This window comes from Halopseudomonas sp. SMJS2 (assembly GCF_029866945.1).
Lineage (GTDB): Bacteria > Pseudomonadota > Gammaproteobacteria > Pseudomonadales > Pseudomonadaceae > Halopseudomonas > Halopseudomonas bauzanensis.
Genome location: NZ_CP123445.1, coordinates 968,917 through 1,084,259 on the forward strand (window position 1 = coordinate 968,917; position 115,343 = coordinate 1,084,259).

101 protein-coding genes, 2 tRNA genes and 2 riboswitches (1 of these 105 running past the window's edge) are annotated in these 115,343 nt (G+C 60.3%); of the genes, 61 read left to right on the forward strand and 42 right to left on the reverse strand.

What is annotated here, in order from left to right:
• The first annotated feature begins 134 nt into the window (after positions 1-134).
• The 12 genes from glnE (at position 135) to QAO71_RS04700 (ending at position 15,403) form a co-directional block, all read left to right on the forward strand.
• The gene (glnE, locus tag QAO71_RS04645; RefSeq protein ID WP_280165384.1) at positions 135-3,077 is read left to right on the forward strand and encodes a bifunctional [glutamate--ammonia ligase]-adenylyl-L-tyrosine phosphorylase/[glutamate--ammonia-ligase] adenylyltransferase; all 2,943 of its coding nucleotides are present in this window, start codon (positions 135-137) and stop codon (positions 3,075-3,077) included.
• 121 nt (positions 3,078-3,198) lie between these two features.
• Positions 3,199-4,122 carry a branched-chain amino acid transaminase gene (locus QAO71_RS04650; protein ID WP_036991180.1) on the forward strand — a complete coding sequence of 308 codons (924 nt, stop codon included), beginning with the start codon at positions 3,199-3,201 and terminating at the stop codon, positions 4,120-4,122.
• A gap of 81 nt (positions 4,123-4,203) precedes the next feature.
• The gene (waaF, locus tag QAO71_RS04655; protein WP_036990717.1) at positions 4,204-5,247 is read left to right on the forward strand and encodes a lipopolysaccharide heptosyltransferase II; all 1,044 of its coding nucleotides are present in this window, start codon (positions 4,204-4,206) and stop codon (positions 5,245-5,247) included.
• 5 nt (positions 5,248-5,252) lie between these two features.
• Entirely contained in the window at positions 5,253-6,308 is a 1,056-nt protein-coding gene (gene waaC, locus QAO71_RS04660) for a lipopolysaccharide heptosyltransferase I (protein ID WP_136869235.1), read from the forward strand.
• A gap of 341 nt (positions 6,309-6,649) precedes the next feature.
• On the forward strand, positions 6,650-7,771 hold the full coding sequence (locus QAO71_RS04665) for a glycosyltransferase family 4 protein (RefSeq protein ID WP_280165385.1): 1,122 nt from the start codon (positions 6,650-6,652) through the stop codon (positions 7,769-7,771).
• Complete coding sequence (rfaP, locus tag QAO71_RS04670; protein ID WP_280165386.1) at positions 7,768-8,586, forward strand: lipopolysaccharide core heptose(I) kinase RfaP; 819 nt, start codon at positions 7,768-7,770, stop codon at positions 8,584-8,586. Before QAO71_RS04665 ends, rfaP begins: the two co-directional genes overlap by 4 nt.
• Entirely contained in the window at positions 8,583-9,329 is a 747-nt protein-coding gene (locus QAO71_RS04675) for a lipopolysaccharide kinase InaA family protein (RefSeq protein ID WP_136869238.1), read from the forward strand. Before rfaP ends, QAO71_RS04675 begins: the two co-directional genes overlap by 4 nt.
• On the forward strand, positions 9,326-10,105 hold the full coding sequence (locus QAO71_RS04680; RefSeq protein ID WP_280165387.1) for a lipopolysaccharide kinase InaA family protein: 780 nt from the start codon (positions 9,326-9,328) through the stop codon (positions 10,103-10,105). The genes QAO71_RS04675 and QAO71_RS04680 overlap by 4 nt, the downstream gene beginning before the upstream one ends.
• Positions 10,102-11,529, forward strand: a complete 1,428-nt coding sequence (locus QAO71_RS04685) for a lipopolysaccharide kinase InaA family protein (RefSeq protein ID WP_280165388.1) — start codon at positions 10,102-10,104, stop codon at positions 11,527-11,529. Before QAO71_RS04680 ends, QAO71_RS04685 begins: the two co-directional genes overlap by 4 nt.
• Before the next feature lie 125 nt (positions 11,530-11,654).
• A complete protein-coding gene (locus tag QAO71_RS04690; RefSeq protein ID WP_280165389.1) occupies positions 11,655-13,409 on the forward strand; it encodes a carbamoyltransferase in 1,755 nt (584 codons plus the stop codon).
• Positions 13,396-14,535 carry a glycosyltransferase gene (locus QAO71_RS04695; protein ID WP_280165390.1) on the forward strand — a complete coding sequence of 380 codons (1,140 nt, stop codon included), beginning with the start codon at positions 13,396-13,398 and terminating at the stop codon, positions 14,533-14,535. Before QAO71_RS04690 ends, QAO71_RS04695 begins: the two co-directional genes overlap by 14 nt.
• Positions 14,480-15,403 carry a DUF6625 family protein gene (locus QAO71_RS04700; protein WP_280165657.1) on the forward strand — a complete coding sequence of 308 codons (924 nt, stop codon included), beginning with the start codon at positions 14,480-14,482 and terminating at the stop codon, positions 15,401-15,403. Before QAO71_RS04695 ends, QAO71_RS04700 begins: the two co-directional genes overlap by 56 nt.
• Before the next feature lie 4 nt (positions 15,404-15,407).
• On the opposite strand, the gene QAO71_RS04705 is transcribed toward QAO71_RS04700, so the two are convergent.
• The 15 genes from QAO71_RS04705 to QAO71_RS04775 all read right to left on the reverse strand — a co-directional run bounded on the left by QAO71_RS04705 (position 15,408) and on the right by QAO71_RS04775 (position 33,442).
• A complete protein-coding gene (locus tag QAO71_RS04705; RefSeq protein WP_280165391.1) occupies positions 15,408-16,484 on the reverse strand; it encodes an O-antigen ligase family protein in 1,077 nt (358 codons plus the stop codon).
• A gap of 590 nt (positions 16,485-17,074) precedes the next feature.
• Entirely contained in the window at positions 17,075-18,247 is a 1,173-nt protein-coding gene (locus tag QAO71_RS04710; RefSeq protein ID WP_280165392.1) for a glycosyltransferase family 4 protein, read from the reverse strand.
• On the reverse strand, positions 18,247-19,383 hold the full coding sequence (locus tag QAO71_RS04715) for a glycosyltransferase family 1 protein (RefSeq protein ID WP_280165393.1): 1,137 nt from the start codon (positions 19,381-19,383) through the stop codon (positions 18,247-18,249). Before QAO71_RS04715 ends, QAO71_RS04710 begins: the two co-directional genes overlap by 1 nt.
• Positions 19,367-20,746 carry a glycosyltransferase family 1 protein gene (locus tag QAO71_RS04720; RefSeq protein WP_280165394.1) on the reverse strand — a complete coding sequence of 460 codons (1,380 nt, stop codon included), beginning with the start codon at positions 20,744-20,746 and terminating at the stop codon, positions 19,367-19,369. Before QAO71_RS04720 ends, QAO71_RS04715 begins: the two co-directional genes overlap by 17 nt.
• Positions 20,730-21,992 carry an ABC transporter ATP-binding protein gene (locus QAO71_RS04725; protein WP_051611033.1) on the reverse strand — a complete coding sequence of 421 codons (1,263 nt, stop codon included), beginning with the start codon at positions 21,990-21,992 and terminating at the stop codon, positions 20,730-20,732. The genes QAO71_RS04720 and QAO71_RS04725 overlap by 17 nt, the downstream gene beginning before the upstream one ends.
• Complete coding sequence (locus QAO71_RS04730) at positions 21,992-22,789, reverse strand: ABC transporter permease (RefSeq protein ID WP_136869249.1); 798 nt, start codon at positions 22,787-22,789, stop codon at positions 21,992-21,994. The genes QAO71_RS04725 and QAO71_RS04730 overlap by 1 nt, the downstream gene beginning before the upstream one ends.
• On the reverse strand, positions 22,789-24,237 hold the full coding sequence (locus QAO71_RS04735) for a mannose-1-phosphate guanylyltransferase/mannose-6-phosphate isomerase (RefSeq protein ID WP_036990699.1): 1,449 nt from the start codon (positions 24,235-24,237) through the stop codon (positions 22,789-22,791). Before QAO71_RS04735 ends, QAO71_RS04730 begins: the two co-directional genes overlap by 1 nt.
• Positions 24,238-24,242: 5 nt before the next feature.
• Positions 24,243-25,214, reverse strand: a complete 972-nt coding sequence (gmd, locus tag QAO71_RS04740) for a GDP-mannose 4,6-dehydratase (RefSeq protein WP_036990697.1) — start codon at positions 25,212-25,214, stop codon at positions 24,243-24,245.
• Positions 25,207-26,127, reverse strand: coding sequence for an NAD-dependent epimerase/dehydratase family protein (locus QAO71_RS04745; protein ID WP_280165395.1), 921 nt, complete (start codon positions 26,125-26,127; stop codon positions 25,207-25,209). Before QAO71_RS04745 ends, gmd begins: the two co-directional genes overlap by 8 nt.
• A 292-nt stretch (positions 26,128-26,419) precedes the next feature.
• Complete coding sequence (locus QAO71_RS04750) at positions 26,420-27,322, reverse strand: class I SAM-dependent methyltransferase (protein ID WP_280165396.1); 903 nt, start codon at positions 27,320-27,322, stop codon at positions 26,420-26,422.
• Positions 27,231-28,487, reverse strand: a complete 1,257-nt coding sequence (locus QAO71_RS04755) for an acyltransferase (protein ID WP_136869252.1) — start codon at positions 28,485-28,487, stop codon at positions 27,231-27,233. Before QAO71_RS04755 ends, QAO71_RS04750 begins: the two co-directional genes overlap by 92 nt.
• A gap of 8 nt (positions 28,488-28,495) precedes the next feature.
• The gene (locus QAO71_RS04760; protein ID WP_280165397.1) at positions 28,496-29,353 is read right to left on the reverse strand and encodes a class I SAM-dependent methyltransferase; all 858 of its coding nucleotides are present in this window, start codon (positions 29,351-29,353) and stop codon (positions 28,496-28,498) included.
• A complete protein-coding gene (locus tag QAO71_RS04765) occupies positions 29,350-30,804 on the reverse strand; it encodes a glycosyltransferase (RefSeq protein WP_280165398.1) in 1,455 nt (484 codons plus the stop codon). Before QAO71_RS04765 ends, QAO71_RS04760 begins: the two co-directional genes overlap by 4 nt.
• Entirely contained in the window at positions 30,801-32,240 is a 1,440-nt protein-coding gene (locus QAO71_RS04770; protein WP_280165399.1) for a glycosyltransferase family 1 protein, read from the reverse strand. Before QAO71_RS04770 ends, QAO71_RS04765 begins: the two co-directional genes overlap by 4 nt.
• Before the next feature lie 605 nt (positions 32,241-32,845).
• Entirely contained in the window at positions 32,846-33,442 is a 597-nt protein-coding gene (locus QAO71_RS04775) for a lipopolysaccharide kinase InaA family protein (protein WP_051611024.1), read from the reverse strand.
• Positions 33,443-33,575: 133 nt separating this feature from the next.
• On the opposite strand from QAO71_RS04775, the gene msbA reads away from it, so the two are divergent.
• The gene (msbA, locus tag QAO71_RS04780) at positions 33,576-35,360 is read left to right on the forward strand and encodes a lipid A export permease/ATP-binding protein MsbA (RefSeq protein ID WP_280165400.1); all 1,785 of its coding nucleotides are present in this window, start codon (positions 33,576-33,578) and stop codon (positions 35,358-35,360) included.
• 50 nt (positions 35,361-35,410) lie between these two features.
• Positions 35,411-36,853 carry a bifunctional D-glycero-beta-D-manno-heptose-7-phosphate kinase/D-glycero-beta-D-manno-heptose 1-phosphate adenylyltransferase HldE gene (hldE, locus tag QAO71_RS04785; RefSeq protein WP_280165401.1) on the forward strand — a complete coding sequence of 481 codons (1,443 nt, stop codon included), beginning with the start codon at positions 35,411-35,413 and terminating at the stop codon, positions 36,851-36,853.
• Between the two features lie 153 nt (positions 36,854-37,006).
• Here hldE and QAO71_RS04790 read toward each other — a convergent pair whose 3' ends face one another.
• From QAO71_RS04790 to QAO71_RS04810, 5 genes are all read right to left on the reverse strand, one after another.
• A complete protein-coding gene (locus QAO71_RS04790; RefSeq protein ID WP_280165402.1) occupies positions 37,007-37,477 on the reverse strand; it encodes a hypothetical protein in 471 nt (156 codons plus the stop codon).
• Positions 37,478-37,655: 178 nt separating this feature from the next.
• On the reverse strand, positions 37,656-39,152 hold the full coding sequence (locus tag QAO71_RS04795; protein WP_074780164.1) for an acetyl-CoA hydrolase/transferase family protein: 1,497 nt from the start codon (positions 39,150-39,152) through the stop codon (positions 37,656-37,658).
• Positions 39,153-39,367: 215 nt separating this feature from the next.
• Positions 39,368-40,240: a metal ABC transporter ATPase gene (locus tag QAO71_RS04800; RefSeq protein WP_280165403.1), complete on the reverse strand. Its 873-nt coding sequence runs from the start codon at positions 40,238-40,240 to the stop codon at positions 39,368-39,370.
• A gap of 38 nt (positions 40,241-40,278) precedes the next feature.
• A complete protein-coding gene (locus tag QAO71_RS04805) occupies positions 40,279-41,112 on the reverse strand; it encodes an aldo/keto reductase (protein ID WP_074780167.1) in 834 nt (277 codons plus the stop codon).
• Complete coding sequence (locus tag QAO71_RS04810) at positions 41,109-42,278, reverse strand: FAD-dependent oxidoreductase (protein ID WP_280165404.1); 1,170 nt, start codon at positions 42,276-42,278, stop codon at positions 41,109-41,111. Before QAO71_RS04810 ends, QAO71_RS04805 begins: the two co-directional genes overlap by 4 nt.
• Before the next feature lie 114 nt (positions 42,279-42,392).
• Here QAO71_RS04810 and waaA point away from each other — a divergent pair, with 114 nt between their 5' ends.
• The gene (waaA, locus tag QAO71_RS04815) at positions 42,393-43,655 is read left to right on the forward strand and encodes a lipid IV(A) 3-deoxy-D-manno-octulosonic acid transferase (protein ID WP_036990674.1); all 1,263 of its coding nucleotides are present in this window, start codon (positions 42,393-42,395) and stop codon (positions 43,653-43,655) included.
• 276 nt (positions 43,656-43,931) lie between these two features.
• Here waaA and QAO71_RS04820 read toward each other — a convergent pair whose 3' ends face one another.
• Positions 43,932-45,389, reverse strand: a complete 1,458-nt coding sequence (locus QAO71_RS04820; RefSeq protein ID WP_136869259.1) for a TolC family outer membrane protein — start codon at positions 45,387-45,389, stop codon at positions 43,932-43,934.
• Positions 45,390-45,509: 120 nt separating this feature from the next.
• A riboswitch (TPP riboswitch) is annotated at positions 45,510-45,610 on the forward strand.
• A gap of 74 nt (positions 45,611-45,684) precedes the next feature.
• Here QAO71_RS04820 and thiC point away from each other — a divergent pair.
• The 7 genes from thiC (at position 45,685) to parC (ending at position 54,719) form a co-directional block, all read left to right on the forward strand.
• Positions 45,685-47,568: a phosphomethylpyrimidine synthase ThiC gene (thiC, locus tag QAO71_RS04825; RefSeq protein ID WP_280165405.1), complete on the forward strand. Its 1,884-nt coding sequence runs from the start codon at positions 45,685-45,687 to the stop codon at positions 47,566-47,568.
• Between the two features lie 151 nt (positions 47,569-47,719).
• Complete coding sequence (locus QAO71_RS04830) at positions 47,720-48,337, forward strand: NUDIX domain-containing protein (protein ID WP_280165406.1); 618 nt, start codon at positions 47,720-47,722, stop codon at positions 48,335-48,337.
• Positions 48,337-48,786 (forward strand): DUF1249 domain-containing protein, encoded by a 450-nt coding sequence (locus tag QAO71_RS04835; protein ID WP_280165658.1) that lies wholly within the window; start codon positions 48,337-48,339, stop codon positions 48,784-48,786. Before QAO71_RS04830 ends, QAO71_RS04835 begins: the two co-directional genes overlap by 1 nt.
• Positions 48,787-49,026: 240 nt before the next feature.
• Complete coding sequence (gene cpdA, locus QAO71_RS04840; RefSeq protein ID WP_036991162.1) at positions 49,027-49,842, forward strand: 3',5'-cyclic-AMP phosphodiesterase; 816 nt, start codon at positions 49,027-49,029, stop codon at positions 49,840-49,842.
• 123 nt (positions 49,843-49,965) lie between these two features.
• Complete coding sequence (parE, locus tag QAO71_RS04845; protein WP_036990671.1) at positions 49,966-51,861, forward strand: DNA topoisomerase IV subunit B; 1,896 nt, start codon at positions 49,966-49,968, stop codon at positions 51,859-51,861.
• A gap of 16 nt (positions 51,862-51,877) precedes the next feature.
• On the forward strand, positions 51,878-52,402 hold the full coding sequence (locus tag QAO71_RS04850; protein ID WP_074780183.1) for a TIGR02281 family clan AA aspartic protease: 525 nt from the start codon (positions 51,878-51,880) through the stop codon (positions 52,400-52,402).
• 58 nt (positions 52,403-52,460) lie between these two features.
• A complete protein-coding gene (parC, locus tag QAO71_RS04855; RefSeq protein ID WP_280165407.1) occupies positions 52,461-54,719 on the forward strand; it encodes a DNA topoisomerase IV subunit A in 2,259 nt (752 codons plus the stop codon).
• A 168-nt stretch (positions 54,720-54,887) separates the two neighbouring features.
• On the opposite strand, the gene QAO71_RS04860 is transcribed toward parC, so the two are convergent.
• On the reverse strand, positions 54,888-55,286 hold the full coding sequence (locus QAO71_RS04860; protein WP_280165408.1) for a hypothetical protein: 399 nt from the start codon (positions 55,284-55,286) through the stop codon (positions 54,888-54,890).
• Positions 55,226-56,452 (reverse strand): hypothetical protein, encoded by a 1,227-nt coding sequence (locus QAO71_RS04865; protein ID WP_280165409.1) that lies wholly within the window; start codon positions 56,450-56,452, stop codon positions 55,226-55,228. The genes QAO71_RS04860 and QAO71_RS04865 overlap by 61 nt, the downstream gene beginning before the upstream one ends.
• Positions 56,453-56,598: 146 nt before the next feature.
• On the opposite strand from QAO71_RS04865, the gene serB reads away from it, so the two are divergent.
• Positions 56,599-57,810 carry a phosphoserine phosphatase SerB gene (gene serB / locus QAO71_RS04870; RefSeq protein ID WP_036990662.1) on the forward strand — a complete coding sequence of 404 codons (1,212 nt, stop codon included), beginning with the start codon at positions 56,599-56,601 and terminating at the stop codon, positions 57,808-57,810.
• A gap of 111 nt (positions 57,811-57,921) precedes the next feature.
• Here the strand turns inward: serB and QAO71_RS04875 are convergent, their stop codons facing one another.
• The 3 genes from QAO71_RS04875 to epmB form a co-directional block, all read right to left on the reverse strand.
• The gene (locus QAO71_RS04875; RefSeq protein ID WP_036990661.1) at positions 57,922-59,988 is read right to left on the reverse strand and encodes an EAL domain-containing protein; all 2,067 of its coding nucleotides are present in this window, start codon (positions 59,986-59,988) and stop codon (positions 57,922-57,924) included.
• Between the two features lie 52 nt (positions 59,989-60,040).
• A complete protein-coding gene (locus tag QAO71_RS04880) occupies positions 60,041-61,819 on the reverse strand; it encodes a molecular chaperone (protein WP_280165410.1) in 1,779 nt (592 codons plus the stop codon).
• A gap of 159 nt (positions 61,820-61,978) precedes the next feature.
• Positions 61,979-63,004 (reverse strand): EF-P beta-lysylation protein EpmB, encoded by a 1,026-nt coding sequence (epmB, locus tag QAO71_RS04885; protein ID WP_074780193.1) that lies wholly within the window; start codon positions 63,002-63,004, stop codon positions 61,979-61,981.
• A 119-nt stretch (positions 63,005-63,123) separates the two neighbouring features.
• Here epmB and efp point away from each other — a divergent pair, with 119 nt between their 5' ends.
• From efp to epmA, 8 genes are all read left to right on the forward strand, one after another.
• Complete coding sequence (efp, locus tag QAO71_RS04890) at positions 63,124-63,690, forward strand: elongation factor P (RefSeq protein ID WP_036990657.1); 567 nt, start codon at positions 63,124-63,126, stop codon at positions 63,688-63,690.
• A 287-nt stretch (positions 63,691-63,977) separates the two neighbouring features.
• Complete coding sequence (mbhE, locus tag QAO71_RS04895) at positions 63,978-66,701, forward strand: hydrogen gas-evolving membrane-bound hydrogenase subunit E (protein WP_280165411.1); 2,724 nt, start codon at positions 63,978-63,980, stop codon at positions 66,699-66,701.
• Positions 66,701-67,102 (forward strand): NADH-quinone oxidoreductase subunit K, encoded by a 402-nt coding sequence (locus QAO71_RS04900; RefSeq protein ID WP_074780199.1) that lies wholly within the window; start codon positions 66,701-66,703, stop codon positions 67,100-67,102. The genes mbhE and QAO71_RS04900 overlap by 1 nt, the downstream gene beginning before the upstream one ends.
• Positions 67,099-68,589: a proton-conducting transporter membrane subunit gene (locus QAO71_RS04905; protein ID WP_136869267.1), complete on the forward strand. Its 1,491-nt coding sequence runs from the start codon at positions 67,099-67,101 to the stop codon at positions 68,587-68,589. The genes QAO71_RS04900 and QAO71_RS04905 overlap by 4 nt, the downstream gene beginning before the upstream one ends.
• A complete protein-coding gene (locus QAO71_RS04910) occupies positions 68,589-69,074 on the forward strand; it encodes a Na+/H+ antiporter subunit E (protein WP_074780203.1) in 486 nt (161 codons plus the stop codon). Before QAO71_RS04905 ends, QAO71_RS04910 begins: the two co-directional genes overlap by 1 nt.
• A complete protein-coding gene (locus QAO71_RS04915) occupies positions 69,071-69,394 on the forward strand; it encodes a monovalent cation/H+ antiporter complex subunit F (RefSeq protein ID WP_136869268.1) in 324 nt (107 codons plus the stop codon). Before QAO71_RS04910 ends, QAO71_RS04915 begins: the two co-directional genes overlap by 4 nt.
• Positions 69,391-69,738: a monovalent cation/H(+) antiporter subunit G gene (mnhG, locus tag QAO71_RS04920; RefSeq protein ID WP_136869269.1), complete on the forward strand. Its 348-nt coding sequence runs from the start codon at positions 69,391-69,393 to the stop codon at positions 69,736-69,738. Before QAO71_RS04915 ends, mnhG begins: the two co-directional genes overlap by 4 nt.
• 25 nt (positions 69,739-69,763) lie before the next feature.
• The gene (gene epmA / locus QAO71_RS04925) at positions 69,764-70,723 is read left to right on the forward strand and encodes an EF-P lysine aminoacylase EpmA (RefSeq protein WP_280165412.1); all 960 of its coding nucleotides are present in this window, start codon (positions 69,764-69,766) and stop codon (positions 70,721-70,723) included.
• Positions 70,724-70,837: 114 nt separating this feature from the next.
• On the opposite strand, the gene asd is transcribed toward epmA, so the two are convergent.
• The 3 genes from asd to QAO71_RS04940 are packed head-to-tail and all read right to left on the reverse strand — an operon-like array spanning position 70,838 to position 72,726.
• Positions 70,838-71,698, reverse strand: coding sequence for an archaetidylserine decarboxylase (gene asd / locus QAO71_RS04930; protein ID WP_074780211.1), 861 nt, complete (start codon positions 71,696-71,698; stop codon positions 70,838-70,840).
• 9 nt (positions 71,699-71,707) lie between these two features.
• Complete coding sequence (locus tag QAO71_RS04935) at positions 71,708-72,523, reverse strand: rhodanese-like domain-containing protein (RefSeq protein WP_280165413.1); 816 nt, start codon at positions 72,521-72,523, stop codon at positions 71,708-71,710.
• Positions 72,520-72,726 carry a hypothetical protein gene (locus tag QAO71_RS04940; protein WP_280165414.1) on the reverse strand — a complete coding sequence of 69 codons (207 nt, stop codon included), beginning with the start codon at positions 72,724-72,726 and terminating at the stop codon, positions 72,520-72,522. The genes QAO71_RS04935 and QAO71_RS04940 overlap by 4 nt, the downstream gene beginning before the upstream one ends.
• Here QAO71_RS04940 and motA point away from each other — a divergent pair, their 5' ends adjacent.
• Both motA and motB read left to right on the forward strand, forming a co-directional pair.
• Positions 72,727-73,581, forward strand: a complete 855-nt coding sequence (gene motA / locus QAO71_RS04945; protein WP_280165415.1) for a flagellar motor stator protein MotA — start codon at positions 72,727-72,729, stop codon at positions 73,579-73,581.
• A 3-nt stretch (positions 73,582-73,584) separates the two neighbouring features.
• Complete coding sequence (motB, locus tag QAO71_RS04950; RefSeq protein WP_280165416.1) at positions 73,585-74,637, forward strand: flagellar motor protein MotB; 1,053 nt, start codon at positions 73,585-73,587, stop codon at positions 74,635-74,637.
• 118 nt (positions 74,638-74,755) lie between these two features.
• Here the strand turns inward: motB and rsgA are convergent, their stop codons facing one another.
• Entirely contained in the window at positions 74,756-75,781 is a 1,026-nt protein-coding gene (gene rsgA, locus QAO71_RS04955; RefSeq protein ID WP_136869272.1) for a small ribosomal subunit biogenesis GTPase RsgA, read from the reverse strand.
• Between the two features lie 89 nt (positions 75,782-75,870).
• On the opposite strand from rsgA, the gene orn reads away from it, so the two are divergent.
• Entirely contained in the window at positions 75,871-76,413 is a 543-nt protein-coding gene (gene orn, locus QAO71_RS04960) for an oligoribonuclease (RefSeq protein ID WP_280165417.1), read from the forward strand.
• A gap of 59 nt (positions 76,414-76,472) precedes the next feature.
• On the opposite strand, the gene queG is transcribed toward orn, so the two are convergent.
• Positions 76,473-77,546, reverse strand: coding sequence for a tRNA epoxyqueuosine(34) reductase QueG (queG, locus tag QAO71_RS04965; RefSeq protein ID WP_280165418.1), 1,074 nt, complete (start codon positions 77,544-77,546; stop codon positions 76,473-76,475).
• A 60-nt stretch (positions 77,547-77,606) separates the two neighbouring features.
• On the opposite strand from queG, the gene QAO71_RS04970 reads away from it, so the two are divergent.
• From QAO71_RS04970 to QAO71_RS05025, 12 genes are all read left to right on the forward strand, one after another.
• Positions 77,607-79,109, forward strand: coding sequence for an NAD(P)H-hydrate dehydratase (locus tag QAO71_RS04970; RefSeq protein WP_280165419.1), 1,503 nt, complete (start codon positions 77,607-77,609; stop codon positions 79,107-79,109).
• On the forward strand, positions 79,109-79,588 hold the full coding sequence (tsaE, locus tag QAO71_RS04975) for a tRNA (adenosine(37)-N6)-threonylcarbamoyltransferase complex ATPase subunit type 1 TsaE (protein ID WP_280165420.1): 480 nt from the start codon (positions 79,109-79,111) through the stop codon (positions 79,586-79,588). Before QAO71_RS04970 ends, tsaE begins: the two co-directional genes overlap by 1 nt.
• Positions 79,589-79,602: 14 nt before the next feature.
• Complete coding sequence (locus QAO71_RS04980; protein ID WP_036990637.1) at positions 79,603-81,000, forward strand: N-acetylmuramoyl-L-alanine amidase; 1,398 nt, start codon at positions 79,603-79,605, stop codon at positions 80,998-81,000.
• A gap of 20 nt (positions 81,001-81,020) precedes the next feature.
• The gene (gene mutL / locus QAO71_RS04985; RefSeq protein WP_280165421.1) at positions 81,021-82,880 is read left to right on the forward strand and encodes a DNA mismatch repair endonuclease MutL; all 1,860 of its coding nucleotides are present in this window, start codon (positions 81,021-81,023) and stop codon (positions 82,878-82,880) included.
• Positions 82,881-83,855: a tRNA (adenosine(37)-N6)-dimethylallyltransferase MiaA gene (miaA, locus tag QAO71_RS04990; RefSeq protein ID WP_280165422.1), complete on the forward strand. Its 975-nt coding sequence runs from the start codon at positions 82,881-82,883 to the stop codon at positions 83,853-83,855. It begins immediately after the preceding gene.
• A gap of 130 nt (positions 83,856-83,985) precedes the next feature.
• Positions 83,986-84,237, forward strand: coding sequence for an RNA chaperone Hfq (hfq, locus tag QAO71_RS04995; RefSeq protein WP_036990634.1), 252 nt, complete (start codon positions 83,986-83,988; stop codon positions 84,235-84,237).
• 17 nt (positions 84,238-84,254) lie between these two features.
• Positions 84,255-85,556 (forward strand): ribosome rescue GTPase HflX, encoded by a 1,302-nt coding sequence (gene hflX / locus QAO71_RS05000; protein ID WP_036990633.1) that lies wholly within the window; start codon positions 84,255-84,257, stop codon positions 85,554-85,556.
• Between the two features lie 118 nt (positions 85,557-85,674).
• A complete protein-coding gene (hflK, locus tag QAO71_RS05005) occupies positions 85,675-86,874 on the forward strand; it encodes an FtsH protease activity modulator HflK (RefSeq protein WP_074780235.1) in 1,200 nt (399 codons plus the stop codon).
• Positions 86,874-87,746, forward strand: a complete 873-nt coding sequence (gene hflC / locus QAO71_RS05010) for a protease modulator HflC (protein WP_036990631.1) — start codon at positions 86,874-86,876, stop codon at positions 87,744-87,746. Before hflK ends, hflC begins: the two co-directional genes overlap by 1 nt.
• A 122-nt stretch (positions 87,747-87,868) precedes the next feature.
• Positions 87,869-88,054: a DUF2065 domain-containing protein gene (locus tag QAO71_RS05015; RefSeq protein ID WP_036990630.1), complete on the forward strand. Its 186-nt coding sequence runs from the start codon at positions 87,869-87,871 to the stop codon at positions 88,052-88,054.
• 46 nt (positions 88,055-88,100) lie between these two features.
• Entirely contained in the window at positions 88,101-89,291 is a 1,191-nt protein-coding gene (locus tag QAO71_RS05020) for an ATP phosphoribosyltransferase regulatory subunit (protein ID WP_280165423.1), read from the forward strand.
• Positions 89,292-89,341: 50 nt separating this feature from the next.
• A complete protein-coding gene (locus tag QAO71_RS05025; protein WP_074780242.1) occupies positions 89,342-90,631 on the forward strand; it encodes an adenylosuccinate synthase in 1,290 nt (429 codons plus the stop codon).
• A 513-nt stretch (positions 90,632-91,144) separates the two neighbouring features.
• Here QAO71_RS05025 and QAO71_RS05030 read toward each other — a convergent pair.
• The 5 genes from QAO71_RS05030 to QAO71_RS05050 form a co-directional block, all read right to left on the reverse strand.
• Positions 91,145-92,794: an isovaleryl-CoA dehydrogenase gene (locus tag QAO71_RS05030; protein WP_280165424.1), complete on the reverse strand. Its 1,650-nt coding sequence runs from the start codon at positions 92,792-92,794 to the stop codon at positions 91,145-91,147.
• A 77-nt stretch (positions 92,795-92,871) separates the two neighbouring features.
• Complete coding sequence (locus QAO71_RS05035; protein ID WP_036990626.1) at positions 92,872-93,069, reverse strand: DUF2788 domain-containing protein; 198 nt, start codon at positions 93,067-93,069, stop codon at positions 92,872-92,874.
• Positions 93,070-93,099: 30 nt separating this feature from the next.
• Complete coding sequence (locus QAO71_RS05040) at positions 93,100-93,588, reverse strand: Lrp/AsnC family transcriptional regulator (RefSeq protein ID WP_280165425.1); 489 nt, start codon at positions 93,586-93,588, stop codon at positions 93,100-93,102.
• A gap of 287 nt (positions 93,589-93,875) precedes the next feature.
• Positions 93,876-94,796 (reverse strand): cation diffusion facilitator family transporter, encoded by a 921-nt coding sequence (locus QAO71_RS05045; RefSeq protein WP_036990624.1) that lies wholly within the window; start codon positions 94,794-94,796, stop codon positions 93,876-93,878.
• Positions 94,796-95,206, reverse strand: coding sequence for a hypothetical protein (locus tag QAO71_RS05050; protein ID WP_036990623.1), 411 nt, complete (start codon positions 95,204-95,206; stop codon positions 94,796-94,798). Before QAO71_RS05050 ends, QAO71_RS05045 begins: the two co-directional genes overlap by 1 nt.
• Positions 95,207-95,318: 112 nt before the next feature.
• On the opposite strand from QAO71_RS05050, the gene hrpB reads away from it, so the two are divergent.
• The 11 genes from hrpB (at position 95,319) to QAO71_RS05105 (ending at position 105,510) form a co-directional block, all read left to right on the forward strand.
• A complete protein-coding gene (gene hrpB, locus QAO71_RS05055) occupies positions 95,319-97,862 on the forward strand; it encodes an ATP-dependent helicase HrpB (RefSeq protein WP_280165426.1) in 2,544 nt (847 codons plus the stop codon).
• Positions 97,863-97,940: 78 nt separating this feature from the next.
• Positions 97,941-98,960 (forward strand): methyltransferase, encoded by a 1,020-nt coding sequence (locus tag QAO71_RS05060; RefSeq protein WP_280165427.1) that lies wholly within the window; start codon positions 97,941-97,943, stop codon positions 98,958-98,960.
• A gap of 26 nt (positions 98,961-98,986) precedes the next feature.
• Positions 98,987-99,129, forward strand: a riboswitch (yybP-ykoY riboswitch).
• A 77-nt stretch (positions 99,130-99,206) separates the two neighbouring features.
• Entirely contained in the window at positions 99,207-99,773 is a 567-nt protein-coding gene (locus QAO71_RS05065) for a TMEM165/GDT1 family protein (protein WP_074780264.1), read from the forward strand.
• A gap of 190 nt (positions 99,774-99,963) precedes the next feature.
• Positions 99,964-100,143 (forward strand): DUF2292 domain-containing protein, encoded by a 180-nt coding sequence (locus QAO71_RS05070; protein ID WP_280165428.1) that lies wholly within the window; start codon positions 99,964-99,966, stop codon positions 100,141-100,143.
• A gap of 219 nt (positions 100,144-100,362) precedes the next feature.
• Positions 100,363-101,379 (forward strand): sulfate ABC transporter substrate-binding protein, encoded by a 1,017-nt coding sequence (locus QAO71_RS05075; RefSeq protein ID WP_280165429.1) that lies wholly within the window; start codon positions 100,363-100,365, stop codon positions 101,377-101,379.
• 59 nt (positions 101,380-101,438) lie between these two features.
• On the forward strand, positions 101,439-102,269 hold the full coding sequence (gene cysT, locus QAO71_RS05080; RefSeq protein ID WP_280165430.1) for a sulfate ABC transporter permease subunit CysT: 831 nt from the start codon (positions 101,439-101,441) through the stop codon (positions 102,267-102,269).
• 10 nt (positions 102,270-102,279) lie between these two features.
• The gene (gene cysW, locus QAO71_RS05085; protein ID WP_051611018.1) at positions 102,280-103,158 is read left to right on the forward strand and encodes a sulfate ABC transporter permease subunit CysW; all 879 of its coding nucleotides are present in this window, start codon (positions 102,280-102,282) and stop codon (positions 103,156-103,158) included.
• Between the two features lie 104 nt (positions 103,159-103,262).
• Complete coding sequence (locus QAO71_RS05090) at positions 103,263-104,339, forward strand: sulfate ABC transporter ATP-binding protein (RefSeq protein ID WP_136869288.1); 1,077 nt, start codon at positions 103,263-103,265, stop codon at positions 104,337-104,339.
• 101 nt (positions 104,340-104,440) lie between these two features.
• Positions 104,441-105,283, forward strand: a complete 843-nt coding sequence (gene yghU / locus QAO71_RS05095) for a glutathione-dependent disulfide-bond oxidoreductase (protein WP_280165431.1) — start codon at positions 104,441-104,443, stop codon at positions 105,281-105,283.
• Between the two features lie 61 nt (positions 105,284-105,344).
• Positions 105,345-105,420: transfer RNA gene (locus QAO71_RS05100), tRNA-Val, on the forward strand.
• Between the two features lie 13 nt (positions 105,421-105,433).
• Positions 105,434-105,510: transfer RNA gene (locus QAO71_RS05105), tRNA-Asp, on the forward strand.
• A gap of 42 nt (positions 105,511-105,552) precedes the next feature.
• On the opposite strand, the gene zapE is transcribed toward QAO71_RS05105, so the two are convergent.
• A complete protein-coding gene (gene zapE / locus QAO71_RS05110) occupies positions 105,553-106,656 on the reverse strand; it encodes a cell division protein ZapE (protein ID WP_280165659.1) in 1,104 nt (367 codons plus the stop codon).
• Positions 106,657-106,886: 230 nt separating this feature from the next.
• On the opposite strand from zapE, the gene QAO71_RS05115 reads away from it, so the two are divergent.
• Together QAO71_RS05115 and QAO71_RS05120 are read left to right on the forward strand one after the other, a co-directional pair.
• A complete protein-coding gene (locus QAO71_RS05115) occupies positions 106,887-107,666 on the forward strand; it encodes a class II glutamine amidotransferase (RefSeq protein ID WP_280165432.1) in 780 nt (259 codons plus the stop codon).
• Positions 107,667-107,768: 102 nt separating this feature from the next.
• Complete coding sequence (locus QAO71_RS05120; protein WP_280165433.1) at positions 107,769-108,941, forward strand: hypothetical protein; 1,173 nt, start codon at positions 107,769-107,771, stop codon at positions 108,939-108,941.
• Between the two features lie 59 nt (positions 108,942-109,000).
• Here QAO71_RS05120 and QAO71_RS05125 read toward each other — a convergent pair whose 3' ends face one another.
• The 3 genes from QAO71_RS05125 to QAO71_RS05135 form a co-directional block, all read right to left on the reverse strand.
• Positions 109,001-109,393: a YkvA family protein gene (locus tag QAO71_RS05125; RefSeq protein ID WP_280165434.1), complete on the reverse strand. Its 393-nt coding sequence runs from the start codon at positions 109,391-109,393 to the stop codon at positions 109,001-109,003.
• Between the two features lie 150 nt (positions 109,394-109,543).
• Positions 109,544-110,857, reverse strand: a complete 1,314-nt coding sequence (locus tag QAO71_RS05130) for an OprD family porin (RefSeq protein ID WP_036990614.1) — start codon at positions 110,855-110,857, stop codon at positions 109,544-109,546.
• 151 nt (positions 110,858-111,008) lie between these two features.
• Entirely contained in the window at positions 111,009-111,815 is an 807-nt protein-coding gene (locus tag QAO71_RS05135) for a M48 family metallopeptidase (protein ID WP_036990613.1), read from the reverse strand.
• 122 nt (positions 111,816-111,937) lie between these two features.
• On the opposite strand from QAO71_RS05135, the gene QAO71_RS05140 reads away from it, so the two are divergent.
• Positions 111,938-114,073 carry a methyl-accepting chemotaxis protein gene (locus QAO71_RS05140; RefSeq protein WP_280165435.1) on the forward strand — a complete coding sequence of 712 codons (2,136 nt, stop codon included), beginning with the start codon at positions 111,938-111,940 and terminating at the stop codon, positions 114,071-114,073.
• On the opposite strand, the gene QAO71_RS05145 is transcribed toward QAO71_RS05140, so the two are convergent.
• Both QAO71_RS05145 and QAO71_RS05150 read right to left on the reverse strand, forming a co-directional pair.
• Positions 114,063-114,725 (reverse strand): SOS response-associated peptidase, encoded by a 663-nt coding sequence (locus QAO71_RS05145; RefSeq protein WP_280165436.1) that lies wholly within the window; start codon positions 114,723-114,725, stop codon positions 114,063-114,065. The two genes, QAO71_RS05140 and QAO71_RS05145, sit on opposite strands and share 11 nt — an antisense overlap.
• On the reverse strand, positions 114,722-114,922 hold the full coding sequence (locus QAO71_RS05150; RefSeq protein ID WP_036990612.1) for a CPXCG motif-containing cysteine-rich protein: 201 nt from the start codon (positions 114,920-114,922) through the stop codon (positions 114,722-114,724). Before QAO71_RS05150 ends, QAO71_RS05145 begins: the two co-directional genes overlap by 4 nt.
• A 146-nt stretch (positions 114,923-115,068) precedes the next feature.
• Here QAO71_RS05150 and QAO71_RS05155 point away from each other — a divergent pair, with 146 nt between their 5' ends.
• Positions 115,069-115,343: the start of a 1-acyl-sn-glycerol-3-phosphate acyltransferase gene (locus QAO71_RS05155; RefSeq protein ID WP_280165437.1), read on the forward strand. It continues 898 nt past the right edge of the window; 275 of the gene's 1,173 nt are visible here — the first part of the coding sequence; its start codon is at positions 115,069-115,071; its stop codon lies off the right edge, out of view.

Sequence of the window (115,343 nt, forward strand, 5' to 3'; positions counted from 1 at the left end):
GAATAAGAAAACCATCCGGTCACATGAGATTCTGTAGTGAAACTACATCGGTGGCCCGGGTTTTTTCGCTGTGCTCTTTTCCATGCGCCCCGGGCGTGGCAATCTGCATCCTTCGGATGTATTCAGGATAGACCATGTCTCTTTCATTGCCGCTCACCTTGCCTGCCAGCCTGCAGCGGCTGGTGGATCATCATCTGGCACAGTGGCGGCTCGCCGTCCAGCAAGCCGGGTTGGCCTCCAGCCTGCCGCAACTCGGTGACACCTTCATGTCCGAACTGCAGCAGGTATTGGTGGGCAGCGACTTCGTTGCCGAGCAGCTGCGCCGCGATCCGCACATGGCCTGGCGTCTGGTCGAAGGTGAGCGGCTCTGGCGTTCGCTGGCACCGGGCGAGATGGCCGAGCTACTGGCGGAAGCGCTGGCGCCGGCGACTACCGAGGATGAACTGGCCCGGCTGCTGCGACGTTTTCGTCAGCAGCACCAGGTACGCATTATCTGGCGTGACGTGCTGCGCCATGCGGCAACCATGGAGACCACTCAGGATCTGTCCGACATGGCTGATGTTTGTCTGGAGCAGGGGTACCGCTGGCTGTATCGGCACATGGGCGAGAGCCTGGGAACACCTTGCGATCACGCTGGCGAACCGCAGCATCTGGTCGTGCTGGGCATGGGCAAGCTGGGGGCCCATGAACTGAATCTGTCCTCGGATATCGATCTGATCTTCGCCTACCCCAGTTCCGGTGAAACCCAGGGCGGTCGGCGCAGCCTGTCCAATCAGGAGTTCTTCACCCGGGTCGGACAACGCCTGATCAAGCTGCTGGATGAGGTGACGGTCGACGGCTTCGTGTTCCGTGTGGACATGCGGCTGCGCCCCTATGGTGACAGCGGCGCGCTGGTGTTCAGCTTTAACGCCCTGGAACAGTATTACCAGAGCCAGGGTCGTGACTGGGAGCGTTACGCCATGATCAAGGCGCGGGTGGTGGCGGGCGATCAGCAGGCCGGCGCCGAGCTGCTGTCCATGCTCAAACCCTTTGTTTATCGGCGTTATCTGGATTTCGCTGCCATCGAGGCGCTGCGCAACCTCAAACAGATGATCCAGCGCGAAGTGCAGCGCAAGGGCCTGGAAGACAACGTCAAGCTGGGCGCCGGCGGTATCCGCGAGGTGGAATTTATCGGCCAGGCATTTCAGCTGATCCACGGGGGCCGCGACCGCAGCCTGCAGCAACGGCCAATCCTGCCGGTGCTTGATGTGCTGGCCACCAATGTCTATCTGCCCGACGCCGCGGTGGATGAGCTGAAGGGCGCCTATCTGTTCCTGCGTGATACCGAACATGCGCTGCAGGCCATCGACGACCGCCAGACCCAGATGCTGCCCATTGATGCGCTGGGGCAGGCCCGGGTGGCGTGGGTAATGGGGTTCGATTCCTGGGCAGACTATCGCACCCAGCTGGATCTGCAGCGCAGCAAGGTGGCGCAGCATTTTGCCGGGGTGATCGCCGATCCGGACGAGGATGAAGATCAGCCGCAGCTCGATTATGAGGAATGGATGCTGCTGTGGAACGACCTGCCCGAAGCGGAGCAGGCTCAGCAGCAACTGGCCGAAGGTGGTTTCCAGGATCCCGTGCGTGCCTGGGAGCTGTTGCGCAATCTGATGGGCTCGGCGCGGGTGCGAGCCATGCAGCGCATGAGTCGTGAGCGGCTCGATATCTTCATGCCGCGGTTGTTGGGGATGGCCTGCGAGCAGGAAGACCCGGACCTGGCGCTGGAACGAGTCATGCCATTGGTCGAGGCGGTGGCGCGGCGCTCGGCCTATTTGCTGCTGCTCACGGAAAACCCCGGCGCGCTGCACGAATTGCTGGTGCTTTGCTCTGCCAGCCCGCTGATCGCCGAGCAGATTACCCGCTATCCAGTGGTGCTGGATGAGCTGTTGAACTCAGGGCGTTTGTATCGTCCGCCGGAAATCGCGGAGCTGGTGGACGAGCTGCGTCAGGAACTGGTGCGCATTCCCGAGGACGACCTGGAACAGCAGATGGAAGTGCTGCGCTACTTCAAACGTGCCCATGTACTGCGGGTGGTGGCCTCTGAGATCGCCGGGAGTCTGCCGCTGATGAAGGTCAGTGACTACCTGACCTGGACTGCCGAGGCCATTTTGCAGCAGGTGCTGGAGCTGGCCTGGAGCGATATGGTTCGGCGTCATGGCGTGCCGCGGCGGCATGATGGCAGCCCCTGCGAACTGGATTTCACTATTGTCGGTTACGGCAAGGTGGGGGGGATTGAGCTATCCCACGGGTCCGACCTCGATCTGGTATTCATCCACGACGGCGATACCGATGCGGAAACCGATGGCGCGCGCCCCCTGGATGGTGGCCGTTTCTATACCCGCCTGGGCCAGCGCATCATCCATATACTCACTGCCCAGACCACCTCCGGCGCGCTCTATGATGTGGATATGCGGTTGCGTCCCTCGGGTGATGCCGGGCTCTTGGTCACCTCGCTGGATGCCTTTGCCCGTTATCAGCGTGAGCAAGCCTGGACCTGGGAACATCAGGCTTTGGTACGCGCCCGACCGCTGGCTGGCTGCCCGCGGCTGGGTGAAAAGTTCGTTCGCCTGCGCGCTGACGTGCTGGGCCAGGAGCGAGAAGAAGCAAAGCTGCGCCAAGACGTGCTGAGCATGCGTCAGAAGATGCGCGACAACCTCGCCACGCAGGCCACCCATGGTGGTTTCGCCCCCGCGGCTTTCAGCGCCGAGACGCTGTTTGATCTGAAGCAGGACGCTGGAGGTATCGTTGATATCGAATTTATGGTGCAATATGCGGTTCTGGCCTGGTCGTGCCGGTACCCCGAGTTACTGCGTTTCACGGATAACATCAGAATATTGGACGGGCTGCGTGACGCCGGATTGATCGCCGGTGAGGACGTTCAGCGATTGCAGGAGGCTTACAAGGCCTACCGCGCAGCAGCCCATCGCCTGGCTTTGCAGAAGCAGCCGGGGAAAACACCTGGCGACCAGTTTCATGACTACCGACATGACATCATCCGACTCTGGCGACAATGGCTGCCAGAGGCTGCGGATGCCTGAATGACATTACATTCGAACAATGCGGCGGGCATGACCAGGCCAGAAAACGATAGGAAAGCTCCGCCAGATGCGGATGCGCAATCCTGAACCCTAGATAGATATATGAATGGAGCTGGCTGTTATGTCGATGGCTGATCGTGATGGTGTTATCTGGTTTGATGGTCAAATGGTTCCGTGGCGCGACGCCAACGTCCACGTCCTGACCCACTCGCTGCACTACGGCATGGGCGTATTCGAGGGTGTGCGTGCCTACAACACCGATCAGGGCACTGCGATTTTCCGTCTGCAGGCGCACACCGACCGCCTGTTCGACTCTGCCCACATCATGGGCATGAAGATCCCCTTCACCAAGGAACAGATCAACGAAGCGTGCCGCGCTGCGGTGCGTGAGAACAACCTGGATACCGCCTACATTCGCCCGCTGGTGTTCTACGGTTCCGAAGGCATGGGCATCCGCGCCGACAACCTCAAGGTGCATGTGGTCATCGCTGCCTGGTACTGGGGAGCCTACATGGGTGACGAGGCGCTGGAGCAGGGCATCCGCATCCGCACCAGCTCCTTTACCCGTCATCACGTCAACATCACCATGACTCGCGCCAAGTCCAGCGGTGCCTACATGAACTCCATGCTGGCCCTGCAGGAAGCCGTTTCCGCTGGCGCTGACGAGGCCCTGTTGCTGGACCCCGAAGGCTACGTGGCTGAAGGTTCGGGTGAGAACGTCTTCATCGTCAAGGACGGTGTGATCTACACCCCGGAAGTCACCGCCTGCCTGAACGGCATTACCCGCGGCACCGTGTTGAGTCTGGCCGAAGAAATGGGTATCAAGGTGATCGAGAAGCGCATCACCCGGGACGAGGTCTACATCGCCGACGAGGCCTTCTTCACCGGCACCGCCGCCGAAGTCACCCCGATCCGCGAAGTGGATAACCGCCAGATTGGTATCGGCCGTCGCGGCCCGGTCACCGAGAAACTGCAGAAGGCCTACTTCGACCTGGTCAATGGCCGGATTCCGGCGCGCCACGAATGGCTGACGCTGGTGAAGTAAGCTGAAAGCGGCAGGCTGAAGCGGGATGTCACTGGTGTTGCGACCTTCCGCTTTCAGCCTCATGCTTTGAGCTTCAAGCTTATGAGAATTCTGATAGTTGGTCCCAGTTGGGTTGGTGACATGGTGATGGCGCAAACGCTGTTTGCCTGCCTGAAGCTGCGTCACGGCCCCGACTGCCTCATTGATGTGCTGGCGCCTGAGTGGAGCCGGCCGATTCTCGAGCGCATGCCCGAGGTCAACCAGGCCCTGAGCTTCCCGCTGGGCCACGGCGTATTGGATATCGCCAGCCGCCGACGTATCGGCAAGAGCCTCGCTGGCCAATACGACCAGGCCATTTTGCTGCCCAATTCCCTGAAATCGGCGCTGGTGCCGTTCTTTGCCGGCATCCCCAAGCGCACCGGTTGGCGCGGCGAGATGCGTTACGGTCTGTTGAATGACCTGCGGATACTCGACAAGGAAGCCTATCCGCTGATGATCGAGCGCTTCATGGCGCTGGCCTGGGAGCCTGATCATCAACTCACGCGACCCTATCCACGGCCAACACTGCAGATCGACCCGGCCAGCCGGGAGGCGGCGCTGGCGCGCTTCGGCCTGGAACTGGACCGGCCGGTGCTGGCGCTCTGTCCCGGTGCCGAGTTCGGCGAGGCCAAGCGTTGGCCGGCCGAGCACTATGCTGCCGTGGCGGACCGCAAGGTCCGTCAGGGTTGGCAGGTTTGGCTGTTTGGCTCGAAGAACGATCATCCGGTGGGCGAGCAGATCCGTGGTCGGCTGATTCCCGGGCTGCGTGAAGAGTCCAGCAACCTGGCCGGGGAAACCAGTCTGGCCGAGGCAATCGATCTCATGTCTTGCGCCACCGCGGTGGTCAGCAACGATTCCGGCCTGATGCATGTAGCGGCGGCGCTGAACCGGCCGCTGGTGTCCGTGTACGGATCCACCTCGCCGGACTTTACCCCGCCGCTGGCCGAACAGGTTGAAGTGGTGCGGCTGGGGTTGGACTGCAGCCCGTGTTTTGACCGTACCTGTCGCTTCGGTCATTACAACTGCCTGCGGGACCTTGAGCCGCAGCGGGTGATCGATGCGCTGGATCGCCTGGTCGGTGATCCTCTGCCTGACCCGCAACTGTGACCGATATGCGCGTATTGCTGATCAAGACCTCCTCCATGGGAGATGTGATTCATACCCTGCCGGCGCTGACCGATGCTCAGGCCGCGTTGCCGGGCATCAGTTTCGATTGGGTGGTGGAAGAGAGCTTCGCCGAAATTCCGCTATGGCACCCCGCGGTGGCCGAGGTGATTCCGGTGGCCATCCGCCGCTGGCGCAAGAGCCCGCTGAAAACCTTGCGCACCGGTGAATGGCAGCGTTTCCGGCGACGCCTGAAAAGCCGCCACTATGATCTGGTCATCGATGCCCAGGGACTGCTGAAAAGTGCGCTGTTGACGGTAGGTATCAAGGCGCAGGTGGCTGGGCTGGATTCTGAATCGGCCCGCGAACCACTGGCCAGTCGGCTGTATGATCAGGCCGTCAATGTAGCTTGGGGCCAGCATGCCGTTGAGCGGGTGCGTCAGCTATTTGCCCAGGCGCTGGGTTATCAGGTGCCGGATAGCACCGGACAGTACGGGTTGAACCGCTCCTACCTGGCCGGCGAATATTCCGGTGAAGACTATGTGGTCTTTCTGCATGGTACTACCTGGGTCACCAAACACTGGCCCGAGCTGTACTGGAAGCAGCTGGCGGAGCTGGCGGTGGAGCGGGGCATGCAGGTCAAGTTGCCCTGGGGCAATGACGCCGAAAAGGCTCGTGCCGAGCGCATCGCCGCTGGCCTCCCAGGCGTTCAGGTGCTGCCCCGGTTGCCGCTGGCGGGTATGGCCAATATCCTTGCCGGTGCCCGCGGCTGCGTGGCGGTGGATACCGGGCTCGGCCATCTGGCCGCAGCACTGGATGTACCCACGATCTCCCTGTTCGGCCCGACCAACCCCGGCTTCACCGGCGCCTACGGCGCGGTCCAGAGCCATCTCGCCAGCGACTTCCCCTGCGCGCCCTGCATGAGCAAGAAGTGCAAGTACGAGCCCACCCCCCAAGACGCCCGCGAGTTTGACCTGCGCCGGGAATTGCCGCTGTGCTTTACCCGATTGTCGCCCGAGCGGGTTATGACTCAACTGGAAGGATTGTGGCTGGCCGAGCGTTAGGCCGTCGCAGTTTTTGGCAGGTCTATGGCGACCCGGTCGGTCGACTTCCCCTCAGCGGCGGTGCAGCACCCAATCCAGTATCTATCGCAGCGAACCAGCGCCTGGGAGGGTCGAGCATTAGCTCGACCAGCGGAGCCGCCAACTACACCCGTCATCGGGCTGGTCCTCGACGGTCCCAGGAGCCGTAATCCGCGGCAGCTTGAGTTCGCCCGCTGCCCCAGCGTCCAAGCCAGCTATGCTAAACTCGCCGATTCATTTGAACTTTGTGCTTTTGCGCATATACAGCCGTCGCCCTCGCCAAGCAGATGAACACCTTGGCATTCCAGACAACGAGAGCCCCGATGCAACTGGCATTTCTGCTTTACAAATACTTCCCCTTCGGTGGTTTGCAGCGGGACTTCCTGCGGATCGCTCGGGTGTGCCAGCAGCGTGGTCATGCGATCCGTGTCTATACCATGGACTGGGAGGGGGGGCGGCCGGCCGGCTTTGATATCCGCCTGATCAAGGCTAGCGCGCTGACCAGCCACCGCCGCAACGAGAAGTTCCTCAGCCAGGTCCAGGTCGACCTCAGCCGTGAGCCGGTGGATCGGGTGATCGGTTTCAACAAGATGCCCGGTCTGGATGTCTATTATGCCGCTGACGGTTGTTATGAAGACAAGGCGCAGAGCCAGCGCAGCTGGTTCTACCAGTTCGGCCCGCGCTATCGACATTTTTCTGCCTATGAGCGTGCCGTGTTTGCTCCGCAGGGGCGCACCGAGATTCTGATGATATCCGAGGTGCAGTTGCCGCTGTTCATGCAGCATTACCGTACCCCGCCAGAGCGTTTCCATCTGCTGCCACCGGGGATCTCCTCTGACCGCCGCGCACCTGACAATGCGGCGGAGATCCGCGCCGCTTTTCGCCAGGAGTTCAATCTGGGAGCAGATGACCTGTTGCTGGTGCAGATCGGCTCGGGCTTCAAGACCAAGGGCCTGGATCGGACACTCGAGGCCGTGGCGGCCTTGCCAGACGAGCTGCGCAAGCGCACGCGCCTGATCGTCATCGGTGCCGATGATCAGGCGCCGTTTCTGCGGCAGGTTCGCGCGCTGGGCATAGCCGAGCAGGTGCAGATCCTCCAGGGGCGGGATGATGTGCCGCGTTTTCTGCTGGGAGCCGATTTGCTGATTCACCCGGCCTACAACGAAAATACCGGCACCGTGCTGCTCGAGGCGCTGGTCGCCGGGCTGCCGGTCCTGACCACGGCGGTATGTGGTTATGCGCACTACATCGAGGAGGCCGATTGCGGCCTGGTGGTGCCCGAGCCCTTCGAGCAGAGCACATTGAACAGCTGGCTGGCGCGCATTCTTGATGATCCGGAAACGCGGCAGGAATGGCAGCAGAATGCACTGGAATATGCCGAGCATGCCGACCTGTACAGCATGCCGGAGCGGGCAGCCGATGTGATTCTGGGAGAGCTGGCGTGACACTGGTGTTGAAAGAACCTTTCAAGGCACTCTGGGCCGGCCGCGATGCCTTCGCCGAGGTGGAAAACCTGCAGGGCGAGGTCTTCCGCGAACTGGAAGCGCGCCGTACCCTGCGTACCGAGGTCGATGGGCGGGGCTACTTCGTCAAGATTCACCGGGGCGTTGGTTGGCGGGAAATATTCAAGAACTGGTCCACGCTGAAGAAACCGGTGCTGGGTGCCGATCAGGAATGGGAGGCAATCGACGCGCTGACCCAGGCCGGCGTGCCGACCATGACCGCGGTGGCCTTCGGCGAGCGCGGTGCCAATCCCGCTACTCGGCATTCCTTCATCATCACCGAAGAATTGGCACCGACCATCAGTCTGGAGGATTTCACCCTCCATTGGCCAAGTGACCCACCGCCGGCAGCACTGAAGCATGCATTGATTCACCGGGTGGCGGAGATGACCGGACGGATGCACCGCGCCGGCGTCAATCATCGTGACTGCTATATCTGCCACTTCCTGCTGCACACCGATGCGCCGCCGACCCCGGAAAATTTGCGCTTGTCCCTGATCGATCTGCACCGGGCCCAGGTGCGGGCTGAGGTGCCGCGCCGCTGGCGTGACAAGGATCTGAGCGGGCTGTATTTCTCTGCGCTGAATATCGGCCTGACCGAGCGCGACAAGTTGCGTTTTCTGCGCACCTATTTCCAGCGCCCGCTGCGCCAGATTCTGGCCGACGAGGCGGTGCTGCTGAGCATGCTGGAGCGCAAGGCTGCGCGGTTGCAGACCCGGTTCGAGCGCAAATATGTCAAGGATGGCGGTGGAAAATGAGTCGTTGGAACCTTAACCCGGAATATGCCGTTGGGCCGACCGGGACGGCTTTCGCCACGCTGGATGCGGTGTTCGCATTGCAGGGCGAGCTGATCGCCACTGACCCGCTGAGTGAAGTCCTACGGGTGCAGGTGGGCGCGCGCTTCTATTACGTCAAACGCTACCATGGTGCCGGCAAGCATTTGCGGCGCTTCATCGGGCGCCCACGGGTCATGGCGGAGTGGCGCAACCTGCTGTATTTCCGCGCCTGGGGGATACCTGTCGCCACGGTGGTGGGCTATGGCATGGAGCGGCGCTACGGTTTCTTTCAGCGTGGGGCGCTGATTACCGAGGAGTTGCCGGGCACGCAGGATATGGCGCATCTGGCGCGCGATAATGACCCGCGGCTGCGGGACCCGCGCTGGCTGGGGCATGTCTTGCCGCAGATTGCCCATGCCACGCGGATAATGCATGAGCACCGTTTTGCGCACAACGATCTCAAATGGCGAAACATTCTGGTAGACGATCTGCCGCTGGGTAATATCCATATGATCGATTGCCCTGGCGGGACCTTCTGGTGGGGCCCGTTCCTCGAACGACGCAAGATCAAGGATTTGGCGTGCCTGGACAAGCTTGGCAAATACCATTTGAGTCGGACGCAAAGGCTGCGTTTCTATCTGGTGTACTGCGGTCAGCAGCAGCTCAAGCGTAGCGATCGTGCGCGCATCAGAAAAGTTGAGCGGTATTTCGAGGGACGAGAATGAACACATCGCCTTTCATTGCGGTGAGTGCGTGCGCTACCTTGCGGCGTCATCAGCTGGATAACTTCAATGACCTGTGGCACGTTGCAGCGGAGTTGGTGGACGAGCCCAACCGTGACCGGGGAGGCATCAGCAGTGTCAGCCGCCTGACGCTGGAGGACGCCAATGGCCGGCCGCAGGTCTTCTACCTCAAGCGTCAGAGCAACTATCGGATCCGCAACCTGCGCAGGCCGTTCGGGGAGCCCACGGCGAGTCGCGAATTCTACAACATCGGCCGGTTTGCCGAGCGTGGCATACCCGCATTGGAAGCGGCTTTCTATGGGCAGCGGGAGGTGGAGGGTGAGCTGCAGGCCATCTTGTTGACCCGGGAGGTAAAAGGTTATCTGCCGTTGGATGACTGGTTCTCCCGCTGGGATCAATTGAGCTTCCGATTGCAGCGTGACCTGATTACCGCGGCAGCATCATTGGTGGCGACGCTGCGTGAGCAAGGTGTCGTACATAACTGCCTCTACCCCAAGCACCTGTTCCTGCGGCCCACTGAAGACGGAGTTGGTGCCCGCTTCATCGACCTGGAAAAGTCCCGTGCGCATCTGTTTTCTCCTTGGGGAAACATGCGTGATCTGGATGCGCTGAACCGTCGCAGCCGGGCACCCAGCCGCACTCAGCGCCTGCACTTTCTGCTGACCTACCTCGGCAAATCGCGGGTCGATGCGGAAGTCCGTTATTGGGCCCGCCGTGTAACGCGTCGTACTGCCAAGAAGAGCAAGAGGCGCAAATGAGTTCTACCACGGCCAGACTCCGCGACGCCGGGCGTACACCCCCAACCGATATCACGCTGGCGCTTGCCGGCGGCAAGTCGCTGCAGGTCCATCGCTGGTTGCGTGTCCTGCCGGGGAAGCGTCTCGTGGGGTACGGTGAATGGGATGGGAAAAAGGTATTGGCCAAGCTGTTCATCGCCACCGGCGCCGAGCGGCACTGGCAGCGTGAAAGCGTGGGAATTCAGGCGCTGCAACAGGCGGGGATAAGCACCCCGGCTCTGTTGGATAGTGGTGACTTGCCTGGCGGCGGATATTATCTGCTGACAGAGTACCTGGCGGATGCGCAAAGTCTTCAACAATGTTGGGAGCAACTGACGGATCAGTCGCCACACAATCCGCAGGCTTTCGCTGTTCTACAAGGCGCGCTGCAGATAATCGCGGTCATGCATGCCAAGGGGCTCTTGCAAGCCGACCTGCATTTGGGCAACTTCTTGCAGGATGGACAGCAGCTGTATGTCATCGATGGCGATGCGATCGAAGCGCAGCATTCGGGCAAGCCGCTGCCGCTGGCGGCGGTGCGGAGCAACCTCAGCCTGTTCTTCGCACAGTTGATGCCGCAATGGGAATCCCAACTGGAGGCATTGTTGCGTGTCTACCTGGATTGCAACGCCATTACCGGTTTGCAATCCAGGGCCCTGACGGCGGAGATCAAGGCGCAGCGACAGCGGCGGCTGGATGACTTCCTGGGCAAAACGCTGCGTGACTGCAGCCAGTTTGCGGTAACCAAATCGGGCGACCGTTTCTGCGCTGTGCTGCGCTCGGAGCAGGACGCGCTGGCATCTGTGTTGGCCGACCCCGACAGCCTGTTCGGCAGCGTCCCATTGCTCAAGGATGGTGGCAGCAGTACGGTCACGCGGGCCAACGTGGCCGGCCGCGAGCTGGTTATCAAACGCTACAACATCAAAGGGATTGGGCATTGGCTCACCCGGTTCTGGCGCCCCAGCCGCGCCTGGCATTCCTGGTTGGCCGCCTGGCGGTTGAGCTTTCTCGGCATTGCCACGCCGCAGCCGCTGGCCATGATCGAGCGGCGAATCGGACCACTGCGCCGCGAAGCCTGGCTGGTCACTGATTACTGTCCTGGCGAGAGTCTGTTCGAGCGGTTGGGACAAACAGGCGAAGCGTTACCTGATCAAGCCACCGCCGACGCCATCTTGCGTATCTTCAATCAATTGAATGATGCCTGGATCAGTCATGGCGATTTCAAGGCGAGCAACTTGCTATGGCAGGAAGGGCAGGTGTGGTTGATTGATCTGGACGCCATGCAGAGCCATGCAAATGAAGCAAGCTGGCGCAAGGGGTGGGCCAAGGACAGAGCGCGTTTTGTGCGCAACTGGCCTGCCGACAGCCCGTTGGCGCAATGGCTGGAGCAATCGCTTCCTCACTGACCAGAAAAACGCGCCCTGATGCTTTCCGGGCGGGGGTACTGGCGCGCTGCTTTCATCGGGCAGAAACAGGCGTATCGGTGTAGAATCACGGTTTATTTTTACCTTTGTTTCTAAGAGGCGAAACCGTGGCATTGACTATTCTTGGACTTTCCGGCGCTTTGAGCCACGACCCGTCAGCTGCGCTGTACATTGACGGCAAGCTGATTGCTGCGGTTGAGGAAGAACGCTTTGTGCGGGACAAGCATGCGAAGAACCGCATGCCCTATGAGTCCGCAAAGTTCTGCCTCGAACAAGCCGGCATCAAGCCGGAAGACGTGGATATCGTTGCTATTCCGTTTGCGCCCATCAGCATCTTCGAAAAGGCCCGCTGGCACTACGCCAAGCGTTATTGGTACGCACCGGATCGTTCGCTGGATGCGATCTTCATGGGCAACCGCCGCTTTCACCGCTACAAGAAACGCATCCAGTGGTGCCTGCAGCAACTGGGCTTCGATCTGAAGAAGGTCAAGCTGGAGCCGGTTGAGCATCACCTGGCGCACGCTTCCAGTGCCTATCACTGCTCCGGTTTCAAAGAGAAGACGGCGATTCTCGGTATCGACGGCAAGGGTGAGTACGCCACCACCTTCTTCGGCTACGGCGAAAACGGCAAGATTCACAAGATCAAGGAATTCTACGATCCCGACTCCCTGGGCGGCCTGTATGGCGCGATCACCGAATACCTCGGCTTCGATATGCTCGATGGCGAGTTCAAGGTCATGGGCATGGCACCCTACGGGGACGCCAGCAAACACGATTTTTCGCGACTGGCCAAGTTCGAGAACGGCGAGCTGACCATCAACACCGATTACGCCAACGTCATCGGCTTCCGTCGCTACAAAGAGAAGGGCAAGGGCTACTATTTTTCGCCCAAGCTGATCGAATGGCTGGGACCCAAGCGCGAAGGGGATGTAGCCGATGATCCCTACATCCATTACGCCGCCAGCATCCAGGCGCTATTCGAGAAGCTAGCTCTGGAGATGATGGACTACTATCTGGGCGACATCATCAAGGACACCGGTCGGATTGCCTTCGCTGGTGGTTGCGCGCTGAACGTCAAACTCAACCAGAAAATCATCGCCCGGGATGAGGTGAAGGAGCTGTTCGTCCAGCCCGCCGCCAGCGATGCCGGCACCGCTGTGGGTGCTGCCGCCTACGTTTCGGTGAAGAATGGCGTGCCGGTGGAGAAGATGGAGCATGTCTATCTTGGCCCCAGCTACAGCAACGAAGATGTTATCGCCGCCTGCGCGCGTCACCCAAGCCAGCCGCAGTGGCAGAAGATCGACAACGTGCCCGAGCACATCGCCCAGTTGATGGTAGAAGGCAACCCGGTAGCCTGGTTCCAGGGCCGCATGGAGTTTGGTCCGCGCGCGCTGGGTGGACGCTCCATTATCGGCTGCCCGAGCGTGCCGGGTGTTGCCGATCGCATCAACGCCCAGATCAAGTTCCGCGAGCGCTGGCGTCCTTTCTGCCCGTCCATGCTCGACACCGTCGCCCCGCAGATGCTCAAGGTCGATCACCCCAGCCCCTTCATGACCTTTACCTTCGAGGTCAAGGACGGCTGGGCCGAGCGCGTACCGGAAGTCGTCCACGAAGACGGCACCTCCCGCGCCCAGGTACTGGAGCGCCGCCACAACCCGCGCTGGTATGACCTGATGCTGGAGCTGGAGAAACTCACCGGCAACGGCGTGTCACTGAATACCTCCCTCAACCGCCGGGGTGAGCCGATGGTGTGTTCGCCGACGGATGCACTGAACATGTTCTATGGGTCGGATCTGGAGTATCTGATCATGGAGGATGTGTTGGTGGTGAAGAAGGGGGTAGAGGATTATGATATCGCCTGAAATAGGCGCTGACGCACAACCCTGGGTACTGCAGTTCTGTCACGGTTATGATGGCCCGTTTCTGGATTGTGCTCGGCAGTATTCCGCCCTTTTTGTAGGGTCGCGGTATAAGGTTTGTACGGTATATCTGACCGGTGCGCCGAGCGACGAGGTTGTTCTCGGCTCGGCTTCTGACGAGGTGCTGTTCCTCGACTATAAAAGCAAGGACATCCGCGGCTTGAAGCTTGATGCTATGTGCCGGATACGCCATCTTGTGCATGGGCGAGATTTTCGTTTCTGTATAGCCCATCGTTTCAAGCCGATCTATATCAGTCTGCTGGCAACGCGCCTGCCGGTAATTGGCGTGCATCACGCCTTCGGGGTTTACAAGCGTCAGATGCGGCGCTTGTTCATCCGGCGCTTTCGTTCGCGCCTGCTACTGCTCGGGGTTTCCAACTCCGTGCGGGAAGATATCCGCCATTGCTTACCCGGCTGGGATAAAACCGGAATTGCAACGCTCTACAACCGTATTGATGTCGCTGCAGTACAGGCTGAACAGATACCCCGTCAGCAGTCGCGAGAACGCCTTGGCCTTCCCCATGACGCCTGGATTGTGGGTAACGTTGGCAGGTTGCACCCGGACAAGGATCAGGCAACGCTGATCCGAGGCTTTGCTGCCGCGCTACCGGGACTCCCGCGAGGAAGCGTGCTGGCTATCATGGGTAGAGGCCGATTGGAGCGCGAGCTCAAGGAGCTGGCAGCACAGCTGGGAGCAGCGGAGCAGGTGGTATTTCTTGGCCAAGTCAAGGATGGAAGGCGTTACTTCAAAGCCTTTGATGTATTTGCGCTGACTTCGGATCACGAGCCATTTGGTATGGTTCTGCTCGAAGCCATGGCGGCTGGGGTGCCCTTGCTCAGTACTGACTGCGGTGGCGCCAAGGAGATCGTCACGGGCCTGGGGCCGCTGTTTCCCTTGGGGGATACTCACGCACTGGCAGCTGCTCTGTTGGAGCTGTCCGGCATGACGGACGAGGATGTATCTCTCACAAGGCAGCGCATGTTGCAGCGCCTGAGCGAACGCTATATCGATGATGCGGTACGTCCGCTTTTTTTCCAGAGGTTGCAGAAAAGTGGTCGTATCAGCTAAGCCGCCCAGTATATTGATCCTGATACCTTATTTCGGAATGTGGCCTTTCTGGATGCCGCTTTTTCTGAAAAGCTGTGAGTTCAATGCAGATATCAACTGGCTGTTAATTGGTGATTGTGGAGAGCCCGTGGGCCTGCCTGACAACGTGCAGTATCGCGATTGTGTATTTACTGAATACTGTGACCAGGTGTCAGAACTTCTTGGGTTGGCATTCCACCCGAAGCACCCCTACAAACTGTGCGATTTGAAACCGGTGCTTGGGTTCATCCACCAACAGGAAGCGCAGACTTACGACTTTTGGGGGTTCGGTGATCTGGACTTAGTCTATGGCGATCTGAGGTCTTACTTCACAGAAGAAAAGCTGCACAGATACGACTTCTTCTCCACTCATGCGCGCCGCGTGTCAGGGCATCTATGCTTGCTGCGCAATAATGAACGTATGCGCAATCTGTTCTGGCAGATCCCGGCTTTTCGCGAGCGCATCCAGGATCAGCAGCACTATGCATTGGATGAAGGTGGGTTCTCCCGCCTGTTCTTGAAGAGAAAAAATTTCCCCGAACCGCTGTTCCGTCTGGTAGGTCTGTTCAATCCTTTACGGCGCTCAGCCGAGTTCAGGGAGGCGTTCAGTACGCCTAACGGCAGGGTGTCATGGATTGATGGCACCCATGATTTTCCTGATTATTGGCAATGGGAAAAAGGTTGTTTGACCAATAGTAGGATGCTCGGAATGACCTTCCCCTACTTTCATTTCCTTGGCTGGAAACGCAGGTTCAATGAGCACCCTGAGCTAACCGAGGCTTCATACATCAATGCTCTAGCTGCAGCGGGACAGTGGAAAGTGGACAGCCGGGGTTTCCACCCGGCCTAAAGGATCAGGCCGGGTATGTCGTTTGCCGGATGCAGTAAGAGTAGAAAAAGCTCGTCACGATAGCGACAAGATAGGTGCCGCTTGGATAAATGACGTAGGACTCGAAAAAACTGACCACCAGCCAGAATACAAAAAATATCCAGGCAAAGAGAAATACGTCCAGCGGCATCCGGCGTTGCTGGTAGGCGTTAATGGTCGCGCGACCAATCAGCATCATCAACACGGCGATGAACATCGCGCCAATCAGGCCTATTTCCACTAGCGTTTGAAAATAGGAGCTGTGCAGGTGATTGAACTGTTTTTTAAAGGCATCGCTGAACAGATCAGAGTTGCGAATCAAGGGTCTGGACCCACGCCCACCCCAACCCATGAATGGCTTCTCCATAATCCAGCCTGTCGCCGCAGCCCAACTGGCCACACGAATTTCGATACTGCTGAGATCTTGCTCTTCATGGGCGGCAGCCTGCCGCAAGCTCTCCCAGGTAACATTCTCTGATTCGAGCCGCTCGCTGACCAGTGTCGGTAAGTTGAGGCTGCTCGCCAGCAAGACCAGCAGCGCCACGCTGACCATGCTGACGAGCAGAGGTTTGCGCATCGAAAATTGAGGCCTTCCGCGAAGAAGATAGGCCAGCCCCAAGATGGCTGGAAGCAAGACTAGAGTGACGCACAGCCCCAGCCAGACCGCACGCGTCTGGGAAACAAATACTCCCCACACGGAAAAAAGCCAGGCGCTGACCCAGAATGCTACGCAAAGTGAAGCAGTCAGCCGGGGAACGTGCTTTATCCATAAATAAAAACGATGAGTGAAAACACTCAGCGCTAGGGCACATGTGGAGAAAACAATGCCAGTGTGCTGTGCATTGTGAATGCCAAAGTCAACACGCTCTCCGTGCCAGGCCCGAACCCACTCGGCTTGATCGAAACTTATAACCAGGTATATCACCAGGCCACTGAAGGCTACTGCCAGCAGATGCCAGGCTCTCAGCCAGCCGCTACGCGATATGGCATAGGCGATAGCGATAAAGTAGAGCACCCTGAGGAATCGGCGGTCACTGGTGGTTGGCGGGAAATTATCGGGCAAAGTTAATCTATGCCAGATGATAGAGATAACGATATACAGAAAAAAACACATGCCCAATAGGATAAGCGGGTCCTTTCGCAGTTCGTGATTGCCTGGGGCCATAGTGGCAGGCACAAATAGCAGAATTAACAGGATGCATGCGACGTCAAAAAGTCGTGGTATAGGCAGCCAGGAAAAAGCGAAAACAAGGCTGCTTATAGCCAAGGCGGTGTAAAGTGCTTTACTTCTATTATTCATGTAACAAGGTCTATACGGGCTTGTTTTGAAGGAATTTCATCTTGCGCCGGTCTGTTATTTCCGAGCCCAGGATCGTACTAATGAAAGGTAAGATAGCGTGTCAGCATTTCTGCTGAAATGGGCGGAAAGCTAAACGCCAAGTCATGCACCGGTCTCGTGACGTAGGAGGCGCGGTATACCTTTGATTGTACTATCCACGCCTCGGCTAACATCGGGACGTTCCGAAAAGGCGAGTTTACCAGATGTCGCCTAGCGTAGGCATTTCATGAATGGGCGTTCTGGTAGGTGGGCGACTCAAGGCGCCGGTATGAATCTCGTTTCCCCGGAACGCAAAATAGCTATCTACGAGTAGCTCAAAGCTCCTTTTCGAAGAGCGGGCATTCGGCTTGATGCTGTGCTTGCTGTGAAGGCTTGGGAGAGCTCACTAACCGTTGGTAAATAGTGCTAAAGCTTTGCCCCATACGTTCAGCGGTAAAAAGCCTTTGATAGCGTTGTGCCGCTGCCTGGCCCATCCGGATTGACAACGCGTGGTCACTCCAGAGGCGCCGCATGGCTACTTGCAATGCTGCTGCATCGCTTGGAGGAACCACCAAACCGGTTTCGCCATGGATATTGATATAGGTGGTGCCGGTTCCAATTTCGCTGGAGATCATCGGCTTGCCGAACATGGCGCCCTCCAGCAGCGATATGCCAAAGGCTTCCGAGCGCAGATGCGAAGGGAATACCAGCACCCGGCATGCCTGTAACAGTGCGTTTTTCTCAGCATCCGGTAAGGGGCCCACGAAGTGGACATTGTGTAGTTGTAGTCGCTCGGCCTGGCTGCGTAGCTTTTTCTCCATTGGGCCGGCGCCGACAATCAATACCGGGTAATTGGTGTCTTTACAGGCATCCAGCAATATATGGAGACCCTTGTAATAGCGCATGACGCCAACAAACAGGAAGAACCCTTCGGGGAATTGCGCCTGCCAATGAGCAAGGCGCTCCGGATCGATATTGTTGTAGCCCCCTTTATCGAGCCCGTAGGGTATGACCTGGGTCTTCTGCTGATAGCGAGCTAGTACGTCGCTCGTAGCCAGATAATTGGGGGAGGCAGTGACGATCTGATCCATGGCTTCGAGAAAGCGATGCATCAGGGGACGATACAGCTGCAACAGAAACCTCGGTCGAACTATGTCCGAGTGATAGCTGAGTACGCTGGGCTTGCCATGTTGCGCATTGAAGTGCAGCAGATCCATCAGCGGCCAGGGAAAGTGGTAATGAACTACATCAGCTTCCTGTGCCAGTTGCCGGAAGCGCTGGAATACCTCTCGGGATAAACCGGTAGACGCCAGGTTTAGATCCAGCTTGGCCTGATGCACCTGATGATTGGCGATGCGCAATGGTTGTGCAGCGGGTTGCTTGCTGAGAGTCAGCACGCTGCTTTCCACACCCCAGGGCTTACAGGCTTCGCACAATTGAAAGATGGTTTGCTCAATGCCACCCATGGAGTCGGGGTGGTAAGTCTTGAATAAATGCAATACACGCATCAAAAGTGACCTGCTGTTCTGTAGGTATCAACGGTAATCTGAGCACAGCGTTCCCAACTGAACTGTCGGGCCCGCTGCTGCCCTTGTTCGCGTAGGGTGGCTTGCAGCGAATCGTCATTCAGTAAAGCCAGCATCTGCGAGCGGCAGCCATCTATATCATCGGGATCCATGTAAAGGGCTGCTTTCTCAGCTACTTCAGGGATGGCCCCGCAATCGCTGGCAATAACCGGAGTACCGCTGGCCATGGCTTCCAGTACAGGGAGGCCGAACCCCTCGTAGCGGGATGGGAACAGAAGTGCGTGAGCGCCGGCTAACAGTTCCGCTACACAGTTTTCATCTTCGTAGCCCAGTAGACGAATTTGTCCGTGAGCTTGGGCTCTGTGCGGAATTTTTTTCAGTTGTTCCTGCCGCCAGCCTCTTGCGCCAATGATCAACAGCGGCATACGGTGGCGAATCCTATCGGGTAGTGCCAGGTAGGCGGCAATGACCAGGTCGAGATTCTTGCGGGGCTCCAATGTGCCAAGGCACAAATAGTAGCTGTGCATCTGCAACTGATGAGCGGCCAGACGGATCCGCAATTGCTCCTCGCTTCGTGGATGAAAGCGCGGGGCGACGCCCAGCGGTGCTATCTGCAACTTGCTCTGGGGCACCCCATAATGATGGGTGACCTCATCGGCGATGAATTGGGAATCAACCAGTATGCGGCTGGCTTGCTGCAAGGCAGTCGGTAGGTAGTGTTCGATTGCCCGCAGACGATCACTGGGTTGGGTTTCGGGATAATGTACATGAGTGAGGTCATGTAAAGTCATCACCGTGGGGCCATCAAAACGCAGCGGCCAGAGGCTGGGCTGATGATAAACCTGGGGGCGCAGACGTTTTGCCCCGCTGTCGAAACGGCGTTGCATGAGCTGTCGGCGTACACGATAGGCATTGGGCAGGATCGCCTTGACGGCCTGGCTGAGCTTCCCATAGCCGGGCTGTGGGGCTGCGGGAAAGTCGTCGCGCCAACGTAGACCGTCGAACAGGGCGAGTTCCAATTCCGGGGATTTTTGCAATGCCCGGCCCAGTTGCAATGCGTATTCGCCGATCCCCGTCCGGGGTGCATGTAGAATGCTGACATCAAGCGCGACGCGCACCAGGACCTCCAGTGTTGGATATTTCGGTGTTCTCATGCACCCGGGTGATCAGTTGTCGAGTGGAATCTTGCCAGCTCAGCCACTTCCATGTGGACATGTCACCTTGTGCTGGAAATACATCACTACTTTCGAACTGCCGGACGAGATTGGTCAGCGTGACGGGATCGGATAGGTCGAAATACGCTATGGTGTCACCGCCAATTTCGCGGAACACCGGTATGTCACTGGCCATTACCGGCAGACCACGCTGCATGGCTTCGACCAATGGCAAGCCGAATCCTTCAACATAGGAAGGAAAGACCAGGGATCGAGCATTCATATAGCAATATTCCAATTCCCGGTCAGTCAAATCATTCCACATGAACAGATGGGTATTCAGCTGCGGATGCTGGCGCACACGATCAATAAGCTGTTCGGTTTTCCAACCAATTTTGCCCACAAAGCAAACACCAATATTCTGATCTTGCCCCCAGAGCTGTTCGAAAGCGTCCAGCAGATAGCTGTGGTTCTTGCGTGGTTCGATAGTGCTGACCATCAGGTAGATGGGGCGTTGTTCGAGCATCTTCTTTACGGCTGGACGTATTGCGGTGCGTGGGTTGATCTGGTCGAGATCACTACCCAGATGGAAATAATCGAACCAGCGCTGTGAGGCGGCCTCCTCGCCAAGCTTGCGTTGCACCTGATGCTGGACCTGGTCGATGATGGTTTGGGAAATGGCAATGAATCCGTCCGCGGTCCGAGCTACCCAGTCGAACCAGTGCTCGAACACTCTTACCAGACCTTCATCGCAGAACTGCGGGTGGGTCAGGGGAATCAGATCGTAAATTACCGATACGATCCGTACGCCTTCGGATTGAAGCCGCTCGGCCACAGGGAAAAAATCGGCGTGCCAGGAGGAGTCGAGCAGAATCAGGACGTCATCCGCTTCACATTGAAGCTCTTGAACACGGGACGTATCGACGTAATTGAGCGAGATATGGGATAGGCATTTCTGAGGTAGCAAAAAAGCCATCCGGGCCGCTTTGCAGACCAGTGCCAACATGCCGCGCAGGATTGGTGAGTTTCGGTACAAGTCGGTGCGTTCGCGTGCGGCCTGGTACAGGTTGACCCGCTGGCCCAGTCGTCCCAAGCGGTCATGCTGCCGGCTCAGCCAGGATTGCAAGCGGGGCCTGATTTTCTGTTTCTCAGCGAGGCCGAGTCGGTCTACCCGGTACACTTCACCGTGCTTGAACATTACCGGTACGCATTCAACCGCCATCTCCAACCGCTCCAGGTTGTTGACTACGTTGCGCACCACCCGCTGGATGCCGGAATTATCCTGCGGATGCTCATACACATAAGTGCACTCAATGAGAAATCGCATCGGTTGCTACTCCTTCTGCATGCGGGTGATGTTCTATCTCCAGCTTGGCGTCCAGCGATGCGCAGCCGACAAAGTCCGGTTTTCTGGTGTTGATAACATGGAAAATCAGCGCGAGATCCTGCCATTCATAGTTCATGTCGAGATGTGAATCCAGGCGCGACAGGCTCAGGGCTACGGAGTAGTTACCCTTGCCAATATTGGCATCAAAGCTGTAGCTGAAAACCGCGCGCTCGCCAGCTTTGAGATTCTTTAGTGGGCGATGGATGCGGTGAGTATTGATGCCATAGATGGCCTGCCCCATTCGATCCTTGATCATGAAGCCCAGCACCAGACGCTCAATGTCACGATTGATATCTACAGTGACCCGTAAGGTAACCGGCACTCCTGTTTCGATAATCTCGATAGCTTTGCCATCCCGATTCAGCAGCACGACCTCGGCCACGCTAGCCTCCCCGGTACCGGAGATGGTACGTATGCGATTGTCGGCGAGGCGTTCCTGACGGATGGTACTTTGTTCTCTTTCGGCAATCATGGCGCTAAAAAAGTCCATGACTTCCTCTGGTGCTCCTTCCAATGCCAGACGCCCATGATCCAGCAGCAGAGCGCGATCACAAATGCTTTGAATGGCCTGCCGATCATGGGACACGATCAGCAACGTGGTGCCCGCTTTACGAAACTCGCGGATGCGGTCGAAGCTCTTATGCTGGAAGTAAGCGTCGCCGACGGAGAGCGCTTCGTCGACGATCAGGATATCCGGTCGGCGGGCGGTGGCTACGCTGAACGCCAAGCGCATTTGCATACCACTGGAGTAGGTGCGCACCGGCTGATCCATGTATTCACCGATCTCGGCAAAGGCTTCGATCGCCGGCATCAAACTGTTGAGATCCTCGATGCTCATGCCTAACAACTGACCAGCCATGAATACGTTCTGGCGCCCGCTGAACTCGGGATGAAAACCCATGCCCAGTTCCAGTAGTGCCGCAACCTGACCCTCAAGCTGAATATGACCTGCGGTGGGTTGGGTAGTGCCGGTGATCATCTTCAATAGCGTGCTTTTGCCGGCACCATTGATACCGACGATCCCGACAGCCTCGCCGGGCTTGACCTGAAAGCTGACGTCCCTGAGCACCCAATGTAACTGGTGTCGCGGTTTAGCCCAGGGTAGTACCCACTCCGCCAGACGTGCCCAGCGGGTGGGATATTGTCGGTAGGCCTTGCCCAAGCCGGTAACCTGAATATTTCCCATCAGAGTTCATCCACCATTTCACCAGATCGTTTGCGGAACAGCGATAGTGCGAACAGGCACAGCAGCACCGATATCAAGGTCATTGGCCAGAGTGCGCTCCATTGCGGCCATGCGCCCTGCACGAAGATACCCTGATAGGACTGGATCAGAGGGACCATGGGGTTCCATTTCAGCAAAGCAGCTGCGCTCTCAGGCAGGATGCTGGGTGGATAGATGATGGGTGTGAACCAGAACCAGAACTGCAGCACGATGCCCGTCATCTGGCCAACGTCGCGGAAGAATACGTTGAGTACACCGAGGATAATACCCAGGCCTACGGCAAACACGATCTGGATCAGCAGGACCGGCAATATGGCGATGACCACCCAGCCGGGAAAGTTGCCGGTGACCAGCAAGAAGCCCAGAAACAAGCAGAAGATGATGGCGAAGTTGAGTAACGCATTCAGCACGACCACCAGAGGCAGGCAGATGCGCGGAAAGCTGAGCTTTTTCAGCAGGGTGGCATGTTCAAGGAACACGGATTGACTGCGTCCGATTATCTCGGCGAACAAGCCCCAGGTGAGTAGGCCAGCACATAAGTAGATGCCATAGGCCAGATCATTGTCCACACCAGGCAGGCGTGCTTGCATCAGGCGGGAAAAGATCACCGTATAGACAATAATCATCGCCAGTGGATTGATGATGGTCCATAGGGCACCTAACAGTGAGTTGCGATAACGGGTCTGGAACTCCCGCTGGACGCTACCCAATACGAAACCGCGATAATGCCAGAGGGAATGGAGCAGGGCGGTATGCATCAGCACGCCCTGCCATACTGGTCATCCAATCGGACTATGTCATCTTCGCCAAGGTATTCACCGCTCTGTACCTCGATGATAACCAGATCGACCAGGCCTGGGTTGCTCAAACGGTGTCGATGTCCGGCAGGGATGAAGGTGGATTCGTTGATGTTGATCAGGCGTGGCGTGTCCGAACCATTGAGAATCTCGGCCATCCCCTGAACAACGATCCAATGTTCACTGCGATGATGATGCATTTGCAGCGACAATGCTGCACCGGGTTTGACGAGGATACGTTTGATTTTGAAGCGCGGTCCTTCTTCGAGAACCGTATAGGTACCCCAAGGACGGTCTACCGTACGATGTAGCTGATAAGCGGGATGCTTGTCATGTTTGAGACGCTTGGCGATCCGCCCGATATCTTGTGCCCGATTGGCATTGGCTATCAATACAGCATCACAGGTATCAACGATAATCAGGTTCTCTACGCCTACCGTGGCCACCAACCGTTTCTCACTGAGAATAAAGGTATTGCGCGTATCCTCCATCAGCGTGTCACCCTCCACCCGATTATTGTGCTGGTCGGCGGGGATCAGATCGGCGAGTGCCGTCCACGAGCCAATATCGCTCCAGTCGAAGCCTGCAGGCACCATGGCCACCCTGTCGGAGCGTTCCATCAATGCATAATCTATCGAAATATCTGGCAGCTGACTGAAGCTGTCTGTTTGTAACTCCTGTAACAATACGCCCGCGCTGTCGTGAACCGGACTCAAGCTCAGACAGTGGTCTGCCGCAGCCAGAATTTCGGGAGCATGCTGTCGCAGCTCATCCAGCAGAGTGCTGATCCTGAAACAGAAAATGCCGGCATTCCACAGGAAGCCGCCGTGCTGCAGATATTCCCGGGCGGTCACCTCATCGGGCTTTTCCACGAAACGCAGTACCCGGCAGCCGCCTTGGTCATCCAGAGACTCACCACTTTGAACGTAGCCGAAGCCGGTCTCTGCTCGAGTCGGAGGTATACCGCAGGTCACCAAGAAATCTTCATGTGCCAGCCGTACGGCATGCTCCAGGGTGCGGCAGAAAGCGGTGTCGTTCTCAATCAGGTGGTCGGCTGCCATCACTATCAATACGGCATCCTCACCGTGACAAGCTGCCAAGGCAAGCGCCGCATGGGCTACCGCGGCGGCGGTGTTGCGTCCTTCCGGTTCGAGAAGATAGTGGGCTTGGTACTGACGACCAATCCCGGCCTCTGCCAATTGATCCTTGCTGGCAAAATAATGTTCGCGATTGGTAACGGTCATTATGGTACCGCCGCCGGGTACCAGGGCTGCAGCGCGACGGTAGGTTTTAGCTAACAGGGTCTGGCCGTCGGGCAATCGCATGAAGGGTTTTGGATGCCCCTCTCGCGATACCGGCCAGAGACGGGTGCCAGCGCCTCCGGAAAGAATGACGGGTATTATCGACATGCTGTCTACTCCTTGCTGACCCGGCGCAGGTCAGCTTCAACCATCATGGCAATGAGGTCGGCGAGACTGGTACGTGCGGACCAGCCGAGCTGACGTTTTGCCTTGGAAGGATTACCCAGCAGTACATCTACCTCCGCGGGGCGGAAAAAACGCGGATCAATGACCACATGATCCTGATAATTCAAGCCAACCCGCTCAAATGCCAATGAGCACATGTCACGTACGGTGGCGGTCTGCCCGGTGGCTACGACATAGTCATCCGGCTGGTGCTGTTGCAGCATCAGCCACATGGCTTCCACATAGTCTCCGGCGAAGCCCCAGTCACGCTTGGCGTCAATATTGCCGAGGCGTAGTTCCTTCTGTTTGCCCAGCTTGATTCGGGCTACGGCATCGGTGACTTTGCGGGTGACAAACTCGATTCCGCGCAGAGGGGATTCATGGTTGAACAGAATCCCGCTGGAGGCATGCAGATTGAAACTTTCCCGATAGTTGACGGTGATCCAGTGGCCATAGAGCTTGGCGACACCATAAGGACTCCGTGGGTAGAAAGGCGTGGATTCGTCCTGCCGCTCCGCTTGAATGAGGCCGAACATTTCACTCGTTGACGCCTGATAAAAACGGGTCTCGGGGGAGAACTGACGGATGGCTTCGAGTACATGAGTTACGCCCAGCCCGTCCACAATCCCGGTAGTGACGGGTTGGTCCCATGAGCTACCGACAAAGCTCTGCGCGCCCAGGTTATATATTTCGGTGGGGCGAGACTTGATGACCGCGCGTTGTATCGAGCAGGCATCGGCCAGATCACCTTCTAGGAACTCAATGTCGCTGGCTATGCCTAGCTCACGCAGGCGCCAACTGGTATCCGAGCTGCGCCGTGCGACCAAGCCATATACGTTGTAACCTTTGTCGAGCAGTAGCTTTGCCAGGTAAGCGCCATCTTGGCCAGTCACACCGGTAATAAGTGCATGCTTATTCATTGTTATTATGAATCCTCTCGTCCCAGTCGCTGAGCACATCGTGCAGAGTTGTTGTGGTTGTTATGATGGGTTGCCAGTTCGTTTGCGCGCGTAACTTCTCGCCAGAACCCGCTACGCGCCGCTGTTCTGCCCTGCGTAGACGATCTGGATGCTGTTCCAGAGTGATTTCTACTTCCGCCAGACTGGCCATCTGCATTATCAGTTCGCGGATGTCGCGTTCTACTCCTGAGCAGACGTTATAGATCTCACCTGACTGGCCTTTTTCCAGCAGGTGAAAATAGGCGCGTACAACGTCACGTACATCAAGAAAATCCCGACTCACATCCACGTCGCCGACCTGCAGTCGTGGAAGCTGCAATCCTTTACGAATACGTATCAACTGGCGGGCCATATCGGGAACCAGGAAATCGGCTGCTTGGCCCGGGCCGATATGATTGAATGGGCGGGCGATCACAATGCGCCAATCTGGCTCGCTGAATGACCACTGCAGACAAAGATTTTCCGCCGCCAGTTTGCTCACAGCGTAAGGGTTGCGAGGCTTAGGCAGCAGGGTTTCGTCGATGGGTAATTGCTCTGCGGTGACCTGTCCGTAGACGTCCCCGGAACTCACATACAGAAAGGTGCCCTGGAAATCATTGCGCTTGAGGGCCTGAAGTAGATTCAGAGTACCGCGCAGGTTGATCTGCAGAGTGCGGGCCGGATTACGGAAAGCCTCAGGAACGAAAGTTTGCCCGGCCAAATGGATGACAGCATCAGGACGGGTCGCCGACACCCAGGCGTCGAGCGAGTTGGTATCGAGTAGATCATGAGAAGGCGCCGCTACCAGCTGCCATTCGGATCGATGATTTGCCAAATGAGCCAGCAGGTGCCGACCAACGAAGCCGCTTTGACCCGTGACAAGTAACTTAGACACGTGGCCCCCTGTCGGCTAGGCAACGTGCCCTTACCCGCCAAGCCCTGCGGACGCATTGGTCCCTCCGGTGTGATATCTCTGCAAGCATTCCCGTAGCCCTTTATTCTTGGAGTGGTGCTATATGGGTTTCAGATGTATCGGATTGAGACGGTCAGGTTTTCTTGTTTAATCCTTATTCACTGTATGAATAAGGATTAAACGTTTGTTTGAATGCACTGTCAAGCCAATTGCCAAGTTTGAGATTTTTCGCTTTTTTTAAGATTTTAAGCGAATTTAACATCATTTATTCACGTCATGACTCGCTGGGTGGTTCCGGTGGGCAGCGCTCGGGTTTACGCGCAATAATGACCTGGCTCTTGGGCAATGCTTGGTCAAGAGCTTGCTTGATACGTGGTCCATCTCGCATTGATAGCAGGGTTTCCCAGGTGCGTCCCCATTGCTGAAGCAGGGGATGCCAAGGGTCAGATAGATCCTGGTCACAAGTCCAAAAGAAGGCCCAGAACATTGACCAGAAGAAGCCATAGCAGGTCTGTTTCTCAATAATAAGTCCGGCGTCGCTGACTAACCTGGGGAAGTCTTCCCGGGAGAGAATGCGAATATGGTGGGGCTTTTCGAAGTAGAGTGGTGGTGCCACCGTTTGCTGCACCGTTTCGCTCGCAATATCTGGAACGCTGAGTAGATAAAGTGCCCCAGGCTTACCGACGCGAACCAGTTCAGCGAGAATATTAACGGGGTCGTCCACATGTTCGAGTACCTCGGTGCAGATTACTTTGTTGACATGGTTATCGGGCAGAGGGAGCGGGTTGGCATCGCTGACCAGACCATGAATGCCCCTAGCCGCAGAGCCTTGTAGCCGGCTCTCAGTATCCTTTACCTTCTGCTCGTCGATATCGACGAAAGTGACTTCAGCCCCGCGTCCGGCGCAGAAGCCAATGAGCCCTCCATCGCCACAGCCGACATCAAGCACGTGGTCTTCTGGCTGGATTTGAAAGTCAGTAAACAGCTCCCCGTTTTCTAGAAACCAGCCGCTGAGGTTCGCGTCATGCAGGGTGACATCATTGATAGCCGCAACATCTTCGCTGGCCGCTGCTACGACTGGCTGCTCAGCCGATAGGCTGGTCTGAGCGGCCCGCACCGTCTGCTGTAGGGCTGATCTCTGATTTACCGAAAATATGCGCTTCAAGCGGGTAATCATGTCTGGTTCCTGCATGGCTTTGAGGTTGCGGCGCACGGCCTGGGGAGGTGGTTTCGTTCATCATGCGTTGGGCTATGGCGCGACCCTTGCGCCGTAAAGGTTGTTCTACCCAGCGATGGTTGAGCTCGCTGCAGACTATGATCAACCCTCCAGCGGTTAGCAGGTAGAGAAGGAAATCGTCGGAGTTGGCCACGTTGCCGGGATTCATGCGACTCCAGATTTCACGGGTCAGGAAGAACGCCGGAATATGGATCAGGTAGATGGCAAAGGAGCGGGCGCCCAGCCAGGTAAACACTCCATGTAGTGGTGCTGGCATCAACAAATTTTCGTTATACGATGCGATCCATACCAGCAGAACACAGAGCAGGGTAATTACGCTGACTCGATGAGTGGTTACACGCAATTCATCGGAGCCAAGCAAGGCCAGACATCCCAGCAGAAACAATAAGGGAATGGTTCCCTTGAGCGGAAGCGTCTGCAGAATTTCTGGCTTGGCTAACTGATAGCTGGGGTGTCGGCTCCAGATAGCCAGCAGTACCCCCAGTAGCATACCGTCGCAGCGAAATACCATCATGGCCAGGGTTCGCTCCTGGAGTAGTTGATAGAGCACTATCAGTATCAATACCGGTACCAACCAGCGGCGCGACAGCAGGACTACCAGCGGCAGCAGGAAGTAGAACTGCTCTTCCAGTGACAGGCTCCAATAAACGAAGCTTGCCCCGTACTCACTTTGCATAAAAGTGTCGAGAAAGCGCAGGTTCGCAACATTTAGGAAACCCGCAACGGTGGCTTCAAGGTTCGCGCGAAGATCGCCAAAGGTGCCGGTGTCGCGAAATACAACTGCGCCCAGCAGCATTATCAGCAACCACAGCCAGGCGGAAGGCAGGAGGCGCCAGGCGCGCCTTATCCAGAAGGCCAGGGTTATCCGTACGGCCGACTGATCATTACCTCTGGCCTGGAGTTGTGGCAGTAGCGTGCGGGCTATGACGAATCCCGAAATGACAAAGAACAGATCCACCCCAACCCATCCGCCGAAATATACTGCCAGCCGCTCAAGCCCTGATGAGCTCCAGGTAAATAGATTGTCTCGGGCGTGATGAATTACCACACCGATGACAGCGAGCCCGCGGAGGACTTCAATATCGAGAATGCGCCCGTTGCTCATGGGGCTGCTTAACCGAGGGGTTTGCGGGCTATGAAGATCTGACTCTTGGGTAGGGCTTCATCCAACGCCTTGCGCAGCGGCTCGGCTTCAGGAAGGCTTATCAGGCGTGCCCAGATTGCGGTCCAGCTATCAAGCAGGGGGAAATAGGGTGGCTTGGTACAGTCATGGCTGATAGCTTCAGGGTCATTCTGGGCCGCCTTGTCCAGAACCCAGTACATCGACATCCAGAGGTTCCAGAAGAACCCATAACTGGAACGTTCGACAATCTCCAGCCCCGCGTCAGTGATTTTTCCGGCGAGTTCATCCGGCTCGAAAATATGGATGTGATTAGGTTTCTTGAAATATTCTGGAGGTGCAATCGGGAGTTGGAGTCGCTCGGCCGTCGCATCCGGAACAGAAATCAGGTAGAGGGCGCCGGGCTTGCCGATGCGTGCGAGTTCTCGCAGAACCGTTTCCGGGTCGTCCACATGTTCGAGCATTTCCATCGCGATCACCCGCGATGCGAAGCCTTCAGGCAGCGGTAGAGGATTACAGTCGGTGACTATGCCACGGGGTTCGCGTGCGGGCGTGTGCTGGATACGCTCATTCAGACTCTCGATATTGCCTGGATCAAGGTCGCAATACACTACCTGCGCGCCAGAGCGTGCGCAGAACAGGCTGGCCCCACCAGCCCCGCAACCCACATCCACAACCACATCCTCCGCACATATCTGGAAGTTGCGAAATAGCTCACCGGTATCGTTCTGGTACCAGCCAGCCCGGACCGCGTCGGTAAGCCCAACGTTACGTGCATCATGGAACTCAGGATCATTTGCCTTGCGTTGCCACTCTTCGAGGCTGGGGACGCGCATCCAGGTAGGAATCATGCAGGGGTTCTCTCCAGCAGTTGTTGTAACAGGGGTTCCAGGCGAGCCTTGGCTATAACTATTGAACAGTGTTGCTGCATGCGTTTGACCGCAGCTCCGGACATCCTTTGGTAACGCTCAGGATCTTCGCGATAGCATTCATAGGCGGCTCTGAAGGATTTACAGAGTGACGACCAGTTGATCTGCTGGCGCAAAGTGCGATAGGCGATCCGCGGGTCATGTGGCCAGGCAGTTGCGTCAGCTGAGCTCTCGACCACGAAGGCAATATCCTCATTGATGTAATCAGCCAGCGCGGAATGCTGAGGGGCTACTGCTGGCTTGCCGCAGGAGAGGTATTCCATCAGGGGTAAGCATTGTCCTTCGCCATGAGAGGTGTTAACTGCGAAGTGGCTGCCATTCAGCAGATCGAGATAGGCATCATTTTCCAGAAAGCCACTCACCAGTACGACACGGCAGCGAAACCTGCCCAGCTTGGGCAACACCATCAGAATATGTTGGATGGCTTCTTCCTGGCGTCGATGACCAAGTTTGAAAACCAGAGTGGCTTCAGGCTCGTCACGGAACTCGGTGCAGAAGGCGGTGAGCATATCGGTCCAGTTCTTGCGACCATCAAGGGGGTTGAACAAGCTGGTGAAGACCACGCCACTCAGTTGTAACCGGCGTCGGCCAGGTTGCCATGGGTCGCTCTGGACCGCCCAGCGATCCAGCCTGGGGCGCCATGTATCAGGCACGCGACACGACAGTACCTGTTGATACCATGCCACCAGGTACTCAAGAGTGATTCGCGCGGCGCTTTTGGGGGCGCGGCGGAAACCCTGATTATGATCAATTGGAATCTCGCCGCGGGCTTCGGCCACGGCACGGATGATGTCCTGTTCAGTCGGCAACCAGTGAATAAGATCTGGGTCATTGGTATCAAATAGCGCGCCGCGCGCAACCTCGATAACCTCCGAACCGGGATCGTTGGCATCTCGCAAATGTTCACGGGCCGGGCCCATGCGGTCCCAGAGTGGGGCAGGAATAGCCACTACTGGAAAATTATCACCCATTAGCTCACGTACCGCATCGGCGCTTTGTTGTGAATGAACTATGGCACCGGCGCAGTGTTGCAGGGACTGGCGCCAGTCCAGTTCCAGGCGATCCTCCCACCAGGTCTCGTCCGGCATGCTACTAAATTCCCAGGCAAACACGGGGATAGTAGGGCAGGCGAGATCCAGGCAGGTCAGATGAGGCGGAGAGAAACTCAGAAATACGCAGGCTTGTCCGCTTTCTGTGGCCTCCCGGTAGAGAGGGTCGACTTCAGTGGCAGGAGCTTCGACTACCTGCACTTCCCCTAGTTGCTGCAACAAAGGCATGAATTCGCGTAGTACGAAATAGTAGCTGTATTCTGGTTCTCCAAAATTCTGCACCACGGTTTCGGCATTCATTGCTGAATACACCAGAATCTTCATCTCTCACCTCGACTGAGCTGCGTCGCCAACAAGGGAGTCAAAAAATGCTGCAGTTGCGTTGCGACGACGGAGGTGTCGGCGAAGTCGCGCATGCGTTGCCAGGCATTTACGGACATGCGCTGGTAGCCGTTCGGGTCGTCCAGTGTCAGTTGGTAGCAGTCGCGAAAGCCTTGCATCAGCGATTCCCAGTCGAGACGGTGACGGCGGGTACGCAGTGTCCCGGCCGGGTCATGAGACCAGCAGGCCAATTCCTCGGAACTCAATACGACACGTGCTATTTCGTCGTCCAGATAGTCGAGCATCGCGGTGTGGCGAGGGGCGAGGGCTGGTTTGCCACTGGAGAGAAATTCCATCAAGGGCAAGCACAGGCCTTCGCCGGTAGACGCATTGACGTAGAAGTCGGTGATGCTGATCAACTCACGATATTGTTGGTCATCCAGAAAGCCGTGCAGCGTCAATACCCGACATTGGAATGGAGCCAGGCGGGATAATAGGGTCAGCAGGGGGATGCGGTAGAACTCCAGATCATGATGAGTCATTTTTAGGAGTAAAGTAGCGTTGGGGTTGTCGCGGAAGGCCCAGCAGAAGGCCGTGACGATATCTACCCAATTCTTGCGACCATCACTGGGGCTGAGCATGCTGCAGAATACGGTACCTGACAGTTCAACGCGGCAATTCTCCACTGGCTGTTTACCAGCCTGATTGGGTGGAGGTTGCTTTCCTTGACGTTGCGGTTCAGTACGCGGGATCCAGCTTCGAAGCAAAGCAGCCAGCCAAGCGCGTAGCAAATTCAAACTGAGCCTCAGCGCGCCGGATTTCTTGACTGCAGATTTGCTGGTGTACGGGTGGCGGGGTGGGCGGGGTAGATGCTGTACCAGCCCATTGGCCGAAAGGCCCAGGCCGGCGCTGTCTATCACGTAGCCGGAGAACTCGAAACTCCTTGAGTCGGAGCACGGTCGCCAGCCATCCGCGGGCAATATACTGCCGAAGTGAGCCCAGACCGGAGCCGGCACCGCTATGACCGGGTAGGCTTCGCCCATCAGGTTGCGAATGGCTTGCGCGGACTCCTGGCTGCAAGCTATCGCGCCAGCCAGTCGTTGCAGGGCGTGTCGCCAATCATTGCGCGGTTCGTTACCCCATGGCTGATCCGGTGCATCATGAAACTCCCAGGCAAACAGGCATACGGTCGGACATTGCAGATCCACCGGAGTCTGCTGCGGCGGGCTGACACTGAGGAAAATAATGCCTTCGCCTGTTTTGGAAAGTTGCAGGTAAAGCGGATCTACCTCGTCGCTTGATTCGACAGAAATAACCCGAGCAACCTGCTCGAGGGCGGGCATGAATTGTTTGAGAAGAAAGTAATAGCTGTATTCAGGTTTGCCCAACGAGCCCTGAATACTTGCGCTGTTCACTTTTGAATTAACGATTATGATCATTTCTTTTTCTTTTTTTATTCACCAGAGAGCGTCAAACCGGATGCAATAAGCTCTGGAACGCCTAATACAAACAGCATTTCAGATGCATTGCAAGACGCCGAACGCTGAATATCTGGGTGACTTGTGAGTCACTTTCGAGGGGCGTGGTCACCGCTCAGCGCTTTTGATAGTGGTCAGCAGTTGTGCAGTGTGAGACCTCTTTATCCTCAGAGCGGAGCTGGATGTGTGAATGGAACGGCTCCAGCAATAGTGCATGCAACGGAATGCTGTCGGTAGACGCCTATGCTTGTGCTTTCAGGGGCATTAATGCGCACTGAGTGGAGCAATGGGAGGCGCCAGTCGTCTTGCTTGAAAACCACCAGCCAGCCACGTTTGGCAGTATCCCCACCCCGGAAGAACGCACTATCACCCGTTAGGAAATTGATGAGTAAAGATGGCAGATCATGCCGGCGGCTATTATCTGGGTAAAAAAATAGGCCATACCGGATGATATGTTGCGGGACAATAGTAAGCCGGGATGTCAATGGCATTCAGCAGAATTTCATTGTGTTCTGGCTCGCGCTCCGATGCGATAAAAATCACATTTACCGTTGCAGTAGCATGCCTTATCGCGAGTTGAATCTGAATAGGCTGCCCACGTTTGGATTCACCAACGCCCAATCACTTTCATAACGCAGCAGATGCTGATAATTCCTGTCTCGCATCCGCCGGGGCAGTGGCCGGCCCAGGCAGCGCATATCAGAGATATCGATCAAGCCGAGTTTATTGTCGGGCGTCAGGACAATGTTGCCCATGTGCAGCGAGCGAAAGTAAACGCCCAGATCATGCAGGTGGGTAATGAATTCCGCCAGTCGAGCAAACAGCTCCAGTTGATCGAGACTGGTATCGTCCTCCAGTAATTGACGCAGCGTTTCGCCTGCCAATGGTTCGTAATGGACCACCGAACGGTATGGGTCACTCATCCGGTAAAGCTGAATGACCCGGGGGCAGGGGATGCCGAGGCGTTGCAGTTCTGCGGCGTTGTCCGCGAAGCGTTTGGCCGGTGAATAGAAAGCGGTCTTGGAGAGCCAGCTTTTGCGCCGGAACAGTTTGAGAAAGGTGCCGTCGGCCAGGCGCAGGACCTTTTCACCGTGGCCGTCCTTCTCGAGTATCTGCGCATCGGCACGCCAGATGTCGTACTGTTCCCTGTTGAGTGGCTGCATTGACACGATCCTGAAACAAAACGGTAGTTTACCGTAACTGGACTATTCCTTCATGTGAGGCTGTATGCGATTGGGCTTGCGGCCCGACATGCTGTGATAAACTCCCGGCCTGATTCCATTTCGCGAAGAGCTTATGTCGGATTCTCCAAAAGAAAGCTTTGCCCGCTCAAGCGCACGTATCTATCTGCGCTTGCTTGGTTATGTGAAGCCCTACTGGGTGTCGTTTGTCATCAGTATCCTGGGGTTCATGGTCTTCGCTTCCAGTCAGCCCGCTATGGCCTGGATGCTGAAGTATTTTGTGGACGGGCTGAATGAGGGGGCCAGCGCCCAGTTTCTCGGCGTACCGCTGATCTGGGGCTTTCCGCTATTCATCGTCCTGGTCGCGGTGTATCAGGGCATTGGCTCCTTCCTGGGTAACTACTACATCGCCAGGGTATCGCTGGGTGTGGTACATGACCTGCGCACCGCGCTGTTCGATAATCTGCTGACATTGCCCAACCGCTACTTCGACAACAACAATTCAGGTCATCTGGTGTCCCGGGTGACCTTCAACGTGACCATGGTCACCGGCGCCGCCACCGATGCAATCAAGGTGGTGTTCCGTGAAGGCATGACGGTGATCTTCCTGTTTGGCTATCTGCTGTGGATGAACTGGAAACTGACCCTGGTGCTGATGGCGGTACTGCCGCTGATTGGCCTGATGGTCAACAGTACCAGCAAGAAATTTCGCAAGCAGAGCAAGAAGATCCAGACGGCCATGGGTGATGTGACCCATGTCACCTCCGAGACCATTACCGGCTACCGCGTGGTACGTAGCTTCGGCGGCGAGACATATGAGAGTGAGCGCTTTCACAAAGCAAGCGAAAACAATCGCTCGCGCGGCTTGAAGATGGTCCGTACGGGTGCGGTGTTCACGCCTACGCTGCAGTTGGTAACCTACGGGGCGATGGCCGGGGTGATGTTCCTGGTGTTGTTTCTGCGTGGCGATGCGACCGCTGGTGATCTGGTGTCCTACATCACAGCGGCAGGCTTGCTGCCCAAGCCGATTCGTCAGTTGTCCGAGGTCAGTGCCAATATCCAGAAAGGTATCGCCGCGGCTGAGAGCATTTTCGAGCAGTTGGATGAGGAGCCCGAGAAGGATACCGGTACCGTCGAGCGCGAGCGCATCAGCGGGCGTATTGAGGTCAAGAACCTGTCTTTCCACTATCCCGGGACGGACAAGGTGGTATTGCAGGACATCGATTTCACTATCGAGCCGGGGCAGATGGTGGCGCTGGTGGGCCGTTCCGGCAGTGGTAAATCGACCCTGGCCAATCTGATTCCCCGTTTTTATAGTCATGACCAAGGGGACATCTTGCTCGATGGCGTCGAGGTAGAGCAGTACCGTTTGCGCAACCTGCGCCGGCAGATCGCCCTGGTGACTCAGAATGTGACATTGTTCAATGATACGGTCGCCAACAATATTGCCTATGGTGATCTGGCCGGGGCGCCGCGCGAGGCCGTGATTGCTGCGGCGGAAGCCGCCTACGCAGCGGAATTCATCGAGCAGCTACCTCAGGGCTTCGACACGCTGGTCGGTGAAAACGGCGTGTTGCTGTCCGGCGGCCAACGCCAGCGTCTGGCCATTGCCCGTGCCCTGTTGCGTGATGCGCCGGTGCTGATTCTGGATGAGGCGACATCAGCGCTGGATACGGAATCAGAGCGACATATCCAGGCGGCGCTGGATCGCGTGATGGAAGGTCGCACCGCACTGGTGATCGCCCACCGCTTGTCGACCATCGAGAAGGCCGACATCATCATGGTGATGGACCAGGGGCGCATCGTCGAGCGCGGCAGTCATGCCGAGCTGATAGCGCAGGATGGTTATTATGCACGGCTGCACAGTATGCAGTTCCAGGACGAGAAGCCCGCCGTCTGAGACGCTATTACCAACCTGACAGGTCGGAGCCAATACAAGTGAGTGACGCAATGAAATTGACCATGCCCCGTTTTGATTCCGCGCCGGTTCTGGTGGTGGGTGATGTGATGCTGGACCGTTACTGGCACGGTCCCAGTCACCGTATTTCACCAGAGGCGCCGGTGCCGGTGGTCAGAGTTGATCAGATCGAGGATCGCCCCGGCGGCGCCGGTAACGTGGCACTGAATATTGCTGCGCTGGGTGCGCCCGCCTGGCTGGTGGGCGTCACGGGTGAGGATGAGGCCGCCGAGATACTGCAGCGGCGCTTGAATGCTGCGGGTGTGTACTGCGCTTTCCAGGGGCACCCCGAGCAGCCGACCATCACCAAGCTGAGGGTGTTGAGTCGGCATCAACAACTACTGCGGGTGGACTTCGAAGAGCCCTTTGCTACTGATGGCGATGCTCTGCTGGATACGGTAAACGGGCTGCTGGACAAGGTCCGGGTGGTGATCCTCTCGGATTATGGCAAGGGTGCGTTGGTCAATCATCAGGCGTTGATCAAGGCCGCTCGGGAGCGCAACCTGCCGGTGTTGGCCGACCCCAAGGGGAAAGATTTCAGCGTCTACCGCGGTGCCACCCTGATCACGCCCAACCTGTCTGAATTCGAGGCGGTGGTGGGTGTCTGCTCCACTGAGCAGGAGTTGGTCGACAAAGGCCTGGCGCTGATCGAGGAGCTGGAGCTGGAGGCACTGCTGGTTACCCGCAGTGAGCATGGGATGACGCTGCTGCGACGCGGTGAAGTGGCCCTGCATTTGCCCGCCCGCGCCCGGGAAGTGTTCGATGTGACCGGTGCGGGCGACACTGTGATCTCAACGGTCGCAACCGCACTGGCCGCGGGCGAGTCGCTGCCTAACGCCGTGGCCCTGGCCAATCTGGCGGCGGGTATCGTTATCGGCAAGCTGGGTACCGCTGCCATCAGCGCGCCGGAGCTGCGCCGTGCGGTGCAACATGAGCAGGGCGCCGGGCTTGGGGTGTTGTCGGCCGAGCAGTTGATCGTGGCCGTGGAGGACGCCCGCGCCCATGGTGAGCGTATCGTCTTCACCAATGGTTGTTTCGATATCATCCATGCCGGTCATGTGGGTTATCTGGAAGAGGCGCGCAGCCAGGGCGATCGGCTGATCGTGGCGATCAATGACGATGCTTCGGTGACCCGTCTCAAAGGGCCGGGGCGGCCGATCAATGCGGTGGAGCGGCGCATGACCGTGCTGGCCGGATTGGGTGCGGTGGATTGGGTGGTGAGTTTTGCCGAGGATACGCCGGAAGAGCTGCTGAAGCAGCTGCGCCCGGATGTGCTGGTCAAGGGCGGCGACTATGGCATCGATCAGGTAGTGGGGGCGTCTATTGTGCAGGCCTATGGCGGCGAGGTGAAGGTGCTCAAATTTGTCGATAGCTGTTCGACGACGGCGATAGTGGAGAAGATTCGGGAGCAGAACGGCGGTGAGGCCGCTTCCTGAGTCTGAATTCAGACTTGGGGGGGCTGCGATGCCGCTGGCCGGGATGGAACCCGGCCTTCCAGGCGTCGCTTCACTCCCTTAACACATTAACTTAGGGCCACACCGATCCTGACACAAGCGCTGCCCAGCGCTGCCTTTGCAGTCGATTCCAGTTCACGGTCTGAATGCGTTGCGGGCATGGCAATACATCTTCCCCGCCGCGCTGCCCCCGTTGCACTTGCTGCCGAACCATTGCCTGGCCGCCTTGCGGCAGTTGCGGTAATCGATCGATCCGGTGCGGTAGTTGCTGCAGACGCTGGCGAAGTCCAGCAGCGTGCCGTCATGTTCGTAATACATGCGGTACTCGGTCGCCGTGCCGCGGGCGTCGGTCCAGATCACTTTCTCTGTTTCTTCTTCAATGCGGCGGGCCCTGGCAGGTTCGTCTTTCTGTTTCCGGGCGGTCACCGAGCCGATGGTGTTGATATGGCGGCTGGGGGTGTAGTTCCGGTCGCTGAAACTGGTCTGCCGTTCAGCCCTGGGATCGTTGGCCTGGGCGGGCAGGTTGGCCACGGCAGCGAGGGTGATACTGATGAGCAGTGCTGACAGGCTGCGGCTAAGTCCGGTTCGGGTCTGGCTGGCATCCATGGTGAGCCCCGGCGGGTTGGTGAATTCAGCGCGAGGATAACAAGGATGGCCGGTGGGCAAAGTGCTGTGCTTCACATTATTGAGTGAAGGGGTTAGGCGGAGGATGGTTTTGTGATGCAGGGCGGGTTAATGCGGCGCCCGCGGACCTCTCGGTAACCGCGGGCGGAGTAGAGGATGATCAGCCTGCAGCGCGCATATGGCCGAATTCTTCCAGGTTCAGGTGCCATTCGACCGCTTCGCGCAGCAGGTGCGGCGTGTGGCCACCCTTGGCGCAGGCTCGCTCGAAGTAGTCATTCAGCGCATCGCGATAATCCGGGTGCACGCAGTTGTCGATGACCACACGGGCGCGCTCGCGGGGTGCCAGACCGCGTAGGTCCGCCAGGCCCTGTTCGGTGACCAGGATATCGACGTCATGCTCGGTATGGTCTACATGGCTGACCATGGGCACCACGCTGGAGATCGCTCCGCCCTTGGCAATCGACTTGGTGACGAAAATTGCCAGGTTGGCGTTGCGGGCGAAGTCGCCGGAACCGCCGATCCCGTTCATCATCTTGGTGCCGCCCACGTGGGTCGAGTTGACGTTGCCGTAGATGTCGAACTCCAATGCGGTATTGATGCCGATGATGCCCAGGCGCCGGACGATTTCCGGGTGGTTGGACATTTCCTGGGTGCGCATCACCAGCTTGTCCTTGTACTTCTCCAGATTGCCGAACACGCGCTCGTTGCAACGGCCCGACAGGGTGATGGAGCAGCCGGAGGCAAGTGTCATCTTGCCAGCGTCGATCAGCTCGAAGGTGCAGTCCTGCAGCACTTCGGAATACATCACCAGATCTTCAAAGGAGGAGTTGATAAAGCCGCACATCACCGCATTGGCGATGCTGCCGATGCCGGCCTGCAGTGGACCGAGGTTCTTCGGCAGGCGGCCAGCTTCCACCTCCTTCTCGAAGAAGGCGATCAGATGGTCGGCGATGCCCTGGGTTTCCGCATCCGGCGGGGTAACCGTGGAGTAGGAGTCAGGCTGGTTGGTAATGACGATGGCGGCGATCTTCGCCGGGTCAATCGGAATCGCGGTGCTGCCCATGCGCTGGCCGGGGGAGACCAGGGGGATCGGCGTGCGGGTCGGCCGGTAGGTCGGGATGTAGATATCGTGCAAACCTTCCAGGTTGGGGTTATGCGCCAGGTTGATTTCAACCACGACCTGTTTGGCGAAGATCGCGAAGCTGGCGGAGTTGCCCACCGAGGTGGTCGGTACGATGTGGCCTTCCTCAGTGATGGCGACCGCTTCGATGACGGCGATATCGGGCAGCTTCAGTTGATGGTTGCGCATCTGTTCAACGGTGTCGGACAGATGCTGGTCGATGAACATGACCTCGCCCTGGTTGATCGCCTTGCGCAGGGTGGCGTCCACCTGAAAGGGCATGCGACGGGCCAGTACACCGGCTTCGGTCAGGTGTTTGTCGAGATCGTTGCCCAGGCTGGCACCGGTCAGCAGGCTGATCTTCAGCGGTTGCTCCCGGGCGCGCTCGACCAGCGCCAGCGGGACTGCCTTGGCTTCCCCGGCACGGGTGAAGCCGCTCATGCCTACGGTCATACCATCTTCAATCAGCAATGCAGCATCTGCTGCGCTCATGACTTTGTCATGCAGCGCAGGCATGCGAATACGACTTTCATACATGGATTTGTTACCAGTGGGTGATTACGAACAGCCAGCAGTCTAGGGAAGAGCTGATTGGCGTGACGATCCGACCATGGTCTAAGAAGGCCCGAGGGCCACTTTAACAATCCGTGGAAAAACTGCTCGTGAGTGCGTCTTTCAACGACCTGCTAGGAGGAACCAATGGCGGAATCGAGGATGACCGACAGGCCACGCCTCGGCGCGCATGGTACACCTCATGGCGGTGCGCTGCCATATGCCCAGGGGCAGTGGGCGTCCGCCACCACCCAGCCGGTCTGGGGTGCGAAGGATTCGCTGAGCAGCAGATGCGGATGCTGTTGCTCGATCAGCTCACCCTTGACCAGGGTAAACAGGCGTCCGTTGAACTGATTATCGACCAGTTCGGCGAGATAGAGATCGGGGCGCTGTCGATCCAGCTGTGCCTGCAGCTGGCCGCTCTGGGCATCCAGCGACTCGTCGGCGTGCAACGCGCTCAGGTCCGGGCAGCGGGGCACGCTGAGGTGCATGTGATAGACCAGTTGCAGTGAATTGGTGGGGAGATGGACATAGGCATGGGGGCGTTCCAGTAGATTCAGCTCGCGGCACAGCACGGCCCGGGCTGCACCCTGGTGCGGGCTGAGGCTGTACCAGCGGTTGCCGTCCGGCGGCAGGGTATCGGCGTAGGGTGTGGGTAGCCAGACTTCCTGATAACGCCCCGGCAGCCAGCCCTGTCCGGTTTCCAGCAGCAGCTCCTCGGCCAGTTCGGTCATCAGGGTGAGCAAGGGCAAACGCAGCTCGTGGGCGGGTACGTAGCCGGACAGCAGTTTCAGCACTTGGTCATTACGATCAGGGCGCTGCTGGTGGACCAGCAGACGAAAGTCCCGTTGTTGCCAGCGGAAGGTAATATCCGCGGAAACCCCCAGGTTGGCCAGGGTTACGTCGAACTGTTCCGGGTCATCCACTTGTACCGGCTGGCGCAGCTCGAGCATCTGCTCGAAGCTCAGCGGGTTGCCGACCGGCGTGTAGCGCAACACCTCGGGGCCGGCCTGGACGTGGATGGCCTGGGTCTTGAAGGCCACCGGATCGTGGCGGGCAATGATAGTGGTCATGGCGCCCCTCGTTGGGTCTGGGGCCGCGCATGCTGCTGTCAGCGCGGCCTGGCTTGAGATCCGCTGTGCGTGTCGGCTTGCTGCAGAATGTTGGCGACGGTGACTACATTCTGCGTCAGATGCGCCGGTGTGATGGTACCGATGATGGCGCTGCCGACGGCCGGGTGGCTGAAGACCAATTCGAAACCGCTACGGACCGGGTCTTCACCCTCCAGGCAGATATGCCCACTGGCAAGCGCTTTTTTTACCAGAATGCCCTTGTTGTGTGACAGCGCAAAGTCGAGAACCGGACGCTCGGTCTGCTCGCGCAGGTTCCAGGTCACCATGGCGCAATCGCCATCTTCCAGCGCCTGCAGGCCACCAGCGACAGTCTTGCCGGAAAAGCCGAAGGCGCGGATCAGCCCCTCCTGCTTCAGTTGCTGCAGCGTCGGGTAGACCTCATCGGCAAGGACGGTCAGGTCATCACCATTGGAGTGCACCAGCACCAGGTCCAGATAATCGGTCTGCAGCCGTTGCAGCGAGCGTTGTACCGAGTGACGGGTATGTCGGGCGCTGAAATCGAACCAGGACTCGCCATTGTCGAATTCTTCGCCGACCTTGCTGCACAGCACCCATTCCTGGCGTTGGCCTTGCAACAGCGGCCCCAGGCGCTGTTCGCTCAGGCCATAGGCGGGGGCGGTATCCAGCAGGTTGATGCCCAGGTCCCGGGCCTGGGCCAGCAAGCCGCGCACCTGCTGGTCGGTCGGTAGTTCGAAGCCGCTAGGGTATTTCACGCCCTGATTGCGGCCGATCTTGACGGTGCCGAGCCCGAGCGGAGAAACCGTCAGGCCAGTGCTGCCAAGCGGGCGATGATATTGCTGTAGGGATGTCATGAAAACAGGGTATCCCAGACTGGCGTGGCAATGGGCGGGCACGGCAGGTCGCTGTTCGGCTGCGGCAGCTGCGGCTGGATTGCCTGACGTTCGAGCTCGGCGATGGCCTGGTCGCTCAGGTCGGGTGCCAGGGCCAGCTTGGTCGGCCAGCACACCAGCGCATTGCCGACTGCCTGCAGGTAGGCATTATCCGGGCGCACCAGGCCGCTTTGAGCCGGTTCGGCACGGGTTACCGGCAGGGTAGCCCACTGGCAGCTGCTCAGATCGACCCAGGGCAGCAGTTCCTGCAGCTCCTTCTGTGCCCGGCGAATCAGCTCCTCGGCCGGCATATCGGTGCCCTGTTCAGCCAGTTCGCCGCCCAGGTACCAGCACCATTGGCCATCGTTGCAGGGGTGGGTAGTCACAGTGACCCGCGGCTTGGGACTGCTGCCCAGGCAGTGGGCGTAAAGGGCCGGCAGGTTCGGACCTTTGGCCAGCACCATCTGCAGCGGCCGGCGCTGCATGGCGGGCTGCTGGATACCGGCACCGTGCAGCAGCGCCTCGTTGCCTTCCCCGGCGGTGAGCACATAGCGTCGGGCGATGATCTGCTGATCGGCAACCTGTACGGAGGTGATACCGTCGCTGTTGCCGCCGATCTTGACCGGGCCGCTGAGCAGGCTATCGCCACCCAGCTCCGCCAGGCGGCGGACCACATCGGGCACATCCAGCACCAGCTCGGCCAGCCGATAGACCTTGCCCTTGAAAGCCGGATTGGCGAAAACCGCGGGCAGTTCCCGCCCCTTCACGCTATCGACCCGGCCGCGCAGTGCCTTGCTGGCGAAGAAGCCGGCCAGGTTGCTGATCAGGTTGCCCGGTGACCAGAGATAATGGTGCGCCGAGAGTACACGCACGCCTTGCAGGTCCAGTTCACCACTACCATCCAGACAGGCGCGCCAGCGGCCGGGCATGCCGGCGATGGCTTCTGCGGCGGTGGTCAGTTTGCCGTGCAGGGCATACTTGGTGCCGCCATGGATGATGCCCTGGGACTTGCTGCTCTGCCCGCCGCCCAAGGTATGGGGCTCGACCAGCAAGGTGCTGTAGCCCTGTTGCTGCAGCCGCGCATTGAGCCAGAGACCGGCGACGCCGCCGCCCAGAATACAGATATCGGTGTGCAAGGGTGTGCTCATGGGCTCCGCGGGGTCAGTGGATTAGCTCGCGTAGTATAGCGATCAACGGCCGGGCAGGTCACTTCTGCTACTCTATGCCGCGTTTGTGCTGCTCGACCGCTTCTGGAGAAGGGAATGCCGCGTTTTTTGTACAGTCTGATCTTTACCCTGTGTCTGCCGCTGATCCTGGCGCGCCTGCTGTACCGTGCCTGGCGCGCCCCGGCCTATGCCCGGCGCTGGCGCGAGCGCTTTGCCCTGGGTGGAGACCTTCGCGCTGGCGGTATCTGGGTGCATGCGGTGTCGGTGGGCGAATCCATTGCCGCGGCGCCCATGGTGCGCGAATTGCGCCAGCGCCATCCGCAGTTGCCGATCACGGTGACCTGCATGACACCAACCGGCTCCGAACAGATCCGCAAGTTATTCGGTGATGATGTTGGCCACGCTTATCTGCCCTACGATCTGCCCTGGCTGCAGCGGCGACTGATTCGGCGGTTGCAGCCACGGATTGCCATCATCATGGAAACCGAGCTGTGGCCTAACCTGGTGGCCGAGTGCAAGCGCGCCGGCGTGCCAGTAGTACTGGCCAATGCGCGGCTATCTGCGCGCTCGGCGCGGGGTTATCAACGCGTCATTGCGCTGGTGCGGCCGATGTTCGCCGCGCTGGATTGGGTGGCGGTGCAGACGGCAGCGGAGGCGGAGCGCTTCATCGCACTGGGCGTGCGCCAGTCAGCACTGGCAGTGACCGGCAGCATCAAGTTCGACCTCAAGCCCGGCGCCGAGCTGCTGGCCACGGCAGAGCAGTGGCGGGCGCAGTGGGGTGAGCGGCCCGTATGGATCGCCGCCAGTACTCATGGCGGGGAAGACGAGATCGTGCTTGCTGCGCATCGTCAGGTTCTGCAGCGGCATCCCGAGGCGCTGCTGATTCTGGTGCCGCGCCATCCGGAGCGCTTCGATGCCGTGGCGCGGCAGATAGAAAATGCCGGGCTGGGCATGGTACGCCGTAGCGCCGGGAACATGCCGGCGATGGCCGATCAGGTGCTGTTGGGCGATACCATGGGCGAGCTGATGCAGTTCTATGCCTGCGCGGATGTGGCTTTCGTTGGCGGGTCGTTGATTCCCGGCGGTGGACACAATTATCTGGAGCCAGCGGCGCTCGGCCTGCCGGTGCTGTCCGGGCCGCATCGATTCAACTTTGCCGAGATCAGTGATTTGCTGGAGCAGGCCGGGGCCTTGGCGGAAGTGGCCGATGCCCCGGCGATGGCGGAGCGGGCAAATGCCTGGTTGGGTGATCAGTCGTCAGCGCACCGCGCTGGAGCGGCGGGGCAGGCGGTAGTAGCGGCCAATCAGGGGGCACTGGAGCGGTTGCTGCAGGGTATCACGCGGTTGCTGGGGAGCTAGTCGGTCATTGCGAGTGACTGATGGGTTTCCATCGAGTCGAGCGCGCCTCGGTCAGCGCGCCCCGGTCTATGGCTATCCCGTCAACTCCCATTCCGACCAGCGCGGCCGCCTGATACGCTGTTGGTCGAGCTGGAAACCGGTCCACCGTAGTGGCGCAAACACCTGGGAGGTTCGAGCACCAGCTCGCCTTGCTGGCGGCGGCCTCGGCGTTGTCTGGTGGAAAGCTGTCGAGCTGGTGCTCGACAATCCCAGGGGGCAGCGTCGCTGCCCGGCCACTCAGAACGACGTCCGCATTCGCCGCTGCTGTTCGCTCATCGGCTGCGGCGGCTGGTTGCCGATGGACATACGCTGCATTTCTTCCGGGGTAAACGGCGGAATGAAGTCGCGGTCCGGATCGTAGTCGGCCTTCAGCCAGGTCGAGAGGTCTTCCAGATCCTGCGGGCTCAGGGTGCCGGCCGCCTGCTTGAGGTTGAGGTTGTCGACGATGTAGTTGTAGCGGGCATCGTTGTAATCACGCACCGCCCGGAACAGATTGCGCTGGGCGTCCAGCACATCCACCACGTTGCGCGTACCTACCTCATAGCCAGCCTGAGTCGCATCCACGGCGGCCTTGGAGGAAATGATCGACTGGCGCCGGGCTTCGACCTCCTCGACGCTGGAGGTGACCGTACGGAACAGATTGCGGGTACGCTCGACGATGCGTCGCAACTCGGCTTCGCTGGTGTGTTCGGCCTGGGTCAGGCGGAAGTTGGATTCGCGGACCCGGGATGTGGTGCCGCCACCGGTAAATAGCGGCAGGGTCATCTCCACACCGAACTGGGTCAGCTCGGTGTCACCGCCGGCGCCCATACCACCAATACCTGCCCCGACACCGCCCAGACGGGCGCCGCCATAACTGTCGTTGTAACGCACGAAAGCATCCACCGTCGGGGCGTAACCCGCCTTGCTGCTGCGCAGGCTGTCGCCGGCGGCATCGATAGCCAGCCGCGAGGCCTGCAGGCCCAGGTTCTGCGCAGCTGCGGTCTCCACCCACTCCTGCATGTCGGCCGGCACAGGCGCAAGGATCGGCAGGTTGTGGCTCATGCCGAGCAGGTCGGTGTGGTCGCGGTTGGTCAGGCGGGTCAGTGCCTGATAACTCACGTCCAGATTGGTGGCGGCGGTGATGCGTGCGGCGCGGGCGGTATCGAAACCGGCCAGCGCTTCGAGTACATCGGTGCGGGCCGACAGGCCGACTTCGAAACGCTCTCGCGCCTGTTCCAGCTGACGCTCGAACGCTGCTTCTTCGGCCCGGGCAGTGGCCAGGTTGTCGGAAGCCCGCAATACATTGAAGTAGGCCAGCGCTACATCCAGGATCAACTGCTGCTGCGTAGCGGAAAACTCCACGCGGGCCTGTTCACTGAGCGACTTGGACGCCTGGTAATTGAACCAGCGATCGGCACGGAACAGCGGCTGCGTCAGGCTGGCCTGATAGTAATGGGTCGAATAGCTGTCCGACCCCAACCCCTCGACGTCGACCCGTTCGCGGGCCACGCCGGCCCCCAGGCCGATGTTCGGCAGCAACTGAGCGCGCGCCTGGGGCAGAGCTTCCTGGCGGGCGAGGGCATCGGCTTCGGCTGCGGCGAGATCGGCGCTGTTGAGCAGGGCTTCCTGGTAGATAGTCAGCAAATCGGATTTAGCCAGGGCTGGGCCGGACAGGCTTGCCAGCACAACGGCGATATACAGGGGGCGCAGCATGCAGAGGTCCTTCGCATGGAGGTAGAAGTCAATCTGCCAAGGCTAAAGAGGTGCAGGCCGCCGGTCAAGGCCAAGCGGTCGGCTACTTGCTGTTTGGCGCGCGACGGCCTAAGCTGCTGGCTCATCTTGACGGGGTGCCGGCATTTTTTGGGCTGGCTGAGACTTCACCCGTTGAACCTGATCCGGTTAATACCGGCGTAGGAATCGAGATGCGCAGTTCCGCATTACCCCGTCCTGGGGTGGTGGCTCCGTGCCGCTTCGGTTCCCTGTGTAATTCATACAGTGGAGCATAATAATGACCAGTCGCTTGCCTGATACCGCCATCGCCAACTCCGGCGCAGATGGTGCCGCAACCCAACCCTTGCCTAACTCCCGCAAGATCTACGTAACCGGATCGCGCCCGGATATCCGTGTGCCCATGCGTGAGATCAGCCTGGCCGATACCCAGACCGACAAGGGTGTGGAAAAGAACCCGCCGGTGCTGGTATACGACACCTCCGGCCCCTATACCGATCCGGCGGTGCAGATTGATCTGCGTGCCGGGCTGGCAGATGTGCGCAGCGCCTGGATCGATGAGCGGGGTGATACCGAGATCCTGCCTGGCCTGAGTTCCGCGTTCGGTAATGCCCGGCTGTCCGATCCATCATTGGATCACATGCGCTTTGCCCATGTGCGCACGCCGCGCCGGGCCAAGGCGGGGCATAACGTGACGCAGATGCACTACGCCCGCCGGGGCATCATCACTCCGGAAATGGAGTTCGTCGCGATTCGCGAAAACATGAAACTGCAGGAAGCGCGCGCCGCTGGTCTGCTGACCGAGCAGCATCCGGGACACAGCTTCGGTGCCAGCATTCCCAAGGAAATCACGCCAGAATTCGTGCGTGAGGAAATCGCCCGGGGCCGCGCCATCCTGCCGGCCAATATCAACCATACCGAGCTGGAGCCGATGATCATCGGCCGCAACTTCCTGGTGAAGATCAACGGCAATATCGGCAACTCGGCGCTGGGCTCCAGTATCGAAGAAGAAGTCGAGAAGATGACCTGGGGGATTCGCTGGGGCTCGGATACGGTGATGGATCTGTCCACCGGCAAGAACATCCATGAAACCCGCGAATGGATCATTCGCAATTCGCCGGTGCCGATCGGTACCGTGCCCATCTACCAGGCGCTGGAGAAGGTTGATGGCATCGCCGAGAACCTGACCTGGGAGATCTTCCGCGATACGCTGATCGAGCAGGCCGAGCAGGGCGTCGACTACTTCACCATTCATGCCGGTGTGTTGCTGCGTTACGTGCCGATGACGGCGAGTCGGGTCACCGGTATTGTTTCCCGTGGCGGTTCAATCATGGCCAAGTGGTGTCTGGCGCACCACCAGGAGAACTTCCTCTATACCCACTTCGAGGATATCTGCCAGATCATGAAAGCCTATGATGTGTCCTTCTCTCTGGGCGACGGCCTGCGTCCAGGCTCCATCGCCGATGCCAACGACGCGGCGCAGTTCGGTGAACTGGAAACCTTGGGCGAGCTGACCAAGATTGCCTGGAAGCATGACGTGCAATGCATGATCGAAGGCCCGGGTCATGTGCCCATGCAACTGATCAAGGAGAACATGGACAAGCAGCTGGAGTGCTGCGACGAGGCGCCGTTTTATACCCTTGGGCCGCTGACCACCGATATCGCTCCGGGTTATGACCACATCACCTCGGGCATCGGTGCGGCGATGATCGGCTGGTTCGGTTGCGCCATGCTTTGTTATGTCACGCCCAAGGAGCATCTGGGGCTACCCAACCGGGATGACGTGAAGACCGGCATCATTACCTACAAGATTGCTGCCCACGCAGCGGATCTGGCCAAGGGGCACCCGGGCGCGCAGATTCGCGATAATGCTCTGTCCAAGGCGCGCTTCGAATTCCGCTGGGAGGATCAGTTCAACCTTGGTCTGGACCCGGACACGGCTCGCGCTTTCCATGATGAGACTCTGCCCAAGGAGTCAGCCAAGGTAGCGCATTTCTGCTCCATGTGTGGACCGAAGTTCTGCTCGATGAAGATCACCCAGGAGGTGCGTGATTACGCTGCGGCGCAGCGGATTCAGGCAGTGGACGTGGCAGTGGAAGAGGGCATGCGGGCCAAGTCCTCGGAGTTTCGCCAGACCGGGTCGCAGCTGTACCAGAAGGTATAGCGGCAGGGCGGATAGCGGGTGCCGGGGCGGTGAATACCACGCACCGGCACGACCGTTCGCCGCTGAAACAGGTCAGTCCTTGCCTCGGTCCGCTCGGATATGCGAGTTTAAAAGCACGACCATTGGGTATGTCTTTTTCAGGGGCGATTATTTGACCGACTTCAACCAGCAGGATGTCGAGATCCTGCGTCGAGAACCCGGATTTCGCGGCTTCTACCGGCTGGATGTATTGACCCTGCGCCATCGCCTATTTGCCGGCGGTTGGGGGCCGGAGCTGCGCCGTGAGCTGTTCGTGCGGCCGGATGCCGTCTGCGTGCTGCCCTATGATCCCTGGCAGGATGCGGTGGTGCTGATCGAGCAGATCCGCGTCGGGGCGCTGGGCAAGCGCACCAATCCCTGGATGCTGGAACTGGTCGCCGGGCTGTTTGATGATGGGGAGGAGGCCGAACAGGTCGCCCATCGCGAAGCAGAGGAGGAAGCCGGGCTCACATTGCTTAACCTGACGCCCATCACCCGCTACTTTCCCTCGCCGGGTGGCAGTGACGAGCAGGTATACCTGTACTGCGCGACGGTGGATAGCCGTGGCGCGGGCGGCCTGCACGGGCTGGCCGAAGAAGGCGAAGACATTCGTGTCAGTGTCTGGCCGCGCAGCGAGGCGCTGGCCGTCATGGCCGATGGCCGGATCGATAATGCCGCCAGCATCATCGCCTTGCAATGGCTGGAGCTGCATGGCCAGGGCCTGCGTGCCCAGGCGGGGCCGCAACCATGATGGCTCTCGGCAAACCCCGCTATCGGGTTGATCTGTCGTCGCTGCAGGCGGTATGCGAGGCGAATTTTTACCGTCTGCGCCAGTTGATGCCGGACATGGCGCTGAAGGACGAATGTCATATCCTGCTCAGCGCTGGCAGCGAACAACAGCGTCTGGTGATGCAGGTACTTGAGCGCTGCCCGTACACCACCAGGCTGCGACTCCGACATGAGAAACGCCATGAGTGGCTGACGCCTCCGAGCATGGAGGTACGCCTGTACCACGATGCCCGCATGGCCGAAGTGACTGTGGTGCATGATCGCCGCCGCTTCCAGAGTGTCTATCCCTATCCCAACGAGCAGATGCTGCAGCCGGACGAGAAATTCCAGCTCAACCAGTTTCTCGGTGAATGGCTCGGCTACTGTCACCGCCATGGGCAGAGTCCGCAGCCGGTGCTGCTCAATCGCTGAGCTGCGCATACCCTCTGTTGCTTCTACAGTTGACTGCTCTGTACAGGAGCCGCGCCTCGCGGCGATGGCCCACAAAGCAGTCTGGTCTGACCAGTTTTTTTGTGGCCGAGTGCAAGTTTCCGCCACCGCCGCCGGTGCGCCACTGGATTGTCGGCCGGTCTGTTGCCATCATGGCGGGGGGTCGCAGGGGAGCTACTGATGTCCTGCGAACAGAAGTCCACCGATCAGAGAATACGCCCGATGTCGCCACCCGCCACGACCACCTCCACCGCTGCAGTCCAGGTGGTTCAGCTGACCGACAGCCACCTCTTTACCGCGCCGGATCAACGCTTGCTGGGGCTGGATACCCTTGCATCGTTGCATGGGGTGATCGACCAGGTATTGGAGGACATGCCACAGATCGATCTGGTGCTGGCCACCGGTGATATCACCCAGGATGGAGAGGAGCCGGCCTATCAGCGGTTTATCGAGGCCATGACCCGGCTGCCCGCGCCGTGGCACTGGATTCCCGGCAACCACGATGATGCGGCGCGGATGGCACAACTTGGCGCTGGCCATGATTTCAATCAGCCCTGGGTGGATGCTGGTGCCTGGCGCATAGTGCTGCTGGACTCCAGCGTGCCGGGCTCGGTCGGCGGTCATCTTGACGAGCGTCAGCTGCTGCGGTTGGACGAAGCGCTGGCGACGGCGGGCGAGCGTTATCTGATGGTCTGCCTGCATCATCACCCAGTACCGATCGGCAGTGCCTGGATGGAGCCGCTGGGGCTGGACAACAGCGAGCAATTGTTCGCCCGGCTGGATGCCGACCCCCGCGTGCGCGTGGTGCTCTGGGGGCACATACATCAATATCTGGATCAGCAGCGCGGACATATCCGTCTGCTGGCATCGCCTTCTACCTGTGTGCAGTTCGCCGTCGGCAGTGATGACTTCGCCACCGATGCGCAGCCCCCCGGCTATCGCTGGTTGCGCTTGCATGGCGATGGCCACGTCGAGACCGCGGTATCGCGCCTGCCCGCTGGCTGTTTTGTGCCGGCGGATGGCGCCTCCGGTTACTAGCACATTTCCCCGCCGGGTGCTCCAGCACTGGCGACATACCGGCGCCGCAGATAGGATACTATGCTGATTTGCCCCGGCGGGAGGCTGTACCCGCCAGAATGACCAAGGAAACCCAGACACTCTATGTCCCAATCGTCCTATAACGCCGATGATATTGAAGTTCTCAGCGGTCTGGACCCGGTGCGTCGTCGCCCGGGCATGTATACCGACACCACCCGCCCCAACCACCTGGCCCAGGAAGTCATCGACAACAGTGTCGATGAGGCGCTGGCCGGGCACGCCCGGACGGTCACGGTCATCCTGCATCAGGACAACGCGCTGGAGGTGATCGACGATGGCCGGGGCATGCCGGTGGATATCCATCCCGAGGAAGGTGTGTCCGGGGTCGAGCTGATTCTCACGCGACTACACGCTGGCGGTAAGTTCTCCGGCAAGAATTACCAGTTCTCAGGCGGCCTGCACGGGGTGGGCATCTCCGTGGTCAATGCCCTGTCGCTGCGCCTGGAAGTGCGGGTGCGCCGCGATGGCCAGGAATACGCTATCGCCTTCGAGCATGGCGACAAGGTCAGCGAACTGGAAGTCGTCGGCACCGTGGGCAAGCGCAATACCGGCACCACGGTCAAATTCTGGCCCGACGGCAAGTATTTCGATACTTCCAAGTTCAACATCAACCGCCTGCTACATCTGCTCAAGGCCAAGGCAGTGCTGTGCCCCGGCCTGCGCGTCGAATTTGATGACCGCCAGTCCGGTGAGAAAACCACCTGGTTTTACGAAGATGGCCTGCGGGATTATCTGGTGGATGCCTGCGCCCAATGGCCGAGCCTGCCGGAGGCTCCTTTCACCGGTGCATTGGCTTCCAGCAAGGAAGCGGTGGATTGGGCGCTGTTCTGGCTGCCCGAAGGCGGCGAGCTGGTGCAGGAAAGCTACGTCAACCTGATTCCCACCGCCCAGGGCGGAACCCATGTCAACGGTTTGCGCTCCGGCTTGCTGGAGGCGATCCGCGAGTTCTGCGAGTTTCGCAGCCTGCTGCCCCGTGGCGTCAAGCTGGCGCCGGAGGATATCTGGGAGCGGGTCAGCTATGTGCTCTCGGTGAAGATGGCCGAGCCGCAGTTTTCCGGGCAGACCAAGGAGCGTCTGTCGTCCCGCGAATCCGCCTCCTTCGTGTCCGGAGTGATCAAGGACGCCTTCAGTCTGTGGCTGAACCAGCACGCCGATATCGGTCAGCAGATCGCCGAAATGGCCATCGACCATGCCAGCCGGCGGCTCAAGGCCAGCAAGAAGATCGAGCGCAAACGCATCACCCAGGGGCCGGCGCTGCCGGGCAAGCTGGCTGACTGCGCCGGGCAGGATAGCCGTCGCTCGGAGCTGTTCCTGGTGGAGGGTGACTCGGCCGGCGGCAGTGCCAAGCAGGCGCGGGACAAGGAGTTCCAGGCGATCATGCCGCTGCGCGGCAAGATCCTCAATACCTGGGAAGTCGATTCCGGCCAGGTGCTGGCCTCCCAGGAAGTGCACAACATTGCCATCGCCATCGGCGTTGATCCGGGCTCGCCGGACCTGACGCAGTTGCGCTACGGCAAGATCTGTATTCTCGCCGATGCCGACTCCGACGGCTTGCACATTGCCACGCTGCTGTGCGCGCTGTTCGTCCGGCATTTCCGCCCGCTGGTGGAGGCCGGTCATGTGTTCGTCGCCATGCCGCCGCTGTATCGCGTGGATATCGGCAAGGAGGTTTTCTACGCGTTGGATGATGCCGAGAAGAGCGGCATCATCGACCGCATCGAAGCCGAGGGCAAGCGCGGGAAGGTTCAGGTCACCCGTTTCAAGGGGTTGGGGGAAATGAATCCGCTGCAGTTGCGCGAAACCACCATGGCGCCGGATACCCGTCGGCTGGTGCAGCTCACCATCGATGACTTTCAGGGTACTGAAGCGCTGATGGACATGCTGCTGGCGAAGAAGCGCGCCTCGGATCGCAAGCAATGGCTGGAAAGCAAGGGTAATCTGGCCGAGGTGCTGATCTGATGCCGGACCGCTCGGCATGAATCCGCCGCCGGACCGCCGACTGGGTACCATCATGTTGGTGCTGGCCTGGATTGCCGGGCTGGCGCTCGCAGCACAGTGGTTTTCCGGTCTGGAAGAACGCCGTCGCAACCCCAACCAGGCGCCGGTGTCGTTGCAGGTCGACGAGACGGTGGAAGTGCGCCTGGAGCGTAACCGCCACGGTCATTATCTTGCCGCGGGTCAGATCAATGGCCAGCCGGTGACCTTCCTGTTGGATACCGGGGCTACCTTCGTCGCGGTGCCGGCGAGCCTTGCCGAGCGCCTCGGGTTGTCGCGGGGCAATCCGATCATGGTCAATACCGCCAACGGCATGACCGAAAGCTGGAGCACCCGCATCGATACGCTGCAGTTGGGCGATATACGTCTGCACGATGTCAGCGCCGGCATCGTGCCGGGGATCCTCGGCGAGGATGTACTGCTGGGTATGAGTGCCCTGAAGCAGCTGGATTTCAGCCAACAGGGCGGCGAACTGATTTTGCGTCAACACTACGGGAGGCACTGAATGATCAGCTGCCTCGCCAGCATTATTCAGTATCTCCCTCAATTTATAGAGAGTAAGTATGAGTGACAGTCTGGATCTGAGCCTGGAAGGCGTTGAGCGCCGCTCGCTGTCGTCGTTTACCGAAGAAGCCTATCTGAACTACTCCATGTACGTGATCATGGACCGCGCGCTGCCGCATATCGGTGACGGGCTCAAGCCGGTGCAGCGACGAATCGTTTACGCCATGAGCGAACTGGGCCTGTCGGCCCTGTCCAAGCACAAGAAGTCGGCGCGTACCGTGGGCGACGTGCTGGGTAAGTATCACCCCCATGGCGACTCGGCCTGCTACGAAGCCATGGTGCTGATGGCGCAGCCGTTCTCCTACCGCTATCCGCTGGTGGACGGGCAGGGCAACTGGGGCGCCCCGGATGATCCCAAGTCCTTCGCCGCCATGCGTTACACCGAGGCGCGTCTGGCCCGTTACAGCGAAGTGCTGCTGACCGAGTTGGGACAGGGCACGGTGGATTGGCAGCCAAACTTCGACGGCACCATGGAAGAACCCATGGTGTTGCCGGCGCGGTTGCCCAACCTGCTGCTTAACGGCACCACCGGTATTGCCGTCGGTATGGCCACTGACATTCCGCCGCACAACCTGCGTGAGGTAGCCGCCGCCTGTGTGCGACTGCTGGATGAGCCGGGTGCCGGGCTGGATGAGTTGATGGAGCATATCCAGGGGCCGGATTTCCCGACCGAAGCCGAGATCATCACTCCGCGCCGCGAACTGTTGAACCTGTACGCCACCGGTCGCGGCTCGGTGCGTTGCCGTGCGATATGGACCCGTGAGGATGGCGATATCGTGATTACCGCCTTGCCGCATCAGGTCTCCGGGGCGCGGGTCATCGAGCAGATCGCTGCGCAGATGCAAGCCAAGAAGTTGCCGCTGGTTGCCGACCTGCGAGACGAGTCGGATCATGAAAACCCCACGCGCATGGTTATCGTGCCGCGCTCCAATCGGGTGGATGCCGAGGAGCTGATGCAGCATCTGTTCGCCACGACCGATCTGGAGCACAGCTACCGTGTCAACATGAACGTGATCGGCACTGATGGCCGCCCGGCGGTCAAGGATTTGCGTGGTCTGATCAGTGAATGGCTGGGCTTCCGGATCACCACGGTGCGGCGGCGTCTGCAGTTTCGCCTGGACAAGGTGCTGGCCCGCCTGCACCTGTTGGACGGCTTGCTGGTGGCCTTCCTCAACCTGGATGAGGTAATCGAGATCATCCGCAGCGAGGAGCATCCGAAGGCGGAACTCATGGCTCGCTTCGATTTGAGCGAGCTGCAGGCCGACTACATCCTCGATACCCGCCTGCGGCAGTTGGCGCGGCTGGAGGAAATGAAGATCCGTGGTGAGCAGGATGCGCTGGCCAAGGAGCGTGACCAATTGCAGAAGGTGCTGGGCAGCGAAAAGCTGTTGCGCAAGACGGTGCGCGGCGAATTGCTGGCTGACGCCGAAACCTACGGCGACGACCGCCGCTCTCCGCTGGTTGAACGCCAGGAAGCCCGCGCCCTGTCGGAAACCGATCTGGTACCGGCCGAGGCGGTGACCGTGGTGTTATCGGAGAAGGGCTGGGTGCGATGTGCCAAGGGGCATGAGGTTGATGGCGCGGGGCTGTCCTACAAGGCTGGCGACAGTTTCCGCGCCCAGGCCAGCGGGCGTTCCAACCAGCAGGCGGTGTTCCTCGATTCCACTGGCCGCAGCTATTCGCTGATGGCGCACAGCCTGCCGTCGGCCCGGGGGCAGGGCGAGCCGCTGACCGGTCGTCTGAGCCCACCGCCGGGTGCCGAGTTCGTTGGCGTACTGGTGCCGGAAGATCAGCAGCTGTATCTGCTGGCGTCTGATGCCGGTTACGGTTTTGTGGTGCAGGGCGTAGATCTGCAAGCCAAGAACAAGAACGGCAAGGCGCTGTTGAGCCTGCCCGAAGGTGGCAAGGTCATCGCACCGGTGCCGGTCAAACAGCGCGACAGTGATCAGGTGATCGCCATCTCCAACGAGGGTCGATTGCTGGTATTCCCGCTCAAGGACTTGCCGCAACTGTCCAAGGGCAAGGGCAACAAGATTCTGTCGATTCCGTCGGCACGGGTGAAGAGCCGTGAGGAGTTCCTGCTCGCACTGGCATTGCTGCCCGAAGGGGCGAGCGCGGTGCTGACCGCCGGCAAACGGACCCTGACACTGAAGCCGGCCGATCTGGAGCACTATCGCGGCGAACGCGGCCGCCGCGGTAACAAGCTACCCCGCGGCTTCCAGAAAGTGGATGCGCTGCAGATAGAGGATGGCGTGTAAGGCGGTATCCTGCCTGGGTCGTCGAGCATCAGCTCGACGAGTGGTGTGGGCCGGCACCGCGGTAACGCAGGCTAACCCTGGTAGGAGCGGGTGCTCGAATCTCCCGTGGTTTGGCATGCCGGTCGCCGCTCGGCCGGCTTCCATCCCGGCCAGCGGCGTTTCTCGCGCTCAGTCTTGCTGCTTGCCCAGTACTTCCAATTGCTGTTCCAGCTGTCTCTGGTAGGGCTCTCGCAAGCGCTCTACACAATAAATGCCTGGCGGGGTGGCCAGCCTGCGTAGCACGGCCCGGTCTCTGATCAGCGCGTCGTTGGCGAGTTCGGCATCCAGCAACAGCAGGTTGCGGCTGTACTGCATGCGTTCAAGCATCTGCGCACAATCCGGTACCTGCTCCGTCAGATCATCAGGCGCAATATCTGCACAGGGTGCATGACACAGGGCGATCTGCAGATGCAGGGCGACTCCGGTGTCGGCAATCTGGACCTGCAACTCATGACCCAGCACGCGCATCAACTCGCCACAGCACAGGGCGTCGCCGAGCTGATCGGTGTCCGATGGATGAAAGAACACCAGGCTGGTGCCGTCCTGCAGGGTATGCAACTGGCCGCCGCAGGCGCGGCTGGCCTGCTCCAGTTGCTCGCGGTAGCGCTCCAGCAGCCCGAGCAGACGCGGGCGGGCAGACGGTGCAGGGTATGATGATTGCCCAGACGGATGGCCAGCACCGTGCTGGCAGGCGCCGGCACGGCAGCTGCTTCCGGCAGTTCGTCGAGTTGCTCGCTGAGCATGGCAGCGGCTTCGGTGTCCTCGGTATCGATTGGTGCGGCGGGAGGCGCATCGGCTGCAGTTGCCAGCTCATCGCTCGTTAACGCGTCGATATCAGCTTCATCAACCTCACGCTCAGGCTGGTCTTCAGGCGTGGATTCGGCAGTGTCAGCCGTGATGCTATCTGGTTCCTCAGCCGGGTCTTCCAGCAGCGTTTCATCGAATACTTCCTCCTCGGGCTCCGGTTCGGGCTCGGGCTCGGGTTCCGGCAGCGGCGGCAGATCGATAATGCGGCGCTCGGCAAGGCGTCTGGCCAGGTCGCCCAGTTCGTCGGAGCGGGTCATGCCCGGGGGCGCTATACCGGAGTCGCCATACCAGTTGCCCAGCCCGGCCAGCACGCGGCGCATGCCCGCGCCCAGGCGCCAGGCAATCAGGCCGGCGATGATGATCAGCAGTACCAGGGCCCAGATCAGACGTTGCAGCAGGTTGGCCGAAGGTGCGGTGAAGGGTGTTTTCGCCAGGCTCAGATGCAGCCGGCCAATGAGTTCATCCTGAAAATGCACGGCGGCGATGAATTCGCCCTGACCGGGGGCCAGATTATCGGCGGGCGGCTTTTGCCCGGCCTGGGCGACGATGCGGTTGCTGCCTGCCGCGGTCAGGCTGGTATGCGCAATCAATGGGCTTTGTGTCCATTGGGCCAGGGTGATGTTCAGGCTCAAGGTGTCATTGGCCGCCAGCGGATCGGCTATCAGGGTAGCAATCTGTCGGGCCAGCTCGCTGCCGGTTCGGTCTGCCTGGGTGGCGATGTCGCGCTGCAGCTGAACCTGACCGAACCAGAGCACCAGTACGAGTATCAGCAGCAATGGGACAAGAGTCAGCAGTATCAGCGTGCCTGGCAACTTGAGTCGCTTGTTACGCAGGGAAGCGTGGCCACGCAGAAACAGATTGTCGGATGAACTCGGTGTGTGATTCAAAATGGTCTCGATCGGTAGATTGGCGGCAGGGACACGAACAGGTGACAGTATAGCCAGTCGCCGCAGGTGGAAGAAGGCGGGCGCTGGGATGAGTCGGGCATTTGCGGGTAGAATAGCGAACTTTGTTTTCTGACTGGAGCGGTCCCTTGAAGGAAATTGTCCTGATCAACATCACCGGTCCCGATCGCCCTGGCCTGACGGCAGCTATCACCGGCATTCTGGCGCGGGCAAATGTCAAGATTCTTGATATCGGGCAGGCTGTTATCCATGACACTCTGTCGTTCGGCATCCTGGTGGAAATGGCGGGTGAGGACGGTCTTTCTGACGTGTTGAAAGACGTTTTGTTCCGCGGCTACGAGCTGGATCAGCAGGTGCGCTTCACGCCAGTGAGCGCTGAGGAGTATAGCCGCTGGGTTACTGGGCAGGGCAAGCCACGGCATATCGTCACGCTGCTGGCACGTCGGGTTACCGCCGAGCATATTGCTCGGGTCAGTGAGATTACGGCCCGTTACGGTCTGAACATAGACCATATCGATCGTCTTTCCGAGCGTATTCCCGAGGGCATGCCGAGTGATCAGGGCAAGGGCTGCATCGAGTTCTCGGTGCGCGGAGAGCCGGCCGATCCTGCGGCGCTGCGCACCGAGTTCCTGGCCATTTCCCAGGAGCTGAATGTCGATATCGCCTTCCAGCAGGACAGCGTGTTCCGCCGCAATCGCCGGCTGGTGGTCTTTGATATGGACTCCACCCTGATCGACGCCGAAGTGATCGATGAGCTGGCCAAGGCGGCCGGGGTTGGTGATCAGGTTGCCGAGATCACCGAACGGGCGATGCGTGGCGAGCTGGATTTCAAGGCCAGCTTCCGCGAGCGCATGGCATTGCTCAAGGGGCTGCCGGTCAGTGTGCTGGAGGAAATCGGCCAGTCGCTGCGGCTGACCGAAGGCGCGGAAACGCTCATCGCCCAGCTACGCCGGCTGGGTTACAAGACCGCTATCCTGTCCGGCGGCTTCAGTTATTTCGCCGAAGGGCTGCAGCAGCGTCTGGGCATCGACTATGTCTATGCCAACGCCTTGCCGACCGAAGATGGACTGGTGACGGGTGAGGTGCTGGAACCCATCGTCGACGGCCAGCGCAAGGCCGATCTGCTGCGGGAATTGGCCCAGCGCGAGGGCATCAGCCTGGAGCAGACCATTGCTGTTGGCGACGGCGCTAACGATCTGCCAATGCTGTCCATCGCCGGCCTCGGTGTGGCCTTCCGCGCCAAGCCGCTGGTCAAGCAGTCGGCTAAACAGGCGATCTCCACTCTGGGCCTGGATGGCATTCTCTATCTGCTGGGCTTCCGCGATCGGGAAGGGTTCTGACGCTGCAAGAGGCCCGCGGGATATTTGGAAGACTGGCTTTCTGTGGAAGATTCCACGGCCTGGCCAGTCTTCCAGACTGCTTCTTGAGGGCAGTTCAGGGAGCCGGGCAGCTCACTCCCCCGAGAAATTGAAGTTCATGCTGTCAGCGGGTGGTTGCAGATAATCGCCCTGGATGTAATTGACCCCAGCCTGCCATAGCGTTGGCATCATGGTGGCGCTGCTGACGTTGGAGACGATGGTCAGTTTGCCTTGGCCATGCAATGTCGTGACCATTTCCTTGAGTTGCTCCACCGCTGCGGGTGTGGACAGGTCCCGGCTGAAGGCGTCGTCGATCTTCACGTAATCGACCGGCAGGTGTTTGAGTATCGCGTAGGGGTTGAGCGCGCCGCCGAAATGGCTGAGCGCGATCCGCGCGTGGATGGAGCGCAGCGCTTCGGCCAGTACCTTGGCGTGCTTCAGGTAATGGTTGGCTTCGGCATCGTTGAACTGGAATACCAGTGCTTCGGCTGACAACCGGCTTTCCTTCAGCAGCGTGGAGATCCACTGCACAATTTCCGGATCCTGTAGGCTGGCATTGCTCAGGCTCAGCACCAGCCGGGTATCCGCGCCTTTGCTGCGGTGCTGGGCGAGCAGCTTGACGGCCCTGGCGATCAGCCAGCGATCAATGTCCATGGCCAGGCCTGACTCCAGAGCCGCAGTGTAGAACTCCGCGCTGGGGATTTCCTCGCCCTGGCTGTTGAACAGCCGGAGAATGGTTTCGTAATGCTCGGCGCTGTCCCCGCGCAGGCTGATCACTGGCTGGAACTGCAGGCTGAACCCATCGGTTTCCAAAGTGTGGCGGATCAGGGCGATGATATTGCCCCGGTTGGCCTGCTGCGCCAGCTCTTCGAGCGGGTTGAATACCTTGATGGTATTGCCACCGGCCTGGCTGATCTGCTCGGCCAGGCGATGGGCGCGCTCGATGGCCAGCGTCGGCTCCGGGTGAGTCTCGCTGATGCAGGAGACGCCGATGCTGACGGTGATCTGGATGGTGCGGCCATTGGCCTCGAACAGGTTGCCTTCGACCTGCTTCAGCAATTCTCCGAGCTGAGCGGTTACCGCCTCCGGTTCCTTGCCCTCGATCAGTACGCTGCAGGCGTCGTCACTGAAGCGGGCCAGCAGGGTGTTTTCGGGGAAGAATCGCCGCAGGATCTGCGCCAGGTCAGCCAGGATCAGATCCGAGCCGCCGATCCCGATGTCGCTCTGCAGCACGTTGAAGTTGTCGATGCTCAGGTATGCCAGGGTGCTGGGCTGGCTGTTATGGACGGCCAGCTCGCTGATGTGGTCCAGCTGTTCCTGAAACCAGGACCGGTTGAACAGTCCGGTCACCAGATCATGGCTGGCCATGGCCTTGAGCTTTTCTTCGAACTCGGCGCTGGCTGTTTCGGCCCGAATGACCACTTGGGTGCAGGGCTCGCCGTCGTAGTTCGCCGGCGAAAAGCTGAGCATGATCGGGAACTCCTTCCCCTCGCTGTCCCGCGCGGTGCAGCGCAGTTCGCTCTGGTCGCCGCGGGTGGCGTAATGGCGGAGAAAATCCTTGAAGGTGTGCTGGTCCTTGGCGGCGATCAGACCGACCATGGGTTCGGCGGCCAGATCGTCCGCATCATCGTAGCCAAACAGCCGGCTATAGGAGCGGTTGGCGTAAATGTGCATGCCATCCAGCACATAGGCGATAGCATCCACCGAGCTGTCCAGCAGCAGCTGACAGCGCTTCTCCGTTTCGCGCAGGGATTGTTCGGCAATGCGCCGCTGGCGTCGGGCCGTGAGGTTGGTCAGCTCGCGTTTGACGACGAGGACAATCAGGCTGTCGGCGCTGACCAGTACGGTATCCTGCATGCCGCAGCGCATGGCCTCGGTACGGGTATCGACATCAATCTGGTCGGTCAGCAGGATGAAAGGCACATCGTGGGACTGGCTGATGATCTGGCAGGCTTCCTGCGCCGTCATGTAACTGGTTTCGGGGCAGGCCAGGCACAGATCCCAGGTCTGCTGCAGGGATTCCTGCAGATCTTCGCGAGAGGTGACCCGATGGGCACGGGTAGCATGCCCCGCGTTGCGCAGAAGGCTTACCAGACGTTCCGCATGGTTTTGCGAGTCGTCCAGAATCAATACTCTTATGGCTTGTGCGTCGATGCCCATGCTAGTCCATTACGTCCAAGTGGCCGCGTCCCTGAGATCCAAGTGGCTGAATTTACAGAGACTTCCACAGGGAGTCAAAGTCATCCTCGGTGGCGATGCTGAAACTTGTGCTATCGGTCTCGCTTTTGCCGGCGGTTTTCTCTGCCTGGCCCAATATATGATGCTCGAATTGGCTGAAGCTGCCGGTGGCCGTCACCCGGTCGGCCAATTGCGCGCGCAACTCCTGGCCGCCTAGGCACAGCATCACCTTGTGGTTGATCTGAAAGGGCAGGCGTGGGGTGAGCAGCGTTGGCGGACGAGCGATAGCAGTGACTTCCGGCAGCAGCAGAGCGCGCAGGTAGCGGCTCGGCTGCTCGGTCTTGCGCAGCAGTTTGACAGCGCAGGGTGTGCAATGCGGAGCGATAAGCTCGATGCCCATCTGTGTACCGCCGCCGCGCACCTGGCGAATCCAGCGGACCACCGCCAGGCTCCAGCTCTGGTCGCTCTGCTCCTGTACACCCAGCAATTCGCCGGCCTGCAACTGTTTGGGCACCTCACGTGGCCAGGTCAGGCAGAAGCCGCCGGGGCTGTGGTTGACGATACGCAGGTTGTGGACCGGGTAATGTTCAGCGTTCTCTTCCTCGCTGGGTTCGTTCGGACTGTGGTAGTTGATCTTTTCCACATCCGGCGCCCACTCGATGTCCTTGTCGCCATCGAAGGCGTTACTCCAGCCTTCCTGGGCGGCACGGCGGCTGCTGTCGGAGAAGGGGTTGCTGTCCTCGGCATTCATGAACTGCGAGAAGTTCTTGCCGGCGATCTGGAAATGGGTGGCGCTCATGCCGATGGTAACGCGCAGCTCACCGCGGCCCGGCATGCGGTTGAAGGTCCGTTCGGCGAGATCGCCCCAGGACTGGCTGATGTGCTGCAATAGCTCCACGCCCAGGCCTTCGGGTACCCGCAAGCGGTTGCGGGCCGGTTCGTTGTCGAGCAGATATTGCTTGATGGTGCCGACCAGCTGTCGGGTATCAAGGCCCAGGCTGCCGGTGAGATCCTCGTCCAGCACCAGCGAGCGGTAGCGGGGCGGGCAGTCCATGTCCGGATTGATGATGAACAGTGCATCGGTGGACTCTGCTTCGGTCAATCTGACCAGGCTGCTCCAGTCTTCCAGCTGGGCAAACAGTTTGGCCATGGCGCTCTGGCGGATTTGATTGGGCCGGGCGGAGCCCATGAGCAGTACTGTCAGATAGGTTCGCTCGATACTGAGGTGCTTGCCATCGAGACTTTCCGGATCGCTGACCGGTGCCTGATGCAGATCGCGTTTGCGGGCGAGCAGGTACAGTTGGTGAATTTCCAGCCAGATACCATCGGCCACCGGGCAATACAGTTGATAGGCGCGCAGCAATGGGCCGCTCAAGGAGCGAATGGCGCGCTGGATGGCCAGTGACATGAGCTCTTCGCGATCGCGGTTCTTCATGCCGGCCTCCTGGCCCACCACAATCTTGTAGCCGTTGGCCAGGTGATTCTGCAGCGACTGGGAGAGGTTGGCCACCTTGCGCGGGCGGTCTTCGAGAACGATCGACTGGCCCAGATAATAGCGTGCCAGGGCGGAGCAGACGTAATGCACGCTGGGGCGGATCTGCTCCAGCATGGCCAGGCGCTTGTCGGGGGCGACTTGCAACTGGTTGAGTTCGATCAGCCCCTGGTAGAGCTGGCGTGCGGTCTCGCCGATGTTGGCCTTGGGCAGATTGGCAAGCCAGTCGATAATGCCTTTTTCGCTGCCATCGGCAAAAGACAGGGACGTGAGAGTCTGCTGTGGCACCCGCAGATTCAGGGTGTGCGCCGTGTTATCCATAACATTTTTCTTCCGTTGCAGCCCTTTCAGGCTAAATCGAGAACGAATCAATCTGGAGTCCCATACATGCGTCACACCTTGATGATGTTTTGATCACAATGTAGCAGCTGGCCCCAACCCAACCCAACCCAAGCGAAGGGGTACGGGTAAAGCGGTCTGCTACTGACTGATCAATGTGGGCGGCAATGGCGTCTTGCTGGTTGCCCCTGCGACCTCTCTTACCAGGCGGGGTACCAGGAAGCCCGGCAACCTTGCCAACAGCTCCCCGGACAATCGTCTGGCGGTATCATCGTCCACATGAAAATGCTGCGCTCCCTTCACATGATCCAACACATGAAGATAGTAAGGCAAAACGCCATTATCGCCTAGCGCTTCGCTGAGAGCGACCTGCGCCTCGATATTGTCATTGACGCCGCGCAGCAACACGGCCTGGTTGAGCAGCATGACTCCCGCCTGGCGCAAGGTCTGGATGGCGCTGCCCAACTGGCTGTCCAGCTCATTGGCATGATTGCAATGCAGCACCATGCTGACCGGTAGCCGGGTGCCGCACAGCGCGTCGATCAGCTCGCTGGTGACCCGTTGGGGAATGACCACCGGCAGCCGAGTATGTACTCGCAGCCGACGCACATGGGCGATGTCGGCGATTTCCCGCGTCAGCCAGGCCAGGCGCCGGTCACTTGCCGCGAGGGGATCGCCGCCGCTGTAGATGACCTCGGCGATGCTGTCATCCTGGCGGATATAGTCCAGCGCCTCACGCCACTCGTCGGTGCTCAGGTTATTGTCTTCATAGGGAAAGTGCCGCCGGAAACAGTAGCGGCAGTTGACCGCACAGCCACCGCTGACCACCAGCAACAGCCGTCCGTGGTATTTGTGGATAATGCCCGGGCGGGCGTTGGTCTGTTGCTCCCCAAGCGGGTCGAGTACGAAATCCGGATGCTCCAGCAATTCCTCTCCGACCGGCAATACCTGACGGAGCAGGGGGTCGGTGGGGTTGCCGCGCTGCATACGGCTTAAATAAGGCTCGGGTACGCGCAGGGAAAAGTCGGCACTGGCGGCGCGAGCGGGCCCGAGTAGGGCTGGGTCCAGGTCGAGGCGGCTCAGCAGTATCCGTGGGTCGGTAATGCTGCCGGCCAGCAGACTTTGCCAGTTGACAGACTCAACAGGCGCTAAAGATCCATGTATCATTGGCGTTTTTCCGCGCATGGGTGACAGGGCATCCGTCGGACGTTGCGAGCAACGTCAGGCAGCAACCATCGGTCGGCGCGATTTCGGATGTATCCGTTCAAACTGTAAGTGGGAAATCTATGGCCAACTATTCTACCAACGAATTCAAGCCGGGTCTTAAAGTCATGCTCGACGGCGATCCTTGTGCGATCCTCGAGAACGAGTACGTCAAACCCGGCAAGGGACAGGCCTTCAACCGGGTCAAGGTGCGCAACCTGAAAACCGGCCGGGTCAACGAGCGGACCTTCAAGTCAGGAGATTCCCTGGAAGGCGCCGACGTGATGGACCGCGATATGGAATACCTGTACACCGACGGGGAATTCTGGCATTTCATGGCCACTGACGGTTCCTTCGAACAGTTTGGTGCCGACGAGAAGGCCGTGGGTGATACCTCCAACTGGCTGAAAGAGCAGGTCATCTACACTGTCACCCTGTTCAACGGGGCGCCGATCGCAGTGACTCCGCCGAACTTCGTCGAGCTGGAAGTGGTCGAGACCGATCCGGGTGTGCGTGGTGATACCTCCGGCGGCGGCACCAAGCCGGCTAAGCTGGTCACGGGCGCGGTGGTCAAGGTACCGCTGTTCATCAACGTGGGCGACGTGCTCAAGGTTGATACCCGTACTGCGGACTACGTAGGTCGCGCCTGATATAGGCGCACAGCAACAGACCTTGAGCGGCCCGCCTCGGATAGAATTCGAGGCGGGCCGCTGCGTTTCAGGACCTCTGGTTTCACTGGTAATTGATTCAAATTACTACAGGGACGCTTTTCTTCCTGCTTATTTATAGTCTTTGCGCGTTCGTTCGTGAGTAGCGGAACCGCTTGGCTTGTCAACATATTCCTACACGGCTCAAGCGTGTAAATTGTGAATATCACAACTTGACGGAGCCCTGTGACTTCCATGTCTTTCCTCATTCAATCGGGACCTGACTGACCATGCTGATCAGCTTGCTCGGTATCCTCATCAATGGACTCTGTGCGCCTTTTGTATGGCGCTTTGCGCATCGTCATGCGGGGCTGTTGTTGGCGGTGGTTCCGGCGGCCAGCTTCATCTGGTTCGCTCTGCAGGTTCCGGAGATTTCAGGGGGTGGGGCGCTATTCGAAAGCCTGGCCTGGGTCCCGGCGCTGAATATCACTCTGGGTTTGCGACTGGACGGTCTGGCGTTGCTGTTCGCTTTGCTGATTACCGGCATTGGCACGCTGATAGTGATGTATTCCGGCGCCTATCTGCGTGACCATCGGCAACTGGGCCGTTTCTACGCTTACTTGTTGATATTCATGACGGCGATGCTCGGGCTGGTGCTGGCTGACGACCTTATAGCCATGTTCGTGTTCTGGGAGGCGACCAGCATTGCCAGCTATCTGCTGATCAGTTTCAACCATGAAAAGGCCGAATCGCGCCGCGCTGCGCTACAGGCTCTGCTGATTACCGGCGGCGGTGGCCTGGCACTGCTGGCGGGCCTGGTGCTGTTGGGGATTGCAACGGATACCTGGCAATTTTCCCAGCTGCAATCCGAGATGGTGCAGGGACATGCGCTGTTCCCGGCGATCATGGTGCTGGTGTTGATCGGTTGTTTTACCAAGTCGGCGCAATTCCCCTTTCATCTCTGGCTGCCCAATGCCATGAACGCGCCCACGCCAGTTTCTGCGTATCTGCATTCCGCCACCATGGTCAAAGCGGGTATCTATCTGCTCGCCCGGCTCAATCCCACATTGGGTGGAGGCACGGGGTGGAGCACGGTACTGATTACCCTCGGGGCGTTAACGGCATTGCTGGGCGCCGTTCTGGCGATTCGCCAATATGATCTCAAGCGTATGCTGGCTTATACCACGGTGACCGTACTTGGCCAGTTGACCATGCTTATCGGCACCAATACCAGTTATGGCCTGCAGGCGTTCGTGCTCTATCTGGTAGCGCACTCCTTCTACAAGGGCGCTTTGTTCATGGCGGTGGGGGCCATCGATCATGCCACCGGTACGCGGGATATCCGGCGTCTGAGCGGCCTGTTCACGCTGATGCCGCTCACCGGCATCGCTGTCGGGCTGGCGGCCTTTTCCAACGCCGGCCTGCCACCTTTCTTCGGCTTCATCGCCAAGGAGTTCAAGTACGCCGGCCTGATCGAAATGGGTTCGATTGGCTGGACGGTTACCGTGGTGATGATCCTCACCAATGCGCTGCTGGTGGCTGCTGCGGGCCTGATTTTCCTGAAGACCTTTCTGGGCTCGCCCGGCAAGCTGAGCCACAGCCCACATGAGGTCAGCCCGCTGATGTGGATTGGCCCGCTGCTGCTGGCCGTGGGCGGCTTCGGCCTGGGTGCCGGCAATCAATGGCCGGAAATCTGGCTGGTCAACACCGCGGTGCAGGCCATCGCCAGCGAAGAAGTGGATGTGGGGTTGTACCTATGGGGTGGGATTACCCCTGCGGTCATCGCCAGCGCCCTGACGCTGGGTCTGGGTACGGTGTTCTACTTCAAGGCCGATGCCGTTCGCGCCCTGGCAAACCGGCTGGGAAGCATATGGACATTCAGCGGGGACCTGCTCTGGGACAAACTGCTCAAGCGACTGTTCCGCTTTGCCGGTGCCGTGGCCGCTTTGTTCCAGCACGGGTCGTTGCGTTTGCATATGGCGCTGATGACATTGGTGGTGAGTATCTGCGTGTTGTTCGGCATGCTCATGATGAAAACGACACCCTTCGATGGCCACGCATTATCGGAGGTCAGCCTGCCGGGCGTGATTGGCTGTTTGCTGGCGCTGGGAGGCGCCGCGGGGGCGGCTTTCATGGCTGGGCGCCTGGCGTTGGTGGCATCGCTTGGGGCAAGTGGCCTGGGCCTGGCGTTGTTCTTCGTTTCGATCAACGCGCCGGATGTGGCACTGACGCAACTGATGGTCGAGACCCTGACCGTGGTCTTTCTCGCCATGGTGCTGCGGCGTATGCCGGTAGTGCCGGCCAGTGGTGGGAGTGGCGCCGGTGCGAATATCTGGCATGCCGCCGTGGCGGTGGTTTTCGGACTGGCAGTGACCTTGCTGATCATGACCGCAGTCAGTCAGCCATTGCCGGGTGATCTGGCCGACTGGTTCCTGGTCAACAGCCTGCCGAGTGGGTACGGCAGTAATGTGGTGAATGTCATTCTTGTGGATTTCCGGGCTGTCGATACGCTCGGCGAGATCCTGGTGGTAGCCATCGCTGCGCTGGCGGCATCGACGCTGCTTGGTGTCGGACAACCACCCACAGCCAAGCCCCGTGGCTTGCCCGAATTCAGCTCCCTCATGTTGCGCCAGGGTATGCGCCCGCTGGCAGCCATTCTGTTTCTGGTGTCGCTGGCCATTCTCTGGCGAGGACATAACCTGCCGGGGGGCGGGTTTATCGGCGGGCTGGTCGCTGCGACCGGCTTTACGCTGCTGATAGTAACGTTCGGGCGAGGCATTCAACGCGGACTGGCGCGCATTGCACCGCCGACCATTATTGGTCTGGGGTTGGCTTGCGCCGTCGGTGCAGGGCTATTTGGTCTGGCTGCCGAGCTTTCTTTCATGACTGGGCTCTGGGTTGCACCTTTCGGTGTGAAACTGGGAACGCCCTTGTTATTCGATCTGGGGGTTTTTCTGACGGTATTCGGTTCGGTCATGCATATGTTGCGCAATCTGATCGGGAGGGCTGTCTGATGGAATGGATCGGTGCCATCACCGCAGGCATCATGGCGGCGCTGGGCGTATGGATGATGCTGGACCGGCATTTGATGCGCGTGGTATTGGGCATTGCGGTTCTGGGTAATGCCATCAACCTGGGGGTGCTGACGGCTGGACGCTTCGCCGGTAGCGAGGCCGCCTTCACCTTCGCTGGCCAGCAGGTGCTGGATTCCGCCAACCCGCTCCCTCAGGCGTTGGTGCTTACCGCCATCGTGATCGGTTTTGCGCTTTTCGTTTTCGCCTTGTCGGTGCTCAAGCGGACCCATGAATTGCATGGCGACAAGGACACTGATCGAGTCAGCCAGGTGACCGAGCGGCCCGCTCCGGATCAGGATGAAGAAGAGCCGTATCCGCCGGCAGAGGATCGCAAGCCATGAACGTGTTGGTTATTCTGCCGATCCTCATTCCATTGACGACGCTATTGCTCGCGTTGCTGGTCAGACGCCACCACGCCTGGGTGACCGTCATCAGCATGACAGGCTCGGCAATATTGTTGCTCGCCGGTATCTATCTGGTTGCTCTGGCCGCCGAGGGCACGGTACTTAGCGCCCAGATGGGGGGCTGGGCTGCGCCCTACGGTATCAGCCTGGTCATAGATCGGTTGTCGGCGGTCATGGTTGCCATCAGTGGGGTAATCGGCTTCGCGACCCTGGTCTATTGCTTCCGGCAGCCGATGCCGGCGGACTTTCTGCGCGATACCCACCTGTTCATTCAGGGCTTGCTGGTAGGCATCTGCGGCGCCTTCGTCACCGCTGACATCTTCAACCTCTACGTCTGGTTCGAAGTTCTGCTGATCGGTTCTTTCGCGCTGATTGCCCTGGGCGGCGGGGAGCGACGCCTGTCGGGGGCGATGACCTACCTGGTGCTGAACATGTTGGCGACGCTGCTGTTCCTGCTCGCGGCGGGTCTGGTGTACGGGGCAACCGGCACGCTGAACATGGGCGAGCTGGCCTTGTTGTTCCGCGCCGATGAAGCCAGTGCCGGAGCATGGTTGGGCGTCATCTTGATGCTGGTTTCCTTTTCTATCAAGGCTGCGCTTTTCCCGTTGTTCGGCTGGCTCCCGGCCAGCTATCACGTGGCCTGGACGCCGGTCTCCGCCTTGTTTGCCGGGCTACTTACCAAGGTAGGGGTGTACGCACTGATTCGCCTGGTGACGTTGCTCTGGCCAGAGCCCGGCGTAGTGCACTCGGTGCTGCTATGGGTCGCCTGTGCCACCATGATCATTGGCGTGCTCGGGGCGGCCGCGCAGACCGAGGTGCGGCGAATATTGTCATTTCATATTGTCAGCCAGGTGGGCTATATGGTGCTCGGGCTGGCCCTGGCCACACCCTTGGCACTGGCCGGGGCGGTCTTCTATCTGATTCATCATATCGTTGTTAAGGCCAACCTGTTCTTCGTCGGCGGCATCGCGGCCAGGTTGAGCGGGTCTGAGCGTCTGGCGGCGATGGGCGGGCTGTATGCCCGGACGCCGTTGCTGGCCATCCTTTTTGCCATCCCGGCGTTGTCGCTCGCGGGCATACCGCCACTGTCCGGTTTCTGGGCCAAATTCGTCCTGGTCAAGGCCAGCCTGGACGCTGGAATCTGGGTAGCGGCCTTTTTCGCCTTGTTTACCGGGATATTTACCCTGTTATCGATGAGCAAGATCTGGAACGAGACTTTTCTCAAGGCGCACCCCGACCCAGAACGGATTGGCGCGACGGGCAGTGGGCCGCGGTCCGCCTGGTTCACGGTCGCCGCGCTGGCAGCGATCACAGTGATGATCGGCCTGGGCGCCGGCCCGGTAATGGATTACGCCATCGCCGCTTCAAACCAGCTGATCGAGGCGCCCGCCTATCTGCAGTTGCTGAACAGAGGAGGCGAATAATGGTGTATCTGCATCTGCTGCTCGCGACGGCGCTGGCCATGCTGCTGGCCCAGGCGAGCCCGCTCTACTGGATGCTGGCGTTTGCCGCGTTGTATCCGCTGTTTCGGCTGGGCGGCCTGGTCAATGGTGCCTGCCGGTTGTATGCAATGCGTATCGAGGCAGGTACCACATTCATCTGCTGGTTTACCTATCAGGTCTTCAGCGCATCGATGAATGTGGCGAAGATGGTCTTGAGCCCACATCGGCAACCCGAGTCCGCTGTAGTCCGCGTACCTTTGCAAACACGGGATAAGCGTTTGGTGACGTTGATTGGCTGCTTGCTCACGCTGACGCCGGGCACGCTGGCATTGGACTACTGGTCGCGCACCGGCGAGATGTTCGTGCACATTCTGGATACCCGCTCGATCGAGTCGGCCACTGGCTCCATTGCAGAAATCGAGAGGCGTCTCATGCGCTGGATCCAACCATTGGGAGGCGGCCGATGAATGTGCTACTGGCTGGACAGTATTGGGTATTGCACCTGGCCGGGGGGATCCTGGTGGTCAGCATGGTGCTGCTGATGTGGCGCCTGCTGGTTGGCCCGAGCCGGCCGGATCGGGCCGTCGCCATGGATGCGTTGACCATGATAGGCGTGGCGGGAGTCACTGTTCTGGCGCTGATAACCGGGCAGCAAGTGCTGCTGGACGTAGCTATCATCCTGGCCATTGTCAGCTTCCTGGGAAGTGCGGCTTTTGCATTGCTGTTCCGGGGTGCTCACAGCAGCGACGAGCAGCCGGGACCCCAGCTTCATGAGGACGACAGATGAAAGATGCCATGGCATTTGCCGGTTCCATATTGATACTGCTCGGCGCACTATTCAGTTTGCTGGGCGCGCTTGGCGTGTGTCGGTTGCCTGACGCCTACAGCCGCATGCATTCAGCGAGCAAGGCCGGCGCACTGGGTGCCATCCTGATATTGCTGGGGGCCCTGTTTGCCACGGGTGGACATGCCTGGTTTAACGTTTTCCTGGCCGTTGCCGTACTTCTGGTTAGCGCACCGATGGCGGCTCATATAATATCGCGTGCCGGCCACATGGCTGGTGTAAGGCCCAAGGTCGGCCCGCTGGGAGATGCTCTCGAGCGCGCCAAGGACCGCAGCAGCAATCGCTGAATGGCGCTACTTCCCTGGAGAACATATGAACGATTGGCAACCGGCTGCGCCCCTGGGCAACCTGCGCCGGCGAGCGGAGATTATCAATGGTATCCGCCGGTTCTTCGCCGCGCGTGATGTGCTGGAGGTAGACACGCCCAGTCTCTCTGCCGCAGCGGTCAGCGATCCACACCTGTTCCCCTTTGTCACCGATTATGTGCCCGAGGGCGGTGGGGTCTCGCAGATCTTGTACCTGCACACCTCGCCGGAATACCCGATGAAGCGCCTGCTGGCTGCTGGCAGTGGTTGTATCTGGCAGCTATGCCGCGTCTATCGCAACGGCGAAACCGGTAGCCGGCACAATCCCGAATTCAGCATGCTGGAGTGGTACCGCATCGGTTTTGATCATCACCAACTGATGGATGAGGTCGATGATCTGGTGATGTCATTGCTGGGCAGCGAACGCGCGCGGCGGGTGACCTATGCGGCATTGTTCGCGGATTTCCTTGCTGTCGATATCCACACCTGTGGCGACGCCGAGCTGGCGCGGCTGGGGCGTGAGCATTGTGACTTCCAGGGTCAACTGGATCGGGATGGCTGGTTGAATCTGCTGTTCTCCCACTGTATCGAGCCGCAATTGCAGCAGCCGACCATGGTGTATGCCTTTCCGGCATCCCAGGCGGCGCTGGCTCGTGTGGTGGAGGGAGATGACTGCGTACCCAGCGCGGCGCGTTTCGAGCTGTTCATCCGCGGAATGGAGTTGGCCAATGGCTACTTCGAGTTGACCGATGCCGATGAGCAGGCCCGCCGTTTCGCTGCTGACCAACAGCAGCGCCAGGCGTTGGGTCGGCCGGTATTGCCGGTGGACGAGCTGCTGTTGAGCGGGTTGCAGCAGGGGCTCCCGGAATGTGCGGGCGTAGCGCTGGGAGTGGACCGGCTGGTGATGCTGGCACTGGGGGCGACCCGGATCGACGAGGTGATCGCCTTTCCCCTGGCTCGCGCCTGACCGGATAATATTTCGCCGCCCATGACCGCTTGGGAAGGTGGCACGGGCAAGCAAGAGAGGGGAAGTGACAACGCCCCCGGCGAGCGGGGGCGTTGTGCTTACAGCTTCAATGGCTCAGTCAGCGGGGCTGAGTCGCTCGCCCATCTTCTGACCCATGCGTACCAGGCTGCCGGCCGCCAGGTGTTCATCCCAGCGCGCGCGTCCGGGAGCGAACAGCACAATAGCCGTGGAGCCGAGCTTGAAGCGGCCCATCTCCGCGCCGCGTTCCAGTTCCGGGGCGCGGTGGCCGTAGGATTCACTGCGCAGCTGGCGTTGCGGTGGCGCCACCAGGCCAGCCCAGACGGTTTCCACTGAGGCCACGATCATCGCACCGACCAGCACCACGGCCATGGGGCCGGCATCGGTATCGAACAGACAGACCACCCGTTCGTTGCGGGCGAAGAGCTCCGGCACGTTCTCTGCGGTGGTCTGATTCACTGAAAACAGCTTGCCCGGTACATAGATCATGTCGCGCAGTGTGCCGCCCAGGGGCATGTGTACGCGGTGATAGTCGCTGGGCGACAGATATACGGTGGCAAATTCGCCGCCCTGGAATTGCTCGGCATGGGCCGGATTGCCGCCGAGCAGTTCAAGCACGCTGAAACTCTGGCCCTTGGCCTGGAAGATGCGGCCATGCTCGATCTTGCCCAGTTGGCTGATGGCGCCATCGGCCGGGCAGAGAATGCTGGCTTCGCCCTCATCCAGTGGGCGGGCGTCGGGCAGCAGGGCGCGGGTAAAGAAATCATTGAAGCAGCGGTAGGCGGTCGGGTTCGGCTCGACGGCCTGGCTCATATCGACCTGGTAGCGCTTGACGAACCAGTTGATAAAGGGGTTTTTCACCCAGCTCCAGGTACAGTTGGCCAGCCCGCCGGCCAGACGGGACAGCAGGTGCTGGGGCAATAGGTATTGGGAAGTGATGAACAGGCGATCGCGCATGTAGAGGTCTCAGAGATCAATGGGTGTATCGGGATGGTTGCCCCATTCGGCCCAGGAGCCGGCATAGGCCCTGACCCGTGGGTAGCCAAGGATCTTGGCCGCCAGATAGGTGAAGCCGGAGCGGTGATGGGTCTGGCAATGGGTGACCACGTCCCGGTCAGGAGTGATGCCCAGGGCTTGCAGTTGTGCAGCCAGGTCGGCGCGCAGGCGCAGGCCGTGCTGCGGGTCCATGCCGGCCGTCCATTCAAAGTTGATGGCCCCGGGGATATGCCCGCCGCGAGCGGCCAGCACCTTGTCGCCCCGGTGCTCGGCCGGCGAGCGAGCGTCCCAGATCACCTGATCAGAGTTATTCAGGTTGGCCAGCAGCTCATCCAGAGTCACGCTGTGATCGCCATTGACGGTCAGGGTGGGCTGGGTTGGCTCGGCCTGATGCGCCTGTTGCTCCAGCGGCAGATTCTCGGCCTGCCAGGCTTTCAGACCGCCATTCAGATAGCTGTAGTGCGGGTGGCCGATGCTGTCGAGAATCCAGATGAAGCGTCCGGCCCAACCGCCGCCTTCATCGTCGTAAACGATGTAATGCAGCTCACTGTGATGGCCCAGGCTGCCGAGAATCTGCTGCAGGCTGGCCACGTCGGGCAGTAGCCCGGGAACCGGAGCAGGGCTGGTGATGCTGCCGGGCGGCAGATGCACGGCGCCGGGGACATGGCCGGCCAGGTACTGCTCGGACTTGCTCAGGTCGACCAGCCGAAATACCGCCGGATCGAGCGATGCCGGTAACTGACTGGGCTCCAGCAGTAACGGCAATGCAGGAGAGGAAGTGGTCATGGTTCGAATCTCTTTTCGTTGTTGCAGGCATTATACAGAGCAAAGCCGGCAAAGCTGGGCTTGGCTGAAAAAGCCGATGCGATGAGTGGCAGCAGCCGCTGCAATTTGTCATTCAGAATTGGCGCGCCGTGGCCGATATAGGCCGGTATGATGGTTTTTTGGGTGCCGGTCGGGCGCCGGGCGAGTCGGAGATAGCGGGGCATATGCTGAAAATTGTGGGTTATGTGATAGTCACCATCAGCGTGTTTGGTGGATTCATGATGTCGGGCGGGATGTTGGCGGCGCTGTGGCATCCTTTTGAAATCGTCATCATTGGCGGTGCGGCGTTGGGTATCTTTCTGATCGCCAACAGCATGGCGACGGTAAAAAAGGTACTTGGCAAGATCCCGGCGATCTTCTTTGGACACCGCTTCAACAAGGCTTTTTATCTGGATGTGCTCGGGGTGCTCTATGAGATCCTCAACAAAAGCCGCCGCGAGGGCATGATGGCGATCGAGGCGGATATCGAAGAGCCCCAGGAAAGCCCGATTTTCAGCAAGTACCCGGCGATTCTCAAGGATGCGCATATGACCGCTTTCATCTGCGACTACCTGCGCATCATGTCCACCGGCACTATGGCGCCCCACGAGCTGGAAGCGCTGTTCGATGTGGAAATTTCCAGCCTCACCGAGGAACTGAACGAGCCGGCCCGCGCCCTGAACCGGATCGCCGACGCCCTGCCGGGTTTCGGTATCGTCGCTGCAGTGCTTGGGATCGTCATCACCATGAGTATCCTCGGCGAGGCGGACAACGCCTTGATCGGCGAGAAGGTTGGTACTGCGCTGGTGGGGACTTTCCTGGGTATCCTCGCGGCCTACGGTTTCGTTGGACCTTTCGGCACCGCGGTCCAGCATGACGCCAACGAAGAGGCCAATACCTACGAAGCGATCAAAATGTGCCTGGTCGCCAGTGCCCAGGGCCTGCCACCGGCATTGGCGGTGGAGTTTGGCCGCAAGGCACTGCTGCCGGAGCAGCGGCCAAGCTTTGCCGAGCTGGAAACGTCGGTCAAGGGGCGCTGAGCCGTGGACAGTCCTCAGCCGATCATCGTCAAGCGAGTCAGCCGCAAGGCTGACGGCCACCACGGCGGCTCCTGGAAGATCGCCTTCGCTGACTTCGCCATTGCCATGATGGCGTTCTTCCTGGTCATGTGGTTGGTCACGGTAGCGACGCCGGAGCAGCTGAAAATGGTCTCCGCCTATTTCAAGGACCCGATCAATTTTGATGGTGGCAGCCCGCACCCAATTGATCTGGGCGGCTCGCCGACACCGGCGCCGCAACGTACCCTCAATGAGTTGGACAGTGGCAGGGACCAATTGCCGGAGCCGTTGGAGCAACTGGAGCCGATGGTGCCGGCGCGGCCGGAGGTGGATGAGCTGCCGGACAAGATGGAGCTGCGCGAGCTGGACCTGCTGTTGCAGGAACTGCAGAACAAGATCGATACCGAGCCGGTTCTGCAGCGCTTCCGTGATCAGATCCTGATGGAGTTTACCCTGGAGGGGTTGCGCATCCAGATCGTTGATGCGGAAAATCGGCCCATGTTCGCCAGTGGCAGCCCCGAATTGCGGCCGTATTTCGAGGAGATCCTGCTGACCCTGGCCGATACCATCGCCAAGGTGCCGAAGCGTATCAGCATCAGCGGCCACACCGACGCCATGCCTTATACCGGACGTCGGGATTACGGCAACTGGGAACTGTCGACCCAGCGCGCGAATGCGGCGCGGCGCACGCTGCTGGCCGCCGGGTACCCCGAGCAGCAGGTGGCGCGTGTGGTGGGCTACGCCGACTCGGCGCTATTCGACGCGGACGACCCGCTCAATCCGATCAACCGGCGGATCGATATCGTGGTCATGAACAAGCGTGCCGAGTTCGATATGCGGCGGCAGGCCGGCGCCGAGCGGCCGCAAGGTGGCTCGGCGCAGGCCGACCCGGCATTTGCACCGGAAGGCGCATCGCCGGACTCGCAATCGGCTGGGGATAGCGCGCCGGCAGCCGACGAGCTGCCCGCCACGCCACCCTCTGAGCGCCCGCGTAACCTGTTCGATGATGACAGTCAGTCCCTGGAACTGAGGCTCTAGAAGCGCCGCAGCAGGAGAGATCTATTGTGGGAGCGGCCTTGGCCGCGAAGCCTCACCCGGAACGCTTCGCGGCCGAGGCCGCTCCTGCAGTAGGGCTTCTGGGCGCTGGAGCACCGGCTCAGTTGCCGCTCAGACTTGCCAGGATATGCCGGTAGCTGTTCATTCGGCCGGCGGAAATCTCGCCGCTGGCCACCGCTTCGAGCAAGGCGCATCCCGGTTCGTGCTTGTGCTGGCAATCGCGGAAACGGCAATGGCCGAGGAATGGGCGAAACTCGATAAAGCCTTCCAGCAGCTCATCGGGGCTGATATGAGTCAGGCCGAATTCGCGGATGCCGGGGGAGTCGATCAGATCGCCGCCATCAGGAAAGTGAAACAGCCGGGCGGTGGTGGTGGTATGGGTACCTTTGCCGGTCATCTCCGACAGCGCACCGACGCGCAGGTCCACATCCGGCAGCAGAGCGTTGATCAAAGAGGATTTGCCCACCCCGGACTGACCGACCAGCACATTGACATGATCACGCAGCTCCCGGCGCAGGCCATCCAGCCCTTCGCCCGAGCCAGCGGACAGGCACAGGGTGCGATAGCCCAGGCGGGCGTAGTCATCCAGCCACGAGCGGATGTGCCCGAAGTCGCCCTGATCCAGCAGGTCAGCCTTGTTCAATACCAGCAGCGGTTCCAGTCCAGCCTGTTCGGCGGCGACCAGATAACGGTCGATCAGGTTGCTGTGTGGCGTGGGCAGGGGGGCGAATACAATCACCAGACGGTCGACATTCGCTGCCACGGGCTTCAGCTGGCCGCGATGGTCTGGTCGATGCAGCTCGGTTGCTCGCGGCTGCAGTGCGACGATCACGCCACCTTGTTGGTTGTCGGCGCGCCAGACGATGCGGTCGCCGGTTACCAGTGCCGGCAGGTTGGCGCGCCGATGGCAGCGCCGGACCTGGCCTTGCAGCGGGCCGGAGCTGGCCTCGACATCCACCTGCACCCCGAAATGGGCGATGACCTGGCCTTCCTGTTCTGGCCCGAGGTCGCCGCCGAGCAGGCTTTCCTCGGCCAGATCGGCCCGCCGGCTGGCGCGCGCGCTGCGCTCGTCCTGGATTTTTTGAATCCGCCAGCTCTGGCGTCGGGTGAGATGTCGCTTGGCCATAAATTATGCATCTTGAGAATCCGCCGCAGTGTAGCACGGGGCGCGTATACTGCTGCTACCCGGCGGCGCCAATATGCAAAGGAGCGACTATGAAGCACCCTGATAACCTGATCTGGATCGACCTGGAAATGACCGGTCTGGATCCGGACAAGGACGTGATCATCGAAATTGCCACCATCATCACCGACCCCCAACTGAACGTGCTCGCCGAAGGGCCGGCGCTGGCCATCAAGCAACCCGATGCGCTGCTCGACGGCATGGATGAGTGGAATACCCGCCAGCACAACCAGTCTGGTCTGGTGCAACGGGTCAAGGACAGCCCCATCAGCCTGGCCGAAGCAGAGCAGATGACCCTCGAGTTCATCTGCAAATGGGTGCCGGCGGGACGCTCACCGATGTGCGGCAACAGCATCTGCCAGGATCGACGTTTTCTCTATCGCGGCATGCCGAACCTGGAGCGGTTCTTCCATTACCGCAACCTGGATGTGTCCACGCTGAAGGAGTTGGCCGCGCGCTGGGCGCCGGCGGTGCGGGATGGTTTCCAGAAAGAGAGCAGTCATCTGGCGCTGGATGATATTCGCGATTCGATTGCCGAATTGCGGCATTACCGCGAGCACTTCATCAAGTTCTGAACGGTGGCGGGGCGGGCTGGTGGGGGCGGCCAGCCCCTGCACCCAAGGCAGATGCCACTCTAGCTTTCCGGGCTGGTTCCGTGCCGTGTCAACGCCCAGCGCACATGTTCGCGCACCAGTTCAGAGGGATGATCGAGCCGACTGCGGAGTGCCTCGACCACCGGGATGCTGGTATGGGCGTTGCCCAGACCTACGGCCAGATTGCGCAGCCAGCGTTCGTGGCCGATGCGGCGCAGCGGTGACCCCTCGGTGTTTTTCAGAAACTGCTCTTCATCCCAGCGGAACAGGCTGATCAGGTCGGCCTGATCCAGCTGATGGCGCGGACTAAAATCCTGTTCGTTGGTGGGCTTGGCGAACTTGTTCCATGGGCAGACCAACTGGCAGTCATCACAACCGAACACCCGGTTGCCCATTTGCGGACGCAATTCCTCTGGTATCGCGCCCTTGAGCTCGATGGTCAGGTAGGAAATGCAGCGCCGGGCATCCAGCACATGCGCGCCGACAAACGCATCGGTCGGGCATTTGCTCAGGCAGGCGCTGCAACTGCCGCAGTGGTCCTGCTCATAGGCTTCATCGGTAGGCAGCGGCAGATCGGTATACAGCTCGCCAAGGAAGAAGAAGCTGCCGGCCTTGCGGTTCAGCAGCATGGTGTTCTTGCCGATCCAGCCCAGCCCGGAGCGGGTCGCCAGGGCGCGTTCCATGACCGGGGCGCTGTCGACGAAGGCGCGAAAGCCGAACGGGCCGATCAGGTTCTGGATACGCTCGGCCAGTTGCTGCAAACGGCGGCGGATCAGCTTGTGATAGTCGCGGCCCAGGGCGTAGCGGGAGATATAGGCCGCATCGCGGTCGGCCAGTCGTTTGGCCATGCCGGTGTCGGTGGGCAGGTAATCCATGCGCACCGAAATGACCCGGCGCGTTCCCGGTACCAGCTCTTCCGGCCGTGTGCGCTTGCTGCCGTGGCTGGCCATCCACTCCATTTCCCCGTGGTAGCCCGCATCCAGCCATTGCTGCAGACGCTGTTCATGGGCGCCGATGTCTGGGTCGCTGATGCCCAGCTGCTGAAAGCCGAGCTCGGCGGCGATCTCGCGGATCTGAGCGGCAAGCTGGACATAATCGGGAGCGGTATCGGGCATGGGGCTGGGGTCTGTGCTTGAGTGAACGTATAATTCTGCCAGACAACACATCCGGGTGACATGTCCATGCGTCCTGATCTTCCTCGCCACATCTACAGCGCCGCGGCTACCAGAGAGCTGGATGCGCGCATTATCGCTGCCGGCACGCCCGGTTTCGAGCTGATGCAGCGGGCCGCCGCCGCTGTCTGGCGCGAGCTGCGCCGACGCTGGCCCCATGCCGACCGGCTGACCGTGCTGTGCGGCGGCGGTAATAATGGCGGCGATGGTTATCTGGTGGCGCGCCTGGCCCAGCGGGCTGGCTGGCACATGCAGGTATTGACGCTGACGCCGCCGGAGCGTCTGCAAGGCGATGCGGCAGCGGCTTGGCGCGCCGCCCGGGAAGCTGGCGCCAGCATCGAGCCCTGGCGAGGCGTTCTGCCGCGAAGTGGTGTGGTGCTGGATGCCATGCTCGGCACCGGGCTGCAAGCGGCGGTGCGTGATCCCTTCAGCAATGCCATTACAGCGGTCAATGCCAGCGGCCTACCGGTGGTGGCGGTAGACCTGCCCAGCGGCTTGAATGCTGATCGCGGAGTCATCGAGGGTTGCGCTATCCGGGCGGATCTGACGGTGACCTTTATCGCCCTCAAGCCCGGCCTGCTGACCGGCCAGGGGCCGGATCAGGTCGGTGAGCTGTGTTTCGCCGCGCTGGCCGAGGCGCCCGAGCCGGGCGTGGCGCCGCAGCTCGAACGGCTGGATCTGGCGTTCTATCAGGAGACACTTGCGCCGCGGCCCCGGGCCGCACACAAGGGTATGTTCGGCCATTTGTTGGTCATCGGCGGCAACCAGGGGATGGGCGGCGCTATCCTGTTGGCGGCAGAAACCGCGCTGCGCTGCGGCGCGGGCAAGGTCAGTGTGGCGACCCGCAGTGAACATGTGGTGCCTATGCTGGCCCGATGCCCGGAAGTGATGGCGCATGGGGTGGATGATCCGGCACAATTGGCACCTTTGCTGGACCAGGCCACGGCAGTGGTGCTGGGCCCCGGATTGGGCTCTGATCCCTGGGCTACACAACTGCTGAATGCAGTGCTGGAACGCGACCTGCCGCGGATACTGGATGCCGATGCGCTGAATGCCATCGCCGCCGCGCCGCAGGCTGTCTCGTTGGGCAAGCGGACGATCATCACGCCACATCCGGCCGAGGCGGCCCGGTTGCTCGGCTGCGCGACTGCAGACATTCAGGCCGACCGGCTGGCGGCGGTCGAGCGGTTGGCGGAACGCTTTGGCTGTGCGGCTGTCCTCAAGGGTGTGGGCTCGTTGGTGGCCGGGCCCGCAGATGAAATGTTGCCGGGGTTATGCCAGTACGGTAATCCGGGTATGGCCAGTGCGGGGATGGGGGATGTCCTGTCCGGTTTGATCGGCGCGTTGTTGGCCCAGCGGCTGGAAGCGGGCGCAGCCGGGCGTTACGCGGTATTGCTGCATGCCCTGGCGGGTGACCGGGCGGCAGAGCAGGGCGGTCAGTTGGGTATTATCGCCAGCGACCTGATTTCATCCATACGTTTTTATCTGAACCTGCGGGATATTTGATGACCCTGGAATTGCATGCACAAGGTGATCAGGCCATGGAACGCCTGGGCGCGGCTATTGGTGAGGCACTGAACTGGCGCGGTAGCGTCTGGCTTGAGGGCGACCTGGGCGCGGGCAAGACTACCCTCAGTCGTGGCCTGATCCGCGCTGCCGGTCATGTCGGTGCGGTGAAAAGCCCGACCTTCACGCTGGTTGAGCCCTATGAGCTGGAGCAGCGGAGTATCTACCATTTCGATCTGTATCGACTGGCCGACCCCGAGGAATTGGAGTTTCTCGGTATTCGTGACTACTTTTCGGACAATAGCCTGTGTTTGATAGAATGGCCCGCGAAAGGCCAGGGCATGTTGCCGCAGCCGGACCTGATCATCAGCATCACGGTTGACGGCGATGGCAGAAGACTGCAGATTGAGGGGCATGGGGAGCGCGGCCTGGCTGCTGGCCACAGGCTGCACAGCACAAGAGGCGAAGCAACGCCGTGATAAAACTCAGAACAATGACGCTGCGTGCGCTGGGGCTGTTACTGCTGGTCACCGGCACGCTGTATGGCGGCCTGCTGCAGGCCGCGCAGATCGAAAGTGTGCGCCTGTGGCGCGCGCCGGACAACACCCGGCTGGTCTTCGACCTCACCGGCCCTGCCGACCACAAACTGTTTACCCTGTCCAATCCCGAGCGGATCGTCATCGATATTTCGGGCGCGCGCTTTGCCGCCAGTACCGGTGATCTGCCGCTGCAGAACACCCCGCTGACCGGCTTGCGTTCGGCGCCTCGTGACGGCAGCGATCTGCGGGTGGTGCTGGACCTGTCCCGTGAAGTCAAGCCGAAGAGCTTCTCGTTGCCGCCGAATCAGCAGCACGGCCACCGACTGGTGATCGACCTCTATGACAACGAGCCGCGACCGGACCTGCCGGCCACGGCCGAGCCAAGCGCTTCGCCCTTGCCGCAGACGCCGACCCGCTCGGTGAGCGAGGCCGGCCAGCGGGATATCATTGTTGCTCTCGATGCCGGTCACGGCGGTGAAGACCCAGGCGCCATCGGCCATAACAAGGCGCGGGAAAAGGATGTGGTGCTGGCAATTGCTCGCGAGACGAAAGCACTGATCGATGCCGAGCCGGGATTCAAGGCGGTGCTGGTGCGGACCGGGGATTATTTCATTCCGTTGCGCAAGCGCACCGAGATCGCCCGCAAGCACAACGCCGACCTGTTCGTCTCCATTCACGCCGATGCTTTTACCCGGCCCAGCGCCTTCGGCGCGTCGGTGTACGCCTTGTCTGATCGCGGTGCGACCTCGGAAACCGCGCGCCTGCTGGCGGACCGGGAAAACCGCTCCGACCTGATCGGCGGCGTGGGCGGCGTGAGTCTGGACAACAGGGATCAGGTGCTGGCCAGCGTGCTGCTGGATCTGTCCATGACCGCTACCCTGTCCGCCAGCCTGGATGTCGGGCAGCAGGTACTGGGCTCTATCGGCAAGCTGACCCCGTTGCACAAGCGCCGGGTTGAACAGGCCGGCTTCATGGTGCTCAAATCCCCGGACATTCCATCGATTCTGGTTGAGACGGGGTTCATCTCCAATCCCGGGGAGGCCAGGAAGCTGGTGACCCGCAGCCACCAGCAGGGCTTGGCGCGGGCGATGCACAGCGGTATTCGCAGCTACTTCCACCGCAATCCGCCGCCCGGTACGCGCATTGCCGCGCTCAAGAGCAACGGTCAGCTGGCGCAAGGGCCACGTGAGCATACGGTGACGCGGGGTGATACCCTGTCGATGATCGCTACCCGCTACGAGGTCAGCCTGGCCAGTCTGCGCCAGGCCAACGGCCTGGGTAGTGATCAGATTCGCGTCGGTCAGGTGCTCAAGGTGCCGGCCGGCAACATGCTGGTCAAAAATGACCCCTGATACTGCTAACGAAGTCTGACATGCCCCGAATACAGTTGTTGAATCCGCGTCTGGCCAACCAGATTGCGGCTGGAGAGGTCGTCGAACGTCCCGCCTCGGTGATCAAGGAGCTGCTGGAAAACAGCCTGGACGCCGGCGCCACGCGAATCGACATCGACGTCGAACAGGGCGGCGTCAAACTGTTGCGGGTGCGCGATGACGGCTGTGGTATTGAGGAGGGTGATCTGCCGCTGGCGCTGTCACGCCATGCCACCAGCAAGATCATGGATCTGGATGATCTGGAGCGGGTGGCCACCCTGGGCTTTCGTGGCGAGGCGCTGGCCTCGGTGGCATCGGTGTCGCGGCTGCTGCTGACCTCCTGCTCGGAGACCGCGGAACAGGCCTGGCAGGTGGAAACCGAAGGGCGCGACATGAACCCGCGGGTGCAACCGGCGGCGCATCCCCGGGGCACCACGGTGGAAGTGCGTGACCTGTTCTTCAATACCCCGGCGCGACGCAAATTCCTGCGCACCGAGAAAACCGAATTCGGCCACCTGGAAGAGGTGGTCAAACGTCTGGCCTTGTCGCGCTTCGATGTCGCTTTCAATCTGCGGCACAATGGTCGCTCGGTACTTAGCCTGCGGCCGGCGCACACCGAGCAGGAGGCGCGGCGTCGGGTCGCCAGCATCTGCGGTCCGGCCTTCGTCGAACAGTCGGTGACCATCGACCAGGAGCGCAGCGGACTGCGCCTGTGGGGCTGGGTCGGACTGGCGACCTTTTCCCGCAGCCAGGCGGACCTGCAGTATTTCTGCGTCAATGGCCGGATGATCCGCGACAAGCTGGTGGCCCATGCGGTACGTCAGGCCTATCGTGATGTGCTGTTCAATGGACGGCACCCGACCTTTGTGCTGTTTCTGGAAGTGGATCCGGCGGTGGTGGATGTCAACGTACACCCGACCAAGCACGAGGTGCGCTTCCGCGACGGTCGCATGGTGCACGACTTCCTGTTCAGCACCCTGTACCGGGCGCTGGCCGATCAGCGGCCGGACTCGCAGAGCGGGGCGACGGATGATTCAACTGGTGAAGGCTTGCAGTCAACGGCCATGCCGGCCGCCACGGGCCTGAGCGCCGGGGTGTTCTCCGGGCAGACCCATATGCCGCTGAATGAACCCGCACCAGCCTGGTCGGTTGCGCCTGCGGCGCTGGAACGCCCTTCGCCACAGGCATTGGCTGGCGCCACGCAGGCTTATGCCGGGCTTTATGGTGAAACGGCGGGTCAGCCTGCGCAGATGCCGCCAGCCGGAGACGCCGGCGAGGTGCCGCCGCTGGGCTACGCCTTGGCCCAGCTGCACGGCGTATTCATTCTGGCGGAGAATGCCGACGGCCTGGTAGTCGTCGACATGCACGCCGCCCATGAGCGCATCACCTATGAGCGCCTGAAGCAGGCCATGGAGCTTGAGGGGCTGCGCAGCCAACCGCTGTTGGTACCCGAGTCGATGGCGGTGAGTCAGCGTCAGGCCGACTGCGCCGAGGAACATGCCGCCTGGTTCGCCCGGTTGGGCTTTGCCTTGCAGCGCATGGGGCCGGAAACCTTGGCCATTCGTGAAATTCCGGCATTGCTGCGCCAGGCCGATGCGGCGCAGTTGGTGCAGGATGTGCTGGCGGATCTGATGGAGTTCGGTACCAGTGACCGCATCGAGGCGCACCGCAACGAATTGCTGGCCACCATGGCCTGCCACGGCTCGGTACGCGCCAATCGGCGCCTGACCCTGGCGGAAATGAACGCACTGTTGCGTGACATGGAGCAGACCGAGCGCAGTGGCCAGTGCAACCACGGGCGGCCGACCTGGACCCGCATGAGCATGGGCGAGCTGGATAAACTCTTCCTCCGGGGCCGTTGAATGGGCGCTTCTGCGACACCCACGGTGATCTGCCTGATGGGCCCGACCGCCGCGGGCAAGACCGATATGGCCCTGCATCTGGCCGAGCACCTGCCATGCGAGCTGATCAGCGTGGACTCGGCACTGGTCTATCGCGGCATGGACATCGGCACCGCCAAGCCCGATGCCGCGACCCTGGCGCGTTATCCCCACCATCTGGTAGATATCCTCGATCCAGCCGAAGCCTACTCGGCGGCACGTTTTCGCCATGATGCCCAGGCGCTGATCGCCGATATCATCAATCGCGGCCGCATTCCGCTGCTGGTCGGCGGCACCATGCTCTATTACAAGGCTCTGGCCGGCGGACTGGCCGCAATGCCGGCGGCTGATCCGCTGGTGCGTCAGCGCATCGAGGCCCTGGCTGCGGCGCAGGGTTGGGAGACAGTGCATGCCGAGCTGGCGAAGGTCGATCCGACCGCGGCCGCCCGCATTCATCCCAATGACCCGCAGCGGATTCAGCGTGCTTATGAAGTCTTTCTGTTGAGTGGCGTGACGCTGACCGATTGGCATGCCCGCCAGGCGCTTGAAAATGCCGAAAGCAGGGCGACTGGTGGGGCAAATATGTCCTATACTACGCGCTATGTGGCTGTGGCTCCCCGCGAGCGGCATATCCTCCATGAACGCATTGCCCTGCGTTTTTCACTGATGTTGGAGCAGGGTTTCATTGCTGAAGTGGAAGCCTTGCATGCGCGGGGTGATCTGGATGTGTCGATGCCGTCGGTTCGTGCAGTGGGGTACCGGCAGGCCTGGGACTATCTCGACGGGAAACTCTCTCTCGATGAAATGGTCGAACGCGGTGTAATTGCCACCCGGCAGTTGGCGAAGCGCCAGTTTACCTGGCTGCGCGGTTGGCGTGAGGATATCGAATGGTTCGACAGCCTGGACCCGGAAAGATCGGACAAGCTCTTGAAATACCTCGGGTCAATCGCCATATAGCTTTCTCGTACTGCTGTCGGCAGGTGTCACGTAGTCATCTGGATACTGGCTGTCCGTCCTGATGGACTGGCCGGATAATGCATTTCAATTTAAAGCGGTTCCCATAATGGTTTCCATAAGGAGTGAGGCAATGTCAAAAGGGCATTCTCTACAAGACCCTTACCTGAACGTTCTGCGCAAGGAACGTGTTCCGGTATCCATCTACCTGGTCAATGGCATCAAGCTGCAAGGCCAGATCGAGTCTTTCGACCAGTTCGTCATTTTGCTGAAGAACACTGTCAGCCAGATGGTTTACAAGCACGCCATTTCCACCGTGGTGCCCGGTCGCCCGGTTCGCCTGCCGGTGCAGGGTGGCGATGAGGCCGAGGCTGGCAATCCTTGATCGCGCTGGAGGCCTGATTGTTTTTTGAACGTCATGAGGGGGGTGAACGTGCCGTACTCGTTCACCTGGAAGGCCAGGATGAACAGAACCGTGAAGACCCTCATGAGTTTCTGGAACTGGTACGCTCGGCCGGCGCGGAGATCGTCGATTTCCTGACTATCAATCGTTATCAGCCCAGCCCGCGCTTTCTCATCGGCACGGGCAAGGTTGAGGAGCTGCGCGCGCTGGTCAAGGCGGGTGAGGGTGATCTGGTCATCTTCAACCATGTGCTGACACCGAGCCAGGAACGCAACCTCGAGCGCGAGCTTGAGTGCAGGGTGATTGATCGTACCGGGCTGATTCTGGATATCTTCGCCCAACGTGCGCGTACCCATGAGGGTAAGTTGCAGGTTGAGCTCGCCCAGCTGGATCACTTGAGTACCCGCTTGGTTCGCGGCTGGACTCACCTTGAGCGGCAGAAAGGTGGTATTGGTCTGCGCGGCCCGGGCGAAACCCAGCTGGAAACCGACCGCCGCCTGTTGCGGGTGCGCATCAAGCAGATCTCCAAGCGCCTGGAGAAGGTGCGCAGCCAGCGTGATCAGGCTCGCCGCGCCCGTCGCCGGGCGGAAATTCCTGTCGTCTCCCTGGTCGGATATACCAACGCCGGCAAGTCCACTCTGTTCAATACCTTGACTGAATCTGCGGTGTACGCGGCCGATCAGCTGTTCGCTACGCTCGATCCGACCCTGCGCCGGGTTGAGCTGGACGATATCGGCCCGGTCATCATGGCTGATACGGTGGGTTTCATCCGCCATCTGCCGCACAAACTGGTTGAAGCCTTCCGCGCCACCTTGGAAGAATCCAGTCAGGCTGATCTGTTGCTGCATGTAATTGATGCCGCGGATGAGGAGCGCACCTCGAATATCGAGCAGGTCAATCTGGTACTGGGTGAGATTGGCGCCAATGAACTGCCGATGCTGGAGATCTACAACAAGATCGATCTGCTGGATAACTTCGAACCTCAGATTCAGCGTGACGGCGATGGCGTGGCGGTGCGGGTCTGGCTGTCGGCACGCGAAGGCGAGGGTCTGGAGCTGCTGGCGCAGGCTGTCGCTGAACGCCTGGGTGACGATATCGTGCAGCAGAGCGTTGTGCTGGAGCACGCCGAGGCCCGGCTGCGCGCGCAGTTCTACGCTGCGGGAGCGGTCACTGCCGAGCGCATCGCCGCTGACGGCCGTCAGGAGCTGGATCTGCGCCTGCAGCGCAGCGACTTCAATCGGCTGCTCAAACGTGAAGGCTGGCAGCCGGACAGGTTTCTCGAACAACACACTTTGCAATAATGGATGGCGGTCGCGGTTCGCGCTGCGGCTGACATTTGCTGTAGGATTGCAGAAATGACTGCGCCGGCCATCCACGTCGGCGGAAGCAGTTTAATGGTTTTGGATAACGGAGAACGCTATGGCGTGGAATGAGCCTGGTGGTGGCAACAACTCGAACAACCAGGATCCCTGGGGTAGTGGCGGTAACCGCGGCGGTGGCAATCGCGGCGGCAAGCAGGGACCACCCGATCTGGACGAGGCGCTGCGCAAGTTGCAGGACAGCCTGAACGGTATCTTCGGCAGCAAGAAGCGCGGCAGCGGCGATGGCGGCAACGGCCGGCGTGTCGGCGGTGGACAGGGCATCCCCAAGGGCCTCTGGGTCATCGGCGGCCTGATCATCTTCGTTTTCTGGCTATTCAATGCGGTCTACAAGGTCGACGAGCAGGAGCAGGCAGTGGTGCTGCGTTTCGGTGAATATCACCGGACCGTTGAATCGGGTCTGCATCTCTACTTCCCGCCGATCGAGAAGAAATTCCAGCGCAACGTCACCCAGGTACGCTCTTATCGTCAACAGGGTCAGATGCTGACCGAGGACGAGAACATCGTCGAGGTGCCGTTGGCGGTGCAGTACCGTATCTCCAATCTGGAGGACTTCGTCCTCAAGGTAGAAGATCCCGAGACCAGTTTGCGCCATGCAACCGAGAGCGCGCTGCGTCATGTGGTCGGTTCCACGGGGATGCACCAGGTGCTGACCGAAGGTCGTGAGCAGATGGGCGTCGAGACTACCGAGCGTCTGCAGCGTTATCTGGATGCTTATCAGACCGGTATCACCGTGGTTCAGGTGAACATCGAAAGCGCGCAGGCTCCGGCCGAGGTGCAGGACGCGTTTGACGACGTGATCCGCGCCCGGGAAGACGAGGTGCGTGAGCGCAACCAGGCTGAATCCTATGCCAATGGCGTGATTCCGGAAGCCCGCGGTCAGGCTCAGCGCCTGTTGGAAGAAGCCAGCGGTTACCGTCAGGCCATGGTCGCCCGTGCCCAGGGTGAGGCTGAGCGCTTCAACCTACTGGTGAGCGAGTACCAGCAAGCGCCGGAAGTGATGCGCGAGCGTATGTTTATTGAAACGCTGCAAGAAGTGATGAGCAACACCAGCAAGATCATGGTGTCGGGTGATGGCAACAGCAACCTGCTGTACCTGCCGATCGACAAGCTGATGCAGCAGGGCGGTGGTTCGTCATCTTCGTCCTCGGCCGTTCCATCTGCCGCTGGCGCTGATGCCAATACCCGTCTGCCTGTACAACTGCAGCAGCGTGATGTGCGTACAAGGGAGGTCCGCTGATGAGTAACAAGTCAATTTTCGGACTCGTAATCGCCCTGGTGGTGATCGTGGTCGGTTGGAACAGCTTCTTCATCGTCGAGCAGACCCAGCGCGGTCTGGTACTGCAGTTCGGTAAGGTCGTCCGTGACGACGTGCCACCGGGGCTGCACTTCAAGCTGCCGTTCGTGCAGGAAGCGAAGATGTTCGATGGCCGCCTGCTGACCTTGGACACCACCACCCAGCGTTACCTGACGCTGGAAAAGAAGGCGCTGATGGTGGACTCCTTCGCCAAGTGGCGCATCGCCAACGTGCAACGCTACTACACCGCTACCTCCGGACTGCGTTCGATTGCCGAAGAGCGTCTATCTCGCCAGCTGGAGTCCGGTCTGCGTAACGAAGTGGCGCGCCGTACCCTGCATGAGGTGGTGGCCGGTGAGCGTGATCAGTTGATGGCCGATATCACTGCCGATCTGAACGAGAGCGCGCGCCGCGAACTCGGTATCGAGGTGCTCGATGTGCGGGTCAAGGGTATGGACCTGCCCCGTGAGGTGAACCGTAGCGTGTTCGAGCGGATGAGTTCCGAGCGTGAGCGCGAGGCCCGCGAGCATCGCGCCAAGGGCCGCGAGCTGGCCGAAGGTATTCGCGCCGATGCCGACCGGCAGCAGCGCGTGATCCTGGCCGAAGCCTTCCGTGAAGCTGAAGAAATCCGTGGTCAGGGTGATGCCGAAGCGGCATCCATCTATGCCGAGGCGTATAACAAGGATCCTGAGTTCTACTCCTTCTATCGCAGTCTGCAGGCCTACCGTGAAAGCTTCTCAAGCAAGTCCGATGTGCTGGTACTTGACCCGAGCAGCGAATTCTTCAAGTTTTTCAAAGGGGCGCAGCAACCCTGATTCGAGCCTGGCTGCACTCGTCCAACGAACGGGTGTAGCCAGTCGAAAACATGCTACAATCGCGCAGCCGGGTCATCCCGGCTTTTTTGTGACCGGCAGATCCGGGCGAGGGGTTCGAGTTCATGTGGCAGAATCTGGCCGCGGCACTGTGTCTGGTGCTGGTTCTGGAAGGTTTGATGCCCTTTCTGGCTCCCCGCCGGTGGAAACGAATGCTGGTTGAAGTGAGCGGTATGAGTGACCGGCAACTGCGGGTTGCCGGGTTGCTGAGCATGCTGGCGGGTACTGCCTGCTTATATCTGATCCGCTAGGGTGGGTCGACAGACCTTTGCCCTTTACGTAATAAAGGTTTTGAAAATGCCTACTGTTGATCGCTGGCTCTTGCCTGACGGGATCGAAGAAGTGCTGCCGGAAGAGGCGGCGCGTACCGAAGCAGCCCGTCGGCAACTGCTGGATCTGTTCTCCCGCTGGGGGTATGACCTGGTCATCACCCCGCATATCGAGTATCTCGAATCCCTCCTGACCGGCTCCGGTCATGATCTGGAACTGCAAACCTTCAAAATGATCGACCAGATGTCTGGGCGTATGCTCGGCCTGCGTGCGGACATCACGCCCCAGGTGGCGCGTATCGACGCGCATACGCTCGGCGCTGAAGGTCCCAGTCGTCTATGCTATTGCGGTAGTGTGCTGCACACGCTGCCGCGGCCGTTGTCCACGTCCCGCAGTCTGATCCAGCTGGGTGCCGAACTCTATGGCGATGCGTCCAGTGCCAGCGATATCGAAGTTATTGCGTTGATGCTGGAAACCCTGGCGGCGTCGCGTGTCGAGGGTGTGCATCTGGATATCGGCCACGTGGGTATTTACCGTGGTCTGGTCGAGGCGGCGGGTTTGGACGGCGCGGTCGAACGCGCTCTGTTCAATGCCCTGCAGCGCAAGGCGCTGGACGAGGTGCAGGAATTGACCTCGCGTATCGAGCAACCAGCCCTGGCGGCCATGCTCTGCAGCCTGGCTGAGCTGTCCGGTGGGGTCGAGGTTCTGGAACGTGCGCATATTATGCTTGACGGTGCGCCCGAGGCCATTCTGGCAGCGCTCGACGAGCTGGCGGAAATCGCTCAGGTGATTTCCCAGCGCTATCCGAAGGTGCCGCTGTATTTCGATCTGGCGGAGCTGCGTGGTTATCACTACCACACGGGCGTGACCTTCGCGGCATTCGTCGCTGGCACCGGTCAGAGCATCGCCCAGGGCGGTCGCTATGACGAGATTGGCCGTGACTTCGGCCGTGCGCGCCCGGCTACGGGTTTCTCAACTGACCTGCGGTTGCTGGTGGCCTGCGGTGAGATCGACGGTGGTCGTCGTGATCACGGCATCTGGGCGCCGCATGCGAGCCAGCCTGGTCTGCACGACAAGGTCATGCAGCTGCGTCAAGCCGGTGAGCGGGTGATAGTGGCATTGCCCGGTCAGCTCGATGCCGAGGCGGTGGGTTTCGGTTGTGATCGGATTCTGCATTTTGCGAATGATGGTTGGCAGGTAAAAGAACTGCACATTTGACTTTCATGGCCTGCTGGGCCAGTTCCTAACGAGTGAGGCAAGAGCTGAACATGGGTAAGAATGTTGTCATCCTGGGCACCCAATGGGGTGATGAGGGTAAGGGCAAGATCGTCGATCTGCTGACTGATCAGGTATCAGCGGTGGTGCGTTATCAGGGCGGGCACAATGCCGGTCACACGCTGGTGATCGACGGTGAGAAGACCGTTCTGCACCTGATTCCCTCGGGGATTCTGCGCGAAAACGTGATGTGCTACATCGGCAACGGCGTGGTGCTGTCCCCGGAGGCGCTGCTCAAGGAACTGACCGGCCTGGAAGCCAAGGGTGTGCCGGTGCGTGATCGTCTGCGCATCAGTCCGGCTTGTCCGCTGATCCTGCCTTACCACGTGGCGCTGGATCAGGCCCGTGAACTGGCCCGCGGTGAAGCCAAGATCGGCACCACCGGTCGTGGTATCGGCCCGGCCTATGAGGACAAGGTATCCCGCCGCGGTCTGCGCGTGGGCGACTTGTTCCACCGCGAGCGCTTCGCTGCCAAGCTGGGGGAGGTACTGGATTACCACAACTTCGCTCTGCAGCATTATTACAAGGTGCAGCCGATCGACTTCCAGAAGACTCTCGACGAGGCCATGGAATATGCCGAGTGGCTCAAGCCGCTGATGCAGGATGTGACGGCACGGCTGCACGAGCTGCGCCGCGAAGGCGCCAATATCATGTTCGAGGGAGCCCAGGGCTCGCTGCTGGACATCGACCATGGCACCTACCCCTACGTGACCAGTTCCAACACCACGGCTGGCGGCACCGCCACCGGTTCCGGTTTTGGTCCGCTGTACCTGGACTATGTGCTGGGCATCACCAAGGCCTACACCACCCGGGTCGGCTCTGGTCCGTTCCCCACGGAGCTGTTCGACGACATCGGTGAGCGTCTGGCCCAGCGCGGTCACGAATTCGGTTCCACCACCGGTCGCGCCCGTCGTTGCGGCTGGTTTGATGCGGTTATCCTGCGGCGCGCCATCGAAATCAACAGCATCAGCGGGCTGTGCCTGACCAAGCTGGACGTGCTCGATGGTCTGGATGCAATCCAGATTTGTGTCGGTTACCGTAACGCTGCAGGCGAAGTGCTGGAAGCGCCGAGCGACGCGGATAGCTATATCGGCCTGGAGCCGGTCTACGAGGAAGTACCTGGCTGGAGCGAGTCGACCCTGGGCATCCAGACGCTGGAAGGGCTGCCGGCTAACGCCCAGGCCTACATTGCCCGGATCGAGGAGCTGGTCGGTGCGCCGATTGATATCATCTCCACCGGTCCGGATCGCAATGAGACCATCATCCAGCGGCAGATTTTCTGATCTGCATGGAGTAAAAAAGCGCCCGCGGGCGCTTTTTTATGGCTGATGAAAGGTGAGCGTGCCAGCCGGCGGTTCGAGCACCGCCCCCCTGGGAGGTTCGAGCACTAGCTCGTACCACGACTGCCCAGCACCGCAGCTGCTGCCGGCTGGCTCCATTTCAACCATCGCCCCTACCGGCAAATGCTATGTCACCAGCCAGCACGTCCTCAGGAGGGTCGATGGCAACCCCGTCGATCGCAACCCCGTCGAGTTTCATCTCGACCAGCGGCCTTGCTGCCAGCTCCGCAGATATGTCTGGGGCACGCTCGGCGTCTGACGGCCCTGGGCAGTTGCCCTTGGCGAACACGCACCCGTGCCTTCCGTGGCGCTCGTGTGCGGCCGTCCATGGCCGCACACGGTTCGCCAAGGGCAACTGCCCACCACCGTCCTGTTAATTGGGTGTGGCTGAAGGAAAACCCTGACTCGTTGAGCAAGATCCTCCCGAGTTTCATGCTCTCGAGAGAGGATCCAGAGTTACCTTGCCTGCGGTTGCGCCCGCTCGACCAGCGCACGCACATCCAGCCCGCGGGGTAAAGTGCCGTAGACGCGGCCATGGTCCTGCAGACGACTGGCGATAAAGGCGTCGGAGACGGTGTTGTTACCCGCTTCCAGCAGTAGCTTGGCCTGCAGCGCCACGGCTACATCTTCAGTCAACTGACGGGCGCGGTACTGGATGTCGTCCTTGTCGGCAAACTGCTGTTGCAGCTTGTTGATATGCGCCTGCAGCTGCCGGTCTCCCGCGCCATCGCCCAATTCGGCAAACAGCATTTCGACAATACCCGGCTCCTTCGACAGGGCGCGCAACACATCCAGACATTGCACGTTTCCGGAGCCTTCCCAGATCGAGTTCACCGGGGCCTCGCGATAGAGTCGCGGCAGGATGCTGTCCTCCACATAACCCGCGCCGCCCAGGCATTCCTGAGCTTCGTTGATCATGGCCGGGGCACGTTTGCAGATCCAGTACTTGCCGATAGCGGTGACCAGCCGGGCGAATCCCGCCTCGTGTGGATCGTCGGCGTGATCCAGCGCGCTGGCCATGCGCATGGTCAGGGCCAGTGCTGCTTCGCTTTCCAGGGCCAGATCGGCCAGCACGTTCTGCATCAGGGGCTGCTCGATCAGCGGACGGCCGCCCACATTGCGGTGGGCGCAGTGGTGGGTGGCTTGGGTCAGCGCCTGGCGCATCAACGAGCTGGAGCCGATCATGCAATCGAAGCGGGTCAATGCCACCATCTCGATGATGGTCGGTACGCCGCGGCCTTCCTCGCCGATCATCCACGCCAGGGCGCCGCGGAACTCGACTTCGCTGGAGGCATTGGCCTGGTTGCCCAGCTTGTCTTTCAGGCGCTGGATATAGAACTGGTTGCGACTGCCATCTGGCCGGTGGCGGGGCAGCAGAAAACAGCTCAGCCCCTTGTCGGTCTGTGCCAGGGTCAGAAAGGCATCGCACATGGGCGCCGAGCAGAACCATTTATGCCCGAGCAATTCGTAGGCATGACCGGGGCCGGCATTGGTTACTGGCCAGGCGCGGGTGGTATTGGCGCGCACATCGGTGCCGCCCTGCTTTTCGGTCATGGCCATGCCGATGGTCAGGCCGGTCTTGTGCTCCATCGGCAGGTTGCGTGGGTCGTACTGGCGCGACAGTATCTTCGGCAGCCAGCGTTCTGCCAGATCCGGCTGCAGTCGCAGCGCCGGTACGCAGGCGAAGGTCATGGTCATCGGGCAACTGGTGCCGGCCTCCGCCTGGTTATGCAGGTACATGGTGGCGGCGCGGGCGACATGGGCGCCGGGGCGGGGTTCAGTCCAGGGTGCGCTGGTGATGCCATGGGCGATGCCTGCGCTCATCAGCTCATGGTAGGCGGGGTGGAACTCTACCACATCGATACGGTGGCCGTAGCGGTCATGGCTGTGGAACACCGGTGGGTTGGCATTGGCGAGAAAACCGGCCTGCATCAGCGGACCGCCGGCCAACTGACCGTAGGCCGATAGCTGCTCATCGGCCCAGTCGCCCCGGTAGCGGTGTACCCATTGCTGCAGCGGCAGATCGCTGCGGTAGAGGTTGAGGCCGTCCAGCGGGGGGACCTGATTGGTTACTTCATGGGTTTCGGCACAGGTATTCGGTGTCATGATCGCGGCTCCTTCTCCTTGCCAACAGTATGAGCGCAGTGAGTCATGATTCAAGGGAGTGGCCGAGGCCGATGAAATCAGCCGATAACTGTGATCACGATTTCCTTGATCACAAAGGCGGCTACCCCCAGACCCAGGACGAAGAACAGCACCATGGTGCCGTAGCGGCCGGCCTTGGATTTTTTTGCCAGGTCCCAGACGATGAATCCCATGAACGCCACCAGGGCGAAGATGGACAAGGGCAGGGCAAGGGCTTCGAATTCTTCGTAGGACACAATGGTCTCCTGTCAGGAAAAAAAGACTGTCTATCTAGTGACCAGATGGTTGAGCGGCAATTCCGTGCTCGAGACCACCTGATTCAGTACAAAGCTGGATCGCACGCTGGATACCCCTTCGATGCGGGTCAGCGTGCCCAGCAGAAATTGCTGGTAATGGTCCATGTCTGGCACCACCACCCGCAACTGGTAATCCGCTTCCATGCCGGTGACCAGGCTGCAGTTCAACACCTCGGGGCATTGGCGGATGGTCTCCTCGAAACCGGCAAAACGATCCGGGGTGTGGCGGTCCATGCCGATCATCACGAAGGCGGTCAGCGTCAGTCCCAGCTTCTGCGGGTCGAGCAACGCCACCTGCCGGGTGATGTAGCCGCTTTCTTCCAGTTGCTTGACCCGTCGCGAGCAGGGCGATGGCGACAGGCCGATGCGTTCGGCCAGTTCCTGGTTACTGATGCGAGCATCCTGTTGCAGGGCGGTCAGAATCTTCAGGTCATAACGGTCCAGATTGTTCTCATGCATGCTTTCACCTCGTGCAGTTGCATAGATAATGCTTGGATCGCGATATTATTGCGCAGTTTGCTGCTTGGTGGGCAATAAAAGACAAGAAATAGCGAAGCCCGCGCGTTACCATAATCACAAGTTTCAAGCCTTGGCCGGCGAGTCCAAACAGGTGCTCCACTCGAGCAGCCCTGAGACGGAAGGTTCTACCGGATCGATTCGTCACCCGGCCACCCCAGCCCACAAGGCACGGAGGACAGGCAGTATCCAACCCGGATACCTCAACGGACCCAGCGCAAACGGCCGACTCAGTCGGCCGTTTGCGTTTGTGCGGACGGCTGGGGGTGGACCGGGTCCTTGTGTACCAGCACATCCGCCTGGGGAAAGCGCCGGATGATCGTGTGACGGACCTGTTCGCCCAGCTCATGGGCATCGGTCAGCGACAGGTCGCCGGGCAACTCCAGGTGCAACTGCATGAACCACTGCTGGCCGGACTCGCGGGTGCGCAGATCATGCACGTCGATCACGCCGGGCACGCTACGAGCCAGCGCCATGGCTTCCTTGCGCACCGCATCGGGCAATTCGTGATCCATCAGGATCTGCACCGCGTCGCGGCCAATCTGCAGGGCGCTGAAAGCGATCAGCAGGGCGATGCCGATACCGAACACCGCATCCGCTCCAGGTACGCCGTAATAGGCCAGGATCAGCGCGATGATAATGCTGGCGTTCATCAACAGATCGGAGCGGTAATGCAGGGCATCGGCACGGATCGCGGTTGAGCCGGTGTGTTGAATCACATGGCGCTGAAAAGCCAGTAGCAACAAGGTCGCGATGATCGAGATCAGCATTACCGCCACCCCGAACCAGGCTGCTTCCAGCGGCCTGGGGTTGAGCAGATGATCGATACCCTGTTGCAACACCACGATAGCCGAGATGGCAATGAACACCGATTGCGCCAGACCGGCCAGCGCCTCGGCCTTGCCATGGCCGAAACGGTGGCCCTTATCCGCCGGGGTCAGCGCGTAGGCGACCGCGACCAGATTGATCAGCGACGCGCCGGCATCCATCAACGAGTCGATCAGTGAAGCCAGCAGGCTTACCGAGCCGGACATGAACCAGACGACGGCCTTGAGTGTGATCAACAGGATCGCGACCATTACCGAAGCGTAGGTGGCCAGCCGTAGCAGGCGGGCATTGCGCTTGCTCAGCTGCTGGGCGGATATCTCCATCAGGCGCGGGCCGGCAGCCCGAGCAGGGCCAAGTGCGCGCCGTTCGGGCTGTTCAGCAGCCGAGCATGCTGCATGGGCAGCTGCAGACCCAGATCCTGTTGCAGAATGGCTTCGAGTTTAAGCGGGTCGACTTGGCCCTGGGCATCGACAGCTTCCTGCAGGCGTTCGGGGGCCAGGGTGTAGCGTTCATCGGGGAAATAGATGGCGCCTGTGGCGAAATCCACAGCGAAGGCCACCAGCCCCGGGATGACATAGAACAGCAGGCCGATACCGTTGAGAATCGCCACGCCGGGGTCGATCTCACCGCTGATCTGACCGCGGCGTTCGGGGTAGAAGATGCTGCCGCAGGCGGTCAATTGGGAAACCAGAGTGGTGGTCAGCAGAACGCTGGCCAGAGCTTTCAGGCGCATGATATTCCTCGGGGTAGGCAACGTATCCAGACCCTGCATACTATACGCTGGTGCCGTGACGGCTTGAAGTCGCGGGCGGTTATAATGCCCCCTTTGACCGGATATCCCGTGCATGTCTGATCTTCCTGTACAAACGGTGCTGGCCGAGCTGGATCAGCAACTGGCCCGCTCGCCGGCGGTGGTGCTGCAGGCGCCGCCTGGCGCCGGCAAGACTACCCTGGTGCCGCTGGCGCTGCTGCGCAGTGAATGGTTGGCGGGGCAGAAGATCATCCTGCTGGAGCCGCGGCGGCTGGCGGCCCGGGCGGCTGCCGAACGCCTGGCGCAGATGCTTGGTGAGCCGGTGGGCCAGACGGTCGGTTATCGTATTCGCCTGGAGACCCGGGTCAGCGCCGCGACTCGCATCGAGGTGGTAACCGAAGGCATTCTGCAGCGCCTGCTACAGGCCGACCCCGAGCTGCCGGGCATTGGCCTGGTCATCTTCGATGAATTCCATGAGCGCAGCCTGGACGCCGATCTGGGATTGGCGCTCTGCTTGCAGACCCAGCAGTATCTGCGCGACGACGCCAACCCACTGAAACTACTGGTCATGTCTGCCACGCTGGACGCCGCGGCGGTCAGCCGTCTGCTGGACAACGCGCCCTTGGTGAGCAGTGAGGGGCGTCAGTATCCGGTGCAGGTGCATTATGGCACCGCCGCCACGCCGGGCCAGCCGCTGGAGCCGTTGCTTGAGCAGGCGATCCTGCAGGCGCTGGCCACCGAGTCCGGCAGTCTGCTGGTGTTTCTACCCGGAACAGCAGAGATCCGCCGATTGCAGCGGCGGCTGGAACATGCGGTGGACAGTTATCCTGACGTGGATATCGCCCCCCTGTATGGCGACCTGGACTTCGCCGCGCAGCGTCAGGCTATCAGCCCGGCACCGGCCGGGCGGCGCAAGGTGGTGTTGGCTACACCGATTGCCGAGACCAGTCTGACCATCGACGGCGTGCGGGTAGTCATCGACTCGGGGTTGCACCGCGAGCCGGCCTTCGACCCGGTGTCAGGAATGACCCGGTTGCACACACGCCGCATATCCAAGGCGGCCACTACCCAGCGTGCAGGTCGTGCCGGGCGTACCGAGCCGGGCGTGTGTTATCGCCTGTGGTCGGCTGGCCAGCAGGAGCAGCTGGCTGCCCAGGGTCAGGCGGAGATACTGCAAGCGGATCTCGCGCCCCTGGCCCTGCAACTGGCGCAATGGGGTATAGATGACCCGGCGGAGCTGCGCTGGCTCGACTTGCCGCCGGGAGCGGCGCTGCAGCAGGGGCGGGATCTGCTGATCCAGTTGGGAGCCCTGGCACGGACTGAGCGGGGCTGGCAGCTGACCGACCACGGCGCGGCGCTGACAGCGTTGCCGATGCATCCGCGGCTGGCGCACATGCTGCTGCGGGGGCAGCAGTTGGGGCTGGGGCGTCAAGCCTGCCGGCTGGCCGCGATTCTCGGCGAGCGGGACCTGTTGCGCGGCGTGGAGGACGCGGATATCGCCCGCCGGCTGGCAGCATTCGACCACCCCGCTGGCGAGCCGGCCCTGGATCGCGGTGCGCTGCAGCGGGCGCGCCAGCTGGCCGGGCAGTGGCAGCGATTGATCGAGCGCATCGATGTTGCGCAACCCGTGCCGGAGCCGGACAGCGAGCGCTGGGCCGGCCTGTTGCTGGCGCTGGCCTACCCGGACCGCATTGCCCAGCGCCGTGGCGAGCAGGGCGCGGACTACCGATTGGCCAATGGCCGCGCCGCCGCCTTCGCTCAGGTCGACAGTCTGCAACAGCAGCCCTGGCTGGTGATTGCCAGTCTCGGCGGCCATGCCAGCCAGCGCAATGCGCGGATATTTCTCGCTGCGGCGCTGGACCCGGAGTGGCTGGAGCACTACCTGCCGGAGATGCTGCAGATCGAGCAGACTCTGGAATGGGACCCGCGCAGCGAAACCCTGATCGCCGAGCGCCAGCAGCGCATCGGTACCCTGGTGCTGCACCGCGAGCCGTTGGCGGACATTGACCCGGCCCAGCGCAGCCGGGCCCTGTGCAATGTAGTGCGCAAGCAGGGGCTGAGCCTGTTGCCCTGGACGCCGGCGCTGCGCCAGTGGCAGGCGCGTATCCTGCTGCTGCGCCAGCTGGATGAGCAGCAGGACATTGATAGCCGCTGGCCGGACGTCTCCGGCCAGGCCTTACTCGATGGCCTGGAAGACTGGCTTGCCCCCTGGCTGGACCGGGTCACCCGGCTCGCGCACTTCGCCAACCTGGATCTGCCAGCCATCCTCACTGGCCTGTTGCCCTGGCCGCTGCCGTCACAGCTCGACGAGTTGGCGCCCACGCACTGGACGGTGCCCACCGGGTCACGTATCCGTATCGACTACAGCGAGCAACCGCCGGTACTGGCGGTGCGTCTGCAGGAGATGTTCGGCAGCCGCGAAACGCCACGTATCGCCCAGGGCCGGGTAGCATTGAAGTTGCACCTGCTTTCCCCGGCGCGTCGACCGGTGCAGGTGACCCAGGACCTGGCCGGGTTCTGGAGTGGCAGTTATGCCGAGGTGAAGAAGGACATGAAAGGGCGCTATCCCAAGCATTACTGGCCGGATGACCCATCGCAGGCCGAGCCGACGGCGCGGGCCAAGCCAAGGAAAGGCTGAGGTTCGGGGCAATCCATCTTTAAGCTCCTGCTGCCCCCGCGTACAATGCCCGGCCCGGTTCACCTTCGGAGCACAGCCATGGATAATACCAGCCAGATACTTGAACGCAGCGCCGAGCTGTTTGCCAGCCAGCGCCTGCTGCTGGTCAACCCACCTGTGGATGGGCTGACTCGACAGTTGCCGGCCGATTGGCATGTCTGGACCTGGGACTATTTCGTGCAGCAGGGCCTCAGTGCCGGACTGGATGAGGCGCATCTGAGTTTCTCCCATCTTTGCCCACAGGTCGATGGGCTGGAGGGGGCGATTCTGGTGATGCCCAAGGCCATCGAGCGCGCCGAGTTCGCCTTGGCGCAGATAGCGCCGCTACTGCGGGCCGGTTGCCCACTGTATCTGGTGGGGGAGAAGAAGGGCGGCATTACCCGGGCGGAAAAACTGTTGGCGGCACATGGTGCTGCAATCGAGAAACTGGATTCCGCCCGGCATTGCCAACTGTGGCGCTGCATCGTCCAGGATCAGCCCGCGCCATTTCGCCTGGAAGACTGGCAGCGCTCCATTGCCTTGACCTTTCCTGACCAGACCGTTGAACTAGTCAGTCTGCCCGGGGTTTTCAGCCATGGCCGGCTGGATGAAGGCAGTCAATTGCTGCTGGAGGAACTGGCACCGCTGCCGCCGGGCAAAGTGCTGGACTTCGGTTGTGGTGCCGGGGTGCTGGCCACGGTGTTGGCCCGGCGTAATCCGGACACCCGCTTTGAGCTGGTGGATGTCGATGCCATGGCGCTGTACTGTGCCGCGCAGACCCTGCTGGTCAATGGAGTGCAAGCGCAGGTCTATCCTTCCGATGGCCTGAGTGACGTGCATGGCCGCTTTGCCGCGGTGGTCAGCAACCCGCCATTTCATACCGGCATCCGCCATGACACCAGCATCGCCGAGGCATTTTTCAATGAAGTCACCCGCAACCTGCTGCCCGGTGGTGAGCTGCGCATCGTTGCCAATGGGTTTCTGCGATATCCGCCGCTGATCGAGGAGCACATTGGACCCTGTCGGGTGCTGCGCGAGAACAATCGGTTCAAGGTGTATTCGGCGATCGCGCCGGGTTGATTCAACCGGCGGGCCTTGCTACAGTGGCCGCCGTCTTAGGGGAGTAGTCTCTCCGGAAGAGATTTCTTTCTGAAGTTTCTTCCACGGCAAACGTCAACATATTCGGCCCGCAGGCCGTGGCGTTTGCGACCCGCCGTCACCTTGGGTGACTGGGTCTGACGAGACCTTTGACATAGGAACACCAGCCGAGGGCGGGGGTGTTCGTATGTCATTGGAATGGTCGACCCGCCCTCTTGTGGAGCATCCGTGGAAGCTTTTTTCGTTTCAACCGGGGTAGTCACGCTGGCAGAGATCGGCGACAAGACCCAGTTGCTGGCGTTATTGCTGGCAGCACGTTTCCGTCGGCCCTGGCCGATCATCTGGGGAATACTACTGGCCACCGTGGCCAATCACGCCTTGGCCGGTGCGGTGGGGCAGCTGGTTGCCGATCTGCTCAGCGATACCTGGCTGTACACCTTGCTGGCGATCAGCTTTCTGGCCGTGGCGGCCTGGACCCTGGTGCCGGACAAGCTGGATGAGGACGACACCCCGCCGATCAGCCGTTACGGCGCCTTCATGGCAGCGCTGGTGGCCTTCTTTCTGGCCGAAATGGGCGACAAGACCCAGGTGGCAACCGTGGTACTGGCTGCGCAATTCGATGCCTATCTGTGGGTGGTGCTGGGTACCACGCTGGGGATGATGTTGGCTAACGTGCCGGTGGTATTTCTTGGCAATGCGGCGGCGGGCAAGCTGCCGTTGGGGCTGATTCGGGGGATTACCGCAGTGATCTTCCTGCTGCTGGGCGTGTACGCAGGCTGGATGGCGCTGGGGTAGGCACCATGTGTGAGCGGGGCGTCCTGACGGGCGCCATCGCGCCGATAGGGCGCTCCTACCCTTCTGCAACATGGTTTTATTTCTTTAATATATAAGTAAGTTCCAAAATATTATTTTTAGCTATATGTCTCCCTGTCTAATATCTGTTCCGTCGATACGCGAGTATCAAACCATGATCCGGAGCAAGACCATGACCGCAACAACATCACTGCATGCGGCTGTGGACGATCAGAAGGTGCTGGCCGCCATCGCTGAAGCGCTGCAAAGCATTCAGTTCGGTGCAGTGGAAATCACCCTTCATAACGGTCAGGTGGTGCAGATCGAACGCAAGGAAAAGATCCGCTTCCAGCCGCCGACACGAACGTCCTGATTACCCGACCACGGGGATTGCGCCAACACAGTTTTCAGTAAACACCCGCCGACTGGACCACCAGAGGTGTGTGCAACCGTCACGATAATGGAGAACACCATGACACGGCTTGCCACATCCAGTCAGACCCACCTCAGTAAAAGCGTCATCACACGAATGTGCCAGTAATCGAAGCCGACTCTGACCGATTTCCCAGATTGCTTTTACCGAGTGCTTATCATGAAGAAAATTCTGCGCAATACCCTGGTGGGTGGCCTTGCCACGCTGCTGGCCGGCTCCGTGCTGGCGGACAATATCACCCTGCTGAACGTCTCCTATGACCCTACCCGTGAATTCTATCGCGAGTACAACCGGGCGTTTGGTGACTACTGGAAGCAGGCTACCGGCGATACCGTTACCGTGCGTCAATCGCATGGTGGGTCGGGCTCCCAGGCCCGTTCGGTAATCGACGGCCTGGATGCCGATGTGGTGACCCTGGCATTGGCCTATGACGTGGACGCGTTGCGCCAGCACGCCCAATTGATTCCGGAAAACTGGCAAAGCCGTCTGGACAAGAACAGCTCGCCCTATACCTCGACCATAGTGCTGCTGGTGCGCAAGGGTAACCCGAAAAACATCAAGGACTGGAATGACCTGGTGCGCGATGACGTGCAAGTCATCACTCCCAACCCGAAAACCTCCGGTGGTGCACGCTGGAACTATCTGGCGGCCTGGGGTTATGCCCTGAAGCAAAACGGCGGCGATCAGGACAAGGCTTACGAGTTCGTCAGCAAGCTGTTCGCCAACGTGCCGGTACTCGATCCAGGCGCCCGAGGCGCCACTAACACTTTCGTCCAGCGCGGCCTGGGTGATGTATTCATCGCCTGGGAAAACGAGGCTTATCTGTCGGTCGAGCAATTGGGCAAAGGGCAGTTCGAGATCGTCGTGCCCTCGGTCAGTATCCTGGCTGAGCCGCCGGTGACCGTGGTCGACAAGAACGTTGAGCGCAAGGGTACCCGCGCTGTAGCTGAAGCCTACCTTGAGCATCTGTATAGCGACGAGGCCCAGCGCCTGGCGGCCAAGCACTACTACCGCCCCAGCAACCGGGAGATCGCCAGGGAGTTTGCCGACAAGTTCGTCGATGTCGAGCTGTTCGGTATCGACGAGGTGTTCGGTGGCTGGGAAAAGGCGCAGAACGATCACTTCAACGACGGTGGCAGGTTCGACAGCATTCTTGAAAACATTTCCAGACGTTGATCGACGCCGGTACATGGCCAACCCGGGTGCCAACGCCCGGGCTCTTTTCGAGGTGATGAATGTTGTCTGCCGCCAAGCAACGACGGGTCATACCCGGTTTCGGGCTGACCTTGGGTTTCAGCCTGCTATATCTGGGCTTCATCTTTCTCATTCCGGTGGGTGGGCTGCTGCTGTACACCTCCATGATGAGTTGGGATGACTTCTGGAAAGCCGTCAGCCATCCCCAAGTGGTTGCCTCCTACAAACTGTCCTTCGGCGCTTCGCTGATCGGCGCGACCATCAACCTGGTGTTCGGTGCGCTGGTTGCCTGGGTACTGGTGCGTTATACCTTCCCCGGCAAGAAGATCGTCGATGCGCTGGTGGATCTGCCGTTCGCCCTGCCTACCGCGGTGGCCGGTATCGCATTGGTAACGCTCTACGCATCGACCGGCTGGGTAGGGCGGTACCTTGATATCTTCGGCATCAAGGTGGCCTACTCGCAGCTGGGCGTGGTGATTGCGCTGACCTATATCGGCTTGCCCTTTGTGGTACGTACCGTACAACCGGTGCTGGAGGACCTGGAAGCCGAGCGCGAAGAAGCTTCCGCCAGTCTGGGCGCAAGTCGTTTCACCACGATCCGCCGAGTGATACTGCCGTCGCTGTTACCGGCCCTGTTGACCGGTTATGCGCTGGCCTTTGCCCGTGCCGTGGGCGAGTACGGCTCGGTGGTGTTCATCTCCGGCAATATGCCCTATCGCACCGAGATCACCCCGCTGCTGATCGTTTCCAAGACTGAACAGTACGACTACCAGGGTGCTGCGGCCATTGGCGCCGTCATGCTGGTGGCCGCGTTTCTGCTATTGCTGCTGATCAATGGGCTGCAGTGGTGGACACAGCGTCGTGGCTGGTGAGGAGACTCCAATGACGACTCAAGTACTGACTCACGTGGGCAACCCCGAGCTGGCGGCCCGTTGGCGCCGCGCTACCGACGAACCGGCCTGGCTGCGCTGGATGCTGATTGGCATTGCGCTGACCTTTCTGGCGCTGTTTCTGGTGCTGCCGCTGACGGTGGTGTTGTATGGCGCCTTCGAGCAGGGCCTGCAGGTCTGGTGGGCCGCGATCAACGAGCCGGATGCCCTGGCGGCGATTCGCCTGTCCCTGTTGGTGGTGCTGATTGTGGTGCCGATCAACCTGGTGTTCGGCGTAGCCGCCGCCTGGGCAATTGCCAAGTTCGAGTTCCGCGGCAAGCCGATCCTGATTTCGCTGATCGACATGCCCTTTGCCATCTCGCCGGTGGTGGTGGGGCTGATCTTCGTCATCCTGTTCGGCTCCCAGGGCTGGCTCGGTCCATGGCTGGCGGCGCACGACATGCGCATCATCTTCGCCGTGCCCGGCATCATCATTGTGATCGCCTTCGGCACCATGCCCTTTATTGCCCGCGAGCTGATCCCGCTGATGCAGCAACAGGGCAAGGAAGAGGAGGAGGCGTCGCTGACTCTCGGGGCCAGTGGCTGGAAGACCTTCTGGTATGTGACCCTGCCGAATATCAAGTGGGGGCTGATCTACGGGGTGATCCTGTGCAATGCGCGGGCGTTGGGCGAGTTCGGCGCGGTGGCAGTGGTGTCGGGGCGTATTCGCGGGGAAACCAATACCATGCCGCTGCATATCGAGGTGCTGTACAACGAATACATGTTCACCGCCGCCTTTGCCGTGTCTTCGCTATTGACCGGGCTGGCGCTGGTCACCATTGCGGTGAAGGGTTTTGTTGAATGGTTGGGCGAGCGCAGGACGCGGCGGTAGCTGTGGGAGCGGTCAGCTCTACAAGGTCAGGGTAAAGAAGCAAGTTGTGATTGTTGGGAAATGCCCGAGGTAATCCCGGTTCCCCTTTGAAGCGAGTACGCGCAATGAGTATTGAAATCGATCAGGTAAACAAGCGCTTTGGCGATTTTGTCGCCGTAGATAATGTCAGTCTCTCCCTCAATAATGGCGAACTGACCGCATTGCTCGGTCCATCCGGCTCGGGCAAGACCACCTTGCTGCGGATCATTGCCGGACTGGAGCAACCGGACAGCGGGCGTATCCGTTTCCATGGTGAGGACGCCACCGATCTGCACGTCAGCGAGCGCGGCGTCGGCTTCGTCTTCCAGCACTATGCGTTGTTCAAGCATATGAGCGTCTATGAGAATGTCGCCTACGGCCTGACCGTCAAGCCCCGCAGTCAGCGGCCGAGCAAGGCGGAGATTCGCAGGAAAGTCATGCACCTGCTGGAGATGGTACAGCTGGACTGGACCGCCGACCGCCTGCCCTCGCAACTGTCCGGCGGCCAACGCCAGCGTATCGCGCTCGCCCGGGCGCTGGCGGTGGAGCCCAAGGTATTGCTGCTGGATGAGCCTTTCGGTGCGCTGGATGCCAAGGTACGTGCCGAACTGCGGCGCTGGCTGCGGCGCCTGCACGATGACATCCACGTCACCAGCGTGTTCGTAACCCACGATCAGGAGGAGGCGCTGGAGGTGTCTGATCGAGTGGTGGTGATGAACCACGGCCGGGTGGAACAGGATGGCAGCCCGGAAGCGGTCTATGACCACCCGGCCAATCCGTTCGTTTATCAGTTCCTGGGCAGCGTCAATCAGTTCGGTGCGCGGGTTCGTGACGGCGTGGCGCAGATCGGGCAGCTGCAGGTTCCCGCGCCGGAATATGCCAGCCAGCCGGACAGTGCGGCGGTGGCCTACGTACGGCCTTACGATATCGACGTGCTGCCGGGCGCCAGCGCCGCCAGTCTGCATGCGCGGATCGACCTGGTGTCGGTGATCGGGCCGCGGGTACGGCTGGAGCTGCAGACGGAGAGCAGCAGCCAGACGGTACATGCGGAAATGTCCCGCAGTCGCTTCCGCGAACTGGGTTTGGTGCAGGGTGGCGATGCCTGGATCAGGCCACGAAACAGCCGAATCTTCCTGGAAGACGGGGAAATCCGCAGCGCCTGATTCGGTGACTGCGGTGGCCAGTGGCGCCCGCCGGGGCTAGTATCCTCCCATGTCATTCTTCTCCGGCGGGCGTCCCGCTGGAATGAGCATGGGAGAACAGAATGAGTAACGACACCTACACACCACCCCGAGTCTGGACCTGGGACAAGGATAATGGCGGCAAATTTGCCAACATCAATCGTCCTATTGCCGGCCCGACCCACGAGCGTGAGTTGCCCCGAGGCAAGCACCCGCTGCAGTTGTATTCCCTGGCCACACCCAACGGGGTCAAGGTCACTATCATGCTGGAGGAACTGGTCGCGCTGGGCATTGCCGAGGCCGAATATGACGCATGGCTGATTCGCATCGGTGAAGGAGATCAGTTCGGCAGTGGTTTTGTGGGCATCAACCCCAACTCGAAGATCCCGGCGCTGCTGGATACCAGCATCAATCCGCCGCTGCGGGTGTTCGAGTCCGGCTCCATTTTGCTGTATCTGGCGGAAAAGTTCGGCCACTTCATCCCGCAGGACATCGCCGGGCGCACCGAGTGCCTGAATTGGCTGTTCTGGCAGGTGGGTAGTGGACCTCTGCTCGGTGGTGGCTTCGGTCATTTCTATGCCTACGCACCGGAGAAGTTCGAGTACCCGATCAACCGCTACACCATGGAGGTCAAGCGCCAGCTCGATGTGCTCGATCGGCAGTTGGCCAGGCATCGCTATGTGGCGGGTGAGCAGTACAGTATTGCCGATATGGCTATCTGGCCCTGGTACGGCGGAGTAGCGACCAACCAGGTGTATGAAGCGGCGGAATTCCTCGAAGCCCATACCTATACCCATGTATTACGCTGGGCAGAAGAGATCGGGCAGCGTCCGGCAGTGCAGCGCGGCCGACAGGTCAACCGCACCTGGGGCGAGCTGGATGAGCAGGTGCCGGAACGGCATGCGGCGAGTGATTTCGATCACTGAGCACAGACGATTGCCATAACCGCAAAACCTGTCTAGAATGCGCTCCACTTCGAGAGCAAATGGGTGATTAGCTCAGCTGGGAGAGCATCTGCCTTACAAGCAGAGGGTCGGCGGTTCGATCCCGTCATCACCCACCACTCGAGGTAACGCGCAGCGGTAGTTCAGTTGGTTAGAATACCGGCCTGTCACGCCGGGGGTCGCGGGTTCGAGTCCCGTCCGCTGCGCCATATCCGAAACCCTCGCATCGAGAGATGCGAGGGTTTTTTCGTTCAGAAGCGCGCCAATTGCATTTCCTGCAAACGGCTGAGCGTGCGGCGGAACGGGAAGGTGAGGGCGCCTTCGGTATAGAGCTCGGTCAGGGGCACTGCGGCTTCGATATACAGCGGCACTCGTCGGTCATAGCATTCATCCACCAGGGCAATCAGCCGGCGCACACTGTCGTCCTGTTTCGATAGCGGCGGTAACACCCGGTCGCCGGCCGTTACCTGCTCCACCGCATCTTCCGTGCCGCGGGCGATCTTCGCTTCCCGCTGGGCGCTGCTCAGAGCGGGCACCTGCTCCAGCAAAATTGCCGGGAAACGGTCGCACAGCGCCATGAAGTCGGCGGCAGCCAGGGGGCGTTCGCAGAGTTCGGCAAAGGTGAGCCAGACCGCCTGTGAACAATGGCGCAGTGGTTGCAGTTGTTGATGATTGAGTTGCACCGGTTCGCTGGATACCGCAGTACCGCCGCACAGCCGCTCGAATACCCCCGCCAACGCTGCTGCGTCCTGAACCCAATAACGCTGGTGTTGCTGCCCCGGATGTAGCCGGTGATCCTGGCCGCCATCCACATCGACCACCTGCATGTGCCGCTCCATGGCTGCCAGCGCCGGCAGCAGCCGTTCGCGGTTATGGCCATACTCATACAGCTGCTGCGGCGGCTGGTTGGACGTGGCGACCAACACCACACCTTCCTCGAACAGCGTGATGAACAGCCGGCCGAGAATGCTGGCGTCGCCGATATCGCTGATAAACAGCTCATCGAAGCAGAGCACCCGCACCTCGGTCGCCAGTTCACGGGCGATACTGCTCAGTGGGTCGGCGGTGCCGGTCAGCTGGAACAGCCGGCGGTGCACCCATTGCATGAAGTGATGGAAATGCTGGCGCCGGCTGGGCACCTGCAGGCTGCTGTGGAAACTGTCCATCAGCCAGGTCTTGCCGCGACCCACCGGACCCCAGAGATAGACTCCGCGGGGTGGTGTGGTTCTGCCGGTGTGCAATGCCTCGAAACAGTTCTGCAGATGGTCAACGGCGTTCTGCTGCGCCGGGTCGGGGATGAACCCCTGGTGGGCGATGGCCTGCTGGTACAGGCTCAGGGGAGATTGCGTGGTCATGGGGCCGGAGTGTATCAGCAATATCATTCAGCCCGCTGGCCATAAACCGATATGCGGCTTGCCAGCGCGAGCGGTAACCGGGCCGTCAGGCGGTGACGCCGGGGAGAAGGGAATTGCGTAGCGTGATCATGGATCTGCCCTGTTGGGTGTGCATGGGTGGTGAGACGCTATCTACGGTACCATGTTCGGCCAAGATGGTCCCGGCGGTCGGGCGGTAACGGAGATGTGAGATGTGTGAACTGATGGGTATGAGTGCCAACGTGCCGACGGATATCTGCTTCAGCTTTTCCGGATTGATGCAGCGTGGCGGCAAGACGGGGCCCCATTGTGATGGCTGGGGCGTGGCCTTCTATGAGGGCAAGGGCGTTCGTTGCTTCCATGATCCAGCGCCATGCCACAGTTCGGCCATTGCCCAGTTGATCGAGCGCTATCCGATCAAATCGGAAAATGTGATCTGCCATATCCGCCAGGCCAATGTGGGGCGCGTCAGCCTGGCCAACACCCATCCGTTTACCCGCGAGCTATGGGGGCAATACTGGACCTGTGCCCACAACGGCCAGATCAATGGCTTCGTGGCTGGCCCGGGTCCGTTCCAACCCGTGGGCAACACCGACAGCGAAGCCATCTTCTGCGATCTGCTCAATCGTCTGCGCGGCCAGTTCGCCGAACAGCCGAGCCAGGCCGAACTCCTCGATTGCCTGACGAATGCGTGCGCCGGGTATGCGGCGCGAGGAGTATGTAACTTGCTGCTGAGCAATGGTGAGTGGCTGTTCACCCTGTGCACCACCAAGCTGGCCTGGATCACCCGCCGAGCGCCTTTCGGCCCGGCTCATCTGCGCGATGTGGAAATGGCCGTGGATTTTCAGGAACACACGACGCCGAATGATGTGGTGACCGTAATTGCCACCGAGCCGCTGACCAGCAACGAGCAATGGCATGCCTGCCAGCCGGGCGAGTGGCACCTCTGGCAAGGCGGTGAAAGTACTCGGCAAGGCCGTCTTGCTGATTGAAATGCAGGTAAGGGCAGGCGACGGCAGGCGGTCGGACTGTCTGAACTCGCAGCCATCAACCTCGTCGTAATCAGGGAGGCTCCACGATCGAGGTGACTGCATATGTACGAACACATCACGCGAGCAGCACTGGCTGAACTGCTGAAGTTACAAGGTCAGACTTTCGTTTCGCTCTACATGCCCATGGAGCGGACATTTCCCGAGCGAGAACAGAACAAGGTCCGTTACCGGAATCTCCTGCGCCAACTGCGTGAGCAGATGGACGGAGCAACCGCCCCGACGGAGCAGAAGTTACTGCAGCAGTTCGAGGCGCTGCTCAACGAAGACGAACTATGGAATTCCCCGCGGAGCGGGCTCGCGGTGTTGGGCAGCGAAGACCTGTTCAGGGTCTTTTCCCTCCATCAGGTCGTGGAGGAGCGCATCCGGGTGGATCGCCAACCCTATCTGCAACCGCTGCTGCGTATCAGCCAGTTGGCGGAGAGCTTCCAGATTCTCTGTGTGACCCGAGATGCGGTGCGGCTATGCGAGGGGGATCGCCACGTCACCCATCAGGTCGAGCTGCACCCATCGGTACCGCGTAACCTGGAAGAGGCACTGGGTTCGGAATTGACCGACAAGAATCAGGCCGGGTACCCCGGTGGCTTCAGTCGGGCTGCAGAAAAGGCCGGAGGCATGACTCCGCATGAGGCCGGTGGCGGTGGCAAACAGGATGAAATAGACGTCGATCGTGAGCGCTATTTCCGTGCGATCGACAAATCCATCACTGAGCATCATTCCCGTCCGGGCCTGCCCTTGATTCTGGCAGCCCTGCCCCGTAACCAGGCGGCTTTTCGGGCGATCAGTCACAATTCACAGCTGCTGGAAGAAGGTATCCCGATGGATCCTTCCCTGCTGGAAGCCGCCGAACTGCGTCGCGAGGCGACGGAAATCATGAGCCGCCGGCACAGTGCCTGGCTGGACAGCATTCTGGAACGCTACGGCGCTGCCAAAGGCAAGCAGTTGGCCTGCGATAGCCTTCCAGAGATCGGTGAGGCGGTATATGCCGGGCGGGTAGCGCTGCTGCTGGTCGAGTCGGGTCGCAGCGTGCCGGGGGTGGTGAATCCGCAGAACGGAGCGGTGGATCTGTATGACGCGGATAGTGATACCACGCAAGGGGGTGCCGATGTGCTCGATCAGTTGATTCCTCGAGCATTCCAGACGGGGGCCGAGGTAGTAGTTCTCCCCAAAGGCATGATGGAGGGCGGCGCCGGCGCGGCGGCGGTATTGCGGTTCTGAGGATGGCGAGCCGGCAGCCCAAACGGCCTGCCGGCAAACTGAAAACGGCGATAGTGGGCTTAGTGTTTTTCTCCGTCTATGGTGATGCCTCCTTCATCCATCACCCTAGGTCCGAACCAGCGCTCCAGCTTGCGACTCGCCTGGGCTTTGACATCATCGGTGATATAGGCGGAGACCGTGGCCAGGGCGGCGAGTAATACCCCCAGATCATCGGTATAGCCGACGGCGGCAGCGAAATCGGGAATCGCGTCCAGCGGGAAGATGAAATAGCCCAGTGCGCCGTAAATGGCTGTCTTGGCCCAGCGCGGGGTGTTCGGATCCTGGGCGGCGTAATACAGCCACAGCACCTTTTCCACCACCTCTTTGCCGGCAGTCCTGGCGTAGCGGGACAGCTTGTTCCATAAGCCGCTGTCACTGAACGTTTTCTCGAAGCTTTGAAAGTGTCTGACCATGGTCGCCTCTGAAGTCGCAATGCAAGAACCAATACGTACTTGCTCAGACTACAGACCACTGCAGGCAGGGGAAAGTGCGGAGGGGGAAGTGGGTGGGGAGAGGGAGAGAAAAGGGGATGATGCCCCGGCGTACCGGGGCATCTGATCGACTTAGAGCAGAACGAAGTTGTAGGTCAGATAGACCCGTACCTGGTCCTGGTCGCGGTCCGCATCGGAACGCAGGCTGGCGTGACGCAGGGACACACCCAGATCCTTCAGGAAACCTTGCTGGACGGTGTAATCCAGACGCAGGTTACGCTCCCATTCCTTGTCGCCTTCGCCGGGTGCGACGTCGAAGTCGCTGCCTCGCAGATACTTGGCGGAGAACTTCAGACCTGGTACCAGGTCGGCGAAGTTGTAGCTGTACTGACCAACCCAGGTCTTCTCGCCGGCACGCTCGAACTTGTTGATCTGCGAGTCGGTGATCAGGTAGGCAGTGGCACCGCCACCGTTGTTGAGGTAGGCGAAGTCACTGTCGCCGCTCATCTTCTGGTAGCCCAGGCCCAGGCCATGGTTGCTCAGCTTGTAGGTGAACATGGCGCTCATGGCGCGGTTGTCGACTTCGCCGTCGTTGTATACGCCGCGGGCTGCATAGCCGGCTTCACCGCTATCGTTGGCGCCAGTGGAGCCGCTGTCGAAATAGCGCAGGTCGGTAATCAGCTGACCGGCACCCAGGTCCAGGGTGTGGACGGCACCGAGGTAATGCTGCTTGTAGTAATCCTTGAGCTTGGCGAAGTAGTAGCTGGCAACCAGGTTATCACCCAGTTGGGCATCACCACCGGCATACTGGAACTTGTTCACGCGCTCGGAACCACCGCCCAGCAGCAGGCCTTCATGGGAGGTGGAGTTACGGCCACTGGCTTCATCCATCTGACCGATGCGCAGAGTCAGATTGTCGATTTCCTTGGAAGTCAGCGTCGCGCCGCTGTAAGTCTGGGGCAGCAGGCGACCGTCGTTGCGTGTCAGTACCGGCAGGCTGGGCTGCAGGCCACGGCCGATTTTCAGCTCGGTCTCGGATACCTTGGCCTTGGCGGCGAAGTCGATCTGGCTGAACTCGGAAACGGCGCTGTCGTCATGATCCAGCGGGAACATGGTGCCGGGGTTGCGGCTGCGGTCAGCCTTGCTGGTGCGGCTACCGGAATCCAGACGGATACCCGAGCGGGCGAATACGTCCAGACCAAAGCCGATCGGGCCCTGGGTATAACCGGACTGGAAGTCGAGCATGAAACCCTGACCCCATTCTTCATCTTTCGAGTAACCATCACCTTCGCGGTAATCGCCATTGAAATACAGATTGCGCAGGCCAAGAGTGGCCTTGGCGTCATCAACAAAGCTGAAGCCGTTGTTCTGAGTCTGGGCAATGGACAGGGTGGGCAGAGCCAGCACAGCAGCGGCGACACTGCTGGCGATCAGGGTTTTTCTCATTATGTTCATCCTCGAGTACTGCATCTCAGGGTTTGCCCAGAGGGCGATCGTTTTTCAACCGCTGTAACATAGATGAAATATGCAGGAAATCAAGTGATTGAATAGTGATATTAGACTTATGTATTAGGAACCTGAGCTATTCATACCGGTCTTATCGCGCCGCTTCATACAGTGGCTGCACCTTGGGAATAGTGTTTTGCAGGTTCTGGATGCGCCCCGAGGAAGAGGGGTGCGTACTCAGGAAGGCCGGCGGCTCACCCTCAGCGGCGCGCGCCATCTTCTGCCACAGGGTGACTGCGGCCTCCGGTTTGTAGCCGGCGCGGGCCGCCAGCTCCAGACCGATCAGGTCCGCTTCGGTTTCGTTGGAGCGGCTGTTGGGCAGGGTCAGTCCATACTGAACCGCCATGTCGGCAGCCTGCCGTGCGCCATCGCCCAGGCCCAGCAACGAACCTATCACCTGGGTGCCCATCTGCGTGGTGTAAGCACGGGAAATGGCTTCGCGGCCATGCTCACGCAGAGCATGGGCGATTTCATGCCCCATGATCTGGGCGATCTCGTCGTCGGTCAGCTGCAATTTGTCGACAATGCCGGTAAAGAAGATGATCTTGCCGCCGGGCATGCAGCTGGCGTTCAGTTGATCACTCTTGATCAGATTGACTTCCCAATTCCAGCTCTTGGCATCGGGACGGAAGTGGTCCACTTCCTTTACCAGCCGATCAGCAATCCGGTTCAGACGCTTGAGCATGGCGGCGTCGGTGTTCAAGACCTTCGCGGCTTTCGCTTCGGCAAGCATCTCGTTGTACGACTCGGCGGCCATCTGGTCGACTTCAGCGCTGGACAGCGCGCTGAACATGTACTGACTTCGATCGACACCGACGGCGCCGCCCTGGGTGGTGTTGACGGTCTCGCAACTAGCCAGCGCCATGAACGGAAGACAGCAAAGCAGGCGGATACGCATGGTGATTTCCTTCCATGTTTCGGGTTTAACAGCTTTGACCTGATGAACGATATCAGATCATGGCTGGAGGTTTGACTATCACGGCCGATAAAGCGTTCATCAGCTCCCTGGCCGAGGCCCCTATGAAACTCAGATCCATCCAGTTTTCCATAGCCGCGCTGGCAGGTGCCTGCCTGTTCATCGCGGTTGGTATCATGACTCTGTACGCCCTGTTGGCATTCGAGCGCAACCAGAGCATGGTCATCGAACGCAGCGAGCAGATGTTGGGGCAGCGTGTGCGCAGCCAGTTGGAAGCCATTGCTACCGCTGAAAGCCTGCGCATCCGTCGACAGCTGGAGCAACCCTTTGCGGTGACCGAACAACTGGCGTTGCTCAATCGCCAGCTGGGCGAAATGCAGGAAGATGGTCTGCCGGCACTGATGATGAGCCGCGAGGAAATGGTTCGTTATATTCGACGGATACTGGAGGAGCAGCCGACGCTGCTGGCGGCTTACGTTGCCTGGGAACCGGGCGCGTTCGACGGGCTGGATAGTTTTTATCAGGGTGCTGGCGAGTCGGGGCATGACGAGCAGGGCCAATTCATGCCTTTCTGGTATCGCGAACTCGATGGCACACTGGCGCTGGAGCCGCTGGACGATCTCACGGACGAAACCATGCTGGAAACCGGCGTGCGCGTCGGTGAATATTATTTCTGCCCGCGTGATACGCAGCGTGCCTGTGTGATCGACCCGGCGCCCTACGAGCTGGGCGACAGCTGGGTCATGCTGTCGTCTTTCACTGCCCCGATCATGCTCAACGGCCAGTTCATGGGTATTGCCGGTGCGGACCTGTCGTTGCAGTTTCTGCAATCCATGCTCGAAGAGAGCGACAGCCGACTTTACGAAGGGCGTGGCACTCAGGCCCTGATCAGTCCCAACGGCCGACTGGTTGCCTGGACCGGTGAAGGGGCCGCGCCGGGGGACCCAGCCGAACGCGTGATCGATAAGCAGGGGCTGGCCAACCTCGCTGGCCTGGGCGATGACTTTCACTACGAACTGGATACGGCGGGTAATCGTGTGCAGTTGTGGATGCCGATTCCGATTGGCGACACCGGCACGCACTGGACGATGTTGATCAACTTGCCACTCGACGTGGTGATGGCTGACCTGCAGGCGCTGGAGACCGAGCTGACGCAGCGCCAATCCAGTGAGGCAATTACTCTGGCGGTGATCGGTGGGCTTACCGCCCTGGTTGGCCTGGGTGTGATGCTGGCGGTCGGTTACGGCTTGGCACGGCCAGCGCGGCAGTTGGTTTCCATGCTCAATGATATCGCTCGCGGCGAGGGTGATCTGACCCAGCGCCTGGCTGTCCAGCGCAGCGACGAGTTCGGGGATATCGCCCGTGGTTTCAATGCCTTTCTCGACAAGTTGCAAGACATGATCCGTGAGGTGGTCGGCTCGGTGCAGCAGGTGACCGATGCTGCCGAGCATACCGCCGACATTGCCATGCGTACCAATGATGGGGTGCAGCGCCAACTCGGCGAGATCGAGCTGGTAGCTACCGCAGTGACGGAAATGACCGCTACCGCCCAGGATGTGGCCCGTAACGCCAGCCTGGCCGCCGAAGCGGCGGGCAACGCCAACGGCTCGGCCGGTCATGGCCGCGAAGTGGTGCAGCAGACCGCGGCGACCATTCAGGGGTTGGCTGAGGATATCGAGCGCGCCTCACAGAGCGTGCAGCACCTGGTCCGTGACAGCGAAAACATCACTTCGATCCTGGATACCATCCGCGGCATAGCCGAGCAGACCAACCTGCTGGCGCTGAACGCAGCAATCGAGGCGGCGCGCGCCGGGGATCAGGGGCGCGGTTTTGCCGTGGTCGCCGACGAGGTGCGCTCGCTGGCGCTGAAGACGCAGAACTCTACTGAAGAAATCCAGAAGATGATCGAGCAGTTGCAAGCCGACACCCATCAAACGGTGAGAGTCATGGAGCAGAGCCGCAGCCGGACCAGCGATAGTGTATTGCAGGCCGAGGAGGCGGATGCGGCCTTGACCTCAATTACCCAGGCGGTATCGGTGATCAATGACATGAACATCCAGATTGCCAGTGCGGCGGAGCAGCAGAGCGCCGTGGCCGAGGATATCAACCGCAACGTCAACACCATCGGTGAGGTCGCCAATGCGGTGGCCGAAGGGGCTGGTGAGTCCTCCAGCGCCAGCGCCGGCCTGACCAAGCTGGCCGAACATCAACGCCGGCTGATCAACCAGTTCAAGGTATAGGATCATCCAGCCTGACGGCGTGCCCGGTGGGGTTGCAGCATTGTGGCCCCTGGGTCGCCGGGCTGCTGACCGCCGGGTTGACCGGGTACATCAGTCGCACCTGGGAATCGGCATTGAGCAACAGTGGTTGCAATGCGCTCGGAGCGGTGGCCGCAGCGAGCCAGATGGCCTGTTCGGCCCGGTTCAGGGTGACCGGCATGCGTTCTCCCAGTCGGGCCGGCAGGCCCTTGGCCGGTGCGGTGATCAGAACGCAGCTGTCCCAGTACTCGCCATCATCCAATGCATAGCGCTCCCATAATCCAGCCAGTGCCAGCCCACCCTGTTCCTGTCGCAGGTACCAGGGCTGCTTGCGTTGCCCCTGTTGCTGCCATATATAAAAACCATCGACCGGCAGCAGGCAGCGCCGCTGTACCAGAGGTTCGCGGAACATCGGCTTGTCGTGCAGGAACTCGGCCTGAGCCGAGAAGGGCGCACGGCTCAGATCACGCAGCCAGCCCGGAGTCAGGTTCCATAGCACCTCGGCGCAGTCGAGGCGGTTGTCCAGCTTGCGCAGGATCAGTACGCGATTGCCGGGGCTGAGGTTCCAGTTGGGCTGCCAGCTCTGGGGCACCTCTGCCACCGGCGCATTGAACTGGGCGATGCGGCCGGTCACAGCGGGTCTTCCTCACGGCGCAGATCCAGCTGGTAACCTTCCAGGTCCGCATCGACCCACAGGTTGATGAGGATGGGCTGACAGCAAACGGCGCAGTCTTCGATATAGCTCTGGGTCCCGCCGCTGAGATCGACCAGCAAGCGGATGGGCTCGCCGCAGTGCGGGCAATGGCGGGCACATTCGTCCAGCAACGGCATGGCTATTCTCCTGGCAGCAGCTCGATGGGAAGGGGGAAGGGGAGTCTAGCTCCTTCCCCAATCCGACGAAACAGTCACACAGCAATTGTGAGTCGAATCGCTGCGCCGCATAATGCGCGGTTTCCACCCAAGGTAATGAGGAATGCATGGGCGAGTTTGATGCCATCCGGCCCTATGGAGACGATGAGGTGCCTGCCGTCATGCAACGGCTGTTGCATGATCGCGAGTTGCTGCAAACGCTGGCCCGCTACCGGTTCCCGCGGCTGAGCCGCTGGCTGCCGGGCATGGCCTCGGCCCTGGTTGGTGGTGGGCTGCGTCGTGAGGCGCGGGGCATTACCACTGTGGATGCACTGCAGCATCGGCTTGAGCCATGGCTGGACAAGGTCATCGAGCGCAGCGCGCTCACCGTTACCTACAGCGG

Coding starts and splice junctions, on each gene's coding strand:
- QAO71_RS04730 (WP_136869249.1), bottom strand. CDS start 22,789: ATGCATACCGCCCTGCTCCATTCCCTCTGGCATTATCGCGGTTTCGTA.
- QAO71_RS04735 (WP_036990699.1), bottom strand. CDS start 24,237: ATGTCGATAATACCCGTCATTCTTTCCGGAGGCGCTGGCACCCGTCTC.
- efp (WP_036990657.1), top strand. CDS start 63,124: ATGGCCAACTATTCTACCAACGAATTCAAGCCGGGTCTTAAAGTCATG.
- QAO71_RS04765 (WP_280165398.1), bottom strand. CDS start 30,804: ATGAAGATTCTGGTGTATTCAGCAATGAATGCCGAAACCGTGGTGCAG.
- QAO71_RS04880 (WP_280165410.1), bottom strand. CDS start 61,819: ATGGATAACACGGCGCACACCCTGAATCTGCGGGTGCCACAGCAGACT.
- QAO71_RS04775 (WP_051611024.1), bottom strand. CDS start 33,442: ATGCAGCCACTCAACAGGGAACAGTACGACATCTGGCGTGCCGATGCG.
- QAO71_RS04900 (WP_074780199.1), top strand. CDS start 66,701: ATGGAATGGATCGGTGCCATCACCGCAGGCATCATGGCGGCGCTGGGC.
- QAO71_RS05130 (WP_036990614.1), bottom strand. CDS start 110,857: ATGAGAAAAACCCTGATCGCCAGCAGTGTCGCCGCTGCTGTGCTGGCT.
- QAO71_RS05090 (WP_136869288.1), top strand. CDS start 103,263: ATGAGTATTGAAATCGATCAGGTAAACAAGCGCTTTGGCGATTTTGTC.
- QAO71_RS04940 (WP_280165414.1), bottom strand. CDS start 72,726: ATGCCCCGCTATCTCCGACTCGCCCGGCGCCCGACCGGCACCCAAAAA.
- QAO71_RS04795 (WP_074780164.1), bottom strand. CDS start 39,152: ATGTATGAAAGTCGTATTCGCATGCCTGCGCTGCATGACAAAGTCATG.
- QAO71_RS04800 (WP_280165403.1), bottom strand. CDS start 40,240: ATGACCACTATCATTGCCCGCCACGATCCGGTGGCCTTCAAGACCCAG.
- QAO71_RS04725 (WP_051611033.1), bottom strand. CDS start 21,992: ATGGGAAATATTCAGGTTACCGGCTTGGGCAAGGCCTACCGACAATAT.
- QAO71_RS04905 (WP_136869267.1), top strand. CDS start 67,099: ATGAACGTGTTGGTTATTCTGCCGATCCTCATTCCATTGACGACGCTA.
- QAO71_RS05135 (WP_036990613.1), bottom strand. CDS start 111,815: ATGCGTATCCGCCTGCTTTGCTGTCTTCCGTTCATGGCGCTGGCTAGT.
- QAO71_RS04665 (WP_280165385.1), top strand. CDS start 6,650: ATGCAACTGGCATTTCTGCTTTACAAATACTTCCCCTTCGGTGGTTTG.
- QAO71_RS04720 (WP_280165394.1), bottom strand. CDS start 20,746: ATGCGATTTCTCATTGAGTGCACTTATGTGTATGAGCATCCGCAGGAT.
- queG (WP_280165418.1), bottom strand. CDS start 77,546: ATGCCCGATACCGCTCCCGATTATGTCCAGCTTGCCGCTCAGATCCGC.
- QAO71_RS04805 (WP_074780167.1), bottom strand. CDS start 41,112: ATGACATCCCTACAGCAATATCATCGCCCGCTTGGCAGCACTGGCCTG.
- QAO71_RS04675 (WP_136869238.1), top strand. CDS start 8,583: ATGAGTCGTTGGAACCTTAACCCGGAATATGCCGTTGGGCCGACCGGG.
- mnhG (WP_136869269.1), top strand. CDS start 69,391: ATGAAAGATGCCATGGCATTTGCCGGTTCCATATTGATACTGCTCGGC.
- QAO71_RS04755 (WP_136869252.1), bottom strand. CDS start 28,487: ATGAGCAACGGGCGCATTCTCGATATTGAAGTCCTCCGCGGGCTCGCT.
- waaF (WP_036990717.1), top strand. CDS start 4,204: ATGAGAATTCTGATAGTTGGTCCCAGTTGGGTTGGTGACATGGTGATG.
- parE (WP_036990671.1), top strand. CDS start 49,966: ATGTCCCAATCGTCCTATAACGCCGATGATATTGAAGTTCTCAGCGGT.
- QAO71_RS04680 (WP_280165387.1), top strand. CDS start 9,326: ATGAACACATCGCCTTTCATTGCGGTGAGTGCGTGCGCTACCTTGCGG.
- mbhE (WP_280165411.1), top strand. CDS start 63,978: ATGCTGATCAGCTTGCTCGGTATCCTCATCAATGGACTCTGTGCGCCT.
- QAO71_RS04700 (WP_280165657.1), top strand. CDS start 14,480: ATGCGGTACGTCCGCTTTTTTTCCAGAGGTTGCAGAAAAGTGGTCGTA.
- QAO71_RS05025 (WP_074780242.1), top strand. CDS start 89,342: ATGGGTAAGAATGTTGTCATCCTGGGCACCCAATGGGGTGATGAGGGT.
- mutL (WP_280165421.1), top strand. CDS start 81,021: ATGCCCCGAATACAGTTGTTGAATCCGCGTCTGGCCAACCAGATTGCG.
- thiC (WP_280165405.1), top strand. CDS start 45,685: ATGACCAGTCGCTTGCCTGATACCGCCATCGCCAACTCCGGCGCAGAT.
- parC (WP_280165407.1), top strand. CDS start 52,461: ATGAGTGACAGTCTGGATCTGAGCCTGGAAGGCGTTGAGCGCCGCTCG.
- QAO71_RS05070 (WP_280165428.1), top strand. CDS start 99,964: ATGACCGCAACAACATCACTGCATGCGGCTGTGGACGATCAGAAGGTG.
- QAO71_RS05015 (WP_036990630.1), top strand. CDS start 87,869: ATGTGGCAGAATCTGGCCGCGGCACTGTGTCTGGTGCTGGTTCTGGAA.
- epmB (WP_074780193.1), bottom strand. CDS start 63,004: ATGATACATGGATCTTTAGCGCCTGTTGAGTCTGTCAACTGGCAAAGT.
- QAO71_RS05125 (WP_280165434.1), bottom strand. CDS start 109,393: ATGGTCAGACACTTTCAAAGCTTCGAGAAAACGTTCAGTGACAGCGGC.
- QAO71_RS04970 (WP_280165419.1), top strand. CDS start 77,607: ATGTCCATGCGTCCTGATCTTCCTCGCCACATCTACAGCGCCGCGGCT.
- QAO71_RS04770 (WP_280165399.1), bottom strand. CDS start 32,240: ATGATCATAATCGTTAATTCAAAAGTGAACAGCGCAAGTATTCAGGGC.
- QAO71_RS04685 (WP_280165388.1), top strand. CDS start 10,102: ATGAGTTCTACCACGGCCAGACTCCGCGACGCCGGGCGTACACCCCCA.
- QAO71_RS05120 (WP_280165433.1), top strand. CDS start 107,769: ATGTACGAACACATCACGCGAGCAGCACTGGCTGAACTGCTGAAGTTA.
- QAO71_RS05020 (WP_280165423.1), top strand. CDS start 88,101: ATGCCTACTGTTGATCGCTGGCTCTTGCCTGACGGGATCGAAGAAGTG.
- QAO71_RS04650 (WP_036991180.1), top strand. CDS start 3,199: ATGTCGATGGCTGATCGTGATGGTGTTATCTGGTTTGATGGTCAAATG.
- QAO71_RS05140 (WP_280165435.1), top strand. CDS start 111,938: ATGAAACTCAGATCCATCCAGTTTTCCATAGCCGCGCTGGCAGGTGCC.
- QAO71_RS05040 (WP_280165425.1), bottom strand. CDS start 93,588: ATGCATGAGAACAATCTGGACCGTTATGACCTGAAGATTCTGACCGCC.
- hfq (WP_036990634.1), top strand. CDS start 83,986: ATGTCAAAAGGGCATTCTCTACAAGACCCTTACCTGAACGTTCTGCGC.
- QAO71_RS05045 (WP_036990624.1), bottom strand. CDS start 94,796: ATGGAGATATCCGCCCAGCAGCTGAGCAAGCGCAATGCCCGCCTGCTA.
- QAO71_RS04980 (WP_036990637.1), top strand. CDS start 79,603: ATGACGCTGCGTGCGCTGGGGCTGTTACTGCTGGTCACCGGCACGCTG.
- QAO71_RS04760 (WP_280165397.1), bottom strand. CDS start 29,353: ATGATTCCTACCTGGATGCGCGTCCCCAGCCTCGAAGAGTGGCAACGC.
- waaA (WP_036990674.1), top strand. CDS start 42,393: ATGCCGCGTTTTTTGTACAGTCTGATCTTTACCCTGTGTCTGCCGCTG.
- QAO71_RS05060 (WP_280165427.1), top strand. CDS start 97,941: ATGGATAATACCAGCCAGATACTTGAACGCAGCGCCGAGCTGTTTGCC.
- miaA (WP_280165422.1), top strand. CDS start 82,881: ATGGGCGCTTCTGCGACACCCACGGTGATCTGCCTGATGGGCCCGACC.
- cpdA (WP_036991162.1), top strand. CDS start 49,027: ATGTCGCCACCCGCCACGACCACCTCCACCGCTGCAGTCCAGGTGGTT.
- QAO71_RS04835 (WP_280165658.1), top strand. CDS start 48,337: ATGGCTCTCGGCAAACCCCGCTATCGGGTTGATCTGTCGTCGCTGCAG.
- QAO71_RS05030 (WP_280165424.1), bottom strand. CDS start 92,794: ATGACACCGAATACCTGTGCCGAAACCCATGAAGTAACCAATCAGGTC.
- QAO71_RS04875 (WP_036990661.1), bottom strand. CDS start 59,988: ATGGGCATCGACGCACAAGCCATAAGAGTATTGATTCTGGACGACTCG.
- cysW (WP_051611018.1), top strand. CDS start 102,280: ATGACGACTCAAGTACTGACTCACGTGGGCAACCCCGAGCTGGCGGCC.
- glnE (WP_280165384.1), top strand. CDS start 135: ATGTCTCTTTCATTGCCGCTCACCTTGCCTGCCAGCCTGCAGCGGCTG.
- QAO71_RS04790 (WP_280165402.1), bottom strand. CDS start 37,477: ATGGATGCCAGCCAGACCCGAACCGGACTTAGCCGCAGCCTGTCAGCA.
- hflK (WP_074780235.1), top strand. CDS start 85,675: ATGGCGTGGAATGAGCCTGGTGGTGGCAACAACTCGAACAACCAGGAT.
- hflC (WP_036990631.1), top strand. CDS start 86,874: ATGAGTAACAAGTCAATTTTCGGACTCGTAATCGCCCTGGTGGTGATC.
- zapE (WP_280165659.1), bottom strand. CDS start 106,656: ATGACCACGCAATCTCCCCTGAGCCTGTACCAGCAGGCCATCGCCCAC.
- QAO71_RS04695 (WP_280165390.1), top strand. CDS start 13,396: ATGATATCGCCTGAAATAGGCGCTGACGCACAACCCTGGGTACTGCAG.
- QAO71_RS05150 (WP_036990612.1), bottom strand. CDS start 114,922: ATGCCGTTGCTGGACGAATGTGCCCGCCATTGCCCGCACTGCGGCGAG.
- yghU (WP_280165431.1), top strand. CDS start 104,441: ATGAGTAACGACACCTACACACCACCCCGAGTCTGGACCTGGGACAAG.
- msbA (WP_280165400.1), top strand. CDS start 33,576: ATGTCGGATTCTCCAAAAGAAAGCTTTGCCCGCTCAAGCGCACGTATC.
- gmd (WP_036990697.1), bottom strand. CDS start 25,214: ATGAATAAGCATGCACTTATTACCGGTGTGACTGGCCAAGATGGCGCT.
- QAO71_RS05050 (WP_036990623.1), bottom strand. CDS start 95,206: ATGCGCCTGAAAGCTCTGGCCAGCGTTCTGCTGACCACCACTCTGGTT.
- hrpB (WP_280165426.1), top strand. CDS start 95,319: ATGTCTGATCTTCCTGTACAAACGGTGCTGGCCGAGCTGGATCAGCAA.
- asd (WP_074780211.1), bottom strand. CDS start 71,698: ATGCGCGATCGCCTGTTCATCACTTCCCAATACCTATTGCCCCAGCAC.
- QAO71_RS04935 (WP_280165413.1), bottom strand. CDS start 72,523: ATGACCACTTCCTCTCCTGCATTGCCGTTACTGCTGGAGCCCAGTCAG.
- QAO71_RS05075 (WP_280165429.1), top strand. CDS start 100,363: ATGAAGAAAATTCTGCGCAATACCCTGGTGGGTGGCCTTGCCACGCTG.
- orn (WP_280165417.1), top strand. CDS start 75,871: ATGAAGCACCCTGATAACCTGATCTGGATCGACCTGGAAATGACCGGT.
- QAO71_RS05115 (WP_280165432.1), top strand. CDS start 106,887: ATGTGTGAACTGATGGGTATGAGTGCCAACGTGCCGACGGATATCTGC.
- QAO71_RS04750 (WP_280165396.1), bottom strand. CDS start 27,322: ATGATTACCCGCTTGAAGCGCATATTTTCGGTAAATCAGAGATCAGCC.
- cysT (WP_280165430.1), top strand. CDS start 101,439: ATGTTGTCTGCCGCCAAGCAACGACGGGTCATACCCGGTTTCGGGCTG.
- QAO71_RS04915 (WP_136869268.1), top strand. CDS start 69,071: ATGAATGTGCTACTGGCTGGACAGTATTGGGTATTGCACCTGGCCGGG.
- QAO71_RS04820 (WP_136869259.1), bottom strand. CDS start 45,389: ATGCTGCGCCCCCTGTATATCGCCGTTGTGCTGGCAAGCCTGTCCGGC.
- tsaE (WP_280165420.1), top strand. CDS start 79,109: ATGACCCTGGAATTGCATGCACAAGGTGATCAGGCCATGGAACGCCTG.
- waaC (WP_136869235.1), top strand. CDS start 5,253: ATGCGCGTATTGCTGATCAAGACCTCCTCCATGGGAGATGTGATTCAT.
- QAO71_RS04910 (WP_074780203.1), top strand. CDS start 68,589: ATGGTGTATCTGCATCTGCTGCTCGCGACGGCGCTGGCCATGCTGCTG.
- QAO71_RS04810 (WP_280165404.1), bottom strand. CDS start 42,278: ATGAGCACACCCTTGCACACCGATATCTGTATTCTGGGCGGCGGCGTC.
- motA (WP_280165415.1), top strand. CDS start 72,727: ATGCTGAAAATTGTGGGTTATGTGATAGTCACCATCAGCGTGTTTGGT.
- epmA (WP_280165412.1), top strand. CDS start 69,764: ATGAACGATTGGCAACCGGCTGCGCCCCTGGGCAACCTGCGCCGGCGA.
- QAO71_RS04850 (WP_074780183.1), top strand. CDS start 51,878: ATGAATCCGCCGCCGGACCGCCGACTGGGTACCATCATGTTGGTGCTG.
- hldE (WP_280165401.1), top strand. CDS start 35,411: ATGAAATTGACCATGCCCCGTTTTGATTCCGCGCCGGTTCTGGTGGTG.
- rsgA (WP_136869272.1), bottom strand. CDS start 75,781: ATGGCCAAGCGACATCTCACCCGACGCCAGAGCTGGCGGATTCAAAAA.
- QAO71_RS04710 (WP_280165392.1), bottom strand. CDS start 18,247: ATGCGTGTATTGCATTTATTCAAGACTTACCACCCCGACTCCATGGGT.